The organism is Allobosea rubneri (assembly GCF_032464875.1).
Taxonomy (GTDB): domain Bacteria; phylum Pseudomonadota; class Alphaproteobacteria; order Rhizobiales; family Beijerinckiaceae; genus Allobosea; species Allobosea rubneri.
Map to the genome: position 1 here is coordinate 112,668 of NZ_JAWDID010000001.1, position 113,340 is coordinate 226,007.

Here is a 113,340-nt window from a genome sequence, read left to right on the forward strand (position 1 = left end):
GCGCGGTGGTTAGCCCGCGAGATCAGCACCTCGCCGGTCTCCATGGGCTGGCGCAGCGCGTCGAGCGCCTGCGGCTGGAACTCCGGCAACTCGTCGAGGAAGAGAACGCCATGATGCGCGAGCGAGACCTCGCCCGGCGTCGCCTTGATGCCGCCGCCGACCAGCGCGGCCATCGAAGCCGAATGATGCGGCGCGCGGAAAGGCCGCCGGTCGGTCAAGGCCCCGTCGGCGAGATGGCCGGCGATGGAGAGCACCATCGAGAGCTCGAGCAGTTCGCGCGGGGCGAGCGGCGGCAGGATCGAAGGCAACCGGCTCGCCAGCATCGACTTGCCGGCACCGGGCGGCCCGTTCATCAGGAGGTTGTGGCCACCGGCGGCGGCGATCTCGAGCACGCGCTTGGCGCTCTCCTGGCCCTTGATGTCGGCAAGATCGGGCAGCGCGCCGGCCTGGCGCGCGACGGCGGGCTGCGGCCGCGCCATCACCTGCGTGCCCTTGAAATGATTGGCGAGCTGGATCAGCGAGCGGGGCGCAAGGATGTCGAGATCCTGCGCCGCCCAGGCGGCTTCCGGGCCCGAGGCGGCCGGGCAGATCAGACCCTGGCCGCGGGCATAGGCGGCGATTGCGGCCGGCAACACGCCGGCGACGGGGCTGATCGAGCCATCGAGGGCGAGCTCGCCGAGCTTGTAGAGCAGGCGGGCGCCGAGCGGCACGGGCTCGCCCCGATCGCCGCCATGACGCCGAGCGCGATCGGCAGGTCATAATGGCTGCCCTCCTTTGGAAGGTCGGCCGGGGCGAGGTTGACGGTAATGCGCTTGGCCGGCAGCGCCAGCCCCGATGCGATCAAAGCGGCGCGAACGCGCTCTTTGCTCTCGCCCACCGCCTTGTCGGGCAGGCCGACGAGGATGAAGGCGACGCCGCCAGGCGTGACCTGGACCTGGACGTCGACGGCGCGTGCCTCGATGCCCTCGAACGCCACCGTCGCGACCCGCGTCACCATCCAGCGCCACCCCGCCCGCATTGCTCCGTTGCCGCGGCGTGACGTTAGCGAAAGCGCGCTATGGTTGCAAGAACATATCAGGAACTATGCTGGTGCAACGGCTGCGCGCCGCGCCAGCACCTGCCTTGCAAGCACCGGCGCGGCGATCACCAGCCCGGCCGCGACGCTGAACGGCGTCGCCAGGATCATAGGCAAGGCGGCAAGTGCAATCACGAAGCGCTCCCACATCGCCAGCGGCGCCAGGAACCAGCCGGCAAAGGCAGCGGACAGGAAGGTGATGCTGGCGAGGCAGGAGGCGGTCGAGCCGATCAGCTCCACCCAGGTGAAACCCGGGGCCATGATCAGCATCGAGGGCGAGAAGACAAAGACGAACGGCACCAGCACCTTGCCGAGCGCCAGCCGGAAGGCGGTGTTGCCGGTCTTGAACGGGTCGGCGCCGGCCATGCTCGCCCCGGCATAGGCGGCGATCGCGACCGGCGGCGTCACATCGGCGAGCACCCCGTAGTAGAACACGAAGAAATGCGCGACGAGCGGGTTGACCCCGAGCATGCCGAGCGCCGGCGCCGCCACCGTCACCATGATGATGTAGTTGGCGGTGGTCGGCACGCCGCAGCCGAGCAGGATGCAGACGATGCCGGTCAGGACGAGGGTGAAGAACAGCGTCGCGCTCTTGAGATCGAAGGGCAGGAACGGCACGAAGCCGAGCACGGCATTGGCCCATTGATCGGCGAGCGAGGTGACGATCCAGGAGATCTTGAAGCCGACGCCGGTGAGCGTGACCACGCCGACGATGATGCCGACCGTCGCTGCGGCCGCCCCGACGCCGATGGCGTATTTCGCCCCGAGGATGAAGGCGTCGACGAGATCGTTGACCCGCTTGCGGCCTTCGTCCCAGCGCAGAAGGGCGCCATGGGCCATCGCCGCGAAGACGGCCAGGACCAGCACGGCGTTGACGCCGGGCACGCGCAGGAACTCAGTCGGGGCAGCAAGACCGATCGCAAGAGCGAAGACCAGGGCCGAGGCCGCCCGGTAATGCGCGAGGCCGACCAGCATGCAGCCGGTGATGCCCCAGAACGCGGCGAGATAGGGTGTGTAGCCGGTGAAGAGCACGACGATCAGGCCGAAGAGCGGCGCGATCGTCGGCCAGTCGCGCGCGAAGACCTCGCGCAGTCGTGGCGCCTCGGCGTCGGTCATGCCGCGCATGCCGTTGCGCTTGGCCTCGAAATGCACCTGCATCAGCACGCCGAAGAAGTGCATGAAGGCGGGGATGATCGCGGCGATGACGATGGTCGCATAAGGCAGGTTGAGGAACTCGACCATCAGGAAGGCGGCCGCGCCCATGATCGGCGGGGTGATCTGGCCGCCGGTCGCGGCGGTTGATTCGACGGCCGCCGCGAAATGGCGCTGATAGCCGAGCCGGATCATCATCGGAATGGTGAGCGAGCCGACGGTGACGGTGTTGGCGACGGACGAGCCCGAGATCATGCCGAACAGGGCCGAGCCGAAGATCGAGACCTTGGCCGGCCCGCCTGCAAAACGTCCGGCGACTGCGGCGGCGACACCAAGGAAGAGCCGGCCGAGGCCGATGCGCGTGGCGAGCACGCCGAACAACACGAAATGGAAGACATAAGTCGCGACGACGCCGAGCGCGACGCCGTAGACGCCCTGGCTGGTCAGGTAGAGATGGTTGACCAGCACCGACCAGGTCGCGCCCGGATGCAGGAAGATGCCAGGAAACCAATTGCCGAAGATCGCATAGAACATCGCGAAGAGCGCGATCAGCGGCAGGCCCCAACCGATGGCGCGGCGCGTCGCCTCGATCATCAGGACGATTGTGATCGAGCCCATGATCACGTCGAGCGTCGACGGATTGCCGACGCGGAAGACGAGGTCCTCGAAGATATAGGGCACGTAGAGGCTGGAGACCGCGACCGCGATGGCGAAGACCCAGTCATGGAGCGGCACGCCGCCGGGGCGCAGCGCCGTCGAGGCATAGATGGTTCCGGCGTCGCTCTTGCGGCCGGAGAAGACGAGGAAGATCAGTCCCAGGACGAACGCCAGATGGATGCCGCGATGCGTCGTCTCGCGCAGCAGCCCGAAGCCGGCGGTGTAGTAATGGAAGGCCGAGAGCGCTAGCAGCAGCGCGCCGATCAGCAGCGCGGTGCCCTGCGGCATCTTGCGGAACTGCATCTCGGGATCGAGCTCTTCCTCGAGCTTGGCAAGTTCGGCTGCGGAGGGCTGATTGGTCATGTCGGGCTTTCGTCAGATCGCGGCATCAGGCGCGGTCGAGACCACATTCTCGGGCGGCGCACGGCGCCGTCCCGAGAATCTCAGGCAGGAGATGCCCGGGACGAACCCGAGCACGACGCCTAGGGCGTCACTTCAGCAGACCGGCTTCCTTGTAGAACTTCTCGGCGCCGGGATGCAGCGGCACGCCCTGCAGGCCGGAGAGCGCGGTCGCCTTCTGGATCGCCTTGCCCTTGGCATGGCCGGAATCGAGCGCGGCGCGGGCCTTATCGCTCCACAGCCCCTTGGTCACGGCGTAAACCGTGTCCGCCGAGACCTTCGAAGAGGTCACCCAATGGGCGCCGACCGCGACCGTCTTGACCGCGCCGACATCCTTGTAGGTGCCGGCCGGGATCTCGTCGGCGGCGAAGAAGGGCGATTCCTTGGCGAGCTTCTCGGCCGGGGCGCCGGTGATCGGCAGGATGTCGATGCCCGAGCCGGTCGAGGCCAGCTCCGAGATCGCCGCCGCCGGATAGCCGCCGGTGAAGAAGAAGGCATCGACCGAGCCGTCCTTCATCTTCTCGGCCGCCTGGTTGGGCTTGAGATACTCGGCCGAGATGTCCTTATCGGTAACGCCGAAGGCGGCGAGGATCGCCTTGGCGTTGAGCAGCGTGCCGGAGCCCGGCTCGTCGAGCGAGACCTTCTTGCCCTTGAGGTCGGCGACGCTCTTCACGTTCGAGGCTTTGCGGACGACGAGATGGACGCTCTCGGGATAGAGATTGGCGATCGAGCGCAGTTCGGCGACCTTGGGCTTGCCCTCGTAGACGCCGGTGCCGGAAAAGGCCCAATAGGCGACGTCCGCCTGGACGAAGCCGGATTCGGCCGCGCCGCCGACGATCGCGTTGACGTTGGCGACCGAGCCATTGCTCGCGACCGCGGTCGAGACCAGCTGCGGCGGCGCCGAGATGGCGTTCGCGATCAGGCCGCCGATCGGATAATAGGTGCCGGCGGTGCCGCCCGTGCCGATGCGGAAGAAGGCGGGCGCCTGGGCGAGCGCAACGCCCGCGAGCGCGAGAACGCCGAGACCAAGGCCGAACCCGCCAAGGCGCTTCTTGAGCTTCGAATTCATGGAAAACCTCCGGTTGAAGCCGGAGAGTGTCGGAAGCTTTGCGAGCGGGATCAAGGGGCGGACGGGCAAGGCCCGTGCGTTTGCAGGCTTGTCCACGCAAGATTGTGTCTAAAATGCGGCGCCGTCTCTGGTGAACCGCTTGCCTGGTGCCCCTTCGGATTCAGGCGGGCATGGCCGCGGCAGACGCTGGCCGACGCAGCGGAGATTCGTTCCAGCGCCTCACCGCCGTGTGACGATGCCGATCAGGGGCTTCGGCTCGGCACCAAGCCATAGCAAGAGGAAGCCGAGCAGCAGGCCGGCGAGCGCGGTCGGCACCAGCATGAGATGGAGCAGGACGGGGTCCCAGAGCAAGGGATGCAGATTGCGCTCGACGGCCGGCTGGAGTTGTCGGAAACGCTCGCCGAACAGGGCAAGCAGGGTCTCGCCAAGAGGGGTGAAGCGCAGGGCGGAGTTGGCGATCGAGCGCGCACCGTCGGTCAGGAGGACGACGAAGCCGCCCGCGACCAGAAGATAGCCGAGAATCCTGACCAGAAAGCGCAAACCATCCCCCAATTCCGCCCGGGCCGCGGCGCGGACCGGTTTACGGTGCCTCCATGCCCTCGCCCCGACAGAGGCCTGCAGGCCTTTCCGATGTGCGCCCGCGCCTCCGCCATTGCAACGATAAACGAGAATTTGCCGCAACCTGCATAATCGTCGGCTTCGGCACTTGAAAGAAGCTGGCCCGGAGGTCATAAGCAGCGCGCCGGACAGGTGGCCGAGTGGTTGAAGGCGCACGCCTGGAAAGTGTGTATACGGGAAACCGTATCGCGGGTTCGAATCCCGCCCTGTCCGCCATTTCCTTTTATCTCGAGCTGGTTCGCTTCGCTCGCGGCCCCATCGGATGTCGGTCGCGCAACCGTACTCCTGACTTGTAGCGCGGACCTGCATTCCCCGCCTCCGCTCCGTCGTTCCGTTCCTCAGTTCGCTCGCCCACGGTTTCTATGAGGCGCCCCCGACCAGGGCGCGATCCAAGCCCTCCAACCGGCCTGCTTTCAGTGCTGCCGGAGCGCCTGTGGACGCGGCGCCGGCGTGGGAGATGACGGGGACGTCGCCACGGACGAGTTCCGCGTGCGGATTTTCCAGGTCCTGGGAGCAGCCGGCGCGCCCAGGAAGCTTGGGTGCCCGGCATGCCCCATCGGATAGAGCTTTCTTTGCCGCCGCTCGTATGCTGTCGCCTGCGAGCCGCAGAGCCTGGTTCGCAAATCTTCGGGCTTGGAGGCCTTCTGGTTCTGCAACGCGAGCAGCGCCGGCCGAGTGCCGCCATCCGACCTATCAAATCCGGACTGCAACAGCTGGGCGATGCGCTCGCTGCGCTCCTTCTCGGTCGTCGCGCCCAGCACGACCGCAACCAGACGCCTTTCGCCGCGGACGGCAAGGGAGACGAGATTTCGCCCGGATGCGCAGACGAAGCCCGTCTTCAGCCCGATCGCACCGGGAAAGCGCCTGATGACCTCGTCGCTCGATTTCAGCACGCGCCCGTCGACGCTGACTTCAGAGCGATCGAAGAAGCGCAGGTATTCCGGGAAGTTCCGGTCAATGGCGACCCCGAGCAGCGCCAAATCCCTCGCAGTGGTGACCTGCCTGCGGTCGAAGAGACCGTCCGGATTGACGAAATGCGTGCCGTTCATGCCGAGGCGCCGGGCCGCATCGTTCATCATCGCGACGAAATCGGCCTCGTTGCCGGCAACCGTCTCGGCGATCGCGGCTGCCGCCTCGTTGGCCGACACTGCCAGCATCGCGTAAAGCGCATCCTCGAGCGACATCACGCTGCCGGGTGCGAGGCCCGACTGCACCGACTCACGGGCGAGCGCCTTCCGCGAAAAGGCGACGTCTTGGCTGAGCGCGATGCGCCCGGCTCGCAACTGCTCGAAGGTGACGAAGGCCGTCATCAGCTTGGTGGTCGAGGCCGGATACCAGGCGCGCCCGGCATCCTTCGACCGAAGGATCTGGAGACTGCCGGCATCGACGAGGAGGGATGGCGTCGCTTGCGCGGAAGAGGCGATCGCAATCAGAAGGCCGGCAACGGCATTGCGAACAGAAATTAGACGATAAGGCAAAATCTAACCGACGCTTCGATAGTTTCTGCCTCCGACCAGCGGACAAGCAGTACATGACGAAAATCAAACTCGCTCAGCAGCTCTGAAATCCGACCGTTCCCCCTTCGACAGGGGCTTAAATCTTCAAGCTGCGTGATCGATTGGCCATTGAACGCCGAATTGCGGCCGCTTGATGAAGCAATTCTCCGCCGCGCCGAGATCCGGCCGCTCCTGTTGGCTGCGCGCAACGACATGCTTCGTCTTTTTGAAGCAGGACGGAGGCCCCGGCGACCTGCCGCCAGTGCCGCCGGGCTTTGCGCAACTCACGACCACCGTCATGGCCGGGCTCGGAGCGAGGCCGGCAACCAAATTTGCAGGCATCCCCCCGTATGACGGGGGATGCCCTTTAGCTAACGGGCGTTCTAGCCCTGCGGCGCCCAGCCGGAGATCGCCTTGGGCTCGAGGAACTCCTCGATGCCCCAGATGCCGCCCTCGCGGGCGCGGCCGGAGGCCTTGACGCCGCCGAAAGGCGCGCCCGGCCCGCGCGAATTGCCGTTCATCTCGACCATGCCGGACTTCAGGCGCGAGGCGACGCGGTTGCGCTTTTCGCCATCGGCCGACTGGACGTAGTTCGTCAGGCCGTAGGGCGTGTCGTTCGCGATCGCGATCGCCTGTTCCTCGCTGTCGAAGGGGATGATCGACAGCACGGGGCCGAAGATCTCTTCGCGCGCGATGGTCATCTGGTTGTTGACGTCGGCGAAGACCGTCGGACGAACGAAATAGCCCTGGTTTTGCCCATTGGGCCGTCCGACGCCGCCGGTGACGAGCCGCGCGCCCTCGTCGATGCCCTTCTGGATCAGATCCTGAACCTTGCGGAACTGAGCTTCCGAGGCCAGCGGGCCGATATGCTTGCCGGGCTTGTGGGCGGTGTCGACCACGACCTGCTCGGCGACCGCCTTGGCCTCCTCGACGGCGCGATCATAGATCGAGCGCTCGACCAGCATGCGGGTGGGGGCGTTGCAGCTCTGCCCGGTGTTGTTGAAGCAGTGCAGCACGCCGCGCTTCACCGTGCCCGGCTCGGCATCGGCGAAGACGATGTTGGCGCCCTTGCCGCCGAGCTCGAGCACGACGCGCTTGAGACTCTCGGCCGCGACCTTCGAGATCGCGACACCGGCCCGGGTCGAGCCGGTGAAGCTGATCATCTCGATGTCCGGATGCGACGACAGATGCGTGCCGACGCCGGCGCCGTCGCCATTGACCAGATTGAACACGCCCTTCGGGAAGCCTGCCTCGTCGACATACTCGGCGAACAGCATCGAGGAGAGCGGCGCGATCTCGGACGGCTTGAGGACCATGGTGCAGCCGGCGAGCAGGGCCGGAACCACCTTGAGCGTCACCTGGTTCATCGGCCAGTTCCAGGGCGTGATCAGGCCGACGACGCCGATCGCATCCATCTGGATACGGTCATTGGGGGCGTGCGGACCGAGCGGGCGCAGGAATTGGAAATCCTTGAAGGCGTTGATGAAGTTGGTGATGTGGTAGGCGCCGGCGCCGACCTGGCTGGTGAGCGCCATGTCGATCGGCGCGCCCATCTCCTGGCTGATCGTCTGCGCCATCTCCGGCGCGCGGCGCTTGTAGATCTCGAGCAGGCGCTCGACCAGCTTCAGGCGCTCGGACGGCTCGGTCCGCGACCAGCTCTCGAAGGCGCGCTTGGCGGCCGCGACCGCCCGGTCGGCATCGCTCGCGTCACCGATCGAGATCGCCGCATAGGCCTGGCCGGTCGAGGGGTCGACGACCTCCAGCTCTCGCTGCGCCGAAGGCGCCACCCAGGCGCCGTCGATGTAGAACTGCTTCTTCTCCAGCATGCGTATCCTCCGGGATTTCGACCGTTCTCGAACCCCAGACTAGCAGCTCGATCAGGAAACGGGACTGCAGCTTGAGGCCCGGCTGCATGAGCCGGGCGCATTGCCGGAGCCGGCTCTAAGCCGAGCGCCGAACCGGCTCGGCAGGATCGAACTGGCTGGGCACCGGGTCGAGACCGAGACGGTCGCGCAAGGTGCCGTCGCGATACTCGCTGCGGAACAGCCCGCGCTTGCGCAGCAAGGGCACGACCTCGCCGGCGAATATCTCGAACTGCTGCGGCAGGATCGGCGGCATCACGTTGAAGCCGTCGGACGCGCCCGAGGTGAACCAGTCGGCGATGATGCCGGCGATCTGCTCGGGCGTTCCGGTCGCGGTGAAGTGGCCACGTGCGCCGGCGAGGCTGTGCAGCAGGCCACGCAGGGTCGGCCGCTCGCGGGCGACGAGGGCGGTGATCGACTGGGCCCGGCTGCGCGAGGCCTGGACAAGGGCCGGGTCCGGGAAATCCTCGACCGAAAGCACCTGATCGAGCTTCAGATGCGAGAAGTCGTATCCGCCGAAGCGGTTGGACAGGCGCGCCAGCCCGACGCTGGGATGCGAGAGCTCGTTCAGCTCGGCCCAGACGCGCTTCGCCTCGGCCTCGGTCGAGCCGATCGCGGCACTGATGCCGGGCAGGATGACGATCTGATCAGGGCTGCGCCCGAGCGCCCGTCCTTGCGTCTTGATGTCGTTGTAGAAGGCGATCGCGCTTTCCTTGTTGAGATGGGCGGTGAAGATCGCCTCGGCATAGCGGGCAGCGAAGGCACGCCCATCGGTGGAGGAACCGGCCTGGACGAAGACCGGCCTGCCTTGCGGCGAGCGCGGAATGTTGAGCGCGCCGGCGACCTTGAAGAAGGCGCCGCTGTGCGCCGCCGGCCTGATGCCCTGTGAGCGCGCATAGGAGCCGCTCGCCCGATCATCGAGGATCGCGTCGCGGGCCCAGCTGTCCCAGAGCTTGGAGACGACCTCGACGAACTCGTTGGCGCGGGCATAGCGCTGGTCAATGCCTGCCTGCTGCTCCAGGCCGAAATTGGCGGCGGCGGATGGCGCCCAGGAGGTCACGATGTTCCAGCCGATCCGCCCGCCGCTGAGATGGTCGAGCGAAGCGAATTGCCGGGCGAGATTGTAGGGCTCGCTATAGGTCGTCGATGCGGTGGCGATCAGGCCGATGCGCTCGGTCAGCGCCGCGAGCGAACCGAGCAGCGTCAGCGGCTCGAGCTCGCCGCGCGTCGCATGCTCTATGTCTTCGCCGAGGGTCACATGGTCGGCGAAGAAGATCGAGTCGAGTTTGGCCGCTTCGGCCGCGAGCGCAAGGTCGCGGTAATAGCTGACATCCGTCAGCGCCCGGTATGTCGAGGCATCGTGTCGCCAGGCGGCTTCGTGATGGCCACGGCCGTTGATGAAGAGATTCAGATGCAGTTCGCGCGTCATGGGCAAAGTCTCCTGAGATGAGGATCAGACGGCGTCGACGACGCCGAGCGCAGCGAGAAGATCGGCACGCAGCGCATCGACGCGGCCGTCCCTGGGGCGCGGATGCGGCAGCCCGACCTGCCGGTCGAGGACGATGTGGCCGTCCTCCATGACGAGCACCCGGTCGGCCAGCTTGATCGCCTCGTCGACGTCATGGGTGACGAGCAGGACCGTGGGACCGTGCTGACCGATCAGGCGGAAGACCAGCTCGTGCATGCGGATGCGGGTCAGGGCATCGAGCGCGCCGAAGGGTTCGTCGGCGAGCAGCAGCCGGGGCTGCCTGACCAGCGAGCGCGCCAGGGCGACGCGCTGCTGCTCGCCGCCCGACAGCGCGTTCGGCCAGGCATCCTCGCGCCCCGACAGACCGACATCGGCGAGCGCGGCACGTCCGCGCCGATCCGCGTCCGGCAGCCGCAGGCCGAAGACGGCATTCTGCAGCACGGTCTTCCAGGGCAGCAGGCGGGAGTCCTGGAAGAGCACCGAACGATCGGCCGGGACCTCGATAGCCCCCTCGCCTTCGACGCCGTCGTCGAGGCCGGCGAGCGCCCGCAGCAGCGTGCTCTTGCCCGAACCGCTCTTGCCGATCAGCGCGACGAACTCGCCGGGCGCAAAATCGAGCGAGACCTCGCCCAGCACGGTGCGGCCGGAGAAGCGCCGGGAGACGCCGCGCAGCCTGACCGCTGCATCCGCTCCCGTGCTTTGCCAGAAGGGGTGGATCGCGGCGTTCATGACGCCAGCGCCCGGCGGTAGGACAGTGCGCGCCGCTCCCAAGCCCTGACCGCGAAGTCGGAGGCAAGGCCGAGGATCGCGTAGATCGCGAGCCCGACGACGATGATGTCGGTCTGGCCGTAGTCACGGGCGCGGTTCATCAGATAGCCGATCCCCTCGCTGGTGTTGATCTGCTCGAGCACGACGAGCGCGGTCCAGCAGGTCGTCACCGCGAGGCGCAAGCCGGTGAAGAAGCCGGGCAGCGCGCCGGGCAGCGCCACCTCGCGCAGGAAGTCGCTGCGGCTCAGGCCGACGCTGCGGGCGAGCTCGACATGCCTGATGTCGATGCCGCGCAGCGCGGCGTGGGTGTTGATGTAGACCGGCACCAGCACACTGGTCGCGATCAGCGCGATCTTCATGGCTTCGCCAATGCCGAGCCAGAGAATGGCGAGCGGGATCAGCGCCAGCGTGGGAATGGCGCGCTTGATCTGCACGAGGCCGTCGATCGAGGCCTCGCCGATGCGGGAGAGCCCGGCGGCGAGCGCCAGTGCCAGCCCGAGCACGACGCCGATGCCGAGCCCGAGATAGGCGCGGAACGCCGAAGCGAGGAAGTGATCGGCGAGCGTGCCACCCACCAGCAGGTCGTAGCCGGTGGCGATGGCGGTCGAAGGAGCCGCGAGAAATCTCGGCGAGAGCCAGCCGACAGCTGACGCCAGCTCCCATATCGCGACCAGCGCGAGCGGACCGAAGAGGATGGCACCCGGCGGCAGTTTTCCGGGAGCGAGGCGCGGGGGCCTCACGGCAGCCCTGCCAGGGGCTTCCCTTGCCGGGCTGCCGATCAGGGCCTGCGCATCGAGCGCGTGATCGAAGAGCGTCATGCGAAATCTCCCGAGCGCATTCAGTTGGTCTTGCCGGCGATGACGTCGTCGAAGCGCAGATCGAATTCCTGGCGGGCATCGAGGCGCTTCGGCAGGTCGCCGGCCTCGTGGATCACGTCGATCAGCGACTGCTGCTTGGCGATCAGGCTGGCGAGGAGAGGAAACTCAAAGGCGCCCTCGGACTCGACGATCTTGCGGCCATCGGCGTGCTTCAGGTTCTGGCGCTTGACGTAATAGGCATCGACCCAGGCATCGACATTGCGATGCGACCAGCGGTTGGCATCGATCCAGGCCGCGACGAACTGGCGGATCGCCGCCGCCTTCGCGGGGTCGTCGAGCGCCCTCTTGCTGGCGTAGAGATAGGTCAGGCTCTTCGGCAACCTGTCGTTCTGCTCCTTCGGGAGCGCGCTCGCGCCGCGGTCAGCGAAGTCGGCGAGGTAACGGGAGAAATGCGGCTCGTTCAGCGCTGCGACGTCGACCTGGCCGGTCCGTACCGCATCGGGGAAGTCGGCGGCGCGGAGCGGCACGAGCTTGACGTCCTTGCGGGTCAGCCCGGCGAGTTTCAGCGCATTCAGCACGAAGGGCTGGCGCCCGGTGCCCTCGCCATAGGCGATGCTGCGGCCCTTCAGCTCCTCGAGGCTGCTCAGCTTGAGCCCCGGGCGCAAGGCGAGGAAGTAATCGGTCTCGGAGGAGACGCGCGCGGCAACGATCGGGATCTGCTCGCCGGCGGCATGCGCCTGGATCGGCGGCGTGTTGCCGACCGTGGCGAGATCGAGCGCTCCGGCCCGGAAGGCTTCCAGAATGGCGGGGCCGCCGAGGAAGTTGGCATAGCTGACCGCGCTCGACAGCTTCGCCTGGGCGCCGGATGCCTGCATCAGCGTCTGCAGCGCCTCGTTCTGGTCGGCGACGACGAGCTTCGTACCCCCCGGAACCTGCGTCGGCAGAGCGTCCTGAGCGCGGACGAAGCCGAAAGAAGAAACGAGCAATGGCAGAACAAGCAAAGCCTTCAACGACGCACGCCGGCCGGCCCTGAAGCAATTTGAAAGCTCGTTCGTATGGGTCATCGCTCGCGCCTTTCACGAATTCTGGATATCGGCCGGGACAAACCGCCGATCTCGCTAAATTCTGGGAAAGGAACGTTCTTCAAGTCAAACGAATGTTCTTTTTAATTAACGCAACGAGGCCGAAAAACGTTTTCGCCCGCCCCAAGGAAGCGAGAAAAAAGGGCTCGTTTGCCGCATTCTGCTTAAACGCCCCCTCGCCCGGCCGGCATGGCATCGCGGGCGACAATCCATCCCGCTCGCTCGCCAGAGCCTTTCGCCCCGTGCGGACCGGCGCCGCAAGGGCGCAACGGAATTCTGCCACCGGCACGGCGCTTAGGAGGCGCTTCCGCCTCCTGAGCGCCAGATCTTTGAAATCCCCTTTCATTGACCGGACGGCATCGGCCGGAAAGAATGACAGTATCGAGCGATAATCGTTTCGCTGGATCGCGGGATTTGCTGGAGCAGCTTGCACCGCGTCATCAACGCTAAAAGCACCACGAGAGAATCGTGGGCTCCGAATGACGGAGTCACGTTTATGATACGAGCTCTTATTCTTCTTGAAGCGCCGCCAATCGGCACAACCCGATGTCGCTGAGCACCGGCTCGCGCAACTGAATCATCGGATACTTCACGCGAATTTCAAGAATGCTGCAACGCCGGCTCTCCGGCGAAGGAGGCACCATGTCCCAGACCATCCTGATCGAGGTTCGCGGTGTCGCGGCCGGCCTCGTCGTCGGCTCCGGCACCGATTTCCGCTTCTTCTCGTCCCGGCCGGCCTTCGACGCCCTCGACGGCCGGCATTTCGGCTCGATTGCCGACGCCTACCGCGCCGCCATCGGGGAGCGCGCGACGCGTCGTCGCCCCGCCGCCCGCCTTCCGGCCTGATCCTGTGAGGTTGCCGATGACGATCGTTCCGCTTGTCACCAAGGCGTCCCCGACCGAGCCAGCGCTGCGCAGCCGAGGCGGCCCCCGCATTGCCCGGCTCGCCTCCGGGCCGGTCCCGGCCCGCGAGGATGTCGCGGCGTTTCGGGCCGCCCTGCGCCATCTCGCGGGCGGAGTCAGCGTCATCACCACCGGCCGCGGCGAGGATCGGACCGGCCTCACCGCGACCTCGGTGGCCTCGCTCTCCGCGGAGCCGCCGACGCTGATGTTCGGCCTGAACCTGGCCTCGTCGAGCTTTCCGGTTCTGACCCGCCATCGCAGCTTTGCGGTTAACTTCCTCAATGCGGCGCAGAAGCAGATCGCCGACCGCTTCGCCGGTCGCGCAGGCGAGAAGGGCGCGGCGCGCTATGCCGGCGCCAGCTGGTCGAGCGGGCCGAGCGGCGCACCGCTGCTCGATGGCGCGCTCGCGGCGCTCGACTGCGAAGTCGAGGAGCTGATCGAGCGCCATTCGCACGCCATCGTCATCGGCCGCGTCCGCGAGATCAGGCTCGGCGGCGACGACGCCGCGCTCCTGTACTGGCGCGGCGACTATGAGCGCCTCGGCTGGATGGCCGAAGAGGCCAGCACGGCTCTCGGCCTGCGCAGCCTCTGAGGGATTGCGACGATCGTGAGCTATGCCGTCAGGTGTAACGCGCCGGGGCTACCACGCCTTCGCCGCCAGTGACGAGCACGCGAAAGCCGCAAGGCGAACGCCGCACGCTATTCATGCCCGACATGCTTGCCACGGCAGTCGCGGTCGTCGAATGCCTCGGCGCCGATCCAGTCTTGATCGAACCGCTCCCGTCGCGGTCCCTGTTCCATTTCAGAACAATGTAGTTAGCCGGCTTTATTTAGGGCTGACGAGCAGCAGTGCTCCTCAAGCGGAGGAACCGTGCCGGTGGGAGTACCGCGTCAATATGGGGTTAATCCGTTTGCCAGAAGCGCCCTCCGAAGGCGGAACCGTATAATGGCCACAAGCTTCGGAGAGAGCTTGTGCAACACGATCCGGTCGAGCTTTTGGATGAACCGCGTCACCGTTCCAGCCGCCTTGCGGCGGAAGGCGCCGCCGCGGCGACCATCGGCGTCGAGATCACGACGCCACAGCGGCTCGCCACGATCGAGCGGGAATGGCGCGACCTCTGCGGCCGGGCCTTGGCAGACAACGCCTTCCTGGAACCTTCGCTGATCGCGGCGGCAGCCGAGGTCGGAGCGGCCGAGATCGCGGTCCTGCTCGCCTGGAGCGCGCCCCAACCCGATACCCCCAGTCGGCTCATCGGCCTCTGGGCGCTGGCACGTCGGCATGCCTTTCCCTTGCTGCCGGTGCCGATGCTCAAGACGCCGGTGATCGACCACGCTTTTCTCGGCACGCCCGTGCTCGACCGTGACGATGCTGCGCAGGCCCTTTCGGGTATGCTGGACGCGATAGCTGCCGAGCGTTCCCTGCCAGACCTTCTGAGCATTGGAAGCCTCGATGCGAGCGGGCCCGTCGCCGCGGTCTTCGCGGAGGTTCTGGCGCGGCGCGGCTCACCCTGCACCCGGCTGGAAACCCGGCTGCGTCCCTCGCTGCTGAAATCGGCCTCGGGCGGCGGGACCAGTCCCGTCTCGCCCAGCCGCGCCAAGGCGCTGCGAAAAAAGCAGCAACGGCTCGCGCGGCAAGGCGTCGTCAGCTGCACGCGGCATGCCGGCGGCAGCGAGGTCGGTCCGGCGATCGAAGAGTTCCTCACGCTCGAGGCTTCGGGCTGGAAGGGACGCCGGAGCAGCCGCGGGCAGGCGATCCTGCGAACGCCGGTGCTGACGAGCTTCTTCAGACGAGCGATCGCAGCGCTGGCGAACCGCCATCAGGCCCAGATCATCGCCCTGCGCCTGGACGGACGGGCAATCGCCATGCAGGTCACCGTCCAATCCGGCGAGACCGCCTTCACCTGGAAATCAGCCTATGACGAGGCCCATCGCGCCTGTGCACCCGGGCTGCTGCTGCATCAGGAAGTGACCGGTCGCTTTCTCGCCGACCCTGCCCTGCGAGCGGTCGATTCCTGCAATCATCACGACACCGGCCATATGGCGGAGTTCTGGGCCGGCCGGCGCGAGGTTTCGGACCTGATCGTCGATGCCCGGCCGCGTCGGACGGCACTGTTCGGACTGGTCAGCACGCTAGAGCTCGGGCACCGGCGGCTGCGCGAGGCGGCGCGCCGCTGTCGGAGCATGCTGCTGGCATTGCGGCACCATGGCGCCCATTCGGTGCCGGAGACCGGCAAAGCCGGCGGAGGACAGCCGTGAGCGACAGTGCAGCCCTGCCGCGATTCAGCCGCATGCCCGCACCCCCCGGATCGAAACGCAGTCTTCTGGACAATCACGCTGCGAACGCGCCGCGACTGGCTGGCTCCCCGCGGATCCAGCTGGCGAGCGCTCGCGACTTCGCAGCCTTGGACGCTGAATGGAGCGACCTCAGCAGCCGCGCGGCAGTTCCGAATGTCTTCATGGACCCCGCCGTCGCGCAGGCTTTCGCTGCCGCCTGGCCGGACAAGGTTCGGGTCCTGCTGGCCTGGGCCGACGAGCCCGAGGCCGATACGCAATCCCGTCTCATCGGCGTCTGGCTTCTTGTCGAGCGCAGAACCCGGCTCAGCTGGCCCTGGAAAGCGCTCGTCAGCCCACCGGGTCCGGTCGCCTATCTCGGCACGCCGGTGATCGACCGCGCCCATGTTTCCGCGGTGCTGGCGGCAATGCTGGAAGCGGTTCGCAAGACACCGGAACTGCCCAAGCTCATCCAGGCCGGCGACATGTCGGAGGGTTCGGCGGTGATGGCGGCACTCGAGGCGATACAGGCTCGCGGCGCCGGACACTGGCAGCTGCTCGAAACGCGCAAGCGCGCGAAGCTGACATCCTGCGACGACCCGAAAGCCTTTTGGGCGGGTTCGATGTCGGCGAAGCGGCTGCAGGGCTTTGCCCGCAAGCGGCGCCAGCTCGGCAAGGAAGGCGAGTTGGCGACAACGGTCGCCGAACAGCCGGCGGCAGTCACAGCGGCACTGGACGAGTTTCTCCGGCTCGAGGCCTCAGGCTGGAAGGCAGCGCGGCACAGCGCACTCGCCTCCTGCCCCGCCACGGAACGGTTCACGCGCGAGATGATCGCGGGGCTCGCCGAACGCCGGCTGGTCCTGATCGAGGCACTGCGGCTGAACGGAGCCCCCGTCGCGATGTGGGTCATCCTGCTCTCGGGCGATACCGCCTACACCTGGCGCACGGCCTATGACGAGGCCTATGGCCGCTTCTCGCCCGGCACCCTCCTTCTCGAGGACACCACGACACGGCTGCTCAGCGACCCTGCCATCGCCTGCACGGATTCCTGCAACCACCGCGACGTCGGGCATCAGGCGGAGCGCTGGCCGGAGCGGCATGAAGTGGGCGACCTACTGATCGATGCCGGCCCCGAGCGCCGCTTGCGACTGCTGCTGCTCTCAGCTCGCGAGAAGGCATTCCGAAGCGGCAGGGAAGCTGCGCGGCAGCTCTATCACCGCCTGCGCCCGGAGATCGAACGCATCCGGGAACGTCTGCGCGGCGCACGGCCCCCCCAAGCACAAGGGTGACAGGCGATGGCACAATCGGCGGACATCGTCATCGTCGGGGGCGGGCTTGCCGGCGCCAGTGCCGCGGTGATGCTCGGGCGGGCCGATCTCGACGTCATGCTGATCGATCCCTACGACCCGCCCCGACCCGATTTCCGGTGCGAGAAACTCGACCCGTCGCAGGTGCGCCTGCTGCGCCGCATGGGGCTCGCCGGGTTGGTCCTGCCGGCAGCGACACATAACCGAGAGCTCTGGGTCGCGCGCCTCGGACGGCTGGCCGACAAGATGGCCATCGACCAGTACGGCATTCTCTACCAGCCCCTCGTCCGCGCCGTCCGGCAGGGCATCCCGCCGCGCGTGCGCTGCCTGCGCGGCACAGTGGCCGCAATCGCGCTGAGCGAGGACGAGCAGACGGTTTCACTCGTCGACGGCGAGGTCGTCACCGCCCGTCTGGTCGTACTCGCCAACGGGCTGAACCGTGCCTTGCGAAGCTCTCTCGGAATCGAGTGCCGGACGATCAGCGCGAACCATTCGATCACCATCGGCTTCGACGTCGTACCGCGCTCCAGCGCGCGCTTCCCCTTCGATTCCCTGACCTATTATGGCGAGCGTCCGCAGGACCGCACCGCCTATCTCACCCTGTTCAGGCTCGGCACGGTGATGCGCGCCAACCTGATGACCTATCGCGATATGGACGATCCCTGGCTGAAGGCGATCCGCGAGGAGCCGGAAGCCGCGCTTGCGAGCCTGATGCCGCGGCTGGGCAGGCTGATCGGCCCCTACGCGATCCAGGGCCCTGTGCGCGTACGGCCCGCCGATCTCTATGTCGCGGCCAATTTCGAGCAGCCCGGCCTGGTGCTCGTCGGCGACGCCTTCGCAACCTCCTGCCCGGCCGCCGGCACCGGCACAAACAAGGTGCTGAGCGATGTCGAGCGGCTTTGTGCAGTGCATGTGCCGCGCTGGATGGAGACGCCCGGCATGAGCGCGGGCAAGCTCGCTTCCTTCTACGCCGACCCGGAGAAGCGTGCCACCGACCTGTATTCGAGCCGAGCCGCCTTCGCTCTGAAGGCGCGCTCCCTCGCCGACGGGCCGCTTGGCTATGCGGGCGGCTATTCGCGCTATCTCGGCCGCCTCGCCAAGGGCACGGCGCGCCGCTGGCTCAGGCGCCTGGCTGCGCTGTCGCAGCAGGCAAGCCGCCTTTCCTGGCGGCGCAGACCGGCACGGGCTGAGCGATGAAGGCGTTTCTGCTCGGGGGAGCCAACAATATGAATGAGACCGCGCCTTCAATTCACTTCCTGTCAGCGGCCGATTGGCCGGACACCACGCTTCGCTGCGAAGAGGCCGGCTGGGACCAAGAGTTGCTCGGACCCTGGCGCGATCTCGAAAAGCGCAGCGCCAACGCCAGCTTCTTTCAGAGTGCTGCCTGGTGCGAAGCCTGGATCGAAGCTTCGAGCGCCTGCGGAATGCCGGAGGCGCCGCGGATTGCGACCATCTGGCGAGGCGGGAAACTGGTGCTGGTCTGGCCGCTCACCGTCCGGCGACTTTCGGTCTTCAAGATCCTGCACCATCTTGGCGAACCCGCGACGCAATACGGCGACGTCCTGATCGACAAGCGTGAAGACCGCCGCGCCCTGCTCGGCATGGCCTTGGAGATGATCCGGTCCTGGCACGATATCGATGCGATCGAGCTTCGCCGCGTCCGCGACGGTACCGTACTCGCCAGTCTGCTTGCCCGGCACAGGGTGGAAGGCTCGGAGGCGAGCGCGCCGATGCTCGACTTTCGCAGGCTCGATGCGGCCAGCGCCGACGGCCAGCGCACGAGCCGGACGCGCCAGGCCCTGCGGCGGCACCAGCGCCAGCTCGGCGAGCACGGGCCGGTGACCTTCGAGCTGGTGCGGCGACCGGAGGAGCAGTGCCTGCTGCTCGAGCACGCCTTCGCGCTGAAGCGAGCCTGGCAACAGGAAAAAGCGGCGGTCAGCGCCGGCTACGCCCACGGCGCGAGCCTCGGCTGCCTCCAGCACCTTGCGCGCGAAGGCAACCTGCTGGCTGCCTATCTGCGCGCTGGCGACGAGATCGCCGCCGTCGAGATCGGCGCCTTGGATCAGGGGCGCTACTGGTCGCTGGTCCAGAGCTACGATCTGCGCTTCTCGAAACATGCACCCGGCCGGCTGCTGTTCTGGCATCTGCTGGAGCGCTGTCCGGAATTGTCGATCGACATCTTCGACTTCCTTGCCCCGGCCACGCGGCACAAGCTGGAATGGTCGAACACCGAGGTTCCAATCGCCGACTACCTCGTGCCGGTCTCGACACGCGGCTACTTGGCCACCTCCTATCTGGCGCGGATCAGACCGATGCTGCGCGAATGCTACCGCCGCCTTCCCTCGGGACTGCGCCAACATGCCAACGGCCTGCTGCGCAGGTTGAACTGAGGCCTAGGCCGATCGCCTGGACCAAGCCAGGCGGGGTACCCCCCTCGCCCGCTCGACGACGGCCGGAGAGGCGTCTTCAATAAGCTTGCGATGAGCAGATGAGAGGCGCCGAGAATGCCGCTACACCTCTCGGTCGAGACGCCGGCGAGCTTCGCCGCTGCGCCGCGGGCGCGAGCGGACTGGGGCGACCGCTATCTCGGGCTGCTATGCTTCGTGCTGGCGGGCTATGCCATATTCGGCAAAGGCTTCGCCTATGTCGGCGTGCCCCCGCTGTTCATCGGCGAGATCACGCTGGTGCTCGGGATACTCGCCTTGATGGCATCGCGCAGCTGGATCGCCATGCTGATGACGGTGCCGAGCCTTGCGCTCCTTGCCTTCATGGGCTGGGTCGCGGTGCGGACCGTACCAGGGATTCCGGTCCATGGCTTCGATGCGCTGCGCGACAGCGTCATCGCGCTCTACGGCGCCTTCGCCTTCATCATCGTCGCGCTCTTGCTGCAGAAGCCGGCGCGACTTGGCCGGCTGCTCGGCACCTATAGCCGGTTCGCTCTGCTGTACGGGCTTTCCGGCGCCGTCCTTGCCTATACAACCAGTTCGCTCTCCCATCTGCTGGCCTGGCCGTTCTCCGGCGTGCCCGTGGTCTATGTCCGCATGGGCGAGGCGGCGGTGCATCTGTGCGGCGCGACCGTCTTCGTGCTGCTCGGGCTGCGCCGCGTGCCCTGGCCCTGGCTCGTCGCGGTCCTCGTCGGCTTCCTGATGATCGCGGTCAGCCGCGGCGCGATGCTGGCGTTCCTGCTCCCGGTACTGCTCGCCGCCGTCGTCGGCGGACAGGTGCGGCGGCTCATGCCGATCGCAGCCGGAGGCGCGGCGGTGCTGGCGGTCGTGCTGATGTTCGACATCCAGGTCGAGATCGAGGGCGGGCGCGTGATCGGGCCGGCCCAACTGATCAACAATGTCGAGAGCATTGTCGGGCGCAGCGAGGCGTCGAATCTCGACGGCACCAAGACCTGGCGCCTGCGCTGGTGGCAGGCGATCCAGGATTACACGCTCCGCGGTCCCTATTTCTGGACAGGCAAGGGCTTCGGCGTGAACCTCGCCGAGGATGACGGCTATGTCGTCGGGGCGGAGGGCGGCGGCGCGCCGGTCCGGGCACCACACAATGTCCATCTCGGCATCCTGGCGCGGGCCGGGGTGCCTGGCCTCGCCCTCTGGATCGGGTTGCTGCTGTGCTGGTTCGGCATGCTCGCGCGCAGCTATGTCGTCGCGCTGCGCCATGGCGACGAGCGAGCGGCCAAACTGTTCATCTGGATCGGCTGCTATGGCCTGTCGATGCTGATCAACGCCTCCTTCGATGTCGCGCTGGAAGGGCCGATGCTGGGCATCTGGTTCTGGTCGCTCATCGGCCTCGGCATAGGCAGCTCGATGCTGCAGGATTTCGCCCACCGGCGGAGGCAGGCATGGCCCCCGACCTCCTGAGGGCAGCGGCCGCGAGCACATTGCTGCTCGCCGCCGCACCGGCCCCCGCGACGGTTCCAGCAGTCCTCGAACCGAAGCCCGCCTCCGTTTGCCCGGCCGAGGCGCTTCGCATCACCACCGAGCACTCCCTCTCCCAGGCCGTCGCGACGGCGCCGAACGGCACCGCCTTCTGCATCGAGGCCGGCCTGCACCGGCTGCAATCGGCCCAGCCGAAGCGCGGCCAGCGCTTCTTCGGCGAGCCGGGAGCCATTCTCAGCGGCGCTGCAATCCTCGGGGGCTTTCGCGCCGTCGACGGCGTCTGGGTCGCCGCCGGGATCGCGACGCCCGCGCCGGCGCGCGGTGTCTGCAAGGCCGGATACGAAGCCTGCCAGTGGCCGGAAGCGGTCTTTCTCGACGGCAAGCCGCTGCAAGCGGTCGCCGACCGCGCGCAACTGCAGCCCGGCCGCTTCTTCCATGACCGCCTGCGCAACGAATTCGTGCTCGCCGAAGCGCCGGACGGGCGGCTGGTCGAGGTCGCGCGCGCCCGCTACGCCCTGTTCGGTGCCGCCGCGGATGTCACGGTCCAGGGGTTGACCTTCGAGAAGTACGCCAACCCGCCCCAGGAAGGCGCGGTCCGGGGTGACGGGCCGAACTGGCGGATCGAGGATTGCGATTTCCGGCTGAACAGCGGCGCCGGCGTCTCGGTCGGGCCGTACGGACAGGTCCTGCGCAGCCGGATCCACGACAACGGCCAGATCGGCGCCACCGCCGACGGAGCCGATATCCTGTTCGAAGGCAACGCCATCTACGGCAACAACCGCTCGGGCTTCGATCCGAGCTGGGATGCCGGCGGCATCAAGGTCACCGTCAGCCAGAACGTCGTCTTCCGGAACAACGACGTGCACCATAATGACGGGCCCGGCCTGTGGTGCGACGAAAGCTGCGAGAACACCACCTTCGAGGGCAACCGCGTCTCATACAACAGCTCGGCCGGGATCTTCTTCGAGCTCTCCTCCAAGGCGGTGATCCGCAACAACGTGCTCGTGCAGAACAATCAGGAAGGTGCGCCCTGGTACTGGGGCGCCGAAATCCAGATCGCGGCCTCGGAAGGGGCGATGGTGCACGACAACGTCCTGGTCGTGCGCGAGTCCGGCCGCGCGATCATGCTGATCGACCAGAACCGCTGGAAGGTGGGCGGGGGCTTCTACAAGACTCGCGACAATCGCGTCACCGACAACGAGATCACCTTCCTCGGCCGGGGCTCGGCCGGCGGCGTCTCGGACGCCGCCCCGAACGCGGAGAACTTCGGAATCATCGAGCGCGGCGGCAACCTGTTCGACCGCAACCGCTACCGGACCGTCACCGGCGCACCGGCACCGCGCTTCGTCTGGGGGAGCGTGGAAATGGACTTTGCGAACTTCCGTGGCCGCGGCCAGGAAAAGCAGGGCAGCCTGACGGTAGGGTTCAGCGCTCCTCGCTGAACCTGTCGGTTCAGCCCGGCTTCTTCCGGATCGGCGCCGGTGCGGGGGTCACAGCGGGTGGCAGGAGACCGAAGCTGCGCAAGCGCCCGCCCGGCCGGAGCCAGCGATCGACCGGTTTCTCGAGAGCGACATAGAACGCCACGCCGACCGCGAGCGCCAGCGCCACCCCGACGAGACGCACCGGCAGATCATAGCTCGCCGGCATGCCGAAATGGCCGAGCAGCTTGCCGCCGGCGGAAAGCACGAACCAGTGTGAGAGATAGATGCTGAAGGATGCCTCGCCGAGCAGCACCATGGTGCGTCCGAGCCGATTTTCCTTCTCCAGTGCATGCCGGCACAGGAGGAAGCCGGCGAAGACGAGGCCGGCGGCGGCGATACGCCAAAGCGGCATCAGCTTGCCGGCAGGTGCCTCCCAGGCGGCCCAGAGCAGGAGCAGGGTCAGCGGCAACAGCTGCAAGGCCAATTCGGCAGGCTTGCGCCCTTCGAGCTCGCGCACCAGCCAGCCCAGGGCGAAGGCCAGCATGAACGGGTTGAAGACATGGGTCAGGAAGGCGGCGCCCAGCGTGCCGCCGCCGGCGATCGGCCCGGCCGGCGAGCCGAGCGCCAGCCCGATCGCACCGAGCCCCGTCAGCAGCCAGGCGAGGCCGAGCCGCGCGCCGCGGCCGGAGCCGACGGTCGCCAGCATCAGCGCCACGCCGAGATAGAACAGGACTTCATGCTCGAGCGTCCAACCCACGCCGAGGATCGGGAATCCCTGCTGCGGCAAGATCAGATAGGTTTTCGCCATGCTGATCGGATCGGGACTGAAGCCCATCAGGTGCCAAGCAGGCTTAACGAGGTAGACCGCAACCACGATGCTGGTGAAGAGCCAGTACATCGGCAGCAGCCGCAGCACGCGCGCGGCGAAGAAGGAGCCGCCCGTGTCCTTGGTGCCGACCCGCATGGCGATGACATAGCCGGAGACGATGAAGAAGAGCTCGACGCCCAGCGCCGAGAACGGCTGATACCAGGACCGGGCGATCGCGAAATCAGAGAAGTGCTTGGTCAGCAGGTCGGAATGACAGAGCACGACCTCGCTCGCGGCGAAGGCGCGCAGCCATTGCAGTTCCAGACGTCTCGACGGTTGCACCGCTCTGTCCCCCGCCGGGCCAGCCCGTCGGGGCCGGGCGCCCTGGCTTTCATTTCCGCCTTCCGGCAAGCGGCGCTCCGGAGCGAAAACTTCGGAACGCTGCCGTCCAGGCAGCCATGTCAGCCGGTTCTCCGCATCGTTGCTTTCCTCCGCTCCCGGCGACTTTGCCGGGCTCCAGCCATCGCGGAGGGCCATCGTCTTCTTCTAGCTCCCGCGCTAGCGCGCGCCTCGCGAGGTCAGCACCGCCGGGAAGGTCTCGAGCAGGATGTAGATGTCGAGCCAGAGCGACCAGTTCCGGATGTAGAACAGGTCCTCCTCCTGCTGCACTTCGAGGTCGCCGCCACTGCGCGAGCTGACCTGCCACAGGCCGGTCAGGCCGGGTGGGACGCTGACGCGGACCGACTGGAAGCCCGGATCGAAGCTCGCCATGTGATAGTCGGGGAAAGGCCGCGGCCCGACCAGGCTCATGCCGCCGCGAACGATGTTCCAGAGCTGCGGCAGTTCGTCGAGGCTGGAGCGGCGCAGGAAGTGCCCGATCACCGGCAGAATCCGCGGATCGTCCTTGAGCTTGAAGAAGCGCTCCCATTCGGCCCGCGCCGCCGGGTTCCGCTCCAGATGCTCCTGGAGGCGGGTTTCTGCATCGGCATACATGGTGCGCAGCTTCAGGACGTGCAGTTCGCGGCCGTCGCGCCCGACCCGGCGCTGCCGATAGAAGGCGGAGCCGGGATCGGCGATCTTCACCGCGAGAGCGAGAAGCAGGATCAGAGGAGCGGCCAGCGTCAGCACGGGCACGGTCACCGCCAGGTCGATCCAGCGCTTGACCGCGAGATGCCCCGGCCTGAACAGGTCAAAGCGCACTTCGAGACCGAGTGCCCCGCCGAGATTGCGGGTGTTCAGGCCGATATTCGGCAGCCCGCCGACATTCTCGGAGACGACAACGTGCGGCGCGCGAACATCGGACAGTGATATTGCAGCCCTGCCCTCGCCAGGCGCGAGATCGGCCGCCGTCACGATGGCGACTTCAGCCATCTGGGACAGCCGGGGCAGGTCGGCGAGGCCGCCCAGGATCGGAACCGGCAAGCTCTCGGTACCGTCCCCATCAGGCCGGTTGCTGATCAGCCCGACCGGGCGCAGCCCCAGCTTCGGATCGCGCAGCAGGCGCCGGGCCATCGGGCCGCAGATCTCCGGGGAGCCGACCAGGACCGTTGGCGCCCCCCACAGGCCGGCGCGCATCAGCATCAGGCGGACCAGCCCTTCCATGTAGTAGCCGATGACGAACAGCCCCGCGCCCAGGCAGAGGATGGCGAGCAGGTTCTCTGGCGCATGCCAGATGCTCAGCGCCAGAGCCGCCATCACGGCAAGCATCAGCGCCGCCTGGGCCCGCAGCCGCAGCCGATCGATCGGGCAAGGGCCCCAGCAAGCGTATATGCCGAACAAGGCGTGCAGCGGCACGACCAGAACGGCTGCGGCCGATCCAAATTCCCAGGCGTCCCATCCCGTCGCTGGCGCGACCTGCGCGGCCAGCGCAGCGGCGAGGCCGACGGCAATCAGGTCGCCGGTCACCAGCGCCGCGACCACGACGCTACGGCGTCGCGACCAGGCGCCGCGGCGCCATTCCGTGCGCGCAGCCGGCGGAAGGCGCGCCGCGCTCAGCTCCGGCGAAGCCGCCGGCGATACGGCCACAGGCATGATGCACGCCCTCCCGCTTCCCCTTTGTCTGCCGCAGCGCTATTCCGCCGCCTGCACATGCGGCGCGTCGGCCTTCCGCGCCAGCATCTCAGCGATCCAGCGATAGGTCGGCTTCAGCCCATCCTTCAGCAGGATGCTGGGCTCCCAGCCGAGCACTTCGCGCAGCCGTGAATTGTCGCTGTTGCGCCCGCGGACACCTTGCGGACGCGAGCGGTCATGCCGCTTGACGAGCCGCTTGCCGGCGATCTCGGAGACCATGTCGACGAGCTGGTCGACGGAAACGAGCTCGTCCGTGCCGAGATTCAGCGGCCGGTCGTAGTCGGACCGCATGATGCGGAAGATGCCCTCGACGCAGTCGTCGACATGCATGAAGGAGCGCGTCTGCTGGCCATCGCCCCAGATCTCGATGGAGGAGCCGTCGGCCGCCAGGGCGACCTTCCGGCAGATCGCCGCCGGCGCCTTCTCGCGGCCGCCATCATAGGTGCCGAGCGGTCCGTAGACATTGTGGAAACGCACGGTGCGGGTCGGGAAGCCCCAGTCCTCCGAGAAGTACTGGCACATCTTCTCCATATAGAGCTTCTCGAGCCCGTAGCCTTCCTCCGGATCGGCCGGGAAGGCATCGTCCTCACGCAGCGGCGTCACATCGGGCTTGTGCTGCAGATATTGCGGATAGATGCAGGCCGAGGAGGAGAACAGGAAGCGCTTTACGTCGGCCTCCCGCGCCGACTTGATCATGTTCACGTTGATCAGCGTGTTGTGCAGCGTGATCGCGGCATGGGACGAGGTGATGTAGCCGATCCCGCCCATATCGGCAGCGAGGTGATAGACCTCGTCGACCCCTGAGACCGCTCTCTCGCAATTGCCGGGGACGCGCAGATCGAGCAGCTCGAACTCATGCGCCTTGCTCGCCTCGTACTCCGGCGCCTTGATGTCGACCCCGCGAACCTTGTGGCCCTGAGCGACCAGATACGAGACGAGATGGTGGCCGATGAAGCCGCCGGCGCCGGTGACCAGTGCGATCTTTTCAGGCATGTCGATCTCCAGCTCTGGATGAGAAACGGGATGTGAGGTTCAGCCGGCGATGAGACGGCGCAGACGCCGTCTCGTGCCGAGCCAGACGGTGGTCGCCGAACGCCGGACGAGATCGCCGGCGACGGCCGTGAGGAAGCCCGGAACGATGCGCAGATAGCGACTGCCGAGGCGGCGCGGTTCCTGGCAGAGCCGGAAGAACCATTCCAGGCCGTTGCGCTGCATCCAGAGCGGGGCCTGGGCCTTGCGGCCGGCGAGGAAATCGAAGGCGGCGCCGACACCGATCAGCACGGGAGCATCGAGGCGCGCACTATGGCTCGCCATCCAGTACTCCTGTTTCGGGGTGCTCAGCCCGACCCAGACGATGTCGGGCTTGGCCGCATTGATCTGCGCGACGACGTCGTCATCCTCCTCGCTGGTCAGCGGGCGGAAGGGCGGGCAGAGCGTCCCGGCGACGACGAGGCCCGGGCAATCGCGCTTCAGGACGGCGGCGAGTTGGTCGGCGACGCCCTTGTCGCCACCATAGTAGAACTGCCGGTAGCCGCGCTTGGCCGAAAGCGCGCTGAGCGCCCGCATCAGATCCGGGCCGTAGACCCGCTTGGTGTCGGCGTGGCCGAGCAGGCGCGAGACCCAGACCAGCGGCATGCCGTCCGGCGTCGCCATGCCGGCCTTGTTGTGGATCGCCCGCAGGACGGGGTCGCGCCGGCTCTCCATCACGCCATGGGCGCCGGTGATGCAGACATAATGGTGCTTGCCGGCAGCGATCCACGACTCGATCGTGTCGAGCGCCTTGGGCAGGTCGATGGCGGCGACGCGGACACCGAGGATGTCGACACGCGACAGCTGGGGGCGGGAGATCGGCGCGTTCATGCCACCACCTTCAGCTCCAGCGATTGCGGGGGAGCCGGCTCCCTGGCCAGGAGCTCGTCGAAATAGGCGATCGTGCGCGAGAGGCCGTCCCGCAGTTCGACCCGCGGCTTCCAATGCAGCAACTCGGAAGCGCGTCCGATATCGGGGCAGCGCTGGCGCGGATCATCGGCAGGAAGCGGGCGGAAATCGAGCACCGAGCGCGAGCCGGTCAGCTCGATCACCGTCTCGGCGAGTTCGCGCACGCTGATCTCGTGCGGGTTGCCGAGGTTGACCGGCCCGATCACGTCGCCATCGACGTTCATCAGGCGGACGAGCCCGTCGACGAGATCGTCGACATAGCAGAAGGAGCGGGTCTGGCTGCCGTCGCCATAGAGCGTGATCGGCTCGTTGCGCAGCGCCTGGATAATGAAGTTGGAGACCACGCGGCCGTCCTGCGGGTGCATGCGAGGACCGTAGGTGTTGAAGATCCGGGCGACCCTGATACCGATGCCGTGCTGGCGCTGATAATCGTAGAACAGGGTTTCGGCGCAGCGCTTGCCTTCGTCGTAGCAGGCCCGCGGCCCATTGATGTTCACCAGCCCGCGATAGTCTTCGCGCTGGGGATGCACCTCCGGATCGCCATAGACTTCGCTGGTCGAAGCCTGAAGGATACGACTGCGCAGACGCTTGGCGAGGCCGAGCATGTTGATCGCGCCCATGACGCTCGTCTTGGTCGTCTGGACCGGATCATGCTGATAGTGGATCGGTGAGGCCGGACAGGCGAGATTATAAATCTCATCGACTTCGACATAGAGCGGGAAAGTTACGTCATGCCGAAGAACGTCGAAGTTCTTGTTTTCAAGCAACTCTGATATGTTTGCACGCGTCCCAGTGAAATAATTATCGACGCATACGACCTCATTCCCCTGAGCCAGCAATTTCCTGCAAAGATGAGATCCGAGAAAGCCGGCGCCGCCGGAAACCATAACCCGTTTCATTCTACTCTCCGGATTGCATACTCTGATGAGATCAGCCGCACTTAAGAGAACAGTCATTCCTGATCTTGTATTTTTATGCGTCGAGAATGACTTCTTTTCGCCCCGTATCGATTTTGAATTTTTACTTACATTATCAGATTGCTAAGTATTTATAATTGCGTGCCGCCACAATTGCTATTTTGGAGCATCCTCGACAGGCCGCTCTCATCTTGGGAGGTACCTCATCGCACCGCTTGGAAAGTGGCAGCCCATTGGGGGGAGGCGTGGCGATTAACCGCCGGCGAAATCCTCGTTTGCGACGGCTGCCTGTGCTGGCCGCGAGGCGCTTCTTCATCAGCAAATTCCAAAAATAACCGAACATATTCAGCAATTTAAATATTGACGGCCGCGGGGTAGCCCTTTCGCGCCCTCCTCTTCGCCCGAATGCGCCCGATCGAAAGCGGCGCGGTGCTCTAGCCTGTCTGCCATGCCTGCTTCTTCCGGCCGGGAACGACGACCTCGCCGGCCGGGTGCGAAGGCATCGAGGAAGAGGCCGAGCCAGGAAGGGTGGAGCGATGTCCGTCTCCCAGAAGATCGCACCGGCAGCCATGCCGAGAGCGCCCGGGCACGGTCCGCAGAGGCGTAATGGGACGCGGCAACTGACCTGGTTGGCGGCATTCTGTGCGATCGCGCTCCAGGCATCTCCCGTGAGAGCGACCGAAGCCACCGCCTACCGCGTCGCGCCGGGGGACCGGATCGGCATCACCGTCTTCGGCCAGGCCGACATGTCCGGCGAGACGATGATCGATGCCACGCACAGCATCGCCGTGCCGCTGGTCGGATCGATATCGGTGCGCGGCCTGACGCTGAAGGAAATCGAGCAGCGCGTCGCGAAGAGCCTGGCCGACGGCTATCTGCAGAACCCGGTCGTCTCCGTGAAGCTCACCGAGCCACGCCCGATCTACGTCGTCGGCGATGTCCGTACCGCCGGCGTCTACCCCTATCGCCACGGCGTTTCGGTGCTCGGCGCCGTCGCGCTGGCCGGCGGCTTCACCGTGCCCGAGGAACAGGCCCGGGCCGCGCTGCGGACCGATTTCGTCCAGGCCGACGAGCGCGTCAAAAGCCTGGAGGCGAGCCGGCTTACCCTGACCGCGCGCCGTATTCGCCTCGAAGCCCAGCGCGACGGCCGCGAGCCGGATTTCGGCGGCCTGGAGAGCGGCCGGGGCATGGAGGAATTCACCGCGCAGCTGAAGACCAGCGAGGCGCAGCTCCATGCCTTCCAGACCTCCGCCCTGCAGCAGCAGGTCGAGATGCTGCAACAGCAGGAGCCGAAGCTTCTGGAGAACAAGCGCTATGTGCAGGAGCAGCTCAATGCCGAGAAGCGCCAGCTCGAGCTGATCCAGCAGCATCTCGTCGACTACAACGCCCTGCTCAGCTCGGGGCTGGCGCGGCGCTATACCGGAATCGAGCTGCAGCGCGAGGAAGCGCGCAACCGCGGCAATATCGCGCGCTTCAACGCCGACATGTCGAACATCGCAATCGCACAGGGTGAACTCGGCCTGCGGATCCGGGAAGTGCGCGAAGCCTTCCAGCGCCGCGTCTGGACCGAGATGCAGGACGGCGTGCAGCGCCTCGCCGAGGTGGAGGCCGCACTACCGGCGGCACGTCTCACCCGCGAGCTCCGGCTGCGCCAGATCGGCTTCGCCGAAGAGGCCAGCGGACCGCCGCGGCGCTCCCTGTTCGTGACGCGCCAGACCGATCAGGGCAGCGAGACCTTCCCGATCGCAGAAGGCGCCCTGCTCGCGCCGGGCGACATCCTGCGGGTCGAGCGCCAGCGCGAGACCGATGCAGCGTTGCCGCCAACCGCCGCCGCAATGCGTTGACGACCCCTTCTCCGCCGCCACCGAACCTGGAGCAAAACATGAGCTGCCCAATCCGGCCCTTGATCCTGTGTGGCGGCGCGGGGACGCGCCTCTGGCCGATGTCGCGCGAATCCTACCCGAAGCAGTTCGCCTTGCGGGTCGGAGGCTACTCGATCTTCCAGCAGACGCTGCTGCGGGTCTCCGGGCCGGAATTCGGCAGGCCGCTCATCATCACCAATCAGGCCTATCGCTTCATCGCCGAGCAGCAGCTCGCCGAGATCGACATTCTGGCTGATTTTGTCCTCGAACCCGCCCGGCGGGACACCGCTCCCGCGATCGTGGCCGCCGCAGCCGTCGCAGGCCAGCTCGACCCCGACGTGCCCCTGCTGGTCCTGGCCTCGGACCACCAGGTCCGTGATGGCGAGGCGTTCCGTACCGCCGTGCTAGCCGGGCTGCCCGCCGCTAAGGCCGGCTGGCTGGTGACCTTCGGCATCAGGCCGACCGATCCCGCCACCGGCTACGGCTATATCGAAGCGGGCGAGATGCTGGCGAATGGCGCCCGCGCCGTCCGCCGCTTCGTCGAAAAGCCGGATGCCGAGCGGGCCCGGCACTATGTGATGGACGGGTTGCTGTGGAACTCCGGCAACTTCATGGCCAGCGCCCGGACTTTGCTCGAGGAGTATGCGCTGCACCAGCCGACGAGCTCGGCGGCGGTCACGCTCGCCGCGGAGCGGGCCAAGGCGTCGCCGGGCGTCGTCGCGCTCGACGCCGCCGCCTATGCCGAAGCCGAGCAGCTCTCGATCGACTACGCCATCATGGAGCGGACGGTGCGGGCGGCGGTGGTCCCGCTCGCCTGCGGCTGGTCTGATGTCGGCAACTGGGACCTGCTCTGGTCGGTCAGCGACCAGGACGGGGCCGGCAATGTCAGCCGAGGCGAGGTCGTCCTCTCGGACGCCCAGCGTTGCTATGTCTCCAGCGACGGGCCGCTGACCTCGGTGCACGGCGTCGAGGATCTGATCGTCATCGTGAACAAGGACGCGATCCTCGTGACCGACCGCCACCGCAGCGGCGAGGTCAAGCAGATCGTCGAGGGCCTGCGCCGCACCGGTCGGCAGGAGGCCGACACCCATTGCAAGGTCTACCGCCCCTGGGGCTGGTACCAGGTCACCGATTTTGGCGACGACTTCCAGGTCAAGCGTATCGTCGTCAATCCGAAGGGGCGCCTCTCCCTGCAGAAGCACGGGCATCGCGCCGAGCACTGGGTCGTGGTCCGCGGCACGGCGCAGGTGACCGTCGGCGACAAGGTCAGCCTGCTGACCCCGAACGAGCACGCACACATCCCGCTCGGCGCCGTCCACCGCCTCGAGAACCCCGGCAACACGCCGGTCGAGCTCGTCGAGGTTCAGTGCGGCGATTATCTCGGCGAGGACGACATCGTCCGCCTTGAGGACATCTATCAGCGCGCCTGAACACGGGCGCGCCGCCGCCCTCGGCCGACCTGCCTCAGCGAAGCGAACGGCGAAGCCCAGCTCGATCCGCCCGCCCCGCGACGAAACAAGACAAAGGCGATGCAACCCACTCCGATCAACCCAGGCAAGCGCACCGCTTCCCCCTCAGAAGGCCGCGTCAAGGTCATGAACTGGGCATTCCAGAATCCGATCAGGCTGGAAGACGGTGCGCCCCGACATTTCGAACATGTCGGATACGAGGCCGGCCTCGCCCTGTGGCGCCGCCGGCGGATGATCGCGGGCCTGATCGTGCTGGCATTGCTCGGCGCGGCAGTCTTCGTCCTGCTGAGCGCGAAGCGCTACACCGCCACGGCCCTCGTCCAGATCGATTTCAGCCGGGACGATCCGGCCGGCGGGCGACGCAGCGCGGGCCTGCCGCTCGATGCAAGCGCGCTCGTCGAGACGGAGGCGCGGTTCGTGCGCTCACGCACGATCACGCGCCAGGTCGCCGAACAGCTGGCGGCCGAGGAAGCCGCGAAGCCCGACGCCCGGCCCAGCGATATCGCTCCCAGCCCGGCCCAGCGGGAGGCCCAGATCCAGGAGCTGATGCGCAATCTCACGGTCAGGAACGACAGCCGCTCCTATCTGATCGAGATCGGCTACACCGCCGGCTCCCCGGACAAGGCGGCGGAGATCGCGAACCGTTTCGCCGACACCTACCTTGCCAACCGCGGCGAGACGAGCTCGGCCTCGTCGCGCCGGGCCGCCGAGTGGTATTCGGATCAGATCGAGGTCACCAGGAAGAGCCTCGAACAGGCCGAATGGTCCGCCGCCGAATATCGGCGCAGCTCGGGCATCGTCGAGACCGGCACCGAGGGCGCGGCACTGCTCCAGCAGAGGATGCGCGAAATCTCCAGCCAGGCGAGCGCGGCAACACTCGCCCGGGTGAACGAAGAGTCGCGGCTGCAGCGCGCCAAGCAGGCCGTCGCCGAGGGCAACATCCCGGCGGACATCGCCGCGCTGCCCCAGATCCAGCGGCTCATCGAAAGCCGCGAGGCGGCCCGCCGCCAGGTGAGCACGCTGGCCGCCGCTACCGGCGAACGCCACCCGTCGGTGATCCAGGCGCGCACCCTGCAGCAGGAGGCGGAAGCGCGCCTTCAGACCGAGGTCACGAACGCCCTGGCGACGATCGCCGAAGACGTGAAGAGCGCAAAGCGGGTCGAGGAGGAGATCGAGGCCGGGGCCAGCAAGGCCAAGTCGACGCTGATCGACACGCGGGGGAGAGAGGCCGAGCTGCGGACCCTGCAGGGCCGGGCCGACGCCCTCCGCGAACGTCTCAAGACCCTGAACGAAGGCCATATGCAGGCGCGGGCCCTGGCGGAGCTGAAGCCGGTGGCCGCTCAGATCATGGCCGCCGCCGAGCCGAACCAGGTGCCGACCGGGCCGAAGAAAGGGCTGACGCTCGCTCTCGCAGGGATCGGGGCCGCTGCGCTCGGCGGGCTGCTGACCTTCCTGCTCGAGCGCCGGGACCTCGGCTTCCGCAAGGAAGAGGAAGTGCTGCCGACGACCGGCAGCCCCTGCATCGGCATGCTGCCGGCGCTGCAGCCGGGCGATGCCCGGGTCAACGCCGCAACGCAGCGCGAAACCCTGCGGGCGATCATCGCTTCCCAGCACCTCGCCGAATCCGGCAGCGCCAAGGTCGTGCTGATGACCTCGGCCCTTCCCGAGCAGGGCAAGTCGCAAGTACTCCACGACATGGCCCACTGTCTGGTCGAGATGGGGCGGCGCGTGCTGATCGTCGATGCCTCGCCGCGCAGCGAAATCGACAGCACCGGCAAGGTGGCGCTGGAAGACGTCATCGCCGGCAGCGCGGCCCGAAAGCGGGTGCTCGAAGGCGGCCGGCAATGGACGCCGGCCGAGGTCACAGCACGCAACCCGCTGCTGCGCCGACGCGCGCCCCCTGCGGTCGGAGAGTCGCGCCACCTATCGATCCTGCAGCGGCGCGGTGGCCTGTCGGATAGCGGTCCGGCCTTCTCGCCGGCGACGCTCGCGGACCTCGTGACCGAGGCGCGCTCTTCCTTCGACGTGGTGCTGGTCGAGGCGCCGCCGGTGCTGCTCGCTGCGGACGCGCTGATCCTCGCCCAGTTCGCCGACATCGTCCTGCATGCGGCGCGCTGGCACGACACGCCGAAGGCTACCGTCGCCGCAGCCATGAAGCGGCTCTACGACGGAGCGGTCAGAGTGCACGGCGTCATCCTGACCCAGGTCGACATGGAGCGCTACGAGAGCTTCCGAAGCTTCCGCGCCCCGCCATCGGCTCGCAAGATCCGCAAATACTACGCCGACTTCGACTGAATACCGGGAGGCAACCTTGGGCCTGCGCGATCGTATCATCATTACTGGCGGCAACGGCTATGTCGGCCGCCAGCTGACCCGCCAGCTCTACGACAAGCACGATGTCTGTGTCGTCGACAATCTCCGCTATGGCGAGCTCCGTTTCACGCCGACCGATCTCGAACGCATCCGCTTCGAGCGGCTCGACATCACCGACGAGCTGGCGATGGCGCGGCTCGTCCGGGACTTCCGCCCGGACGTCATCGTCCATCTGGCGGCGATCCACTACATCCCGGAATGCGAGAACGACCCGGCGCTGGCGCTGCGGGCCAATCTGCTCGGACTGGTCAGCGTCCTGCTCGCCGCGCAGCCGGGCACGCGCTTCGTCTTCGCGAGCAGCGGCGCCGTCTACAAGCCCGACCTCGCGCCGCATTGCGAGGGCTCGGCGGCACTGGAGCCGAACGACATCTACGGAATGAACAAGCTGCATGGCGAGCAGTACGTGCGCTATCTCGCGCAGCAGCGCTCGCTCTCGGCGGTCATCGTCCGGCTGTTCAATGTGGTCGGCCCCGGCGAGACCAATCCGCATCTCCTGCCCGAAATCGTCGCGCAGCTGAAGGCCGGCAGAAGGGTGGTCCGGCTCGGCAATCTCTGGCCGAAGCGCGACTACATCCATGTCGAGGATGCGGCACGGGGCTTCGCCACCATCGCGACCGCCCGGCGCCAGCAGTCGGAAAGCACGATCACGGTCAATCTCGGCACGTCGCAGCCCTATTCGGTCGAGGAAGTGCTGCAGAAGCTGCGTGCCGTCGCCGATGTCGAGTTCGAGCTGGAGCAGGATGGCAGCCGGGTACGGCCGGTCGACCGCCCGTTCCTGGCCGCCGACACCACACAGATTCGTCAGCGCTTCGGCTGGGTCCCCGCCCTCACCATCGACGATGCGGTGCGCGACCTCTGGCGCGCTCCGGATCTCGCCAGCGCGCTGGTGGAGAAATACCAATGATCAAGGTCCTGGCGGCGATCGTCGCCCCGCCGCATCTCAGCGTCAGCGGTGCCGGCCGAGCCGCCGAGCAGCTCAGTGCCGCGCTCGCCAGGCATTGCGAGATCACCATCGCCAGCATGATGGGCGCGCAGACGTACGAGGCGGAGGCTCCGGGTCTCCGCCGCGTGCCGGTCAAGGTGGGCTTGCCGCCGGTACTGCCCTGGAGCCGGGTCCCGAACCGCTATCGCACCCTGTTCTACGGCTCCGACATCCCGGCGATGGTGCGCTCCGGGCAGTTCGACCTCGTGCACCTGCACAATCCGATGCCGGCGCTGGAAATGGCCAGGATCGCCCGGACCTGCCGCGAGGTCGGCGTTCCCTATGTCGTCTCCACGCATGGCTTCAACGAGATCGCCAATGGCAACCGGATCTACGGTTTCGGTCCGCTTCGTCGCCTCGCCTGGCAGATGCTGGTGACGCGCCCGGTCCACCAGGCCGTGCGTGGGGCGGCAGCCATCCTCGGATTGTCGCCGGCGGATCGCGAGATCGTCGAGGCGATGGGTTTTTCCGGGAGCTTCGCCGTGGTCCCGAACGGCGTGCCGATGCCCGGCACGTCCGATGCGGGCGAGGACGCCGCCATCTGCACCCGGCTCGGCGTGCCGGCTCGGCGAAATGGCGAGCTGACCTGCATGTTCCTGGCGAACCATACGCCGAACAAGGGCCTGCCGGTCCTGCTGGAAGCCTTCGACGGCCTGAACTGCCCCTACACCCTGATCGTCGGCGGCGAGAAGCGACCCGAGATCGACTACGGAATCGCTTCGGCGACACGCCGGCCCGACCAGCGGATCGTCGTGACCGGGCGCCTGTCGGACGCCGAGGTCCAGGCCCTGTTCCGCCGCTCCGACCTTTTCGTCTTCCCGACGCTCGCCGACACCTTCCCGCTGGTCGTGCTGGAAGCGATGTCGCATGGCGTGCCGGTGCTGGCCTCGCGGGTCGGCGGCATTCCGCACCAGCTCGATCAGGCCAGCGGCCAGCTGGTCGAGCCCGGCGATGCACGCCAGCTGCGCGACGCGGTCGCCGCGCTGGCCGCCCGATCCGACATGCTCCCGAAAATGGGACAACACGCCAGGGCGCGGGTCGCCCGGCATTTCACCTGGGAGAACGCGGCCAAGCGGGCCTTCGCCGAATACGAAAAGGCACTCGAGGCACCCGCGCAGGCGCGCGCCGCCGACTGGTCCAACGTCTCCACACTCCATCCGCTTCAGCGAGGAACGCGAGCATGAGCTCTGGCATCCCCCAGCGTCTGGCCATCATCGGCTGCGGCGCGGTCGTCGACCATCACATCCTGCCGGCGCTGCGCCGCGCCGGCTGGCAGCCTTCGGTGCTGGTCGACCGTTCGCCGGAGCGGCTCGCCTTGCTCGCCGGCAAGCTCGGCCGGCACGGCCGCGACGTCGTCCGCGTCGCCGACTGGCGCGAGGCCGCCGACAAGTTCGATGCGGCAATCGTCGCCGTGCCGCATGTCTTCCACGGCCCGATGGGGATCGAGCTGCTCAAGGCCGGCAAGCATCTCTTCATGGAGAAGCCGCTCGCCGTGACCTCGGAGCAGTGCGAGACGATGATCCGCGAGGCCGATGCCCGCCGGCTTACCCTCAGGGTCGGGCTGCTGCGGCGCTACCTGCTCGGTGCGCGCTGGCTCAAGGCGCTGATCGAATCCGGCACGCTCGGCACGATCCGCAGCTTCAGCATCCGCGAAGGCTTCGTCTTCAACTGGGCGACCAGCTCCGACGCGCTGCTGCGCCGTGAGCTCGCTGCCGGCGGCGTGCTGATGGACACCGGCGCGCACACGCTCGATCTCCTGCTCTGGTGGCTGGGCGAGGTCGCCTCGCTGAGCTACCGCGACGATGCCGACCAGGGCGTCGAGGCGGATTGCCTGATCGAGTGCCGGATGGCCTCGGGCGCCACCGGGACGATCGAGCTCAGCCGCACGCGCGATCTGCGCGACACGATCCAGATCCAGGGCAGCACCGGCTTCGTCGAGGTCCACCTCTCCAAGAACATCGTCCTCGACGGCTCCCCCAACGCCCTCGCCTTCCGCCATGAAGGGCGAGCCGCGGCGGACCTTCCGCTGCAGCTCTTCCCGGAGCTGTTCGACTCCGAGCTTCGCGATTTCGCCCGCAGCGTCTCCGGCGAGGCCTCCGCCGGCATTCCCGGCAGCGAAGGCGCGCGCTCCGTGGCACTGATCGAGCGCTGCTATGCCAACCGTGAACCGCTGACGCTCGGCTGGCGCGCCGAGGCCAAAGCCGCGGACAAGGATGAGATGCCCCGCCTGCCGGCCGGCAGCACGGCGCTGCTTACCGGCGCAGCGGGCTTCATCGGCGGCAGGCTCGCCGAGCGGCTGGTCGAGCAGGGCGTCAAGGTGCGTTGCCTCGTGCGCAGCTACGGGCAGGCGACGCGCCTCGCCCGGCTTCCGGTCGAGATCGTCAACGGAAAGCTCGGCGAAGCCGGGCCTGCGGCCCAGGCCTTCGACGGCGTCGATTACGTCTTCCACTGCGCCTATGATCACCGCTCCCGCAAGGCCAATCTCGACGGGCTCGAGCAGTTGCTCGCCGGCGCCGTGAAGCAGAAGGTCAAGGGCTTCGTCTATCTCAGCAGCTTCTCGGTCTATGAGCCGTTTCCGGACGGCAAGCTGACCGAGGAGACCCGCGACGGCGATGTCTCCTGGCCCTATGCCCGCAACAAGCTCGACCTCGAGGCGCGCACGCTGAAAGCCGCCCGCGAGGAGGGCGTGCCGGCCTCTATCATCCAGCCGGCCGTGGTCTATGGCCCGTTCTCCAAGCCCTGGGCCGACGCGCCGGCCCAGATGCTGATCACCGGCGACGTCATCCTGCCCGATGCCGGAGAAGGCATCTGCAACGCGGTCTACATCGAGGACCTGATCGACGCGATGCTGCTCGCCGCGCAACGCCCGGAGGCGGTCGGTGAACGCTTCATCATCTCCGGCCCGGAGCCGGTGAGCTGGGGCAAGTTCTTCGGCGCCATCGCACAGGCGATCCAGGTTCCGCCGCCGGTCTACTGGCCGAGCGCGCGTATCCGGGGCGAGAACAGCGGTGTGGTGCGCGACATAAAGGCGGTGCTCGCCAATCCGAAGCGCCTGGTCCAGATCATCGTCCGCTGGCCGCCGGCCCGCCAGGCGCTGCAGGCGGGCTATGACGCCTTGCCGCCAGGCCTCCACAAGCTCGTCACCAAGGCCTATTTCGGCGGCGGCGGCGGCCGGCGCTTCGGCCTGCGTCACCTACCCGATCCGCGCGCGCTCGCCCTCTATGAATCCCAGGCCTATGCGAGCAACGACAAGGCGGCGCGCCTGCTCGGCTACCGGCCGCGCCATGGCTTCGCCGAAGGGATGGCGGTCACGGGCGCCTATCTGCGCTGGGCCTATGGCGACCTTTGTCGTGCGGGCGAAGCCGCCCGGGCCTCGGCCCCTGCAGCGCCCGAGCCTCCCACAGCCCTGGCCAAAGCGAGCTGAGCCCTTGCTACGCCATGCTTCCTGGACGTTGATCGACCAGGGCGTCGTCAGCCTCGGCGCCTTCCTGCTCAACATCGTGCTGGCGCGCCATATCGCGCCGGTCGAATACGGTGTCTTCGCGCTGATCTTCGGCATCCTGCTGATGATCCAGCTCTCGATCAGCTCGGTGATCTTCTATCCGATGTCGATCCGGATCGCGCGATTGCCCGAGGAGGAACGCGCGGCGCTGGCCGGGCGCAGTCTCGCATTGCTGCCCATGCTGCTGCTGCCGGCAGCTTTGCTGCTCGCCCTCGGCCTCGCCATCATGGGGCGCGCAGACCTTGCCCTGCCGGTCTCGCTCCACCTCGTAATCTGGCAGGGGCAGGAAGCGCTGCGCCGCATCCTGTTCGCCGAGTTCCGGCATCGCGACGCCCTCGCCGGCGACAGCATCGCCTATCTCGGCGCGCCGCTGGCCGTGCTGTTCCTGCTGCAGCAGGGCACGCTGACGTTGCCGAGCGTCTTTTTCTGCATGGCCGCGGCATCGGGCGTGGCGCTCCTGGTCTCGTCCCGCCTCGTACGCGCCGAGCGACCGGCGGCCGGGACGCTGCGACCGACCTTCAGCGAATTCTGGTCGCTCGGGCGCTGGTCGCTCGCCAACAACTTCGTCGGCGCGCTGCGGATCCAGCTCTTCCTCTGGGGGCTGACCGCGATGTTCGGCGCGGCCTCGACCGCAGCCTTCCAGGCCGCGCTGAACGTGGTGAACCTCGCCAACCCGATCCTGCTCGGCCTGTGCAACGTCATCCCGCAGGCGGCCGCCCGAAAGTCCCGCGAAGGCTACCGGGCCGCCTGGAAGGCCGCACGGGACTATGCGCTGATCGGCACGCTGCCGCTGCTGCCTTGCTATGCGGTGCTGCTGGCGGCTCCGGACTTCGTCCTGCTGCTGCTCTATGGCGCGGATTCAAGCTATCTCGGCCTTGCTTTGCCGATCCGCATCCTCGCGATTAGTTGGCTGCTCGGCTACTCGGCCGACATGGTCTGTTCCTTCATGCATGGCGTCGACGCCGCCCGGCTGGCGCTGCTCGTCAGCGCCGCCGGCACGCTCGCCGCCGCTGCCCTGTTCCTGCCACTGACCCAGCAATACGGGCTGGCCGGCGCCTGCTTTGCGCTCGGCGGTTCGAATCTGGTCCGCCTTTTGACCGCGCACTGGTTCCTGACGAGGATGATCGCCCATGGCCGACCTTCTGCTGCCTGAGGCCACGAGTCCGGTATCGCTCGCCATGCCGCGCGAAAGCCTCGACATCAGGCATGTCGTGATCGACGACGCCGGCCCGCATCCCTCCGCCGCCAACGGCGTCCACCATGTCGTGCGCAGGATGGTGCGCGAGCAGCTCGCCGCCGGCGATCTTGCCAAGATCCTCTTCCTGCGCAGCCCCGACCAGGATGGCGGTGGAGAGGCGGTCGACCTGCCGACGCTGATCCTTCCGCTCGACGGAAGGCGGCTGGTGGGACACGTCTACGGGCTGGCGGAGCCGATCATCGAAGCGATGGCGGCGGGCGCCGGCCCAGGCACGGTCTTCCATATCCATACGGCCCGGCAGGTGCTGCTGCCCTCGCTGGCCTCGGCACTATCCCGACGAGGGCTGCGCTTCGGCGTCACCGTGCACGGCCGCTATTCGCATGTCTTCGCGCCGAACGGCTCGATCGCCAACTGGCGAACGGCCGCCTATCTGCGCCTGTTCGAACGACGGGCACTCGAGCAGGCGCGCTTCGTCCAGGCGGTCTCCGCGGCGGAAGCCCGCATCATCGCCAGGCTCGCCCCGGCCGCGCGCGTTCATGTCGTGCCGAACGCCGCCTATTCCAGCGTGTTCGACGGCATTCCGCGACGGCCTGCCCGCAATGTCGACTTCACCGACTTCCCGGTGTTCGGCTTCTGCGGCCGTTACGAGATCCAGCACAAGGGACTCGACCTCCTGGTCGAAGGCTTTGCCCTCTATCGCAGGCAAGGCGGCCGCGGGCGGCTCGTCCTGATCGGCACCGGACCGTCGCGGGACGTGCTTGCCGCGATGGCCGCGACACTCGACATCAACGATGCGATCGAGATCCAGGGGCCATGCTTCGGAGAGGAGAAACACAGGAAGATGGCCGGCTGGCACTTCTTCGTGCAGCCTTCGCGCTTCGATGGTGTCCCGATCGCAGCTCTGGAAGCCGCATTGGCCGGCCTGCCATTGGTGGTCTCTCAAGAGACCGGGCTCGCGGAGCAGGTCGCCAGTGCGAATGCCGGGCTCGTCATGCGCGATCTCACGGCAAACGCCGTCGCGGAAGCCTTCCACAAGGCCGCGCTGCTGTCCGAAGAAAGCTGGCGGAGCATGATGCTCGGGGCCCATGCAATGGCCACGCAGATCGGCGACTGGACGCCGATCTCCGCACAGCTTCGAAAGCTCTATCTCGCGAAATGAGCCGCAGACGGCCCGTCAGCCCAGCAGCCTAGGTGGCAGCGCCGATGATCGCATCACCGCCATGCACGATCCCGTTCAACTCCGCGGGCGGCGGCGCCTCGAGATGATTGACCGCCCAGATCGCAGCCTGCGTCCGGTTCTGGACCCTGATCTTGCGCAGGATCGCTTTGATATGGACCTTGACCGTCGCCTCGCCGATCGCCAGGCGCCGCGCTATCACCTTGTTGGAATCGCCCTGGATCAGGCATTTCAGGATCTGCATTTCGCGAGCAGACAGACCTCGACCAGAGTTCGAAGGCGGCGGCGAATACGCGATCACCTCCTTTTCGACCTGAATATCGACACCGTGTTCCTTGCCGATCTCGGTCAGGACATCAGCCGGGAACAGGCTCTCTCCGAGCATGACAAGCTCAAGCGACTTCACAAGCGTCACGAAATTGATCCGCTTGAGGAGATAGCCAGACACGGAAAGCCTGAAGGCAAGCTGAACTTGTCTTATGTTATAATTATCCGAAAGCATGACCATTTTTGCTTCCGGGAATAATTTCTTGAAGCTTACAATATTCCTTTCCATTAATTCATAATCATCATTGATACAAACTATGATCAAAGAAATACTGCCAGAATCCTTCCACCTTTCAGAAAAATCATCGAAATCGCTTGCCGAAGCAACGATGTCGAAGCCACGATTGCCAAGTATCTCGCGTACACCTTCAGAAAAGAGAGCGCACCGATCGATAAATGCAGTACTTACCCCACTCATAGAAGGCCCCTTTGTCTACCGCATCTTGTTCTTCGAAGGTATTCATAGGCAGTTATCCTATTGTATAACTATAATAGAATACCCATTCCGGTGCGGCATGACAAGCTATCGACAGTCTGCACACGAAAATTTGATTAAAACATTAACGTTTAATTTGCATTGATTAAACCATCTCAAAGGAACAACATTGGAACTGCAGGCAAATACAAACTACAGTTGCGAGCAGGCGCGACCAAAGTCCCAAATCGAACTAAAAATAAATACCAATTTAATTCCAATTAAAAATCCATGTCTTCGTTCGCATGCTGCAATGAAATGGTAAGAATCTGACATTCGCCAAAGGGAGTTGGACATATATTTCAGATTTTGAGCAATCGACATGTGTTACCGAGGAATTTCATCAGCGCCCCTTGACCCACCTCGAACGGGGTACCTCTTAGGAGCCTGAGCACCACCCGGGAGCCCAGCATCATCAAAATCGGGAAATCGCCGCGATATCAATATCTTCTGATCTTATAGCGCAGAAAAAAAATGCGCTAGGTCCGCTACCCTTCCCACTCACAGGGACTTTCGGGGTAGTTGCACGCCCTGTCGATGCTCCAATCGGCTGCCCCGCGAGCCTTTGCGTTGCCGTTGCCGCACCGCCCATCCAGATCATTAACAGCTGCTCGGCTCCGGCGCGCCGGAATACCCCTGACCGAGCCGAAGCTTGAAGATCGCCTCGGCTGGCACGTCGGCGATTTCGCGGCCCTTTCGAGCCCGATATGATCGGTATTGCCGCCAGACGGACCGAATTGACAGTGGTGCCGGCAAGTCCAGCTTCTGAAAAGCTTATGGGCCCACCAGGCCTGGACGTTCCGGAGCACCGCGACCTCGCAGCGCAATCCCCTGAAATTCCAACGCACCATATTGCAATGGCCGCACAAGAAGCGCGACCATTAACCAAGTATCTTAGTAATGAAGGTTAGTAGATCGCATGAGCAGATCCATGGGTTCTTTTTGCATCGACGATGCCGTCGCCGTGATCACCGGCGGCGCGCGCGGAATCGGCCTGGCTACGGCCGAGGCGCTCGCCGGTGCTGGAGCACGGCCCATCCTGCTCGACCGCGACGGCAATGCCGCAAACCAGGCGGCAGAGGCGCTCGGAGCCGGCGCGTCGGCACGCCAGCTCGACGTCACCCAGGAAGCGGAGGTCGATGCGGTCTTCGAGGATATCGCCCGCGAGCACGGCCGCATCGACATCCTCGTCAACAATGCCGGCGTCGCGATCAGGCGGCCCACGACAGAGCTTTCGCTCGCCGACTGGCAGCGTGTCGTCGACGTCAACATGACCGGCGCTTTCCTGTGCGCGCGGGCTGCCGGCCGCGTGATGACGGCACAGGGCGCGGGAGCGATCGTCAACGTCGCTTCGATCATGGGCCTGTCGGGCGGCGGGCTCTATCCCAACATCTCCTACCAGACGACCAAGGGCGCGGTGGTGAACATGACCCGCGCGCTCGCCGTCGAATGGGCGCGGCGCGGCGTGCGCGTCAACGCAGTCGCGCCGACCTGGGTCGAGACCGACTTCATCGCGGCGCTCAAGGACAACCCGGAATTCGTTTCTGCAGTCGAGCGCCTGACGCCGATCGGGCGGCTGGCCCAGCCCGAGGAGGTGGCGAACGCGATCCTCTTCCTCGCCAGTCCGGCAGCCGCGATGATCACCGGCCATGTCCTGCCGGTCGATGGCGGCTTCCTGGCACAGTGAGGGCTATCCCGCCGCGGCGTGGATGAACACCCACTGGGCGCGACCTGCCTTAGGCTTCGTAGGTCGACAGCCCGGCATCGGTGGCGGTACGGGCCGGATTGAAGGCACCTGGATGCGGCCAGCCGGGTTCTCCGGAGATCCCGGCCATCGTCGCGTGCCGCTCCGTCGCGGTTGGACAGTTGTGCAAGGCCAGGAATGCGGCGCATGCTGTCCTTTGGCTGGCCTCGGACGTTGCCTCTTCCATGCCCGGTGTCGCGCTGCCGGCAGATGGCGGCTTGACCGCCCGCCGAGACGAAGGAGCGCTCCGCATGGCCGGACCACTGGACGGTGTCAGGGTCGTCGACCTGAGCACGGTGATTGCCGGCCCCTATGCGACCCAGATGCTGGGCGAGATGGGGGCCGAGATCATCAAGATCGAGCCGCCAACGGGCGACATCATGCGCGCTCCGGGGCCGGGCCGGTCACCGGGAATGGGCGCCACCTTCCTCAACTGCAACCGCAACAAGCGCAGCCTGATCCTCGACCTGAAGGACCCTGCGGCGCTGGCGGAACTGCTCGGGCTGATCGCCGACGCCGACGTCTTCGTCCACAGTATGCGCATGGCGGCAGCCTTGCGTCTCGGCCTCGGCCAGGAAGCGCTGCTCGCCCGCAATCCGCGCCTGATCTACTGCGCTATCGTCGGCTTCGGCCAGGACGGCCCCTATCGGGATCGACCAGCCTATGACGACATCGTCCAGGCCGCCGCCGGCTGGGCCGGGCTGCAGGCGAGGGTCGGCGGCGAGCCGCGCTATGCGCCGACGATCGTCGCGGACAAAACCACGGCGCTCTTCGCGGTCGGCGCGATCAATGCCGCGCTCTACCATCGCGCTGGCTCGGGCCGCGGCCAGGCGATCGAGGTGCCGATGTTCGAGGCGATGGTCTCCTTCCTTTCGGTGGAGCATCTCTCCGGCCTGACTTACCGCCCCCCTCTTGGCGAAAGCGGCTATGGCCGCACGCTCTCGCCGAACCGGCGGCCCTACCGGACGCAGGACGGTTACATCGCCGCCATGCCCTATACGGCTGCTCACTGGCGCGCCTTCTTCCGCGCTGCCGGCCGCGACGACTGGGCGGCCGAGGAAGCGCTCGGTTCGGATAGGGCCCGGGCCGGGATGATCGACGAGCTCTATGCCCGGCTGGCCTCGTGCTTGGCGACATTGCCGACGGCGGAATGGCTCGCCCTGCTGCAGCCGCTCGACGTGCCGTGTGCGCCGGTCAACAGCATCGAAGATTTGCTCGACGACCCGCATCTGCGTGCCGTCGGCTTCTTCGAGGAAACGCACCATCCGAGCGAGGGCGCGATCATCAGTCCGCGCCACCCGGTCCGCTTTTCCGGCACGCCCTGCACGGCGGGGCTCCCGGCACCGAAGCTCCCCCGGCACCGGAAGAGCTGAATCGCGCCGGGCGCAACCCTGAACGCATTGCGCTTTCCCTGCGCCGCGCAAGCGCCTAGCCTCCCGATGACGAGGCTAGGCGGAAAGGCGACGGACGATGAAGAAGGGATCGGATCTTCTGGTTGCGGCGCTCGAGAACGAGGGCGTCGACCGCATATTCGGCGTGCCGGGCGAAGAGAATCTCGACGTCGTCGAATCCTTGCGGACATCGAAGATCGAACTGGTGCTGACGCGCCATGAGCAGGCCGCAGCCTTCATGGCGGCGACGCATGGCAGGCTGACGGGCAAGCCCGGGGTTTGCATCGCGACGCTCGGCCCCGGCGCGCTGAACTTCTCGACCGGCGCGGCCTATGCCCATCTCGGCGCCATGCCGATGATCCTGATCACCGGCCAGAAGGCGATCATGACCGCCAAGCAGGCGCGCTTCCAGATCGTCGACGTCGTCGCCTCGATGAAGCCGCTGACCAAGATGACCCGGCAGATCGTCAGCGCTGCCAGCATTCCCTCCGTGGTGCGAGATGCCTTCCGCGTCGCTATGGAGGAGCGGCCGGGGCCGGTGCATCTCGAGCTGCCCGAGGATATCGCGGCGGAGGAGATCGACGATGTCCCGCTGATCCCGGTGCATCCGCTGGAGCGGCCGGTTGCAGATCCCGCGGCGCTCGACCGCGCCGCCGGGATGATCCTCGCCGCCAAGCGCCCGCTCGTGATGATCGGCGCCGCCGGCAATCGCCCGCGCCTGGTCGAGGCGCTCTCGGCCTTCGTGCGCCGCGCGCGCCTGCCCTTCTTCAATACCCAGATGGGCAAGGGCGCCGTCACCGGCGGCTCCAATCTCTATATGGGCACCGCCGCCCTCTCCGAGGGCGATTATGTCCACCGCGCCGTCGAGCAGGCCGATCTGATCATCTCGATCGGCCATGACACTGTCGAGAAGCCGCCCTTCCTGATGAAGAGCGCCGGCGGCTCGAAGGTGATCCATATCGGCTACCAGTCGGCCACGGTCGAGCAGGTCTACCATCCCGACGCGGAGGTCATCGGCGATATCGGCGCGAGCGTCACGGCGCTCGCCGACAGGCTGGGCGGCAAGCTTGACGCCGATCCGCACCTGCTGGAGCTGCGCCAGAAGATCCTGGCGCGGATCAACGACCGCGCCGAGGAAGACCGCTTCCCGCCGACGCCGCAGCGCATCGTGCACGACATCCGCAAGGTGATGCCGGAGGACGGCATCGTCTGCCTCGACAACGGCATGTACAAGATCTGGTTCGCGCGGAACTACCGCACCCATGTCGCGAACACGCTGCTGCTCGACAACGCGCTGGCGACGATGGGGGCCGGCCTGCCCTCGGCGATGATGGCGGCGATGCTCCACCCCGGCCGCCGGGTGATGGCGGTCTGCGGCGATGGCGGCTTCATGATGAACTCGCAGGAGATGGAGACCGCCGTCCGGCTCGGTCTCAACCTCGTCGTGGTGATCCTGAACGACAGCGCCTATGGCATGATCCGCTGGAAGCAGGCGGTCGACGGCTTCCCGGATTACGGGATGAGCTTCGGCAACCCCGATTTCGTCCGCTATGCGCAGGCCTATGGCGCCAAGGGCTCAAGCGTCGGCGCGGTCGAAGACCTCGTACCGGCACTGGAAGCGGCCTTCGCCGGCGGCGGCGTCCATCTCGTCGAGGTTCCGATCGACTATTCGGAAAATACGCGCGTGCTGGTCGAGGAACTGCGCAACCGTTCGCCGGATGTCGAGTTGGCTTGAGCCGGAGCAAATCCGTATCTCCAGCCCTCGTCCTGAGGAGCCATTTCATCTGAAATGGCGTCTCGAAGGATGCTCCAGTGCTCTCTGGAACCATCCTTCGAGACGCCGCTATCGCGGCTCCTCAGTATGAGGGCTGTGGCTGGAAGGAAGGGACATGCCATGCTGCAGGTGGTTCAGGCTTATGATCGCGCGCCCATCGAGGAGATCGCGACCGACGACGCGGCAGCGCTCGAGGCCAAGCTCCAGGCCGCCGAGAAGGTGTTCCGGGATCGCGAAGGCTGGCTGAAGCCGCATGAGCGCATGGCAATCCTGCGCCGGCTAGCCGGCCTGCTGGACGGCAAACGCGATCATTTCGCCCGCCAGATCGCCCGCGAGGGTGGCAAGCCGCTCACCGATGCCATCGTCGAGACGACCCGGGCCATCGACGGCATCCACAACGCCGTCGAGGAGCTGCGCAACTTCGCCGGCCGCGAGATCCCCATGGGGCTGTCGCCGGCCGCGGCCAATCGCTGGGCCTTCACCACCAAGGAGCCGATCGGCATCGTCGCGGCGATCTCGGCCTTCAATCACCCGCTCAACCTGATCGTCCACCAGGTCGTCCCGGCGATCGCCACCGGCTGCCCGGTGATCGTCAAGCCGGCGGGCACGACGCCGCTCTCCTGCCGGGATTTCGTCGCCCTGGTGCATGAGGCGGGGCTGCCCGAGGCCTGGTGCCAGAGCTTCATCCCCGAAAGCACGGAGCTGGCCGAAAAGCTCGCCACAGACCGGCGGATCGCCTTCCTCAGCTTCATCGGCTCGGCCAAGGTCGGCTGGTACCTGCATTCGAAGCTGGCGCATGGCGCGCGCTCGGCGCTGGAGCATGGCGGGGCCGCGCCGGCGATCGTCGACCGCAGCGCCGATCTCGACAAGATCATCGAGCCGCTGGTGAAGGGCGGCTACTACCATGCAGGCCAGGTCTGCGTGTCGACGCAGCGCATCTTCGTCCACCGCGAGATCATCGATGCTTTCACCGAGCGGCTGGTCGCACGCGTCAAGGCGCTGCGTACCGGCGACCCCGTGCTGAAGGACACCGAAGTCGGACCATTGATCCAGCCGCGCGAAGCGGATCGCGTCGCCGCCTGGATCGACGAGGCCGTCAAGGGCGGCGCGAAGCTCGCGACCGGCGGCAAGCGGCTCTCGGAGACGACGCTGGCGCCGACCGTGCTGCTCGACCCCACCGTCGATGCCAAGGTCTCGCAACTCGAGATCTTCGGGCCGGTGGTCGGCATCTATCCCTATGAGAAGCTCGACGACGCCATCGCACAGGCGAACGCGCTGCCCGTCGCCTTTCAGGCGAGCATCTTCGCTCAGGACATCGACGTCGCGCTGCGCGCCGCCGAGCGGCTCGACGCCTCGGCGGTGATGGTCAACGACCCCACCACTTTCCGCACCGACTGGATGCCTTTCGCCGGGCGGCGTGAATCCGGCTACGGCACCGGCGGCATCCCCTACACCATGCGCGACATGACGCAGGAGAAGATGATCCTGTTCAACCGGCGCTGAGCGAGAGCCGTCGCGCCCCTCCAGCGGCGGCAGCCGGCCGCCTTCCAAACCTTCGTCTCGATCCAGCGGGAGCAGCATGCAGTTCCATCTCGACGGATTCCGCCCCGGAGACCCGGCAGTCGCTCCGGCCTCCGCACAGGCGTTGCCGCCTACGGATGCCCTCCCCGCTGAAGTCGACGTCCTGATCGTCGGCTGCGGCCCCGCCGGCCTGACCCTCGCGGCGCAGCTCGCCGCCTTCCCCGAGATCAGAACCTGCATCGTCGACCAGAAGGACGGCCCGCTGCTGATGGGCCAGGCCGACGGCATTGCCTGCCGCACGATCGAGATGTTCCACGCCTTCGGCTTTGCCGAGCGCGTGCTGAAGGAAGCCTACTGGGTCAACGAAACGGTGTTCTGGAAGCCGGACGGGACCAAGCGGGAGAACATCGCCCGGCACGGCCGGGTCCAGGACGTCGAGGACGGGCTGTCGGAATTCCCCCATGTCATCCTGAGCCAGGCGCGGGTGCATGATTTCTACCTCGAAACCATGCGCAATGCGCCAGGCCGGCTCGAGCCGCATTATTCCCGACGCCTGCTCGACCTGACGACAGAGCCGGGCACCGGTTCTTCACATCCGGTGACGGCCCGGCTGGAGCGCCTGGACCCCGCCCATGCCGGCAAGGTCGAGACGATCAAAGCGCGCTATGTCGTCGGCTGCGATGGCGCCCGCAGCATCGTGCGGAAATCCATCGGGCGCGCGCTGCATGGCGATGCCGCCAATCAGGCCTGGGGCGTGATGGACGTGCTGGCGGTGACCGATTTCCCGGACATCCGCCTGAAAGCCCTGATCCAATCGGCAGGCGAAGGCACGATCGTGCTGATCCCGCGCGAGGGTGGCTACCTCGTGCGCATCTATGTCGAGCTCGACAAGCTGAGGGCGGACGAGCGGGTCGGCAGCCGCAACATCACCGTCGACTACCTGATCGCGGCGGTGCAGCGCATCCTGAGCCCCTACACGATCACGGTGAAGGAGGTTGCCTGGTGGTCGGTCTACGAGATCGGCCAGCGGCTCTGCGACAGGTTCGACGACTTGCCGGATGCGGAAGCCGGCGAGCGGTTGCCCCGGATCTTCATCGCCGGGGATGCCTGCCACACGCACAGCCCCAAGGCGGGGCAAGGCATGAACGTCTCGATGCAGGACAGCTTCAACCTGGGCTGGAAGCTGGCGGCGGTCTTGCTGGGCCGCTGCGCTCCGGAACTGCTGCACAGCTACTCCGCCGAGCGCCAGGCCATCGCCGGCGAGCTGATCGCCTTCGACCGGGAGTGGGCGGCCCTGCTCAGCGCGCCGCTGAAGGCCGCTGGCGATCCGCAGGGCGCGGGCGTCGACCCTACCGAAGTGCAGGATTACTTCGTCCGGCATGGGCGCTACACCGCCGGAACGGCGACACGCTATGCGCCATCGCTGCTGACCGGCGAGGCCTCGTTCCAGCATCTCGCCAAGGGCTTCTTGGTCGGCACACGCTTCCACTCGGCGCCGGTCATTCGCCTTGCCGACGCCAAGCCGGTCCATATCGGGCATGCCGGCAAGGCCGATGGCCGCTGGCGGCTTTTCGCCTTCGGAGGAGCCGGGGACAGGGCGACACCGGGAAGCCCGATCGGTGCGCTCTGCGAGTTTCTCGCGGGATCGGCGCGCTCGCCGGTCAGAAGCTACACCCGCGACGGCGAGGACATCGACGCAGTGTTCGACTTGCGCGCCGTGCTCCAGCAAGGCCACGGCGAACTCGACATCGGACAAGTGCACCCGCTGCTGCTGCCCCGAAAGGGTCGCCACGGCCTGCGCGACTATGAGAAGGTCTTCTGTCCCGACCTTTCCGGCAGCAAGGATATCTTCGCGCTGCGCGGCATCGACCGGCAGGCGGGCTGCCTTCTCGTCGTCCGGCCGGACCAGTATGTCGCGCAGGTGCTGCCGCTGGAGGCGCATGACGAGCTCGGTGCCTTCTTCGCCCGCTTCATGCTGCCGCAGAGGTGAAGCGGGCCATCGCTTCCTCTTCCAGGGAAATTGGATGCCGCCAGCAGCCCGCTGGCGGCATTCCGGGGACTGAGGCCGTCCTTTGACCGCTGTATCGCGCGGGCTGTCAGCGGATCGGCGGCGCGTAGTGCAGGCCGCCATCCTTCCATGAGGCGTTGATGCCGCGCTTGATCTTCAGCGGGCTGTCCTTGCCGATGTTGCGCTCGAAGACCTCGGCATAGGAGCCGACCTTCAGGACGATGTTGTAGGCCCACTCATTCGGCAGGCCGAGCGCGGCGCCGAGCTTTCCTTCCTTGCCGACGAGGCGGAGAATGTTCGGATTGGCCGTGGTGCTCGCGGTCTCGGCGATGTTGGCCGATGTCAGGCCGAACTCCTCGGCGGCATGCAGGACATGGGCGGCCCATTTGACGACGTTGTACCATTGGTCGTCGCCCTGGCGGACGGAGAGGCCGAGCGGCTCCTTGGACAGCGTCTCGTTCAGGATGGTGTGCTTCTCGGGCTCCGTGAGCTTGGTCCGGAAGGCATAGAGCACCGAGCGGTCGGAGCTGAACGCATCGCAGCGGCCGGCCTGATAGGCTTGGGCGGCCTCTTCCTGCGAGGAATAGGCGACGATCTCGTTCTTGAGCTTATTGATACGGAAGAAATCGGTCAGGTTCAGTTCGGTGGTCGAGCCCTGATTGGTGCAGATCGTCGCGCCGTTCAGCTCCTTGGCGCTCTGGATCTCCCCGGAACGCACCATGATGCCCTGGCCGTCATAGTAGTTCACGCCGGCGAACAGGATGCCGTTGGTCGCTTCCCGGCCCAGCGTCCAGGTCGTCGTGTTGAACAGCACGTCGACTTCGCCGGTCTGAAGTGCCGTGAAGCGCGCCGCCGCGCTCAGCGGGATGATCGAGATCTTCTCAGGGTCGCCGAAGATCGCCGCGGCGATCGCCCGGCAGAAATCGATATCGAGGCCCGTATACTTGCCGCTCTTATCAGGTATGGCGAAGCCGGGCGTGCCGACGGTAGAACTGCATTTGATGGTGCCGCGCTTGGTTACATTCTCAAGCGTATTGGCATTCGCGGCACCGCACATCGTTGCCACAAGAATTGCCGCGGCCGTAATTGTTCTCATCGTTCCATCCTCCGGTTATCGTTGCTTGTTTTTGCTATGGGTCGTCTGCGCAGTTCGTGGTGCGGGCGCCCGCACGGCACCGCACCAGCGCCTCTGGCAAAGCGGCAGGGTGAGCCTTCAGCGGGTGGGAGACGGACTATGCGGGGCGAAGGCGCTGCCGCGTGATCGCGGCGTGGAACCGCGCACCGTGGATCAGGCCCTCATCGTTGAAATCATAGGTCGGGTTGTGCAGCGGCGCTGAGCCCTCGCCATTGCCGACATAGGCAAAGCAGCCCGGCACGTGCTCGAGGAAGCGCGCGAAATCCTCCGAGCCGGTCATCGGCTCACGCGCAATGGCGACGCCGCCCTCCCCGAAGACCGTGCGCGCGGCGGTCGCAGCCTCCTGTACCAGGGCATCGTCGTTCACCAACGGCACGAATTCGCGCGTATAGGTCAGCTCGGCGGTGACGTTGTAGGCCAGCGCGGTGCCCTCGACGATGATGCCCATCTGCTTCTCGATCTCGGCGCTGATCTCCGGGCGGAAGCTGCGCGCGTCGCCGAGAATGCGCGCCAGTCCCGGCAAGGCGTTGCGCGTGCCGTCCGTCAGCAGCTCGGTGACCGAGACGACGCCGATATCGGTCGGGCTCAGGCGGCGGGAGACGATGGTCTGGAGATTGGTGACGAGCGCGCAGGCCGCGACTAGGACCTCATTGCCAGAATGCGGGCGCGCGGCATGTCCGCCGACGCCCCTGAGCACGATCTCGAAATTGTCCTCGGCCGACATGAACGGCCCGGCTCGCGTCTTGAAGCGGCCAACAGCGAGGCCGGGCGCATTGTGCAGCCCGTAGATCTCCTCGAAAGGGAAGCGCTCGAGCAGCCCATCGGCCAGCATGGCGAGGGCGCCCTTGCCCCATTCCTCGGCCGGCTGAAATAGGAAGCGCACCGTGCCGTCGAAGCCGCCTTCCGCGGCGAGCAGCTTGGCCGCCCCCAGCAGCATCGTCGTGTGGCCGTCATGGCCGCAGGCATGCATGACACCGGGCGAGCGCGAGCGGTGGGCGTGGTCGCCCTGTTCGGTGATGCGGAGCGCGTCCATATCGGCGCGCAAGGCGATCGAACGGTTGCCGCTGCCGCGTTTCAGCGTCCCGACCACGCCGGTGCCGCCGACGCCCTCGGCGACATCGTCCAGTCCGAATTCGCGCAGCTTGGCGGCGACGAAGGCCGCGGTCTGCTTCTCCTCGAAGCCGAATTCGGGATTGGCGTGCAGTTGGCGCCGCCAGCCGGTCATCTCGTCCTGCAGGGCGTCGTGATCGAGCTTGGCCATCAGAAGCCGCCTTGTCGCGTTGACGTCGGATTGGATGAATGTACGGCGTCCGGCGCAAGGCCGACGAGCGCCTCGTAGCGGCCGGGATCGGTCGCGCCTTCGGTGTTGACGACGAGGACACGCGAGGAAGCGTCGAGCCGCAACGCGGCGCGCATCGCCGGATCAGCCGCGGCGCGCCGAAGTCCGGCGAGGCCGGCCCCGCCGCTCTCGCCCGCGACGATCGCAGGGTCGCCGGCCGAGGGGCGGGCCAGCCGGTTCATCACCGCGACCGCATCGGCGTCCTCGACGGTCATGAACGCGTCGGCGACGCGCGACAGCACGCGCCAGGCAATGGGGGATGGCTCATAGCATTCGAGCATCGCCATCACCGTCGGCTCGGCATGTGCGACCTTGACCGGACGGCCCGCCTTGGCGGTCTCGAAGATGCAGGCGGCGCGGGCGGGGTCGACGACGGTGAAGATCGGCCGCTGCTCGCCCAAGGCGAGGGCAAGATGGGCCGCGAGCGCCGCGGCGATCCCGCCGACCCCCGCCTGGACGAAGACATGCGTCGGGGGGCGGTCGAGCTGTTGCAGCGCCTCCCGCACGATCACCGTGTAGCCCTGCATCACCAGCCCGGGAATCCGCTCATATCCGGGCCAGGAGGTGTCCGAGACGACGGTCCAGCCTTGTTCCTTCGCGACGCGCGAGGCTTCCAGAACCGAATCGTCATAGGTGCCGGCCACACGGCGCATCTCGGCACCGAAACGGGCGATCGCCGCGACGCGCTCGTCGCTGACACCACCATGCACGAAGATCACGGCCCTCGCGCCGACGAGTTCGGCGCCCTGCGCCACCGAGCGCCCATGGTTGCCGTCCGTCGCGCAGGCGAATGTCATGCCACCCGCGACCGCCTTGACCTCGGGCGCATGCAGATCCGCGACATCGACGGGGCGGCCGAGACGCTTCGACGCCTCTTCGAGCACGAGCAGCATCACGGCATAGGCGCCGCCCAGCGCCTTGAAGCTGCCGAGGCCGAGCCGCTGCCCCTCGTCCTTCACTGCGAGCTCGCCGATGCCGAGCTCGGCAGCGAGGCCGGGGAGGAGATGGAGCGGCGTCGCGGCGTGGTTGCGGCGATGGGACAGGAAGCGCTCCACCGTGCCCGCCGCAGCGACACCAAGCGTTTCAGCATCGACAGGGTCGAGCAGAGTGCGGTGATCGGGGTGTTGGTTGAGGAGAAACATCGCCGTCCTTGCGCTAGGTAACGGCGCAAAGATATTAGACCGGACGCGAAAAGAGCGCTGCAATCGCGCGCTTCAAATGCAAGTTTGTTTCATCGGAGCGCCGATTGACCAAGCCCGCCTCCCCGAACTCGCTGACGCTCGACAGCTTCGACATCGCGATCCTCGGCATATTGCAGCGCGATAACACGACGCCGCAGCGGGTGATCGGGCAGGCGGTGAATCTCTCCGCTCCGGCGGTCCAGCGCCGGATCAAGCGCCTCGAGCAGGCCGGCGTGATCAGGGCGAATGTCGCGGTCGTCGATCCCGCCGCCGTCGGCCAGGCGATAACGCTGTTCGTCGAGGTCGAGCTCGTCAGCGAAACGGCCAAGGATATCGACGCTGCCAAGCGCGAGTTCACCGCCGCCGAGCAGGTGCAGCAATGCTACTACGTCACCGGCGAGGCGGACTTCATCCTGATCGTGGTCGTGCCCAGCATGACCGACTATGAAGCGCTGACCCGGCGCCTGTTCTTCGAGAACAACAATGTCCGCAAGTTCCGCACCTTCGTCGCGATGGACCGCGTGAAGGTCGGCCTGACGGTTCCGCTGGGCTGAGGGCGGTCAGAGCCTTGCCCCACGTGCTCACCTGAACGAAAAAACGGCGCCTCGTTGCCGAAGCGCCGTCCTTCTACCGTAATCGCAGTCCGGCCTGGACTATTCCGCCGCCGCCCGCGTCACCGCGCCGGTGGCGCCGGACTCGACGATCGCCGCAATGCGGGCCTCGTCGAGCTTCAGCACGTCGCGCAGCACCTCGTCGGTGTGCTCGCCGAGCAGCGGCGAGCGCTTGACCTCGGACGGGCTGTTGGAGAGCTTGATCGGGTTGCCGACCGAGAGGTATTTGCCGCGCTTGGGATGGTCGACCTCGACCACCGTGCCGGTCTCACGCAGCGACTTCTCCTCGGCGATCTCCTTCATCGAGAGGATCGGCCCGCAGGGGATGTCGTATTCGTTGAGGATGTCCATGGCCTCGAACTTGGTCTTGGTCATGGTCCACTCTTCGATCCGCCCGAAAATCTCGTTCAGCCTGGGCAGGCGCGCCGGCGGCTTGGCGTAGTTCGGATCGGTCTTCCAGGTGGGCTCGCCGATGACATCGCAGATCTTCTCCCAAACCGGGGCCTGGGTGATGAAATAGATGTAGGCGTTCGGGTCGGTCTCCCAGCCCTTGCACTTCAGGATGCGGCCGGGCTGGCCACCGCCGGAATCGTTGCCGGCGCGCGGCACGGCGTCGCCGAACGGCACGCCCTCGCCGAACTGGCTGTATTCCTTGAGCGGACCGTGATCGAGGCGTTGCTGGTCGCGCAGCTTGACGCGGCAGAGATTGAGCACGCCATCCTGCATCGCACAATCGACCTTCTGGCCGAGGCCGGAATGGGTGCGATGGTAGAGCGCGGTGACGATGCCGAGCGCCAGATGCAGGCCGGTTCCCGAATCGCCGATCTGGGCGCCGGTGACGAGCGGCACGCCATCGCGGAAGCCGGTGGTCGAGGCTGCGCCGCCGGCGCATTGCGCGACGTTCTCGTAGACCTTGCAGTCCTCATAAGGACCCGCGCCGAAGCCCTTGATCGAGGCGACGATCATGCGCGGGTTGACCTCATGGACCTTCGCCCAGGTCAGGCCCATGCGGTCGAGCACGCCGGGAGCGAAGTTCTCGACCATCACGTCGCAGACCTTCACCATCTCCCAGAGCACTTCCATGCCTCTGGGATTCTTGGTGTCGAGCGTGATCGAGCGCTTGTTGTGGTTCAGCATCGTGAAATAGAGGCTGTCCGCATCCGGCACGTCGCAGAGCTGGCCGCGCGTGATGTCGCCGGTGCCCGGACGCTCGACCTTGATCACGTCGGCGCCGAACCAGGCGAGGAGCTGCGTGCAGGTCGGGCCCGACTGCACATGGGTGAAATCGAGAACCTTGACGCCTTCTAGCGCTTTCATGTCTGCCTCCTCCCTTATTTCTTTTTGAGTGCGCTTTGCGGATTGAGATTGCCGATGCGGCCGCTCTCGCTGCCGGCGGTCGGGTCGATCACCGCGTTGATCAAGGTGGGCTTGCCGCTGTCCATCGCGGCGTTGACGGCGCGTTTCAGCTCGTCGGGCGAGATCGCGTTGACGCCGACGCCGCCGAACGCCTCCATCATGCGGTCGTAGCGCGCGTCCTTGACGAACACGGTCGTGGCGGGATCGTCGCCGGCAACGTTGACGTCGGTGCCGCGATAGATGCCGTTATTGTTGAAGATGACGATGCAGACCGGCAGGTTGTACCGGCAGATCGTCTCCACCTCCATGCCCGAGAAGCCGAAGGCCGAATCACCCTCGACGGCGAGTACGGGCTTGCCGGTCTCGACGGCGGCGGCAACGGCGTAGCCCATGCCGATGCCCATCACGCCCCAGGTACCGACATCGAGGCGCTTGCGCGGCTGGTGCATGTCGATGACGCCGCGCGCGAGATCGAGCGTGTTGGCGCCTTCGTTGATCAGGATCGCGTCCGGCCGCTCCGCGATGATGGTGCGCAGCACGCCGAGCGCACCGTGATAGTCCATCGGCACGTTGTTGTTCATCAGGCGCGGCGCCATCTTGGCGACGTTCTCGTCGCGCTTCTTGGCGATGGCCGTCGTCCATTCGGCAGGGGGCGCCTGCCACGCGCCGCCCATCCCTGCGAGCAGGGCCGAGACGCAGGAGCCGATATCGCCGACCACGGGGGCGACGATCTCGACGTTGGAGTCCATTTCCTTGGGCTCGATGTCAATCTGGATGAACTTCTTGGGCTGGTCGCCCCAGCTCTTGCCCTTGCCATGCGACAGGAGCCAGTTGAGCCGCGCGCCGATCAGCAGGACGACGTCGGAATCCTTCAGCACGGTCGAGCGCGCCGCGCCCGCGCATTGCGGATGGAGATCCGGCAGCAGCCCCTTGGCCATGCTCATCGGCAGGAAGGGAATGCCGCTCTTCTCCACGAGCTGGCGGATCTCGTCATCGGCCTGGGCGTAGGCCGCGCCCTTGCCGAGGATGATCAGCGGCCGCTTGGCACCCTTCAGTACGTCGAGCGCACGCTTGATCGAGTCCGGCGCCGGCAGCTGCGCCGGCGCGGCGTCGATCACCTTGACCAGCGACTTGCGGCCTTCCTCGGCGTCCATGACCTGGCCGAACAGCTTGGCCGGCAGATCGAGATAGACGCCGCCGGGCCGTCCGGAGACCGCGGCGCGGATCGCACGGGCCAGGCCGATGCCGATGTCCTGCGCGTGCAGGACGCGGAAGGCCGCCTTGCACAGCGGCTTGGCGACGGCGAGCTGATCCATCTCCTCATAGTCGCCCTGCTGCAGGTCGACGATCTCGCGCTCGGAGGAGCCGGAGATCAGGATCATCGGGAAGCAGTTTGTCGTCGCATGCGCGAGCGCGGTCAGGCCGTTGAGGAAGCCGGGCGCCGAGACGGTGAGGCAGATGCCGGGTTTCTTGGTGAGGAAGCCGGCGATCGAGGCCGCGTAGCCGGCGTTCTGCTCATGGCGGAACGAGAGCACGCGGATGCCCGCCGCCTGCGCCATGCGGCCGAAATCGGTGATCGGGATGCCCGGCACGCCATAGATCGTGTCGAGGCCGTTGAGCTTCAGTGCATCGATGATGAGGTTGAAGCCGTCGGTCAGCTCGCGCTCTGCTTCGGGCGCGGCAGAAGAGATGCTTTGTACGACTGCGGACATCCCGCTTTCTCCCTAGTCTATTGTTTTTTATTGGCTATCGGTGGTTTCTTCGGCGCTGCTCAGTCGAGCAGGACGAATTGCTCGACATGCTGTCTCAGCTTGAGCGTGTGCTCGCGGACGAGCCGCTCGGCGCGTTCCCCGTTGCGCGTTTCCAGCGCCTCGATGATCTCCTTGTGATCGACGATGGAACGGCGAGCCCGGTCCCGCTCAAAGATCGTGCGCTCGCGGATGGCGCGCACATGGGTGAACAGCCCGTGGGTGATCTCGGCGATGAGCTTGCAGCCCGAGAGCGCGATGATCGCCGCGTGAAAGCGGATATTGGCGTCGGAGTACTCGCCCATGTGCTCTTCGATCGCGTCGCTGTCGAAGGTGTCGACGAGGCCATGCAGCCGGGCGATCTCCTCATCGGAGGCGACCTCGGTGGCGAGCCGGGCGGCCATGCTTTCGAGCGCGGCCCAGACCGTGATCATCTCGAGGATCTCGGCCTTGGTCTTGCGCACGATGAAGATGCCGCGACGCGGGGCGATCCTGACCAGGCCCTCCTGCTCGAGCTGAGCGAGCGCCTCGCGCAGCGGCGTCCGGCTGACGCCGAACTGCAGCGAGAGCGCGCGCTCGTCGAGCCGAAGCTCGGCGCCGGCGTCATAGATCTTCATCGCGCCGATCGCGGCCTTCAGCGCATCATAGGTGCGGCTCTTGAGGCTCTGCACCTCCTCGATGGGCTGAATTTCAAGCTGTGCCTTGACCATGACGAAGTCGATTTCCGTGCTGCCTTGCCCGCACGCCGTCGGCGCTGGACGCGCACTTCGGAGCGGTGGTTTCTGGCATACCATATAATGAAAGAAATGGTCGCGCAACGGCACAAATCCCGCAACTATTATGCTGCAGCGCATCCAAATATGGCATATTGCATGCCACGAAGTTTCATCCTAGGCTAACTCAAACAAGGCCAGTCGGTTCTGCGTTGGTCATTTGCGCGGTCCCAGAACACGGCCAATCTGTGGGGACGAAGCGCTATGGATGAACTGAACGCCTTGTTCGGCGGATTCGCCGTTGCCCTCTCCGCCTACCACCTCATGCTCATGGTGATCGGCATCACGCTCGGTGTCGTCATCGGCGTTCTGCCAGGGCTGGGTGGGGCCAACGGTGTCGCCATTCTTCTGCCATTGACCTTCACGATGCCGCCGACCGCGGCGATCATTCTGCTGACAAGCATCTACTGGGGCGCGCTCTTCGGCGGCGCCATCACCTCCATCCTCTTCAACATTCCGGGCGAGCCATGGTCGGTAGCGACGACCTTCGACGGTCACCCGATGGCGCAGAACGGCAAGGCCGACGAGGCGCTGGTCGGCGCCTTCACCGCCTCCTTCGTCGGCGCGATCTTCGCCGTCTGCCTGATCACATTCCTTGCGCCGGTGGTCGCAAAATTCGCCTTGAAATTCGGCCCGGCGGAGTTCTTCGCCGTGCAATTCCTGACCTTTGCCAGCTTCATCGGCATGGGCAGGGGCTCTCCGTTCAAGACCGTCGCCTCAATGTGCCTCGGCTTCGCGCTGGCCTCCGTCGGGCTCGACGGCGTAACCGGCACGCTGCGGATGACATTCGGACAGGACGAGCTGCTGAACGGCTTCAAATTCCTGGTCGCCGTCATCGGCCTTTTCGGCATCGGCGAGATCCTCTGCTCGATGGAGGATGGGCTGAAGTTCAACGGTGCCACGGCCAAGCTGCGCATGGATGCGGTGATCCGTACCTGGAAGCAGCTTCCGAAGATGACGATGACCTTCCTCCGCAGCTGCATCGTCGGCTGCTGGATGGGCATCACGCCAGGCGGCGCGACGCCAGCCTCCTTCATGGGCTACGGCATCGCCAAGCGCCTGTCGAAGCGGGGTGATAATTTCGGCAAGGGCGAGCTCGAGGGCGTGGTGGCGCCGGAGACCGCAGCCCATGCCGCCGGCACCAGCGCGCTGCTGCCGATGCTGACGCTCGGCATCCCTGGCTCGCCGACCGCGGCCGTGCTGCTCGGTGGCCTGCTGATCTGGGGCCTGCAGCCCGGCCCGCTGCTCTTCGTCGAGCAGAAGGAGTTCGTCTGGGGCCTGATCGCCTCGATGTATCTCGGCAACGTCGTCGGCCTCGTCATGGTGCTGACCTGCGTGCCGCTGTTCGCCGCGATCCTGCGCGTGCCCTTCTCGATCATCGCGCCGGCCATCGTCTTCATCTGCGCCATCGGTGCCTACACCGTGAACAACGCGATGTTCGACGTCTGGATGATGCTGGTCTTCGGCGTGCTGGGCTATCTGTTCAACAAGCTGCGCTACCCGCTGCCGCCGCTCGTCCTGGCGCTGGTGCTCGGCGACCAGGCGGAGAGCTCCTTCCGCCAGGCCATGCTGGTCTCGCAGGGCAATATCAGCGTGTTCTGGTCGAACTGGCTCTGCGGCGGCATCATGACGCTCGGCCTGCTGATGGCCTTCTGGCCGGCGCTGCAGGCGCTTCGCGCCAAACTCTCGGGTAGCGGAGCCGTCGCCCGCACGGCCTGACGCCGTTCGGCGCGGCTCTCACAAACATGTTCGCCTTCATGACTTTACCAACGCGGCGCCAAAGCCGCCAATAAAGGGAGGAAGCGTGATGATCCGGAGGGGAGTGTCGAAACCTAGGACGATTGCGGCAGCGCTGGCGGCAAGCGCCTGCCTGGCTTGGCCGACCTGGGCGCTAAGTTGGGAGCCGACCAAGCCCGTGACGCTGGTGATCCCGGCGGGCACCGGTGGCGGTGCCGACCAGATGGCGCGGTTCATCCAGGGCGTCGTCCAGAAGCATAACCTGATGAAGCAGCCGCTGATCGTGATCAACAAGGCCGGCGGCGCGGGCGCCGAAGGCTTCCTGGAGATGAAGTCTAGCGCCAACGATCCGCACAAGATCACCATCACCCTGTCGAACCTGTTCACGACGCCGCTCGGCACCGGCTCGCCCTTCAACTGGAAGGACATGAAGCCCGTCGCGATGCTGGCGCTCGACCAGTTCATCCTCTGGACGAACAGCGAGAAGCCCTACAAGACCACGAAAGACTATGTCGACGCGGTCAAGGCCGGCGAAGACCGCTCCTTCAAGATGGGCGGCACCGGCTCGAAGCAGGAAGACCAGATCGTCACCGCGGCGATCGAGGAGCAGACCGGCGGCAAGAAGTTCACCTACGTGCCCTATGCCGGCGGCGGACAGGTGGCGGTCCAGCTCGTCGGCAATCACGTCGACTCGACGGTGAACAACCCGATCGAGGCCGTCGGCCAGTGGCGGGCCGGGCAGCTGCGCCCGCTCTGCATCTTCGATGCGAAGCGCTCGACCTACACCAACAAGGTCACCGACAAGGAAGCCTGGAGCGACATCCCGACCTGCAAGGAGACGGGGCTGCCGGTCGAGTACCAGATGCTGCGCGGCATCTTCACCACCAAGAACGCCAAGCCCGAACAGGTCGCCTTCTATGTCGATCTGCTCAAGAAGGTGATGGCGACGCCGGATTGGAAGGACTTCATGGAGAAGGGCGCCTTCAACCAGACCTTCATGTCCGGCCCCGACTTCGAGAAGTGGCTGACCAGTGCCGAAACGCTGCATGCGGACCTGATGAAGAAGAACGGTTTCCTCGCGACGCAGTGAGACCCGCCAATACCGGAGCGCGGTGCAAGCGTTCGCGCTCCGGTCTGCCAATCATCACAGAGCCTACGCGCCGGGACAGGAGCCCGCGAGGAGCAACACAATGAGCAGCAACGAAGAAGCCGAAGGTCGTCCGCTCTTCAGCTACCGCACGCTGGATATCGCCGTGGCGCTATTCTTCCTTGTCGTCTGCGCGATCGTCATGACCGACAGCCTGCGCCTCGGCATCGCCTGGAAGCCAAACGTAGGACCGCAGCCGGGCCTCTTCCCCTTCTACATCGTCCTCGCCATGGGGATCGCCTCGCTCGTCAATCTGGCCCATGCGCTGCCGCATACCGAAGCAGGTGCTCAGACCGCGACGAGCGTTCCTGGCATCAAGCGCATGGCCGCGATCTTCGTTCCGGCCGTCATCTTCGTGCTCGCGACGAACTATATCGGCATCTATGTCTCGGCCGCGATCTATATCGGCGCCTTCATGGTGTTCTTCGGCAAGTTCCCGGTGTGGAAGGCCCTGACGATTTCGCTCAGCATCGCGATCGTCAACTTCATGATGTTCGAGGTCTGGTTCCTGGTTCCGCTGCCGAAGGGGCCGCTGGAGACCGCCCTCGGCTACTGACCCTTCGCTGTCTCTGCCAAAGCGGGCCGGGCGCACAACGCCCGGCCCGCTTCGTTTTCCTCTGTCGGCGAGATGCGTCGGCGAACCAGTCCTTCGACCAGCGCTAAAGCGCCATTCTCTGGTCGTGCGGATGTCCGAGCTGAGTCGTGCCGGGACGCATCCACCAAGCCGATGGTGGACGCGCAGAATCGCCCTGCTGTGTTCACAGTTCGCGCAGGGTGCCGCGCGCCGGGCCTTATTCGGCCGCCGTGGTCAATGCCTGATCGACCGGAAGCGCCCTGACCGCGCAGAACTTGAACTCCGGGATCTTCCCGAACGGATCGAGCGCCGGATTGGTCAGGAGATTCGCCGCCGCCTCCGCATAGCAGAACGGCAGGAACACCATGTTCTGCGGCACGTCCCGATCTGAACGCACCTTGACGGCGACCGCGCCGCGGCGCGTCTCCAGTCTGACGAAGCCGCCGGGCACGATGCCGAGGCGGCCGAGATCGCGCGGCGACATCAGCGCCACCGCCTCCGGCTCGAGATCGTCGAGCACGCCGGCGCGCCGCGTCATCGAGCCGGTGTGCCAGTGCTCGAGCACGCGCCCGGTCGACAGCACCATCGGGTACTCGTCATCCGGCACTTCGTCCGGCGCGACGATCTTGGCCGGCACGATCCTGGCCCGCCCGCTCTCGGTCGGGAAACCGCGGGCGAAGATGATCTCGTTGCCGGGCTGGTCGGGACCGTCGACCGGATAGGTCACCGCCCCCTCCCGCTCCAGCCGCTCCCAGGTGATATTGCGGAAGGACGGCATGACCAGCGCCATCTCGGCGAAGACGTCGGCCGGGCCGTCATAGTTCCAGCCGCAGCCCATGCGCCGGGCAATCTCCTGGATGATCCACCAATCCTGCCGGGCATCGCCCGGCGGACGCAGGACCTGACGGGCCATCTGGACCCGCCGGTCGGTATTGGTGAAGGTGCCGATCTTCTCGGCGAAGGCGGAAGCCGGCAGCACGACATCGGCGTGGAAGGCTGTCTCGGTCAGGAACAGGTCCTGCACCACGAGATGGTCGAGCATCGCGAGCGCCTCGCGGGCGTGGTTAAGGTCCGGATCCGACATCGCGGGGTTCTCGCCCTCGATATACATGCCGTTGATCTGCCCGGCATGGATCGCATCCATGATCTCGACGACGGTCAGGCCCCGCTTCGGATCGAGCGACTGGCCCCAGAGGTCCTCGAAGATCGCACGGACGGCGTCCTTCTCGACCGATTGATAGTCCGGATAGACCATCGGGATCAGGCCGGCATCGGAGGCGCCCTGGACGTTGTTCTGGCCGCGCAGCGGATGCAGGCCGGTACCGGGACGGCCGATCTGTCCGGTGACCATGGCGAGCGCGATCAGGCAGCGGGCATTGTCGGTGCCGTGGATGTGCTGGCTGACGCCCATCCCCCAGAAGATTATCGAGGCGCGCGAACGAGCATAGGCGCGGGCGACCTCTTTCAGCGTCTCGGCCGGAATGCCGCAGACCGCCTCCATCTTCTCCGGCGGGAAGGCCTGGATGCTCTCCTTCAGCCGCTCATAGCCCTCGGTGTAGCCGGCGATGTACTGCTCGTCGGTCAGGCCCTCGGTGATGATGGTGTGCAGCAGCGCGTTCAGCATGGCGACGTCGCTGCCCGGCTTGAAGGCGAGATGCTTCCAGGCATGGCGCGAGAGCGTCTGCCGGCGCGGGTCCATGACGACGAGCCTGGTGCCCTTCTTGGCCGCGTTCTTGATGAAGGTCGCCGCCACGGGATGGTTCACGGTCGGGTTGGCGCCGATGACGATGATCACCTCGGCGTCGAGCGCGGCCGCGAACGGCGCGGTGACCGCGCCGGAATTGACCCCTTCCATCAGGGCCGCCACCGAGGAGGCGTGGCAGAGCCTGGTGCAATGGTCGACATTGTTCGAGCCGAAGCCGGTGCGCACCAGCTTCTGGAAGAGATAGGCCTCCTCGTTCGAGCCCTTGGCCGAGCCGAAGCCGGCGAGCGCCTTGCGGCCCTTCTCGTCGCGGACGCGGTTCAGGCCGCTTGCCGCGAGATCGAGCGCCTCCTCCCAGGAAGCTTCGCGGAAATGGGTCCAGGGATTGGCGGGATCGACCTGGTCGCGCGCATCCTTGGGCATGTTCGGCAGGCGCACCAGCGGCTTGGTCAGCCGGTGCGGATGGTGGATGTAGTCGAAGCCGAAGCGGCCCTTGACGCAGAGCCGGTTGCGGTTGGCCGGCCCGTCGCGGCCCTCGGCGTAGACGATCTCCTCGTCCTTGACGTTGTAGGTGACCTGGCAGCCGACGCCGCAATAGGGGCAGAGCGAATCGACCTTGCGGTCTGGCCAGACGGTGCGCGTCTGGTTCGCGTCGAGGAAGGCGGCGGGCATCAGCGCGCCGGTCGGGCAGGCCTGCACGCATTCGCCGCAGGCGACGCAGGTCGACTGGCCCATCGGGTCGTCGAAATCGAAGACGATCTTGGCGCCGGCGCTGCGGTAGGCCATGCCGATCACGTCGTTGACCTGGACCTCGCGGCAGGCCCGCACGCACAGGCCGCACTGGATGCAGGCGTCGAGATTAACGCTCATCGCGGTGTGGCTGACATCCGAGCTCCAGCGCCGGGCCGCGGGGAAGCGGCTTTCGGTGACGCCGGTCCGCTCAGCCCAGCTCCAGAATTTCGAGGTCGGATCGTGCGAGGTCGCGCGCGCCGGCTGGTCGGCGACGAGCAGTTCCATCACCATCTTGCGGGCCTTCTCGGCCCGCTCGGTCCCGGTGTGGACCTTCATGCCGACGGTCGGCTTGCGCATGCAGGAGGCGGCGAGCACGCGCTCGCCCTCGATCTCGACCATGCAGGCGCGGCAATTGCCGTCGGCCCGATAGTCGGGCTCCGGCGAGTAGCAGAGATGCGGAATCGCGGTGCCGAGGCGCTGCGCCACCTGCCAGATCGTCTCGCCATAGGCGGCCTCGACGCGCTCGCCATTCAGTTCGAAGCTGATGCCCTGGGTCATTCGGCGGCATCCCTCGTCATGAATTCCTCCGGGAAGTAACGCATCACGCAGGTCAAAGGGTTCGAGGCCGCCTGACCGAGCCCGCAAATCGAGGCGTCGCGCATCGCCTGCGAAAGCTCGCCGAGCAGGTCCTGGTCCCAGACCGAGCGCTGCATCAGCACAACCGCCTTCTGCGTGCCGGCGCGGCAGGGCGTGCACTGCCCGCAGCTCTCATCCTCGAAGAAGCGCATCAGGTTGAGCGCCGCGCCGCGGATGTCGTCATGGTCGGACAGCACCACGACAGCGGCCGACCCGATGAAGCAGCCATGCTTCTCCAGCGTCCCGAAATCGAGCGGAATGTCGTCCATCCGCGCCGGCAGGATGCCGCCGGAAGCGCCGCCCGGCAGATAGGCATGGAAGCGGTGGCCGTCCTGCATGCCGCCGCAGAACTCGTCGATCAGCTCGCGGATGGTGACGCCGGCGGGGGCGAGCTTGACGCCGGGCTCCTTGACCCTGCCCGAGACCGAATAGCTGCGCAGGCCGGTGCGGCCGTTGCGGCCATGGGAGTTCCACCAGCCATTGCCCTTCTCGACGATGTCGCGGATCCAGTAGAGCGTCTCGACATTGTTGATCAGCGTCGGCTGGCCGAAGAGCCCGACCTGGAAGGGATAGGGCGGCTTGTGCCGCGGCAGCCCGCGCTTGCCCTCGATGCTTTCCAGCAGCGAGGATTCCTCGCCGCAGATATAGGCCCCCGCACCGCGGCGCATATGGATCTCCGGCCCGCCCGGCGGCAGCTTGGCGATCTCGCGCGTCAGGATCTCCCGCGCCAACGGGTACTCGTCGCGAAGATAGATGTAGGCATCGGTCGCCGCGACGACATGAGCGCCGATCAGCATGCCTTCGAGGAAACGGTGGGGATCGGTGTTGAGGTAGTGCCGGTCCTTGAAGGTGCCGGGCTCGCCCTCATCGCCATTGACCGCCATCAGGCGCGGGCCCGGCTCACCGAGCACGGCCCGCCATTTGCGACCCGTCGGGAAGCCCGCGCCGCCGAGGCCGCGCAGCCCGGAATCGTCGAGGATGGCGAGGATCGAATCGACGCTGCGCTCGCCGGAGCGCAGGCTGTCGAGCAGGTCGTAGCCGCCTCCCGAACGGTAGGCGTCGTAGTCGACATAGTCGGCCATATGCGGGTGTGTGTCGCCGGCCTCGATCGCGGCGAGGACGCCCTGCGTCGTCGCGGCATGGATGAAGTGATGGCCGACTTCCGCCACAGGGGCCTGGTCACACAGGCCGAGGCAGGGCGCCCGGACGACCCGGACCGACGGGCCGACGGCACTGGTCAGGCTTTCGAGCAGCTCTTCCGAGCGATGCATCGCGCAGGTCAGGCTATCGCAGACGCGCACGGTCAGCGGCGGGAGCGTCGGCTCGCCCTCCTTCACGATGTCGAAATGGGCGTAGAAGGTCGCGGTCTCGAAGACCTCAGCGAAGGAGAGCCGCATCTCGTCGGCCAGCGCCGCCAGATGCGCCGCCGAGATCTGGTGATAGCGGTCCTGGATCAGATGGAGGTGCTCGATCAGGAGGTCGCGCCGGCGCGGGCGCTCGCCGAGCAGCTCGGCGATCTCCTGCAGCGCACGAGGCTCGACCTGCCGGCCCTTGGGGGTCGATCTGGCGCGCTTCCGGCCGAGGCCGGGATGCTCGAAAGCATGGACATTCTGGCTGTGCTGCCCGCTCATAGGCCGAACCGTCCTCCCCACCGGGAACCAAGACCCCGTCTGCCCCGTGCTGTTATCCCAGCACTTGCGGCAAAGCGCGACGATATCCGAAAGATTCTAAGGTGCCAACCTCTGGCATGCATAATGCCAGATTGAAAACAGCCACCCCCGGGGCATCCGCACGCACCACTCACCTTCTCAGATTCCGACCCTCACTCCCCTCTTGACAGCGGCATGGATTGGCATGCCAAATACCAATCAAGATCCCGAACCAGGCGGACGCACCGAAAAACGGGCAGCCCGACGAGGATCGGCAAAAGAAGATTCCAAGGGAGGAAGTGCATCATGGCGACGCAGGCTGCCCTCAAGATCAAACCCGGTGAAACAGCAGGAGACCAGGCGACCGTCCGCAAGGTCCTGGACGGGGTCAAGGCGGATGGCCGCACCGGCCTGACCGCCCCCGAGGCCAAGCTCGTCTGCGACGCCTACGACATCCCGCTGCCGAAGGAAGGTCTCGCCAAATCGGCCGACGAGGCCGTCAAGCTGGCGAGCGGGATGGGCTACCCCGTCGTGATGAAGATCGTGTCCGCCGACATCCTGCACAAGACGGATGCAGGCGGCGTGATCGTCGGCGTCAAGAGCGACGCCGAGGCCCTCTCCGCCCATGACACGATCCTGGCCAATGCCAAAAAGTACAAGGCCGACGCCAAGATCGAGGGCATCCAGGTCCAGCAGATGCTGCCCTCGGGCGCGACCGAGACGCTGGTCGGCGCGATCACCGACCCTTCCTTCGGCAAGCTCGTGGCCTTCGGTCTCGGAGGCATCCTGGTCGAGGTGCTGAAGGACCTGACCTTCCGCCTCGCGCCGGTCAACGAAGCGCAGGCCCTCGACATGATCGGCTCGATCAAGGCCAAGGAGATGCTCGACGGCGTACGCGGCGGCGATCCGGTGGACCGCAACGCCCTCGCCGCGATCCTCGTCCAGGTGTCGGCCCTGCTCGAGGACTTCCCGGAGATCGAGGAGCTCGACCTCAACCCCGTCTTCGCGACGAAATCCGGCGCGACCGCGGTCGATGCCCGCATCGTCTGCAATTTCGAGGCGCGCAAGGAACGCTTCCGCCCGGATCAGGACGCCATCGTCACGGCGATGAACCGCATCTTCCATCCGAAGGCCGTGGCGGTGATCGGCGCCTCCAACGAAGCCGGCAAGATCGGCAATTCGGTGATGAAGAACCTGATCAATGGCGGCTACAAGGGCACCATCGTTCCGGTGCACCCGAAGGCCGACACGATCGAGGGCATCAAGGCCTACAAGTCGATCCTCGACTATGACGGCGTTGTCGACGTCGCGGTCTTCGCCGTTCCGGCCAAGCTCTGCAACGGCGCCATGGACGAGGTCGGCCGCAAGGGCGTGCCCGGCGCGGTGATGATCCCCTCCGGCTTTGCGGAATCGGGCGAACCCGAACTGCAGGAAGAGCTGCTCGCCACCGCCCGCAAGCACAATGTCCGGATCATGGGGCCGAACATCTACGGCTTCTACTATACGCCGGAGAACCTCTGCGCGACCTTCTGCACGGCCTTCGACGTCAAGGGCAAGGCAGCCCTTTCCTCGCAGTCCGGCGGTGTCGGCATGTCGATCATCGGTTTTGCCCGCTCGACCAAGATGGGCGTCTCCTCGATCGTCGGACTCGGCAACAAGTCGGACCTCGACGAGGACGATCTCCTGACCTTCTTCGAGCAGGACCCGAACACCTCGGTCATCGCGATGCACTGCGAGGATTTGAAGGACGGCCGCGCCTTCTCGGAAGTTGCCGAGCGCGTCTCCAAGAAGAAGCCGGTGATCGTGCTGAAGGCCGGCCGTACGGCCTATGGCGCGAAAGCCGCCGCTTCCCACACAGGCGCGCTCGCCGGCAACGACAAGATCTATGACGACATCCTCAAGGCGTCCGGCGTCATCCGCGCGCCCTCGCTGCGCGGCATGCTGGAATATGCCCGCGGCGTGCAGGTCCTGCCGGCGCCCAAGGGCGAAAACGTCCTGATCATCACCGGCGCCGGCGGCTCCGGCGTGCTGCTCTCGGATGCCTGCTTCGACAACGGCCTGACGCTGATGAAGATGCCGGACGATCTCGACGCGGCCTTCCGCAAGTTCATCCCGCCCTTCGGCGCGGCCGGAAACCCGGTCGACATCACCGGCGGCGAGCCGCCGCTGACCTACCAGAACACCGTCCGGCTCGGCCTCAACGACGAGCGCATCCACGCACTGATCCTCGGCTACTGGCACACGATCGTCACCCCGCCGCTGGTCTTCGCCGACAAGATGATCGAGGTCGTCACCGAGGCGCGCGCCAAGGGCATCGACAAGCCGATCGTCGCCTCGCTGGTCGGCGACGTCGAGGTCGAGAAGGCCTGCGAGAAGCTCTACGACCACGGCATCGTGGCCTATCCGTACACCACGGAAACGCCCGTCGAGGTGCTGGGCGCCAAGTACAAGTGGGCGCGCGCCGCCGGCCTGATCAAGGGCTGAGCGCCAGGCTCCCGCTTCCGCCGACGCCCGGATTCCGTCCGCCGTCGGCCACACGCACCGCGTGATCGCCGCTGCCTTCCTGCAGGAGGGCAGCGGCCCTCATAAAATCGTCAAGGCTTGTGTTCCGAATGGCCGGCGCCTCGGAAAGGCCCGGTCGCTCTCCCCGACATTCGAGAGAGATCGCGATGAACATCCATGAATACCAGGCGAAGGGGTTACTGAGGGAATTCGGCGTACCTGTCCCGGACGGCTTCCCGGTGCTCTCGACCGAGGACGCCGACGCCGCCGCGAAGCGCTTGCGCGGGCCGGTCTGGGTGGTGAAGTCCCAGATTCATGCCGGCGGCCGCGGCAAGGGCACCTTCAAGGAGCCGGAGGCCGGCGAGAAGGGCGGCGTGCGCCTGGCGAAATCGATCGAGGAAGCGAAGTCGTTCGTCGACCAGATGCTCGGCCGCACGCTCGTAACCGTGCAGACCGGCCCGGCCGGCAAGCAGGTCAACCGGCTCTATATCGAGGACGGCTCGCTGGTCGACCGCGAGTTCTACCTTTCCATGCTGGTCGACCGCGAGACCTCGCGGATCTCCTTCGTTGTCTCGACCGAGGGCGGCATGGACATCGAGGCGGTCGCCCATGACACGCCCGAGAAGATCAAGACCTTCTCGGTCGACCCTGCCATCGGCGCCATGCCGCTGCACGGCCGCACCGTCGCCGAGGCGCTCGGCCTTTCCGGCGATCTCGCCAAGCAGGCCGAGGATCTGACGGCGAAGCTCTATACGGCCTTCATCGCCAAGGACATGGCGATGCTCGAGATCAACCCGCTGATCGTCACCAAGGACGGCAAGCTGCGCTGCCTCGACGCCAAGATCTCGTTCGACGACAACGCCCTCTACCGGCACCCGGACGTCTACAATCTGCGGGACGAGACGGAGGAGGACGCCAAGGAGATCGAGGCCTCCAAACACGACCTCGCCTATATCGCGCTCGACGGCACGATCGGCTGCATGGTCAACGGCGCCGGGCTCGCCATGGCGACGCTCGACATCATCCAGCTCTACGGCGAAAGCCCCGCGAACTTCCTCGATGTCGGCGGCGGCGCCTCCGAGGAGAAGGTCACGGCGGCCTTCAAGATCATCACCGCCGATCCGAATGTGAAAGGCATCCTGGTCAACATCTTCGGCGGCATCATGAAGTGCGACGTCATCGCCCGCGGCGTCATCGCGGCGGTGAAGACGGTCGGACTCGAAGTGCCGCTGGTGGTGCGGCTGGAGGGAACGAACGTCGAGCAGGGCAAGGCGATCATCCGATCCTCCGGGCTCAACGTCATCCCGGCCGATGACCTCGACGATGCGGCGCAAAAGATCGTCGCCGCCGTGCGCAAGACGTGAGGGGGAACGAGCATGTCCATCCTGATCGACAAGAACACCAAGGTCATCTGCCAGGGCTTCACCGGCAAGAACGGCACCTTCCACTCCGAACAGGCGATCGCCTACGGCACCAAGATGGTCGGCGGCGTCGCCCCGGGGAAAGGCGGCCAGAACCATCTCGGCCTGCCGGTCTTCAACACGGTCGCGGAAGCCAGGGCGAGGACGGGGGCGGCGGCGTCCGTCATCTATGTGCCGCCTCCGGGCGCGGCGGATGCGATTTGCGAGGCGATCGATGCCGAGGTCCCGCTGATCGTCTGCATCACCGAGGGCATCCCGGTGCTCGACATGGTCCGCGTCAAGCGCATGCTGAGCGGCTCGAAGTCGCGGCTGATCGGGCCAAACTGCCCGGGCGTCGTCACCGCCGGCGAGTCGAAGATCGGCATCATGCCGGCCAACATCTTCAAGCCGGGCTCGGTCGGCATCGTCTCGCGCTCCGGCACGCTGACCTATGAGGCGGTATTCCAGACCTCATGCGAGGGCCTCGGCCAGACCACGGCCGTCGGCATCGGCGGCGACCCGGTCAAGGGCACCGAGTTCATCGACATGCTCGAAATGTTCCTCGCCGACCCCGCGACCGAGACGATCATCATGATCGGCGAGATCGGCGGTTCGGCCGAGGAGGAGGCGGCCCAGTTCATCAGGGACGAAGCCAAGCGCGGGCGATCCAAGCCGATGGTCGGCTTCATCGCCGGCCGCACGGCGCCTCCCGGCCGCCGCATGGGCCATGCGGGGGCGATCATCTCCGGCGGCAAGGGCGGCGCGGAAGACAAGATCGCCGCCATGGAGGCCGCCGGCATCCGGGTCTCGCCGTCGCCGGCGCGCCTTGGAAAAACGCTGGTGGAGCTGCTCAACGGCGAGGTCGGCGTCAAGAAGCGCTGCGCCGAGATCGAGTGGTCCTTCTGATTCCCGACGGTCTCCTTCCCGCACCAGGCAAACCCGTTATAGCCGCCGGACAACCGGCGGATCCGGCCTCCTCCTGACTGAGAGCCCGTGTCCATCAAGGTCGCGGGCCTCATTTTTGGCTGCCGCAGGGGCAGCCAACCTCACCTCCTGCATGGACGTGGCGCGCTCACGGCGTTATGCGCTGCAGCGATGCAGGAGCCGCGACCGTGAAAGCCCCCAGCGCAAACACCACTCTCGCCGCCGCGACCCAGGGCCTTGCGCTGAAGCGCTTCGCTCCGGAGGAGACCTTCAAGACCAAGGTCTATGCCGCGCTGAAGCAGGCGATCATCACCATGGACATCTACGCCTCGCCAGAGCCGACCTGGATCGACGAGCGCCAGCTCTCCGAGCAGCTCGGCGTCAGCCGCACCCCGGTGCGCGAGGCCGTCGCCATGCTGGAGCAGGAGGGGCTGGTGAAGTCGATGCCGCGTCGCGGCATCATGGTGCTGAAGAAGACCAAGAGCGAGATCGTCGAGATGATCCAGGCCTGGGCGGCGCTGGAGAGCATGGCCGCACGCCTCGCCGTGGAGCGGGCCAGCGATGCCGAGATCGCCAAGCTTCGTACGCTCTTCAAAGCCTTCGACGAGGCCCACAGGCCGTCCGACCATGTCGGCGAGTACTCCTCGGCCAATCTCGTCTTCCACCAGACGCTGATCGGGCTGAGCAAGTCGCAGCTGCTCGTCGAGATGACCGACAATCTGCTGCTGCATGTGCGCGGCATCCGCCAGATGACGATCGGGCGCGAGGACCGCGCCAGCCGCTCCATCGTCGACCATCTGCAGATCATCGAGGCGCTCGAACGCCGCGACGTCGCCCTCGCCGAGCGCTTGTCGCGCGACCACACGCTGGGCCTTGCGGCCTTCGTCGACCAGCACGCCGACATCTTCGACTGAGACGCCTCGCTCAGCCGCCCTGCACGAAGCTGTTGGTCAAAGTGCCGATCCCCTCGATCGCGACCTCGACCGTGTTGACCGGCTCCTTCATGGTGCCGACGCCGAGCGAGGTGCCGCAGCAGATCAGGTCCCCGGGCAGCAGCGTCATGTCGTGGGAGAGCCGGCTGACCAGCTCGTGTGGCTGGAAGACCATGTCGGCGACCGGGTAGTTCTGGCGCTCCTGACCGTTCAGCAGCGTGCGAACCGTCAGCGCGCGCGGGTCGAGGCCACTCGTCACCACCGGCCCGAACGGGCAAAAGCCGTCGAAGCTCTTGGCCCGCACCCATTGCGGAAAGGTCGGGTCGGCGGCGATCAGATCCAGCGCCGTGATATCGTTGACGCAGGTGTAGCCGAAGATGAAGGCGCCGGCCTCATCCGGGCTGACAGCGCTGCAGCGCTGGCCGATGACGATGCCGAGTTCCCCTTCATAGACCACCTTGCCGGCATAGGATCGCGGCCGCGGGATCGTCGCGCCCGGTGCCGTCGCGCAGGACGGAGCCTTCATCAGATAGAGCGGCTCCGCCGGCACGGGATTGGACAGCTTCGCAGCGAGCGCGTGGAAGTTGTTCCAGAGCGCGATGATCTTGGATGGCCGCGTCGGCGCCAGCAGCGCGACCTCGGCGAGCGCCATGGTCTCGCCCGTGGGCTGCGCCTCCGCGAACATGTCGCCTCGATGGACCGCGATCCGCTGCCCCTCCAGCCGGCCGAAGCCCTCGCGTCCGTCATGTGCGAAGCGCAGCCAGTGCGACGGCGCGATTCCGGGTTCCACCCGCGCCGTCTGCCGGATTGCCGTGATCGTCGACATCGCTCGTATCTCCTCCGGCCTCAGGACGCCGCCAGCTCGGGCAGCGGCAACGCCCGCCTTCCCTGCGGCGCCTTCGCCGCAAAAGCCTCGGGCGGAAAGGTCGGATAGAGCCCCTTCACGCTCGCCGCCTGCTGCACGAGCCCGAGCACGGCGTCGATATAGGGCGTCGGGATCTCGACGAGATGTCCCATCTCCTGCACGGCGCCGAGCAGGGCATCGATCTCGAGGGGGCGGCCCTTCTCCAGATCCTGGAGCATGGAGGTGCGATGGGCGCCGACGCCGGCCGCGCCGTCGATCCGGCGCTCGACATCGACACGGAAGCGGGCGCCGAGCCTTTCGCCGATCTGCTTTGCCTCCAGCATCATCTTGCGAGCGAGCGCGCGCGTGCCGGGATCGGTCGCGACGATGTCGAGCGTCGCATGGGTCAGCGCCGAGATCGGGTTGAAGCAGAGATTGCCCCAGAGCTTCAGCCAGATATCGTCCCGGATATCGGTGAAGAGCCTCGGCTTCATGCCACCGGCGGCGAGCGCATCGGCGAAGCGCGTCAACCGCTCGCTCTCCTGGCGGCTGGGCTCGCCAAGACCGAACTGGTCGCCATAGATGTGCCTGATCACGCCCGGCTCGGTGATCTCGGTCGCCGGGTAGACAGTGCAGCCGATGACGCGCTCCGGACCGATCGCGCTCCATTGCCGATCGCCTGGATCGACGCTGCGCAGGCGCAGATCGGCATAGGGGTGATCCAGCCCGTAGAAATACCACCAGGGCACGCCGTTCTGGGCGGTGACGACGGCGGTGTCCGGCCCGAGCAGCGGCTTCAGCTCCTCCGCCGCCTCCCAGGCCTGGTGGGCCTTGAGCGCGACGATCACCACGTCCTGATGGCCGAGATCGCGCGGGTCCCGGCTCGCCGGCATCCGCTCGATGATCGTCTCGGTCTTGGTGACGAGGGTCAGGCCCCTGGCCTTGATCGCTTCCAGATGCGCGCCGCGCGCCACGAGCGACACATCGAGCCCACCGCGCTTGAGCATCACGCCCATATAGCCGCCGATCGCGCCGGCGCCGTAGATGCAGATCTTCATGGGCCTCCCCTTTCCTTGGCTATGAGCTCGCGACCTCGTGGTTCGCCATGATTTCCAGCGCCCGCACCATGGCCGAATGGTCCCAGTCCCTGCCGCCATGGGCAGCGCAGGCGTTGAACAGTTCCTGCGCCGTCGCGGTGTTCGGCAGCGACACGCCGAGCGAACGCGCGCTCTGCAGCGCGAGGTTCAGATCCTTCTGGTGCAGCCCGATGCGGAAGCCGGGGTTGAAGGTCCGCTTGATCATGCGCTCGCCATGGACCTCGAGAATCCTCGAGGAGGCGAAGCCGCCCATCAGCGCCTGCCGCACCTTGGCGGGATCGGCGCCGGCCTTGGATGCAAACAGCAACGCCTCGCCGACCGCCTCGATGGTCAGCGCGACGATGATCTGGTTGGCGACCTTGGTGGTCTGGCCGTCGCCATTGCCGCCGACCAGCGTGATGTTCTTTCCCATCAGCTCGAACAGCGGCTTCACCCGGGCGAAGGCCGCTTCCGGTCCGCCGACCATGATGGTCAGGCTGGCCGCCTTGGCCCCGACCTCGCCGCCGGAGACCGGCGCGTCGAGATAGGCGCCGCCGGCCCTCTCGATCCGCTGCGCGAAGTCCTTGGTCGCCATCGACGAGATCGAGCTCATGTCGACGACGACCTTGCCGGCCGACAGGCCGGCGGCGACGCCATCGGCCGAGAAAAGGACATCCTCGACCTGCGGCGTGTCGGGGAGCATCAGGAAGACGATCTCGCTCGCCGCCGCGACCGCCTTCGGCGTCGCATGGACGACCGCGCCCCTCTCGACGAGGTCCTGAGCCACCGGCTTGTGGTGGCTGGAGCCATGCAGCCGATGGCCGGCGGCGAGCAGATGCTCCGCCATCGGGCGCCCCATGATCCCCAGTCCGATGAAGCCGATATCCATCATGTCGCTACCTGCCGTTTCGCGCGTCGTTCATCCGTGTTCCGGTCAGGCGGCAAGCGTCGTCGCGGGCAGCCAGGAGAGGCCTTCGCGCGTCTCCCGCGCGGGCTTGTATTCGCAGCCGACCCAGCCGGCGTAGCCGATGGCGTCGAGATGCCGGTACAGGAAGGGGAAGTTGATCTCGCCGGTGCCGGGCTCGTTGCGGCCGGGATTGTCGGCGATCTGGATATGGCCGATCCGATCGAGATTGACCTCGATCGTCCGCGCCAGATCACCCTCCATGACCTGCATGTGATAGACGTCGTACTGCAGGAAGACATTGGTGGAATCGACGTCGTCGAGCAGCTTCAGCGCCTGCGCGGTGCTGTTCAGGAAAAAGCCGGGCATGTCGCGCGTGTTGATCGGCTCGACCAAGAGCGCGATGCCCTCCTGCGCCAGCTCATGGGCGGCAAAGCGCAGATTGTTGACCAGGGTCTCGTGGAGTCTGGCGGGCTCAACGCCTTGCGGTGCGATGCCCGCGAGGCAATTGACCTGCCGGCAGCCCAGCTTGATCGCATAGTCGATCGCGTCGAACAGGCCGCGTTGGAACTCGCTGATCCGGTCGGGCAGAATCGCGATGCCGCGCTCTCCGGCCGCCCAGTCGCCAGCCGGCAGATTATGCAGCACCTGCGTCAGGTTCCAGCGCTTCAGCCTGCCCGCCAGCTCGTATTTGTCGTAGCCATAGGGGAACAGGTACTCGACACCGCTGAAGCCGGCTTCCGCCGCCGCCTGGAAGCGCTCCAGGAAGGGCAGCTCGTTGAACAGCATCGTCAGGTTGGCGGCGAAGCGAGGCATGGATCTCTCCCTGGCGTAGACTGATCGGGCTTACTGGGCCGGCTGCAGCGCGGGTTCGGGCAGAGGCAGGTCGAGCAGCTCCTCGAACTCGACGACATTGTCGATCTCGGTGCCCATCGCGATGTTGGTGACCCGTTCCAGGATGAACTCCATCACCACCGGAACCTGATGTTCCTGGAGCCAGGCCTTCGCTTGGGCAAAAGCGGCCTTGAACTCGTTCGGGCTCTTCACCCGGATCGCCTTGCAGCCGAGCCCCTCAGCGACCGCGACATGGTCGACGCCATAGCCGTCGAGATCGGGCGCGTTGATGTTCTCGAAGGCGAGCCCGACCTGGAAATCCATGTCGAAGCCGCGCTGGGCCTGGCGGATCAGGCCGAGATAGGAGTTGTTCACGACGATGTGGATGTAGGGCAGCTTGAACTGCGCCCCGACGGCGAGTTCCTCGATCAGGAACTGGAAGTCGTAATCGCCCGAGAGCGCCACGATCTCGCGCTCGGGATCGGCGGCGCGCACGCCGAGGGCCGCCGGCAGGGTCCAGCCGAGCGGGCCGGCCTGGCCGCAATTGATCCAGTGCCGCGGGTTATGGACCCGCAGGAACTGCGCGCCGGCGATCTGCGACAGGCCGATGGTCGAGACGTAACAGACGTCGCGGCCGAAGGCCTCGTTCATCTCCTCGTAGACCCGCTGCGGCTTCAGCGGCACATTGTCGAAATGGCTCTTGCGCAGCATGGTCGCGCGCCGGTCGCGGCAGTCCTGTGCCCAGCCGTTCCGGTTCTTCAGCAGCCCCTTCCCTTCCCGCTCGCGCGCCACGTCGACGAAGAGCTCCAGCGCCGCCTTCGCATCGGAGACGATGCCGTAATCAGGGTTGAAGACGCGGCCGATCTGGGTCGGCTCGATGTCGACATGAACGAAGGTCCGGCCCTTGGTGTAGGTCTCGATCGAGCCGGTATGCCGGTTGGCCCAGCGGTTGCCGATGCCCATCACGAAATCTGCGGCGAGCATCGTCGCATTGCCGTAGCGATGGCTGGTCTGCAGCCCGACCATGCCGGCCATCAGCGGGTGATCGTCCGGGATCGCCCCCCAGCCCATTAGCGTCGGCACCACCGGCACGCCGGTCAGTTCGGCGAACTCGACCAGGAGCTCCGACGCATCCGCGTTGATGACGCCGCCGCCGGCGACGATCAATGGCCGCTCCGCGGCAGCCAGCATCGCCATCGCCTTCTCGATCTGGCGGCGCGAGGCGGCCGGCTTGTAGACCGGCAGCGGCTCATAGGTCTCGTCGTCGAACTCGATCTCGGCCATCTGGACATCGACCGGCAGGTCGATCAGCACCGGGCCTGGACGACCCGAGCGCATGATGTGGAAGGCCTGCTGGAAGACGCGCGGCACCAGGGCAGGCTCGCGCACCGTCACCGCCCATTTGGTCACCGGCTTGGCGATCGCCTCGATGTCGACGGCCTGGAAATCCTCCTTGTAGAGCCGGGCGCGCGGCGCCTGGCCGGTGATGCAGAGGATCGGGATGGAATCGGCGCCGGCCGAATAGAGCCCGGTGATCATGTCGGTGCCGGCCGGACCGGAGGTACCGATGCAGACGCCGATATTCCCGGCCCTGGCCCGGGTATAACCCTCGGCCATATGCGAGGCGCCCTCGACATGGCGCGCCAGGATATGGTGGATCGAGCCGCAGCTCTTCAGGGCGGCATAGAGCGGGTTGATCGCCGCGCCCGGCACGCCGAACGCCTGGGTCACGCCTTCGCGCTCCAGAACCCTGACCGCAGCCTCGACAGCTCGCATTTTCGGCATGCCCGTTCTCCCGCGAGAAAACTGTTATTGGCATACCAAATGCCAGATACTGGCGTCGGTCAATTTATTTCAGAATATTTTTTCATACTCGTCAAAAATATGATTACCTGTTTTATATCAATATTTTACCTTTAATCATGTCATCGCCAACCAGAAGCCCGAAAAATCATTTCGCTTTGAATTCGCCATGGCAGCCCGCCTGTGCTCTCATGCTTGCGAGCAGGCGATCACGGAGGCGCGCATGAGCGCGATCGAGCAACGCAAGGGACGCGGGCGACCACGCTCGCTGAAGTCGGCAGTCGTCGGCGGGGCGGTGCAGGCGCTCGATCGCGGGCTGACATTGCTGGAGATCCTCGCCGAGGAAGACGGGCTGACGCTGAGCGAGCTCAGCCGCCGCTCGGGCGTCTCGGCCTCGACGGTGCATCGCATCCTGCTGACCCTGGAGAGCCGCGCCTACGTCCAGCACGACATGGAGCGCGGCCTCTGGCTGGTCGGGGTCGGCGCCTTCAAGACCGGCTCGGCCTTCCTGCGCAATCGCCGCGTCGCGAGCATGGGACGCGCCGCCATGCATGCGCTGATGGAGGCGACCGGCGAGACCGTCAATCTCGGCATCGAGGATGATGGCGAGGTCGTCTTCATCTCCCAGATCGAGAGCCATGACACGCTTCGCGCCTTCTTCCGGGCGGGGAGCCGCGGCGCGATGCACGCCTCGGGCGTCGGCAAGGCGCTGCTGGCCGAGTTTCCCGAGCACCGCGTGCGGCAGATCTGCGCCGTGCGGCGGCTCGAGCGCTTCACCGAGCACACGATCACCGATCTCGGCGAGCTCCTGAGCGAGCTCACGCAGGGTCGCCGGAATGGCTGGGCGCTCGACGACGAGGAGCGTTCGCTGGGCATGCGCTGCGTGGCCGCCCCGATCTTCAACGAGCACGCGGAGGCGATCGCCGGCGTTTCCGTGTCGGGGCCGGCCGTGCGCGTGACCCCGCGCAAGCTGGACGATTACGGTCCGATGGTCCGCCGCGCCGCCGACGAGATCACCCGCTCGATCGGCGGCCGACTGCCGAAGCGGGAAGAGGCTTGAGCCAGCGTGTTGCGGATTGCCGCGGCACAGGGGAAGGTGACGACGCTGCCAGACGGACCGAATTCAGCAAATCTGCCGAACCTGCTCCGATGCCGGAGCCGTTTTTTGAACGAGGCCGGTATGAGCGCCGATGATAACAAGCTGCTGGTGCGCGATTTCGTCGAGCGGGTCATCAACGGCCGGGACCTCGACGCGGCGGGCACCTATGTCGCCGAGGATGTCGTCGAACAGGTACCGTTTCCGGGACAAGGGCCCGGCCTTTCCGGGCTGAAGGGCGTGCTGCGCGGGCTGTTCGCCGCCTTCCCGGACATGCATTGGACCATCAACGAGCAGATCGCCGAAGCCGACAAGGTCCTGACGCGCTTCACATGGACCGGCACGCATGATGGCGAGTTCTTCGGCGTTCCTGCCTCCGGCCGGACGGTATCGGTCTGGGGCATGGTGATCGATCGCATCGAGCGCGGCCGGATCAAGGACACGCGAATCCTGATGGATGCGCTCGAGCTGATGCGGCAGATCGGGGCCTGAGGCGAGGTCACCCCCGCCCGGCCAGCGCCTGCCTGACCGTCTCGCCGACAAGATGGGCGCTCGGCGCGATCCTGACCCCGGCCGCCTCCAGCGCCCTGATCTTGCCGGCGGCATCGCCCTTGCCGCTGAGGGCGAACGCCCCCGCATGCCCCATCCGGCGCTCGATCGGCGCCTCGCGGCCGACGATCAGCGCGACGACTGGCTTTGAGGTCCGGACGTCGGAAAGATAGTCGGCGACCTCTTCCTCCTGCGTGCCGCCGATCTCGCCGATCAGCACGACACAGTCGGTGTCGGCATCCTCCAAAAGGAGCGCGAGGCATTCGCGCATGCCGATACCGTGGACGGGGTCGCCCCCGACCCCGATCGTCGACGATTGGCCGAGCCCCGCCGCGGTGACCTGCGCCACGACCTCGCTGGTCAGCGAGGCCGAACGCGAGACGATGCCGACGCCGCCCGGACGTTCGCTGCCGGTCGCCATGACGCCGAGCTTGCCGACGCCCGGCACCAGGATACCCTGCGAGTTGGCGCCGACCAGGGTAGTGCGCCCGCCCTTCAGCGCGGCCTTCACCCGCACCATGTCGAGCGTCGGCACGCGCTCGGTCACGGTGACGACCAGCGGCATCTCGGCCTCGATCGCCTCGATCATCGCGGCGGCGGCATCGGCCGGCGGCACGAAGACGATGCTGGCATTGGCGCCGGTCTCGCGCCGCGCTTCGGCAACGCGCTCGTAGACGGGCAAATTCAGGTGCGAGCGCCCGCCCTTGCCCGGCGTCACGCCGCCGACGACCTGGGTTCCGTACTCCATCATCCGCGCGACGTGATGGGTGCCGGCCCAGCCGGTCATGCCCTGGCAGAGGACACGGGTCTCACGGTTCAGAAAGACGGCCATGGCTCAGGCTCCCCTCTGCGCCAGCGCGACAGCCTGCGAGGCGGCGGACCACATGTCGGGACAATCGATCACGGCGCAGCCGAAGTTCTGCAGGCGTGACCGGGCGAAATCGGCATTGTTGCCGGCCAGACGCACGACCAGCGGCAAGGACCGCCCGCTACGTCGCAAGGCGATGCCGAGCCCTTCGGCGATGGTATCGCAGGGCTGCATGCCGCCGCCATGGACGTTGACCACGATCGCGCGTGTCGCCGGATTGTCGAGCAGCAGCCCGAAGCCATGGGCGATGTCGAGACTCTTCGCCGTGGTCCGGATATCCATGAAATTGGCCGGCCGGCCCTTGGCAGCGACGAGCATGTCGAGCGTGGCGAGGCCGAGCCCGGCGCCGTTCGCCACCATGCCGATGTCGCCATCGAGCTGGACATAGTTGAGCTGGTGGCGCTGCGCCTGCAATTCGGCGGCGCTGCCATCATCCTCGTCGCGCAGCGCGGCCAGCTCCGGATGCCGGAACAGCGCGTTGTCGTCGAGCACCATCTTGGCGTCGAGAGCGACGAGTGCGCCCGTCGCCGTGACCGCAAGCGGGTTGATCTCGATCAGGCTGGCATCGAAATCGAGGAAGGCACGGCGCAGCCCGTCGACGAGGGCGCAGCCCTGCTCGTGCAGCGCGCCGTCGAGCCCGAGCGCCGCGACGAAGGTCGCGAGCTCCTTCCCCTGCGCCTCGCTGCCGTCGCCGAGGCCGAGCCAGTTGAGCCGGATGTCGCCGCGCGCCGCCTGCTCCTCGACATCGACGCCGCCCTTGGCGCTGCCGATCAGCATCAGCTCACCCGAGGAGGCATCGATCAGCAAGGCGAGATGCAGCTCGCGCACCGCGGCGACCGCGGCTTCGACGAGGACCCGCCTGATCTTCTGGCCGGTCGGCCCGGTCTGTGCGGTGACCAGCGAGGTGCCGAGAAGCCCGTCCGCGGCTGCCTCGGCGGCCGCGGGATCGTCGACCAGCCGGATGCCGCCGGCATTCTGGCGCCCGCCGGCATGAATCTGCGCCTTGACCGCCGCCGGCCCGCCGAGCCGCCGGGCGATCTCGCCGGCCTCGCGGCCCGTGATCGCGACACTGCCGTCCGGGACGTTCAGCCCGTAGCCCGCCAAAAGTTGCTTTGCCTGGAACTCGTGGATTCTCATGACCCGGTTCCTCCGCCAGGGGCAGTTCAGCGGCACCCTGATCTGGTATACGTTATGCCAGAATTGGGGCGGCGACAACTGGGTGATGGCGAACGGAAGGCCGGTCTATCGGGAGAGCGCAGCGAGCACGCGGTCGATCGGCCCGCGGGAGACGCTCATCGGGCCGCCGAAGGGCACATCCATGTCCACGATCAGATAGATGGTCGCCGCCATGAGCGCCGCGGCCAGCAGGATGGACAGGACGACGATGAAGTTGGCCGGGGCGCGATAGCCGAAGCTTCCAAAGATCAGGGCCAGCCAGAGCACGACCATCGCGAGCAGCGCGGACGGGATCGTCCCGTCAGCCTGCTGAACGAGCTTCCAGCGCAGGTCGAAGACGGCCTGGTACTTCGTCAGCGCCTGCTCCCACAACGCCATCTGGGCGCCGCTCGTCGGCGTGATGGCGCGCAGGCTCTCGCCCGCCCGGTCGAGCAAATCCTCGCCGCGCTGGCTTGAATCGGCCAATCCGTTCGCCTTGGTCCGGGCGACCGCACTTGCCTGCTTCACATAGTTCAGGAGATCCCGGCGGACCTCGTCCCCGGCCTCGCCGAAGCGCCGCAGGAGCTTGTCGAGCAGGATGATCTCGGTCGCGATGGCATGGACGTCCCGGTCGGCGGTTTCGAAGGTGTTCTTTGCCGAGTTGACCATCAGCCCGAGCACCAGCGAGGTCACGACGACGAAGACATTCGCCACCATCCTGATGATCGCGGCGGTGTCGTCCTGACGATAGCGATCGGGCAGCTTGCGATGCAGGAGCAGGCTCGCGAGACCGGCGCCGGACAGCAGGAAGAAGACGAGGATCGCAACGCTGAATTCGTGACCGGCCAACGGCGCGCCCTCCGGAAGATGGAGCTCCCGAGCCGCCGTTATTACAGAGCCGCTACGACTTTTTCCGGGCGCGCCCGGACCGAAGGCAAGGCAATATTCCGGACGCGCCGGCGCCGGGCCTGCAAGCCCGTCCCAGCAGGCCATCTATCGGCCGTCGCGTTACCGCTCCCTTACCGACGAGAGCGGCAGCAACGCTCGACCGAAGGCCGGCGCCCGCGCCTCGTTTCAGCGCGGCGCGGCTTCGGGCGCCGGCGCCTCGACCGGGCGCGGCTTGGCGAGCCGACCTTCCTCCGCCTTGAAGAAATACTGCGAGGCCACAAGCCAGCCTTTCAGCGGTCGCAAGGGCGGAATGCAGGTCAGGAGTACGATCGGCAGCGTCGTCACCAGATGGACCCAGGCAGCCGGCTCGTAGGCGAGCTCCAGCCAGAGCGCGAAGGACAGCGCCGGGATGCAGACGAACATCATGACGAAGAAGGCCGGCCCGTCGGCGGGATCGGCGAAGCTGTAATCGAGCCCGCAGGCCTCGCAGCGCGGCTTCAGCGTCAGGAAGCCGTCGAACAGCTTGCCTTCGCCACAACGTGGGCAACGCCCGCGCATGCCGGTCTTGAACGGCGACAGCTTGGGCCAAGTACGAGGTTCCATCTTCCCCTCCGGGGCGTGCGCACCGTCTTTGTCGATCATGGCCGCACCATAGCAGTCATTAACAACATTGTATGCACTCAATTGTTAGCGCAGCTGGGATTGCGACCCTATGCCTCAGCCACTCACAGGACAGTCGAGCTGATCTCGGGGGGATGCCCGAGCGCATGCGCCATGAATTCCAGCGCGCCGCGGACGGCATCGCGGCTTTGCGGGCCGCCCAGACAGACCCGTACCGCTTCGGGGGGATTTCCGTCGGCGGCGAAGACGTCACTAGCGGCCACGCCGATCCCGGTCGCCTGCATGTGGCCGGCAAAAGCCGAGCGCGTCCAGGGGGCGGGAAGCTCGAGCCAGAGATTGAAGCTCAGCGGATCGGCCCGGTAGCTGCGGGGCGCCAGCACCTCCGCCGCGAGCCGCTGGCGGGCGCCGGCCTCCGCCCGTACGAAGCGCAGAATGGCGTCGGCCGTGCCATCCTCGATCCAGCGGGTCGCGATCGCCGCAGTCAAGGGCGAGGCCATGACGCTGGCAGCGCGCAGCGCCGCCGCGAAAGGCCAGCCCGAGCGGGCATCGGGCGTCACGACATAGGCGATGCGCAAGCCCGCCCCGATGCATTTCGACAAGCCGGCGACATGCCAGGTCAAGTCCGGCGCGATTGCAGCAAAGGGCGACGGCGAAGCGGCTGGCACAAAGCCGTAGGCATCGTCCTCAATGATCGCGACACGATGGCGACGGGCGATCGTCGCAAGCTCGATACGGCGGGCCTCAGGCACTGTCAGCGTGGTCGGATTGTGCAGCACCGGATTGAGGTAGAGCGCCTTCGGCTTCGCCTTCTCGCAAGCTTCGGCGAAGGCGGCAGGCAGGATGCCGTCGCGATCCATGGCAATTCCGACCAGCCGGATCCCGAGCTGCGCGGCAATCGAGCGGATGCCCGGATAGGTCAGCGCCTCCGTCAGCACGACGTCACCCGGGCGCGCCAGCACGTTCAGCATGCCGAGCAGGGCGGAATGCGCGCCGGGAACGACGAAGAGGCGCTCGACTGCCGGCGAGAGGCCGCGCCGGCCAAGCCAGATGGCGGCAGCTTCCTTGTCGGAGCGCGCGCCGCCGAAGCCCTGATAGCGCAGCAGGGAAACCAGATCGGCGCCGACCTCGGCAATGCCGTCGCGCATCCGGGCGATCAGGGCTGGATCATCGGGCTCGGGCGGCAGGTTCATCGAGAGGTCGATCTGCTCGGGCGCGATTGCGCGCTGCCTGACCGGCGCCTTGACGAAGGTGCCCTGGCCGACGCGCGACGCGACGAGCCCGCGCCGCTGCGCCTCGACATAGCCGCGCGCCACCGTGGTGAAGTCCACCGCCAGCCTGTTCGCAAGCTGGCGCTGGGGCGGCAATCGATCGCCGGCCGAGAGTCGGCCGTTGGCGATATCCTCGGCAATGGCCTCAGCGATCGCCAGATAGCGCGGCTTGTCGCTGCGCGTCAGGTCGGGCGTCCAGTCAACCATCGGCTTCGCACTCGCTCGGGACAGGGAAGGTGGTTCACAGAATTGACTGTATATTGTTGCACGCAACTCCTGTCACTACGTCTCAAGGTCGCAGCGAGGAAAAGCCGGGCGGGCGGGTTCCCGGGCGGCCGCGATCGCTCTTCACGGAACCAGCGATTTACAGCCGGCGACTGCGCGCCTATAAAAAGTGTCATCAATTATGTATCTTAAAAAGGATCATCACCCTGATCCCACCCCTTCCCCAGGACGTGTCCGAGCCGCTGGTCGAGCGGATCGTGCATGGCTTCTATGCCCTGGTCCGCCAGGACGCCCTGCTCGGGCCGATCTTCGAGAAACGGATCGGCGATGGCTGGGATGCGCATCTCGCGACGATGGTGGACTTCTGGTCGTCGCTGACGCTGATGAGCGGGCGCTATGGCGGCAAGCCGCATGTCGCGCATTTGGGGCTCGGGCTGACGGTGGAGCATTTCGAGCGCTGGCTCGCGCTGTTCGAAGGGGTCGTCAACGCGCATTGCACGGGCCCTGCCGCCGCACTGTTCATCGGCCGGGCCCGGCGTGTCGCCGACAGCCTGCAGATCGGGCTGAACATAGGCGAAAAGGCACTGCACCTGCCGGGCCGGGCGGCGGCTCCCGTCAACGCTGCCTAGGGCTGCCATCGCCAACGCTGAGGCGGCTCCTGTCGCAGCAGTCGCGGCGGGGCTCTGTTGGCAGGCCGGATTGGCGCGAGACGGAGGAGCTGCAGAACGCTGGCCAGCCGATTCAGAGCTGAATTCCGCCTGGGCGGTTGCGAAAGATGCTACGGGGCCACATCTTTCACCGTGACCCGACTGCAGCCCGGGACGACAGCGCCGGAAGCCGCAATGCGTTTGACGAACTTCTCCGACTATTCCCTGCGCCTGCTGATGTATGCGGCGACGCGGGACGGCCAGCTGATCACGATCGAGGAAACCGCCGCGGTCTACGGTATTTCCCGGGCCCATCTGATGAAGGTCGCCAATCTCCTGGTACGTGCCGGCTTCCTCAAATCGATACGCGGGCGCTCCGGCGGACTCGTTTTGGCGCGGCCGCCCGGCGAAATCGGCGTCGGCGCGGTGCTACGGACAACCGAGCCGGATTTCGCCCTGGTCGAGTGCTTCGAGGCCGGGAATCGCTGCCTCGTCACGCCACGTTGTCGCCTGCGCGGCGTGCTCAACGAGGCGCTCACCGCCTTCGTGACGACGCTCGACCGCTACACCCTGGCCGATCTTGTGCTCAGGCCGGAGGATTTCGGCATCGTAGCGCCGACGCAGGATACCCCCAAGCCGGCGCGGCGCAGGGCGTCCCAGGCCGCCACCTGACCCCGGGGCTGGCATTTCGTCATATCCAGCAGATGAAACCGCGCATAGGCAAGCCCAATAAGATATATTACATATGACTCTTATTGGAATTGCTCGGTCACGCCACTGGGCCATTCAAGGCGCCGGCCGACCGGCAGGGGACGCGCAGCATGGCGACGCTGGTGCTTGATCCGTCGATCTTCGTCGACGACGACATCCTGCACGAGATCGTGCAGTCGCTCAGCGAGCGCCTGCGCCGCCACAGGCGGCTGCGCGGCGGGCTCGACAGGGTCATCGGCAATCGCTGGCAGGAATTCGAGGAGGGTTTCGCGCGCTTTCTCGGCGCGCTGCTGCTGCAGACCGGAGAACAGGGCGGCGGGATCGTCGCGCTGCACGAGGTCTTTCCCGAACTGGCGCCGGGCCATGTCCGGGATGCCTGCGAGGTCTTCATGGAAGCAGCGCTGGAGGTTCTGCCTTTCCACGCCGCCGCCAGCCTGTCGGAGCTCTCCGAGCATGTCGGCGCCCTCGTCCTGCGCGCGCTCGAGCCCGCGACGGAAGCCGCAGCGGCGATGCCGCTGGCCCGGCGCCTCAGCGAGGCCGAGGCGGCGCTTCGGGCGGGGGCGGGCCTACGATAGACTCGGAGTAGGCGGCGGCCTCCCCATCCCTTTCCGAAGCCGGCTCCGCGGGTGGAATCGCCTCGTCATCGAGAAGAATGCGAGCAGCCGCGCCGTCGAGGTCCTCGTACTGGCCGCTGCGCAGAGACCACATAAAGGCGCCGAGCCCGACGACGCCGAGCGCGAGGGCGATCGGGATCAGGTAGAAGAAGTCCATCATCGCAGGGCAAGGGCGGGCGCGCCCGCCACCTTCTCCACCGGTGGCACCGATGTGAGCCCGCCGGCGGCATGCCGGCCGAGCCGCAGCGCATTGCCGATCACCAGAAGCGAGGACAGCGACATGGTCACGGCCGCGATCAGAGGCGTGACATAGCCCAGCACCGCGATCGGGATCGCGATCGCATTGTAGGCGACTGCGAGGAAGAGATTCTGCCGCACGAGCTTGCTCGCCTCGTGCGCCACGGCGAGCGCCTGCGGCACGGCGAGCAGGCTCTCGCGCAGGAAGACGAAATCAGCGGCGTTGCGGCCGATATCGGCCGCCGTCGCCGGCGCCATCGAAGCGTGGGCGCGCGCCAGCGCCGGCGCATCGTTGAGCCCGTCACCCACCATGAGCACCTTGCGCCCCTCGGCCGCGGCGGCCTCGATATGGGCGAGCTTGCCGCCGGGCGAGACCCTTGCGCCATGCGGCAGGCCGAGCGCCGCAGCGAGCCGGCGGACCGGCTCCTCGCGGTCGCCGGAGAGGATCTCGACCTTGAGCCCGGCGGCCGAAAGCCCCGCGATCGCCTCGCGCGCATCGGGCCGCAGCCGGTCGTCGAAGTCGAAGCTCGCCAGCGCCTTTCCATCCCGGCTCAGCATGACGCGGGCTTCGTTCGCCCCGGCCTCCGGCACGACATCGGAGCCGAGCGCCCATTCCGGCCGGCCGAGACGGTAGAGCGAGCCGCCGGCCTTTGCCTCGAGCCCCGCCCCCGGCAGTTCGGAAATCTCGGAGAAGACGATTCCGGCTGCGGGGCGGCCGAGCCCGCCGGAAGCGACGACCAGAGCGCGCGAATAGGGGTGCCGCGAATGGGCCGCGAGCGCTGCGGCCAGCGACAGGGCGGCGGGCTCCTTCGCCGCGGGATCGAGCAGGCGCGGATTACCCTGTGTGAGCGTGCCGGTCTTGTCGAAGACGACGCTGTCGATCTCGGCGAGGCGCTCCATGGCGGCGCCGTCCCTGACCATGATGCCCTTCTCGAACAGCCGGCGTGCCGCCATGATCTGGACCATCGGCACGGCGAGGCCCAATGCGCAGGGGCAGGTCACGATCAGCACGGCGATGGCGATGGTGATGGCACGGTGGGCATCGCCGGTCGCCAACATCCAGCCGAGGAAGGTCAGAAAGGCGGTGAGGTGGATCACCGGCGCGTAGAGCCGCGCCGCCCGGTCGGCGATGCGCCGGTAGAGCGAGCGCCCCTCCTCGGCCGCCTCCATCATGCGTACCATTTCGGCGAGGAAGGAATCCCGGGCGGCAGAGGTCGCGGTGATCTGCAGCGGGCGCGTCAGGTTGAGCGTGCCGGCCTGCAGCGCCTGCCCGGCAACGGCGGGCTGCGGCAGGCCTTCGCCCGAGACCAGCGAGCAGTCGAGTTCGGAAGCGCCTTCGAGCACGCGGGCATCGACGGGCACGCGCTCGCCAGCGGCGAGCAGGATCGTCATGCCGGGCTCGATCTCGGCGACCGGCAGATAAGTCCCGGTGCCATCCGCGCCGATGACGAGCGCGCCGCGCGCCGCGAGCCGGGCGAGGCCCTTCACCGCAACCCGAGCCCGCTCGCGCATGACATGGTCCAGCGTTCGGCCGATCAGCAGGAAGAAGAGCAGCGAGATCGCGGCATCGAAGTAGGCGTGGGGGCCGCCATGCACCGTCTCGTAGAGGCTGAGCGCGAAGGCGAGCGAGACGCCGATCGAGATCGGCACATCCATATTGGTGCGGCCCTTGCGCAGCGCCCCCCAAGCGGAGCGAAAGAAGACGCGGCCGGAATAGGCGAGCGCCGGCAGGGCGATCAGCGCCGAGATCCAGTGGAAAAGGTCACGTGTCGCCGGCTCGGCGCCGGACCAGACCGAGACCGAGAGCAGCATGATGTTCATCGAGGCGAAGCCGGCGACCGCCAGCGCGCGGATGAGCTCGGAGAGCGCCGCGTCGGTGCCGGTTTCGGCGAAATCGGCGAGATGCGCCTCGTATCCGACGCCGGCTAGCGTTTCGGCGAAAGGCGGCGGCGTTCCGTCCCGCCAGCGGATCGAGACCCGCTTGGTCGAGAGGTTGACCCTGGCCCGCTCGACGCCCGGCAGTGCCGACAATGCCTTCTCGATGGTCGCGATGCAGCCGCCGCAATGGATGCCCGGCACGGAGAGATCGGTCTGGCGCGCTCCGCCGCCCACAGGCCGGCTTGCCAGCAGGATCTCGTCGGCGGTCAGCCTGTGATCCGCCGTCGCATAGTCGGCGCCGGGCGCGCAGCAACTCATCGAAGGCTCCCGAAAGCAATAGCAGCCGCTCAGGCCGCGATCGCGCGATAGGCGTACCAGGTGCCGTGCCCAAGAAGCGGGAACACGACGATCAGGCCGAGCAGGCCGGTGGCGAGGCTCAGCAGGAACAGGCCGAGGACGATCGCGCCCCAGGTGAGCATCACCGGAAGGTTGTTCCAGACCAGGGCGGTGCTACTGCCCATCGCCGTCAGCGCGTCGACCCGCTTGTCGAGCTGCATCGGGATCGCAAAGACGCTGATCGCGAAGGAGAAAGCGGCGAACAGGCCGCCGACGGCACTGCCGACGAAAAGCATCGCCAGCCCGACCGGCGTAGTGAACAGCATGCCGACGATATGGTCGAGCCCCGGGAAGGGACGCAGGCCGAAGAACAGCGCGTAGATCAGCACCGCCGCGCGCATCCACACCAGCATTAGCAGGCAGAGCAGCACGCCGGTGAACAGCACCTGCCCACCAGAAGCCGGCTTGACGAAGAGCATGCGACCGAGACCGATGCGCTCGCCGAGGGCATGGCGGCGGCTCTTCTCATAGAGCCCGATCGCGAAGAGGGGACCGACGACCATGAAGCCGGCCAGGGCCGGGAACAGGATGTAGTCCCAGCCGAAGGAGAAGAAGCAGGCGACGACGGCGAGAGAGACTAGGAAGACCAGAAGCCCGTAGCTCAGGCTCGGCATGGGATTGTCGACGATGTCCTGCCAGCCGGCCCGCAGCCAGTCGAAGGCGGCGGAAGCGGGCAGACCGCGGCTCCATTTGTTCTCGCGCGGGAGCGGAGGGACGACGGCCGGGATGATCATGGTTCGCCTCGCTGCGGAGTGGGCTTCATTCCGTCACCTCGACTGGCAGGCCGAACGGGCGGCGCTGTACGCACCCGGCCGGCCCTCGCCCTCACCCCGCCGGAGATGGGGAACGCAATCGGGCTGGGACGAGATCGCGACATGGACCAGATGCCAGTTGGCGCCGGCCAGCAGCAGCAAGCCGCCGCCGATCGCCAGCCCCACGACGAGCTTGCGTCGGCGCGCCTGCGGGCTGGACACGAGCTCGCTCATGGCCGGGGCTTCCTGAGATCGGCGAGGTAGAGCGCCAGGATCTTGCGGTCGACCGGCGAGAGCCGGTTCTCCCAGGCCGGCATCTGACCCTGCCGGCCATGCCAGATCGAATTGAAGATCGACTGCGTGTCGCCGCCATAGGTCCAGGCCTTGTCGGTCAGATCGGGCGCTCCGAGCTCGGCATTGCCCCTGCCCTCGTCGCCATGGCAGGCGGCGCAATTGGCGGCGTAGACGGCCTTGCCGGCCTCGACCTTCGCCGCGTCGAAGGTTCCGGGCGCCGCCGACAGCGACTGGACGAAGGCGGTGACGTTCTCGACATCGGCGCGCGGGATCATGCCGTCGCGGCCGAAGGCGAGCATCTGGGCGGTGCGGCTCTCGCCATGGCCGGAATTGATCCCGACCCGGATCGTCTCCATCAGCGCCTCGGGCGTGCCGCCCCAGAGCGTCGACGCGGCGGTAAGATCGGGGAAGCCCTTGCTGCCCTTCGCGTCGGTGCCGTGGCAGACCGCGCAATTGTCGCCGAACAGGGTGCGGCCGCTCTGGCGCACGATGGTCATCAAAGCGGGATCAGCCTGGATCGCGGCGAAGTCGGCGGTCTCGATCTTCTTGCTCCAGGCGCGCGCCTGCTCGGCCTGCTCCAGCGAGCGTGCGATGTTCTTGCGGTCGTCGGCGCCGAGCAGCCCCTTGGTGTAGCTCACGCCTGTCGGCCAGGCCGGCATCAAGAGCCAATAGAAGAGCGAGAAGACGAAGGTCGCGATCAGGAAGAAGTACACCGCCCGGGGAACCGGCGTGTTGAGTTCCTTGATGCCGCTCCACTCATGACCGGTGGTCAGGAAGCCGCTGTGAGGGTCCCGCTCTTCTACCGCCATGGCCGGTCCTCGTCGCGCAGGATGGAATCGGCGGCCTTGTCGAAATGCTGCTTGTTCGACGGCCAGTAAGTGTAGATCAGAACGGCGACCGAGAGCCCGATCAGGTAGAACAACCCGTAGGATTTCGAGAACCAGACGGCCGTGTCGTGGGCGAGGCTCATGGCTTGCCTCCGGATGGCGTGGCTTCTGCTGGCTTGGTTTCTGCTGGCTTGGCTTCCGCCGACTTGGTGCCTGCCGGCGCGGTTTCCGTTGCGACGGCGGGCTTATGAGCGGCATCGGTCAGGCGGCCGAGGATCTGGAGATAGGCGACGACCGCGTCCATCTCGGTCAGTTCATTGGGCTTGCCGTCGAAGGCGCGCACCGAAGTCGCCTCGCCATAGCGCTTGCTCACGCCCTCGGCGAAGGGCGAGTCCGGCGCCGCCTGGCCATAAGCGTCGGCCGAGGCGTTGGCGATCATCTCGTCGGTATAGGGCACGCCGACGGCGCGCAGCGAACGCAGATGCTTGCCGAGATCGTCGGTCCGCAGCGGCGTGCGCAGGAACCAGGAATAGGCCGGCATGATCGAGACCGGGACGACGTCGCGCGGATTGTTGAGATGCGCGACATGCCAGGCGTCCGAATACTTGCCGCCATTGCGGGCGAGATCCGGGCCCGTGCGCTTCGAACCCCACAGCATCGGATGGTCGTATTTCGACTCGACCGCGAGCGAATAGGGGCCGTAGCGCTCGACCTCGTCGCGCAGGGTCCGGATCATCTGCGAATGGCAGGCATAGCAGCCCTCGCGGATGTAGATGTTGCGGCCGGCCACCTCCAGCGGCGTGTAGACGCGCATGTCGGGCGCGTCCTCCACCGTCTGGTTGATGGTGAAGAGCGGCGCGATCTCGACGAGCCCGCCAATGCTGGCGACCCCGATCACCGCGAGCACGAAGCCGAGCGTCTTGCGTTCGAGGCGGTAGTGAAGACCAAACATCGGCGTCACTCCCCGGGCTGATGGGCCGGGGCCGGAACCGGCACCGAACTGTCCGCGGCCGGATCGTGCAGATGCGCGGCCCGGACCGTCATCCAGATATTGTAGCAGCCGACCAGCGCGCCGATCAGGAAGAGCAGGCCGCCGATCGCGCGGGCGATGTAGTAGGGCCGCATCGCCACCAGCGAGTCGAGGAAGGAATAGGCCAGCGTGCCGCTTTCATTGTAGGTCCGCCACATCAGCCCCTGGATGATGCCGGAATTCCACATCGAGAAGACGTAGATGACGGTGCCGGCGAGGGCGAGCCAGAAATGCACCTCGACCAGCCCGGCCGAGTACATCGCCTTTCGCTTCCAGAGCCAGGGCACGGTGGCGTAGATCGCGCCGAAGGTGATCATCGCGACCCAGCCGAGCGCGCCGGCATGGACATGGCCGACCGTCCAGTCGGTGTAGTGCGAGAGCGCGTTGACCTGGCGGATCGCCATGAACGAACCCTCGAAGGTCGAGAGGCCGTAGAACACGGCGGCGACCATCATGAAGCGCAAAGTCGCGTCGTCGCGCACCTTGTCCCAGGCGCCGTTCAGGGTCAGGAGCGCGTTGCCCGCGGAGGCCCAGGACGGCACCAGCAGCATGACCGAGAAGGTCACGCCGAGGCTCTGCACCCATTGCGGCAGGGCCGTGTAGTGCAGGTGGTGCGAGCCAGCCCACATGTAGAAGAAGGTGATGCCCCAGAAGCTGATGATCGACATCCGGTAGGAGTAGATCGGCCGGTCGGCGCGCTTCGGCAGGTAGTAATACATCATGCCGAGGAAGCCGGCGGTCAGGAAGAAGGCGACGGCGTTGTGGCCGTACCACCATTGCGTCATCGCATCCTGGACGCCGGAGAAGGCGGAATAGCTCTTCGCCTGGCCGAGCGAGATCGGCATGGCGAGGTTGTTGACGATGTGGAGGATCGCCACGACCAGGATGAACGCCATGTAGTACCAGTTGGAGACGTAGATATGCGGCTCCTTGCGGCGGGCGAGCGTCCTTACATAGAGGATGAAATAGGTGACCCAGACGACCACGAGCCAGATATCGGCGTACCATTCCGGCTCGGCATATTCCTTCGACTGGGTGATGCCCATCATGTAGCCGGTGACAGCGATGAGGCAGAAGAGATTGTAGCCGAGCAGCACGAACCAGGGGCTGAGCTGGTCCGGTAGCCGCGCCCGCGAGGTGCGCTGGACGACGTAGAACGAGGTCGCGATCAGCGCATTGCCGCCGAATCCGAAGATCACGCCGGTGGTGTGGATCGGCCGGATGCGGCCGAAGCTCGCCCAGCCGGCGTCGAAGGTCAGCTCCGGATAGACCAGTAGCCAGGCGACCCAGTCGCCGACGAAGAGACCGACCACCGCCCAGGCCATGGCCATGGCGATGCCGAACTTGGTGGGCTCGTCGTAGTAGCTCTGCAGCCGCTCAGCGCTCGGCTCCGGCGAAAGATAGCCGGCGATCACCACGAAGATGCCGGCGACACCTGCGGCCAGGAATATCAGGCCGTGCACGCCGATCGGGTCGCCCTGGCCGGCGACGGTGAGCAGAAGCCCGCACAAGGCCACGGCGACCAGAATGGACAGCGCCAGCCGTCTCTCGGCAATCGTCAACTGGGCGATCATCGGCGATCGTTCCTCGGCTCGCTGCGGTCACATCGTTGCAATCTGCGACATCGAGTCCGCGAACCCGATCCGCGCCGGTCCGGCCACAGTGCCGCATGGGCAGGGCCGAATCGTCAAGGCCATTTAACATACATCAAATATGATTGTTTTAAATCAAGGCAGTGCGTCGCAGGCGCTGGCGGGACGGCGCGCATCCCTGTATGAGCGAAGCGCAGTTGCCGCAGCGCCGACCGCATCTCGACGCAGCGCAAAGACGCGCGCGCCCAGCGCCAAACATCACGGAACGATGCGGGGCCACCTTTCACAAATCGCGCAGGATCAGCTTGTCTTCGCGCGCGCATCGGCGGCAAGTCGCGACAGGACCAGCACTTTTGACCGAAGGCGGGCCTACGCTTGACTTCCCGCCGAAGCATACTAATCCTAGCGCGCCATGATCAGTTTTTGGCTATACGATCCTCTCAGGGCAGGATTCCCCAAGATCGGCGCTTAACCCGGACGCGCGCATTGCAGCCTCGTCCGGGCAATCAGGCATTCTCCGACGGCAACTCGAGCACATGACGCCCATTCGGCGAGAGCGCGCACCATCCGCTCCGCCATGACCGGCGCGGATCGGCATAGATGGAAGCTGCAGTGAACATCATGAAATTTCTGGGAGCCGAGGACATCGCGCTCGACCTGCCTGCCGCAAGCAAGCAGGCAGCGATCGAGAGCGCCGCCGACCGGCTCTGCCGGGGCGATGATGACGGCGACAGGAAGGCGGTGCTTCAGGCCCTCAACGCCCGCGAGCAGCTTGGCTCCACGGCGCTCGGCCGTGGCGTGGCGCTGCCGCACGCACGAACCGACGTTCTGGGCGAACCCAGGGTCGCGCTCATGCGCCTGGAGCAGCCGGTCGATTTCGGCGCCGCCGATGGCGACCCGGTCGACCTTGTGCTGGCCGTCGTCTGGCCGGCCGAGGCTATGGACGACTTCCTGGGCACGCTCTCGAAATTCTGCAAGATGATGCGCGAGCCGCGCCTGCTGCAGGGGTTGCGCGACGCCGCGGACTCCGAAGCCGCAAGCCAGCTCCTGCGGGTCGCCGCAGAGCAGACAGCTCCGGCGCAGAGCGCAGCGCGGGCCTGAGGCCAAGCAAGCTTCGCCAGCCCTCCAACACCGAAGCGCTCCCCTGGGGCTGTTGTGCGTTTCAGCGCCGACAGCCCTGATGGCGCTCGACCCCAATCTGGAAAGGAGATCAACGACGTGCGGACTACCGGTCGCGCCGCTCCCATGCGGAAGATCGCCGATGGAACGATTGACCCAGGCCATGAAAGCCGGACGCCGGGCGAGCCGATCCGCATCCAGTACGCAGCGCTTCCCCATCGGATATCGCAGGCCGGCAGCCTCGACATCATGCTGATCACCTCGCGGGACACCGGCCGCTGGGTTCTCCCCAAGGGCTGGCCGATGCGCGGCAAGACGGCTCCCGAGGCGGCTGCGCGCGAGGCCTATGAAGAGGCCGGCATCATCGGCCAGGCCGATGCCGCCCCGGTCGGCAGCTATCATTATCGCAAGCGGCGGCGCCGCGGCACGTCCGTGCTCTGCCGGGTCGAGGTGTTCCCGCTCGACGTGCTGGACGAGCTGCAGCGCTGGCCCGAGAAACGCCAGCGCAAACGGTCCTGGTTCTCGTCGGAGGACGCCGCCGCGCTGGTCGACGAAGCCGAGCTGAAGACGCTCATCCTGACGGCGCAGGACGCCATCCTGCGCGCGTTCGACAGAGAGGTCACCGCCCCGGCCGGCTGAGCGCTGCATGTGGGCTTCAAGAATAACCACAGAGACCACAAAAAATACCGCCTGCACGCTCATCGTAATATAAAGTTCAAACTTCCACCGCTCGGACCTCTGAGAGCTTTTGTAGGTTCCTGTCACGAAATTCCGAAAAAGCGATGGTCGGTTGATTTTCCCGCGATAGCTGCTATAGGATCATGCATCGCCTAATGCAGGCTACATCTGCTGGTTGGGGAGGACGGCATGTCTGACGACGCCCTCTTCCAATTGGGGATGGGCGCAGTTTTACTGGACGCCTCCCAAAAGGAAGAAACTTTTGCGATGCCGGTCTCGGCCGCATCGATCGAGGTGATCAACAGCGCCGCCCAGCCCGCCGGGCCGCGGCGTCGTGCCGCCATCATGCTTCGCACCGAGAAGAAGAGCCGGAGCAACAGCGCGAAAGCGCTGATCCGGCGCGCGGAGACGGCATTCGCATCGCCGATGCCGTAGCCGCCGGCCGCGCCTTGCCCGGGCGGCCACATACGACCGATCCATTCCCGAATTCAGAACGCCGCCACGACACCGCGCCGCGGTGAGCGTGCCGGCTTGCAACGTCGCGACCGAGGCCACTTGGCCCGGGCGCGGCTCCACGCTTTTCGACAGGTGCGACGCATCGATGATCCAGACCCCCTACTACCTGATCGACAAGGAAGGCCTACTGCGCAATTTGCGGACGATCGACCGTGTCCGTGCGCGCTCTGGCGCCAAGGTGCTGCTGGCATTGAAGTGCTTCGCGACCTGGTCGGTGTTCGACCTGATGCGCGAATACATGGACGGCACGACCTCCTCCTCGCTCAACGAGGTCAAGCTCGGCCGCGAGAAGTTCGGCGGCGAGACCCATGCCTACAGCGTCGCTTTCGCCGATCACGAGATCGACGAGGTCCTGGCCAACTCCGACAAGATCATCTTCAACTCGATCAGCCAGTTCGAGCGCTTCTCCGGCGCCACCAACGCGACGAGCCGCGGCCTGCGCCTCAACCCGCAGATCAGCGCCTCCGGCTTCGATCTCGCCGACCCGGCGCGGCCGTTCAGCCGCCTCGGCGAATGGGATGCGGAGAAGGTCGCGGCGATCATCGGCCGGATCGACGGCTTCATGATCCACAACAACTGCGAGAACGCCGATTTCCAGCGCTTCGACGCGATGCTGGCGCAGATCGAGGAGAAGTTCGGGGCCCTGCTCAAGCAGGTCAGCTGGGTCAGCCTGGGCGGCGGCATCCACTTCACCGCCGACGGTTACCCGCTCGAGGCCTTCTGCGACCGGCTGAAGGGCTTCTCGCAGCGCTATGGCGTGCAGGTCTATCTCGAGCCCGGCGAGGCGGCGGTGACGCGGAGCACGACACTCGAGGTCACCGTCCTCGACACGCTGTTCAACGGCAAGCACCTCGCCATCGTCGACAGCTCGATCGAGGCCCACATGCTCGACCTGCTGATCTACCGGCAGAGTGCCAAGCTCGCCGCCGAAGCCGGGCCCCACCGCTACGTGGTCTGCGGCAAGTCCTGCCTGGCCGGCGACATCTTCGGCGAGTTTGATTTCGCCCATGAGCTGAAGCCCGGCGACCGGATCTCGATCCAGGACGCAGCCGGCTACACGATGGTGAAGAAGAACTGGTTCAACGGCGTCCAGATGCCGGCCATCGCCGTGCGCGAGCCCGATGGCAGCGTGCGCATCGTCCGTGAATTCTCCTTCCAGGACTACCTCTCGAGCCTGTCCTGACCCTCCCCCTCTCCGCAGAAAGGAAACCCCAGCAGAATGAAAAGGAACGTTCTGATCATCGGCGCCGGCGGCGTCGGCCAGGTCGTCGCCCATAAATGCGCCCAGCACAACGACGTGCTCGGCGACATCCACCTCGCTTCGCGCAGCATCGAGAAATGCGAGGCGATCCTTCGCTCCGTTCGCGAGAAGCGCAGCCTGAAGACCGGCGGCCGTCTCGTCGGCCACGCGCTGGATGCGCTCGATGTCGAACGAACCGCCCAGCTGATCCGCGACACCGGCGCCGAGATCGTCATCAATGTCGGCTCGGCCTTCCTCAACATGTCGGTGCTGTCGGCCTGCATCGCGACGGGTGCCGCCTATATCGACACGGCGATCCACGAAGACCCGCTGAAGATCTGCGAGACGCCGCCCTGGTACGGCAATTACGAGTGGAAGCGGCACGCCGACTGTGCCGGCGCTGGCATCACCGCGATCCTCGGTGCCGGCTTCGACCCGGGCGTGGTCAATGCCTATGCGGCGCTGGCGCGCGACGAGTACTTCGACAAGATCGACTCGATCGACATCGTCGACGTCAACGCCGGTGACCATGGCCGCTATTTCGCGACGAATTTCGATCCCGAGATCAATTTCCGCGAGTTCACCGGGCAGGTCTGGTCCTGGCAGAAGGGCGAGTGGACCGCGAACAAGATGTTCGAGGTCAGCAAGAAATGGGACCTGCCGGTCGTCGGCAACCGCACCACCTATCTGACCGGGCATGACGAGATCCATTCGCTGTCGAAGAATCTCGACGTGCCGAACGTCCGGTTCTGGATGGGCTTCGGCGAGCGCTACATCAACGTCTTCACCGTGCTGAGAAATCTCGGCCTGCTCTCAGAGCAGCCGGTCAAGACGGCGGAAGGGCTCGAAGTCGTGCCGCTCAAGGTGGTGAAGGCAGTCCTGCCCGATCCGTCCTCCCTGGCGCCGGACTATGCCGGCAAGACCTGCATCGGCGATGTGGTGAAGGGGGTGAAGGACGGACAGAAGCGCGAGATCTTCATCTACAACGTCGCCGACCATGAGGAGGCCTATGCCGAGGTCGGCAGCCAGGCGATCTCCTACACGGCCGGCGTGCCGGCCGCCGCCGCGGCAATCCTCGTCGCCAAGGGCGACTGGGATGCGCGCAAGATGGTCAATGTCGAGGAACTGGCGCCGCGGCCCTTCCTGCACCTGCTCGACCAGATGGGCCTGCCGACGCGGATCCGCGATGCCGAAGGCGACCGGCCGCTGAGCTTCGAGGGCAAGCCAGCCACCGCCGCGACGCGGGCAGCCGAACCGGCCCTCGCGGGCTGATCGCGCCGGTACCGACCGACAGGCAGAGGGCAGGCCATGGCCGGCCCTCTGCCCCCACTTCCGAAGCCCGGCCGCCTACGCGGCCGGGCCGCGCGCAGCGGCTACAGGACTGCGCCTGCGGCTCACCCGAGCGCGAGCATGTCAGCGAAGGGAGGCAATAGCGATCAATCGCTCAGACATTTTCGAAGTACCGCATGTTTTACAAGCACGATCTCCCAAAATAATTCTTCTAAAGACATCGATCCCTGAGATTTTATTCTCAATTTTGCGAGATTTGACTTTCACTCACCTTCGTCCGATGGTCTCCGCGTCATGATCGGAAACCAGCCCCCCGCAGGGGTTTTCTGCACGGCCCTTCGCCTCGCACGCCGGTAGCCCTGGTTCGGCGCATCGCCTTTTCGGCCTCCGCGCGACCGAGCCAGGGAGAACCGCATCGCCCGCATGTCTTGCGGCGCAGGACCGGACTCTTGGAGCCCGGCCGGCGACGCCGTGCGACATCGCGCCAATCGAGACCCTCCGGATGCTGCCCGCCTCCCGGCCGAGCCCTTTCGCGCGCCGGCCCGGCAGATCCGTGCCCACAGGAACCGGCATGAGCAACAAGCGCAAAGGCAATCGTGAAGCGAAGAAGCCGAAGCAGGTGAAGCAACCGGCACAGGCCGCCTCCTCGATCGCCGATCTGAGCAAGCAGCAATTGGGCAGGAAGCCCAGCAAGTAACCACCGCAGCGCCCACAGCTGCGCGCATGATCAGCGGGCGGGCCATTCCGGTGGTCCGCCCGCACCGTTCGTCAACCCAAAATGGCCCCCACGGCCTATGGAAAGGCACAGGTGAACCCGCTTCCACAGATCACGATCACCTATGAAGACCTCGCCATTCTCTCGGCGCTCGTCCCGCAGGCGATGGCAGCGGGCCGCTATGCCGCAGCCTCGCGACTGGCTGACGAACTGCACCGCGCACACGTGGTCGAGGCTGCGCGGGCCCCGCAGGACTGCCTGTTCCTGCATGTTCCCGGGCAGTATCTGGAGGAGCGCAGCGGCGCCGTCCGCGAGGTGACGCTCGTCCCCGGCCGGGGCAGTGCCGCGGTCGGGCTGGTCTCGGTGCTGAGCCCCGTCGGGACTGCGCTGCTCGGGCTCTCCGCCGGACAGCGCACGGGCTGGCTGGATCCGCGCGGCAAGCCGCGCATGTTGCGCCTGCTGCGGGTCCACCACCAAGATCGAGCGAACGCCAAGCGGCCGGCAACCGAACCGCGCCCCTGACGAAGCCGAAAGGCAATGCTGACCGCGCCATGCTCTGCGGCGGATGGTCGCCGCCGGGCCGACTCGGCCCGGCCCGCCAGCCTTCGCGAAAACCCGCGACCTCAGTCGCGCTCCTGATTCCGCTGCAGCCTTACGCCTGGTCCCTCGCGGCTATCCGGCAGGAAGCGAACGCCGGCCCGCTCGAAAGCGGCGAGAACGAGCGCCTCGGAGGCCCGCTGCAGCTCGTGGCGCTCACGTTCGAAGTCGCGGACCGTGCTGCGCGAGACTCCGGCAGTGGCTGCGAGCTGATCCTGCGTCCAGTTCAGCAGTCCGCGCGCCGCGCGACACAGTTCAGGACGTAAATTCATGGCGTTGGCCCATTGCCTTCGGCTACCTGAGTCAACCATAATGGACGGAATCGGGCAAGGCTGGAGTTTTTTGCGGCAGTCCAACTGAAAGGATCCTTGATCGATCATGGCGGACGATGCCGTATTACTGAGCCTGATCATCGCCCTGCCTTTCGTTGGCAGCCTGTTAGCCGCGCTCCTGCCGGCCAATGCCCGCAATGCGGAAGCCTGGCTGGCCGGTCTGATCACGGTCGGCATCCTGATCATCGCCGCGATCCTGTGGCCCAAGATCGCCGAGCCCGCCGTGGTGCGGGCGCAGTTCGAATGGCTGCCGGAATACGGCCTGAACTTCGTGCTGCGGCTCGACGGCTTCGCCTGGCTTTTCGTTCTGATGATCGCCGGGATCGGCCTGCTCGTCGTGCTCTACGCGCGCTACTACATGTCGCCGGAAGACCCGGTTCCGCGCTTCTTCTCGTTCCTGCTCGCCTTCATGGGCGCGATGCTGGGCGTCGTGCTGAGCGGGAACCTGATCCAGATCGTGCTGTTCTGGGAGCTGACCAGCCTCTTCTCCTTCCTGCTGATCGCCTATTGGCACCATAGCCAGAGCGCTCGCGACGGGGCGCGCATCGCCCTCACCGTCACCGCAGCGGGCGGGCTCAGCCTGCTCGCCGGCATGCTGCTGCTCGGCCATATCGTCGGCAGCTACGACCTCGATGTCGTCCTGGCCTCCGGCCAGAAGATCGTGGCGCACCCGCTCTATCTCGCGGCGCTGATCTTGGTCGCGCTCGGCGCGCTGACCAAGAGCGCGCAGTTCCCCTTCCATTTCTGGCTGCCGCGGGCCATGGCCGCGCCGACCCCGGTCTCGGCCTATCTCCACTCCGCCACCATGGTGAAGGCCGGCGTCTTCCTGCTGGCGCGGCTGTGGCCGGCCATGGCAGGGCACGAATACTGGTTCTGGGTGCTGGCCCCGGTCGGCGTCGCGACGCTGGTGATCGGCGCCTTCCTGGCACTGTTCCAGCAGGACCTGAAGGGGCTGCTCGCCTATTCGACGATCAGCCATCTCGGCCTGATCACGCTGCTGCTCGGCCTCGGCAGCCCGCTCGCAGCGGTCGCGGCGATCTTCCACATCATGAACCACGCGACCTTCAAGGCCTCGCTGTTCATGGCGGCGGGGATCATCGACCATGAGGCGGGCACGCGCGACGTCCGCCGGCTCGGCGGGCTCTACCGTGCCATGCCGATCACGGCGACGCTCGCCATGGTCGCTGCGGCCTCGATGGCGGGCGTGCCGCTGCTCAACGGCTTCCTCTCGAAGGAAATGTTCTTCGCCGAGACCATCGAGTACCATGTCGACACGGCGCTCGATCATCTGCTGCCTTATATCGCGACCGTCGCCGGCATGTTCAGCGTCGGCTATTCGCTGCGGCTGATCCATCAGGTCTTCTTCGGTCCGCCCGCGACCGACCTGCCGCACAAGCCGCACGACCCGGTGATCTGGATGCTGCTGCCGGTCGGCCTGCTGGTGCTGATCTGCCTTCTGGTCGGCATCGTGCCGGCGCAGACTGTGGGTGGCGTGCTTGCGGTCGCGGTCGAGTCGGTGCTGAGGGGGCAGACGCCGAGCTACAGCCTGGCCGTCTGGCACGGCTTCACCCCGGCCCTGCTGATGAGCTTGGTGGCGACGGCGGGTGGCATCGTCATCTATCTCTCGATGCTGCGCTATCTCTCTGGCAACATCGAGGGCGCACCGCTGCTGCGCGAGCTGAAGGGCAAGCGCCTGTTCGAGCGGGCGATCGTCTTCCTGTCCTGGCGCTGGGCGAAGGGCCTCGAGCAGGTCGTCAGCACGGCCCGGCTGCAGCCCCAGATGCGCCTGCTGATCGGCGTAACCATCATGCTGGCGCTGTGGTCCTTCTACATCCGGCCGGTCTCGCTGGCGCCCGGCAGCGTGCAGGGGGCGGATCTCGAATTCATGCTGGTCTGGCTGGTGGGCGCCGCCTGCGCGCTCGGCGCCGCCTATCAGGCCAAGTATCACCGTCTCGCCGCGGTGATCCTGACCGGCGGGACCGGCCTCGCGGTCTGCCTGACCTTCGCCTGGTTCTCGGCTCCCGACCTCGCCTTGACCCAGTTGCTGGTCGAGGTCGTCACCACCGTGCTGCTGCTGCTCGGCCTGCGCTGGCTGCCGAAGCGCATCGAGGGCATCAGCTCCGAGACGATCTTCTCGGCCCGGCTGCGGCGCTTCCGTGACCTGACCATCGCGGTCGGCGGCGGCGCCGGGCTGGCCATGCTCTCCTATCTGGTGATGACCTGGCCGCTCACCGGCAGCATCTCCAGCAACTTCCTCGAGCGCGCCTATACCGAGGGCGGGGGGCGCAATGTCGTCAACGTCCTGCTCGTCGACTTCCGCGGCTTCGACACGCTCGGCGAGATCGCCGTGCTCGGCGTGGTGGCGATCACGGTCTATGCGCTGCTGCGCCGCTTCCGCCCCGCCCGCGACAGCGTCGGGCTGCCCGAGCAGAAGAAGTTCCAGAACCTCTACGACGCCGACATCCAGGGCAGCGGCAAGGACCCGATCAGCGCGCACTACCTCTTGGTACCGGGCCTGATCATGCGCCTGCTCTTCCCGGTGATCGCGATGATGGCGGTCTTTCTGTTCATGCGCGGGCACGACCTGCCGGGCGGCGGCTTCGTTGCCGGCCTGACCTTCGCGATCGCCTTCATCCTGCAATACATGGCCGGCGGCGCCCGCTGGGTCGAAGCCCGCCTGCGCATCCTGCCGGTCCGGTGGATCGGCGTCGGCCTGCTCGCCGCAGCCCTCACCGGTGCCGGCGCATGGCTGTTCGGCCGCCCCTTCCTGACCACCGCCTTTGCCTATGTCGAGGTGCCCGTCCTCGGCAAGCTGCCTCTGGCCAGCGCGCTGCTCTTCGATTTCGGCGTCGTGGCGCTGGTGCTCGGCGCGACGGTGCTCGTCCTGATCGCGCTGGCGCACCAGTCGCTGCGCGTCTACCGCGCCGCGGCCGCCGCACGGACCACCTCAACGACCAGCGGGAGAAACTGATGGAACTGATCGTCTCCCTCGCCATCGGCATCCTCGCCGGCTCGGGCATCTGGCTCTTGCTGCGGCCGCGCACCTTCCAGGTGATCATCGGCCTCTCGCTGCTGTCCTACGCGGTCAACCTCTTCATCTTCGGGATGGGCAGGCTGCGCGTCGGCGCTCCGCCGGTGCTCGACCCCGCCGCCGGCGGCGACATCTCGCGCTATGCCGACCCGCTGCCCCAGGCGCTGGTGCTGACCGCTATCGTCATCAGCTTCGCGATGACCGCCCTCTTCCTCGTCGTCCTGCTGGCCTCGCGCGGACTGACCCGCAGCGACCATGTCGACGGCCGGGAGGGCGGTTCGTGAACTGGCACGACCATCTCGTCATCGCGCCGATCATCCTGCCGCTGATCGCAGGCGCGACGATGCTGCTCTTCGACGGTCGCGACCGCACGGTCGCAGCCGTGCTCAACCTCGTCTCGACCTTCGCTCTGCTCGCGATCGCGATCGCCCTGGTGATGGGCAGCGCCGGTCCCGATCCTGCCGCCGCGGTCAAGGTCTACCGGCTCGGCGACTGGCCGGCCCAGTTCGGCATCGTGCTGGTCGTCGACCGGCTGTCGAGCATGATGCTGCTGCTCACGGCGATCCTCGCCTGCGCCGCGCTGATATTCTCGCTGGCGCGCTGGCATAGCTCCGGCAGCTATTTTCACCCGCTCTTCCAGTTCCTGCTGATGGGGCTGAACGGCGCCTTCCTGACCGGCGACCTGTTCAACCTCTTCGTCTTCTTCGAAGTGCTGCTCGCCGCCTCCTACGGCCTGGCACTGCATGGGTCCGGGCATGCACGCGTCCGCGCCGGCCTGCACTACATCGCCGTCAACCTCGTCGCGGCGCTGGTCTTCCTCGTCGGCGTCAGCATGGTCTACGGCGCAGCCGGCACGCTCAACATGGCCGATCTCGCCGCACGCATCGGCAGCCTGCCGGCCCGCGAGCGCGCCTTGCTGGAAACCGGCACGAGCATTCTCGGCGTCGCCTTCCTCGTGAAGGCCGCGGCCTGGCCTCTCGGCTTCTGGCTGCCCGGCACCTATGCGGCCGCGAGCGCACCGGTGGCGGCGCTGTTCTCGGTGATGACCAAGGTCGGCATCTACGCGATCCTCCGGATCGGCTTCCTGCTGGCCGGCCCCGAGGCTGCCGCCGGATCGGCCCAGTTCGGCGATGTCTGGCTGCTCGCCGCAGGGGCCGCCACCATCCTCTTCGCCATGGTCGGGATGCTGGCCTCGCAGGACCTCGCCAAGCTCGCGAGCTTCTCCGTCGTGGTCTCCTCGGGAACCATGCTCGCCGTGCTCGGCACCAATGATGTCGCGATCATCGGGCCCGCCCTCTATTACCTGGTGTCATCGACGCTCGCGATCGGCGCCTTCTTCCTGCTGATCGAGCTGATCGAACGCGGCCGCGCGCCGACCGACGACATCCTCGCCGTCACACTCGAGGCCTATGGCATGGAGGATGAGGAGGAGCCGGGCGAAGACGGCGAAGCCGGGGTCGCGGTACCTGCGATCCTCGCCGTGCTCGGAGCCGCCTTCATCATCTCAGCGCTGCTGCTCTCCGGCCTGCCGCCGCTGTCCGGCTTCGTCGCCAAATTCGCGATACTGGCCGGCGCGCTCGGCCGCCACGACCCGTCGACGCTGACCGGTGTCGCCCCGGCCGCCTGGGTCCTGCTTGTCCTGCTCCTCCTCTCTGGCTTCGTCACGCTGATCGCGATGGTCCGCGCCGGTATCCGCTCCTTCTGGGCGGTGATCGAGCGCGAGGTGCCGCGCGTCAGGGTAATCGAGCTCGCCCCGGTCGCCGCCCTGCTCCTGCTGTGCCTCACCCTCACTTTGCAGGCCGGGCCTGCGATGCGCTTCATGCAGACCACCGCGTCCGGGCTGCACGGCTCAGCAGCCTATATCCAGGGGGTTCTGGGCCCCACCGCCGCTTCGATGGGAGGCAAGCCATGAGCCGCTGGCTGCCTTCGCCGCCGACGACGCTGGGGTTGCTGGCGCTCTGGCTTTTGCTCAACCAGAGCGTTTCGCCGGGGCATATCCTGCTCGGAAGCATCCTCGGCCTGCTCGGACCTTTCCTGCTGAAGCGGCTCGACGTGCCACCGCTGAAGCTGCGTCGGCCCGGCTCGATCCTGCGGCTGCTCGGCATCTTCATCGCCGACATGATCCGTTCCAACATCGCGGTCGCCCGCGTCATCCTGGCGAACGATCCTCGCCGCAAGAACGGCTTCGTCCGCATTCCCCTGCGGCTGCGCTCGCGCTACGCACTCGCGACCCTGGCCTGCCTCATCACCGCGACGCCCGGCACGAGCTGGGTCAGCTATGACCCCGCGACGGGCGTGCTGGTGATCCATGTGCTCGACCTCAGCGAGGGGGACGACTGGTCCGCGCTGATCGAACGGCGCTATGTCGGGTTGCTGGTGGAGATCTTCGAATGAGCGCCACGATCCTCGCCTTCGCCCTCGTCGCCGGCCAGATCATGCTGGCCCTCGCCATGGTCGCCGCGTCCTACCGCATCCTGCGCGGGCCGCGCGCCCAGGATCGCGTGCTCGGCATGGACGCGCTCTATCTCAACGCGATGCTGCTGCTCCTCGTTTTTGGCATCGGCTCCGGAACGACACTGTATTTCGAAGCGGCACTGGCAATCGGGCTGCTCGGCTTTGTCTCGACGGTGGCGATGGCGAAGTTCCTGATGCGGGGGGAGGTGATCGAATGATAACGCTCCACGCCCTGCCCGCCTGGGCCGCCCTGGTGGTCGCGTTGCTCATCCTCACCGGTTCGGGGCTAGCCCTGATCGGCGCGCTCGGCCTGCTGCGGTTCAAGAGCTTCTATGAGCGCGTGCACGCGCCGACGCTCGGCTCGACGCTGGGGATGGGCTGCATCCTGCTTGCCTCGATGCTGTATTTCTCGATCGGCCAGACCCGGCCCGTGGTGCACGAGATCCTGATCGGCCTGTTCATCACGATCACGACGCCGGTCACGCTGCTGCTGCTGGTCCAGGCGACGCTTTACCGCGACCGGCAGGAAGGCCGCGACCCGCTGGACGGAAGCAATCGCCCGGACGCATAGAGCACCCTTCTCAAGCCCTGCCTCTACATCGTGGATTCGGGTGAGCGGGCACTTTCCGCGAGCAGCAGCGCGAGAAGCTCGCGCTGATTATGCGTCCCGGTCTTGCTGAAGGCGCTTTTGATGTGGGCGCGGGCGGTCTCGTAGGTGACACCCAGCTCCTTCGCGATGTCGACCAGAGAGCCGCCGAGCCGCAGCGCATTCGTGACGCGTACTTCCTGCTCGGTCAGCCGATAGCGTGCCCGAAAACGAACCACGGCATCGAACCGATCGGGAGGAAGCACCCTGAGGATCACCAACGCTGTGACCGCCGGGCTGAAATAGGGAAGCGGACCGCGCAAAGCCAGGGAGTGCAGATTCGAAGCGAGCGGAAGGACCGAGACCGTGAGCCGGATGCCGGCCAGTTCGACGGGGAACTCGGCATGGCTCCCAGCCCCTCCAGGATGCCTCGCACAGGTGGCCTCGACCGACCTTGCGAACCTCGCGTCGATCTCGGGCAAGCCGAACGATACGATATCGCGGGCACGCACATTGATCAGCATACCGCTGCCGATCAGCGCCTCGGCCGCCGAATTTGCCGCGACGAGTTTGCATTCGGCGTTCACGATCAAGGCGGGATCGAGCAGGTTTTGCATGAGACCATCACTGGGAATTGAGCATTGACCGCGCAGAACGGCGCGATTGCAGTCGAGTGCCCGGCGCATACGCGATGCCAGGGCCTGCATCACCGGCGCCATTATTTCGTTTATCCGCTCATGCGAGCGGCTATCGTAGTGAGCACAGAAGAACGCGACCCGATCGCGCTCATGGGCGATCTTGAGTCCCAAGGCCATGTCGGCCCGCCCCATGGGCTTCAGCCAGTCGTTGTAGAATTCTGTGGCTTCGAGGACGCGGCGGGGCAGGAGCGCATCGGCAATCTCGACCTTCGAGGTCGCCATCTCCTTCCAGATTCCCAACCATGGATTGCGAGAGGCGTAATACAGAAAGTACGGCTCGAGATTGACATCCTCCCAGCCCGCTCCGGCCAGAGGCATGGCGTAAGGGGCCAATCGGTCATGGCCTTGAAAAAGAACGCGCGCATCCGGGCGCAGGGACTGGAAAGCAGCGCAGACGTCGTGCCACCGATCAGGGGCCAGCGCAGCCGCATCGATGACTTCCCCAATCTGCGCGACCGTGCGAGCGAACTCGGCACTATTAGGCCCGCGCAGCGCCATCCCGGATCCCCCGACCCTTTTTTAGTTAAGGCCGATCATTCTCCAGCAGGAACCGAAGAGCAATGGCTGCCGTCACGTACGATCAGTCGAAACTTAACTATCGGCGAAGTAACTGTCTTACCCCAATTGGGTGAGGGCTGAGATCCGGAATTGCGGCAGATTTGAAACTAGCCGATCAAGGCGAGCCTGCTCGAATCGGGGGATGGGCAGTGAAGGGCCTATGCGTAATGTGCCTTGCCGAAACGAGGGGACGCTGTCGTCTTTGTGACAAGGCTGATACCGAGCTGTGCACCTGCCAGGGCGTCAACGCCGACGCCATAAGAATGGTCACGCTTAGCCAGCTATGGGGCGCCGCGGCGCTGGGACCGAGCCAGCACCCCGCCATCCGTGCCGTGACAAGCTCCAAGGAACTCCATGCCATCGGACGCCTTCGCTACCGGCTTTTCGTCGGGCGCGACGGCGAGAGTTCCACCTATGCCAACCATGGCGAAGGCTGGCTGCTGGAGCCGATCGATACGGCAAGCCTCAATCTTTGGGCCGGGCCGGACCGGCGCTGTCTCGCCGCGGTCCGGATCACCCAGGGAGCCGACGCCATCACCGATCCCCAGCTCCTGGCGATGCTTCGACATAGCGCACTGCCGCAGGCAGCATATCCCGGCTGTCTGGTGCTCTCGCGCCTGGCGGTCCGGCACGAGGCTCGCGTGCGGGCGCTTGCTCCGGCCCTCGCCCGGCAGGCCTATCGGGTCGGGCTCGCGGCCGGCGCCAGCATGGCATTGCTCGTTTCCCGCCCCGCAGAGGTCGCGTCCTTCGTGCGCCTTGGCTTCAAACCGTCCGGCACCGCGTGGAGCGAGCCGGGCGTGGGCGAGCGTCGTTGTCTGACGCTCGCGCTGCGCGACCGCGCTGCGCTCCGTACAGCCAACTCACCACTGCTGGCGGAGCTCGAGGCGTTCGAGGCTAATGGGTCGGCCGGAACCGGAGAGGTCTCGATCCTCAATCTCAGCGACGATATCTGAGGCCTGGTACCAATTTCGGCCTTCCGGCGCGTCGCGATTTCCGGTTGCACTCTTTCCGGCGACCCTGAGCAGGTGATCAGGCGCCGCCGCCGGCGCCGTTCTTGATTAGCTCTCGCGCGATGATGGTGCGCTGGATCTGGTTGGTGCCCTCGTAGATCTGGGTGATCTTGGCGTCGCGGTAGAGGCGCTCGACCTCGAAACCCTGGATATAGCCGGAGCCGCCGAAGATCTGGACTGCGTTCGCGGTCTGCGCCACCGCCATGTCGCTGGCGAAGCATTTGGCGATCGAGGCGGCCGAGGTCGCCGGCGCGCCATGGTCGATCAGCAGCGCCGCGCGTTCGACCAGCGCCCGGGCCGCAGCGATGTCCTTGGCCATGTCCGCCAGCATCCATTGCAGGCCCTGGTTCTCCAGGATCGGCTTGCCGAACTGGCGCCGCTCGCGAGCATAGTCCAGCGCCGCCTCGAGCCCGGCCTGGGCGATGCCGACGGCGAGCGCACCGATACCGACGCGGCCCTTTTCGAGCACGCTCATCATGATGTGGAAGCCGCGCCCCTGCGGCCCGAGCATCGCCTCGCGCGGTACCTTCACCCCGTCGAAGTTCAGCGCGCCGACCTGGCTCGCGCGCTGGCCCATCTTGTGTTCCTTAGGCCCGCGCGAAACGCCGGGCGCGTTGAGGTCGACGATGAAGATGCTCATGCCGCGATGGCCTGCGGCGGGATCGGTCGAGGCCAGCACGAAGCCGAGATCGGCGACCGGGGCGTTGTGGATCCAGAGCTTGCCGCCATCGATGACATAGCCATCGGCGGTCTCGCGCGCGGTGGTGCGGACATTGGAAAGGTCGGAACCCGCCTCGGCCTCGGTCAGGCAATAGGCGACGCGGGTCTTGCCCAGCAGGACGTCCGGCAGATGGCGAGCGCGCTGCTCCGGCGTGCCGTAGCGGGTCAGCAGCGTGCCGATCAGTTCGACGAGACCGCACTGATCGGCAACCGAGGCATAGCCGCGCGACAACTCCTCCATCACCAGCGCATAGGCATAGGTGTCGAGCCCGGCCCCGCCATGCTCGGGATCGGCGGTGATGCCGAACAGGCCGAGCTCGCCCATCTGGCGATAGATTTCGGCCGGGAAGGCCGAGTCCCGGTCGAGTTCGGCAGCAGCCGGGCGCACTACCTCATTGGCGAAGCGGCGGGCGGTGTCGCGGATCTGCTGGTAGAGCGCTGTGTCCTGGAGCGGCGCGTGCATGGGTTTTCTCCCGTCCTCAGGCAATGCCGTTCAGGGCGCAGAGATGACCCATCCGCGTTGTCGCGCGCTCGGGATCGGCGAAGAGCCCGGCACGGTCGGCCAGGCGGAAGAGATCGGCATAGTGCAGGATGCCGCGGGCCGATTCAGCGCCGCCGACCATACGGAAATGGTCCTGGAAGCCGCCCAGCCAAGCGAGGAAGACGACGCCGCTCTTGTAATACTGGGTCGGGGCCTCGAAGAGCCGGCGCGCCAGGGTGACCGTCGGGTCGAGAATGGCGTGGAAGCCCTGCCGGTCGCCCGCATCGAGGCAGGCGAAGGCGGCCGCCGCCGCCGGGGCGATCGGATCGAAGATGCCGAGCAGCCCGTGCGAGAAGCCCTGCTCGTCGCCGCCGATCAGCTCGGCATAGTTGAAGTCGTCGCCGGTATACATCACGACGCCTTCCGGCAGCTGCCGGCGCATGGTGATCTCCTTGCCGGCATCGAGCAGCGAGATCTTGATGCCGTCGATCTTGGCGGCATGCTCGCGGATCAGCGTCAGCACGGTCTGCATGGCCGGCTCGAACTCGCGACTGCCCCAATATCCGGCGAGCGCCGGGTCGAACATCTCGCCGAGCCAGTGCAGGATGACCTTGCCGCGGCACTGGCCGAGCAGCCGGCCATAGACCGAAAGGTAGTCGTCCGGCCCCTTCGCGACCCGGCAGAGCGCGCGGCTCGCCATCAGGATGATCTTGCCGCCATGCTTCTCGACATGGGCGATCTGTTCCTCATAGGCCCGGATGACGTCGTCGAGCGTCCGCACCGCGGCGAGATCGAGCTGGTCGGTTCCGGCTCCGCAGGCGAGATCGGCACCCGGCACCGTCCGTGCCTCGGCGAGCACGCGGGCGATCAGCTCGGCGGCATTGCTCCAATCGAGCCCCTGCCCGCGTTGCGAGGTGTCCATCGCCTCGGCGATCTTGAAGCCAAGCCCCCAGAGGTGGCGCCGGAAGGCCAGGGTCGCATCCCAGTCGAGCGCGGGGACACGCCAGGGCTCGTTCAGCTTGCGGGGATCGGCAACGACATGCGCCGCGGCGAAGACCGTGCGTGTCCGCGCGGGAGCATGGGCCTGAGGAAAGCGCGAGGCCGGCGCCAGCGTGTAGCGCTCCGTCCCGCCATCGGCCCGGGGCAAGGTGATCTCGGCCATCGCATCCTCCCGAACTGGAACGTTCCAGTTATTTTATCTGCTGTGACCGCTATAATTCATTCTTTTGGCGATTCAAAGAGAGATATTGCCACACACCTCGCGCGCTGATATGGAACGTTCCAAATTCAATAAGGCCTTCGGGCAAACGGGACGAAGCGATGCCGCAAGGGGCGCAGCCCAGGGACAAGGTGACGATCATCGAGATCGCGGACGCCGCCGGCGTCTCGAAATCGACGGTCTCGCTCGTCCTGACCGGCCGCGGCAGCGTCAAGCCCGAGACGCGCGAGCGCATCCTCCAGGTGATGGACGAGCTCGGCTACGTCTATAACCGCGGCGCCGCCAATCTGCGCAACACGCAGTCCAAGATCGTCGGCCTCGTTCTCAACGACCTCTCCAACCCGTTCTTCGCCGAGTTCGCCATCGGCGTCGAAACCGTACTGCAGATGGCGGGTTACGTCGCTTTCATGGCGAACACTTCCGAAAGCGTCGTTCGCCAGAGCCAGGTGATGCGGATGATGCGTGAGCACGGCGCCGGCGGCATCATCCTCTGCCCGGCGCTCGACACCACGGCCGAGGAGTTGGCGCTGGCGAGCGGGCCGGAGACGGCGCTGCTGGTCGCGATCCGCCGTCTGCCGGGCGTCGCGGCGAGCTCCGTGGTGCCGGACAATGTCGCGGGCTCGGCCAGGATCACCCGGCATCTCCTCAATCTCGGGCACCGGCGCATCGCCTATCTCGGCGGCATGAGTTCGATGGTGGTCCGGCAGGACCGGCACCAGGGCTTCAGCGAGGCCATGACCAAGGCCGGCGTTGCAATCGATCCCGGCCTGAACCTCGAATGCATGCCGACCCGCGACGGCGGCTTCAGCGCGATGAGCTCGGCGCTCGCGCTGCCGAACCGGCCGACCGCCGTGGTCTGCTACAACGACGTCGTCGCCATCGGCGCCATGCTCGCCGCCGCCAGGCGCGGCCTCGTCGTCGGCCGCGACATCGCGATCGTCGGTTTCGACGACACCAGCGAGGCGCGGCATGTCTCGCCGGCCCTGACCACGATCGCGGTAGACGCCGTCGGGCTCGGCGAGCGCGCAGCGGCGATGCTGCTCGAACGCATCACCAATCGCGCGGCGCCGGAGACCAGCCATGTCGGTCCGGCCGAACTCATGATCCGCGAATCCTGCGGCGCCTATCAGCATGCGCTGACGGCCGCCGGCTGACCCCCTTTTACAACCGGACGAAAGCAAGATGGCGTTCCCCCGCATCCTCACCGCAGACGAAGCCGCAGCCCTGATCCCGGACGAGGCGATCGTCACCGTCTCCTCGTCTTCCGGACTGGGCTGCCCGGATGCGGTTCTGGCCGCGATCGGCCGCCGCTTCGACGCCAGCGGCCACCCGAAGAAGCTGACGACGCTGCACCCGATCGCCGCCGGCGACATGTCCGGCATCAAGGGCATCGACCACCTCGCCAAGCCCGGCCTGCTCGCACGCATCCTCGGCGGCTCCTACCCGTCCGGCCCGTCGAGCGCCGAGCCGCCGGCGATCTGGAAGATGGTCACCGGCAACGAGATCCCGGCCTACAACGTGCCGAGCGGCATCCTGTTCGACATGCATCGCGAGGCGGCGGCCAAGCGCCCGGGCGTGCTGACCAAGATCGGCATGGAAACCTTCGTCGACCCAAGGAACCAGGGCTGCGCCATGAACGCGCGCGCCGCCGCCGAGCCGATCGTCAGCCGCGTCGATTTCGACGGAGAGGACTGGCTCTATTTCCGCAGCATCGTGCCCAAGGTCGCGATCATCCGCGCCACCACGGCCGATGAGCGGGGCAACCTCTCCTATGAGCACGAGGGCGGCTATCTCGGTCCGCTCGACCAGGCGCTCGCCGTCCGCAACAATGGCGGCGTCGTCATCGCGCAGGTGAAGCGCGTCGTCGCCGCCGGCTCGCTGAAGCCGCAGCGGGTCTTCGTACCCGGCATCCTGGTCGACGCCATCGTCATCGCGCCCGAGCAGATGCAGACGACGCAGACCATCTACGATCCCGCGATCTCGGGCGAGATCGCCCGGCCGCTGTCGAGCTTCGCGACCCCGGCCTTCGATGTCGCCAAGGTGATCGCGCGGCGTGTCGCGCAGGAGCTGCGCCATGGCGACGCCGTCAATATCGGCTTCGGCATCTCGGCCAATGTGCCGCGCATCCTGATCGAAGAAGGCCAGCACGGCGCCGTCACCTGGGTGATCGAGCAGGGCGCCGTCGGCGGGGTGCCGCTGCTCGAATTCCAGTTCGGCTGCGCCTCCAATGCCGAGGCGATCGTGCCCTCGCCCTACCAGTTCACCTATTTCCAGGGCGCCGGCTTCGACATGTCGCTGCTCTCCTTCCTGCAGATCGACAGGCAGGGCTCGGTCAACGTCTCGAAGCTCGGGGTCCGCCCTCACGTCACCGCCGGCGCAGGCGGCTTCATCGACATCACCGCCCGTGCCCGGCGCATCGTCTTCTCGGGCTATTTCAGCGCCGGCGCCAAGCTCGGCATCGCCGATGGCAAGCTGGTCATCGAGAAGGAAGGCAAGGTCAGGAAGCTGGTCGAGGCCGTCGAGCACATCTCCTTCTCGGGCCCGCGCGCCATCGCCCAGGGCCAGGACATCACCTACATCACCGAGCGCTGCGTGATGAAGCTGACGGCCGAGGGCATCGTCGTCAGCGAGATCGCGCCCGGCGTCGACCTCGAGCGCGACATCCTCGCCCAGGCCGAGTTCCCGCTGCTGGTGCCGCAGCCGCCGAAGCTGATGGACCCGGCGCTGTTCCAGGATGCCCTGCTCGGCCTCGCCATTCCCCGGAGGGCCGCATGAGCGATCCCGTCACCCTCGAGATCGCGGGCGGGCTCGCGATCATCACCCTCGCCCGCCCGGAGAAGCTCAACGCGCTCGACGACGTCATGGTCGCGCTGCTCGGCCGCCATGCCGAGACGATCGATGCCGACCGTTCGGTGCGCGCCGTGATCCTGACCGGCGAAGGCAAGGCCTTCTGCGCCGGCGGCGACATCGTCGCCTGGGGCGGGCTTTCGCCGCTGGAGATGGGTCAGGGCTGGGTCCGCTCCGGCCATCGCGTCTTCGACAAGCTGGCGCGGATGAAGCCGCCGGTGATCGCGGCGATGAACGGCCATGCGCTCGGCGGCGGGCTCGAGCTCGCCGTCACCG

At 66.6% G+C, this 113,340-nt stretch carries 96 protein-coding genes, 1 tRNA gene and 1 pseudogene (2 of these 98 running past the window's edge); 52 read left to right on the plus strand and 46 right to left on the minus strand.

Features of this window, described 5'->3' with window-relative positions; translation table 11 throughout:
• The 4 genes and pseudogenes from RKE40_RS00540 to RKE40_RS00555 form a co-directional block, all read right to left on the minus strand.
• Positions 1-997: pseudogene (locus tag RKE40_RS00540) on the minus strand (YifB family Mg chelatase-like AAA ATPase); it reaches 544 nt to the left of the window's first position.
• 84 nt (positions 998-1,081) lie between these two features.
• Positions 1,082-3,247, minus strand: coding sequence for a TRAP transporter permease (locus tag RKE40_RS00545; protein ID WP_316016293.1), 2,166 nt, complete (start codon positions 3,245-3,247; stop codon positions 1,082-1,084).
• Positions 3,248-3,374: 127 nt separating this feature from the next.
• Positions 3,375-4,352 carry a TAXI family TRAP transporter solute-binding subunit gene (locus tag RKE40_RS00550; protein WP_316016294.1) on the minus strand — a complete coding sequence of 326 codons (978 nt, stop codon included), beginning with the start codon at positions 4,350-4,352 and terminating at the stop codon, positions 3,375-3,377.
• Between the two features lie 219 nt (positions 4,353-4,571).
• On the minus strand, positions 4,572-4,892 hold the full coding sequence (locus tag RKE40_RS00555; RefSeq protein ID WP_316016295.1) for a hypothetical protein: 321 nt from the start codon (positions 4,890-4,892) through the stop codon (positions 4,572-4,574).
• A gap of 204 nt (positions 4,893-5,096) precedes the next feature.
• Here RKE40_RS00555 and RKE40_RS00560 point away from each other — a divergent pair.
• A tRNA-Ser gene (locus tag RKE40_RS00560) sits at positions 5,097-5,186 on the plus strand.
• A 197-nt stretch (positions 5,187-5,383) separates the two neighbouring features.
• Here the strand turns inward: RKE40_RS00560 and RKE40_RS00565 are convergent.
• The 6 genes from RKE40_RS00565 to RKE40_RS00590 all read right to left on the minus strand — a co-directional run bounded on the left by RKE40_RS00565 (position 5,384) and on the right by RKE40_RS00590 (position 12,392).
• Complete coding sequence (locus RKE40_RS00565; protein WP_316016296.1) at positions 5,384-6,448, minus strand: D-alanyl-D-alanine carboxypeptidase family protein; 1,065 nt, start codon at positions 6,446-6,448, stop codon at positions 5,384-5,386.
• A 401-nt stretch (positions 6,449-6,849) separates the two neighbouring features.
• The gene (locus RKE40_RS00570) at positions 6,850-8,292 is read right to left on the minus strand and encodes an aldehyde dehydrogenase family protein (RefSeq protein ID WP_316016297.1); all 1,443 of its coding nucleotides are present in this window, start codon (positions 8,290-8,292) and stop codon (positions 6,850-6,852) included.
• 115 nt (positions 8,293-8,407) lie between these two features.
• Entirely contained in the window at positions 8,408-9,757 is a 1,350-nt protein-coding gene (locus RKE40_RS00575; protein ID WP_316016298.1) for an LLM class flavin-dependent oxidoreductase, read from the minus strand.
• Positions 9,758-9,781: 24 nt separating this feature from the next.
• Positions 9,782-10,525 carry an ABC transporter ATP-binding protein gene (locus RKE40_RS00580; RefSeq protein WP_316016299.1) on the minus strand — a complete coding sequence of 248 codons (744 nt, stop codon included), beginning with the start codon at positions 10,523-10,525 and terminating at the stop codon, positions 9,782-9,784.
• Entirely contained in the window at positions 10,522-11,382 is an 861-nt protein-coding gene (locus RKE40_RS00585; RefSeq protein ID WP_316016300.1) for an ABC transporter permease, read from the minus strand. The genes RKE40_RS00580 and RKE40_RS00585 overlap by 4 nt, the downstream gene beginning before the upstream one ends.
• A 20-nt stretch (positions 11,383-11,402) precedes the next feature.
• Positions 11,403-12,392 carry an ABC transporter substrate-binding protein gene (locus RKE40_RS00590; RefSeq protein WP_316016301.1) on the minus strand — a complete coding sequence of 330 codons (990 nt, stop codon included), beginning with the start codon at positions 12,390-12,392 and terminating at the stop codon, positions 11,403-11,405.
• Positions 12,393-13,106: 714 nt separating this feature from the next.
• Between RKE40_RS00590 and RKE40_RS00595 the strand changes: the two genes are divergently transcribed.
• From RKE40_RS00595 to RKE40_RS00630, 8 genes are all read left to right on the plus strand, one after another.
• Positions 13,107-13,310: a hypothetical protein gene (locus RKE40_RS00595; RefSeq protein ID WP_316016302.1), complete on the plus strand. Its 204-nt coding sequence runs from the start codon at positions 13,107-13,109 to the stop codon at positions 13,308-13,310.
• 16 nt (positions 13,311-13,326) lie between these two features.
• Positions 13,327-13,959, plus strand: a complete 633-nt coding sequence (locus tag RKE40_RS00600) for a flavin reductase family protein (RefSeq protein WP_316016303.1) — start codon at positions 13,327-13,329, stop codon at positions 13,957-13,959.
• A gap of 380 nt (positions 13,960-14,339) precedes the next feature.
• Entirely contained in the window at positions 14,340-15,623 is a 1,284-nt protein-coding gene (locus RKE40_RS00605; RefSeq protein WP_316016304.1) for a GNAT family N-acetyltransferase, read from the plus strand.
• A 200-nt stretch (positions 15,624-15,823) separates the two neighbouring features.
• On the plus strand, positions 15,824-16,927 hold the full coding sequence (locus tag RKE40_RS00610) for a GNAT family N-acetyltransferase (protein ID WP_316016305.1): 1,104 nt from the start codon (positions 15,824-15,826) through the stop codon (positions 16,925-16,927).
• A 6-nt stretch (positions 16,928-16,933) separates the two neighbouring features.
• Positions 16,934-18,142: an FAD-dependent oxidoreductase gene (locus tag RKE40_RS00615; RefSeq protein WP_316016306.1), complete on the plus strand. Its 1,209-nt coding sequence runs from the start codon at positions 16,934-16,936 to the stop codon at positions 18,140-18,142.
• Between the two features lie 29 nt (positions 18,143-18,171).
• A complete protein-coding gene (locus tag RKE40_RS00620) occupies positions 18,172-19,335 on the plus strand; it encodes a GNAT family N-acetyltransferase (protein ID WP_316016307.1) in 1,164 nt (387 codons plus the stop codon).
• A gap of 114 nt (positions 19,336-19,449) precedes the next feature.
• A complete protein-coding gene (locus RKE40_RS00625; protein WP_316016308.1) occupies positions 19,450-20,811 on the plus strand; it encodes an O-antigen ligase family protein in 1,362 nt (453 codons plus the stop codon).
• Positions 20,793-22,271, plus strand: coding sequence for a right-handed parallel beta-helix repeat-containing protein (locus tag RKE40_RS00630; RefSeq protein ID WP_316016309.1), 1,479 nt, complete (start codon positions 20,793-20,795; stop codon positions 22,269-22,271). Before RKE40_RS00625 ends, RKE40_RS00630 begins: the two co-directional genes overlap by 19 nt.
• Before the next feature lie 10 nt (positions 22,272-22,281).
• Here RKE40_RS00630 and RKE40_RS00635 read toward each other — a convergent pair whose 3' ends face one another.
• The 5 genes from RKE40_RS00635 to RKE40_RS00655 form a co-directional block, all read right to left on the minus strand.
• Positions 22,282-23,400 carry an acyltransferase family protein gene (locus RKE40_RS00635; protein ID WP_316016310.1) on the minus strand — a complete coding sequence of 373 codons (1,119 nt, stop codon included), beginning with the start codon at positions 23,398-23,400 and terminating at the stop codon, positions 22,282-22,284.
• Positions 23,401-23,616: 216 nt separating this feature from the next.
• Positions 23,617-25,089: an exopolysaccharide biosynthesis polyprenyl glycosylphosphotransferase gene (locus RKE40_RS00640; RefSeq protein WP_316016311.1), complete on the minus strand. Its 1,473-nt coding sequence runs from the start codon at positions 25,087-25,089 to the stop codon at positions 23,617-23,619.
• Positions 25,090-25,128: 39 nt separating this feature from the next.
• A complete protein-coding gene (locus tag RKE40_RS00645) occupies positions 25,129-26,121 on the minus strand; it encodes an NAD-dependent epimerase/dehydratase family protein (RefSeq protein WP_316016312.1) in 993 nt (330 codons plus the stop codon).
• A 39-nt stretch (positions 26,122-26,160) separates the two neighbouring features.
• Positions 26,161-26,988: a WecB/TagA/CpsF family glycosyltransferase gene (locus RKE40_RS00650; RefSeq protein ID WP_316016313.1), complete on the minus strand. Its 828-nt coding sequence runs from the start codon at positions 26,986-26,988 to the stop codon at positions 26,161-26,163.
• The gene (locus tag RKE40_RS00655) at positions 26,985-27,965 is read right to left on the minus strand and encodes a UDP-glucuronic acid decarboxylase family protein (protein ID WP_316016314.1); all 981 of its coding nucleotides are present in this window, start codon (positions 27,963-27,965) and stop codon (positions 26,985-26,987) included. The genes RKE40_RS00650 and RKE40_RS00655 overlap by 4 nt, the downstream gene beginning before the upstream one ends.
• Positions 27,966-28,651: 686 nt before the next feature.
• Between RKE40_RS00655 and RKE40_RS00660 the strand changes: the two genes are divergently transcribed.
• From RKE40_RS00660 to RKE40_RS00695, 8 genes are all read left to right on the plus strand, one after another.
• A complete protein-coding gene (locus RKE40_RS00660; RefSeq protein WP_316016315.1) occupies positions 28,652-29,827 on the plus strand; it encodes a polysaccharide biosynthesis/export family protein in 1,176 nt (391 codons plus the stop codon).
• A 38-nt stretch (positions 29,828-29,865) separates the two neighbouring features.
• Positions 29,866-31,275 (plus strand): mannose-1-phosphate guanylyltransferase/mannose-6-phosphate isomerase, encoded by a 1,410-nt coding sequence (locus tag RKE40_RS00665; protein ID WP_316016316.1) that lies wholly within the window; start codon positions 29,866-29,868, stop codon positions 31,273-31,275.
• A 99-nt stretch (positions 31,276-31,374) separates the two neighbouring features.
• Positions 31,375-33,609, plus strand: a complete 2,235-nt coding sequence (locus RKE40_RS00670) for a GumC family protein (protein WP_316016317.1) — start codon at positions 31,375-31,377, stop codon at positions 33,607-33,609.
• 16 nt (positions 33,610-33,625) lie between these two features.
• Positions 33,626-34,591 (plus strand): NAD-dependent epimerase/dehydratase family protein, encoded by a 966-nt coding sequence (locus tag RKE40_RS00675; RefSeq protein ID WP_316016318.1) that lies wholly within the window; start codon positions 33,626-33,628, stop codon positions 34,589-34,591.
• Complete coding sequence (locus RKE40_RS00680) at positions 34,588-35,853, plus strand: glycosyltransferase family 4 protein (protein ID WP_316016319.1); 1,266 nt, start codon at positions 34,588-34,590, stop codon at positions 35,851-35,853. Before RKE40_RS00675 ends, RKE40_RS00680 begins: the two co-directional genes overlap by 4 nt.
• Positions 35,850-38,093 (plus strand): NAD-dependent epimerase/dehydratase family protein, encoded by a 2,244-nt coding sequence (locus RKE40_RS00685; protein ID WP_316016320.1) that lies wholly within the window; start codon positions 35,850-35,852, stop codon positions 38,091-38,093. Before RKE40_RS00680 ends, RKE40_RS00685 begins: the two co-directional genes overlap by 4 nt.
• Before the next feature lie 4 nt (positions 38,094-38,097).
• Positions 38,098-39,324 (plus strand): MATE family efflux transporter, encoded by a 1,227-nt coding sequence (locus tag RKE40_RS00690; RefSeq protein WP_316016321.1) that lies wholly within the window; start codon positions 38,098-38,100, stop codon positions 39,322-39,324.
• Positions 39,302-40,528: a glycosyltransferase family 4 protein gene (locus tag RKE40_RS00695; RefSeq protein WP_316016322.1), complete on the plus strand. Its 1,227-nt coding sequence runs from the start codon at positions 39,302-39,304 to the stop codon at positions 40,526-40,528. The genes RKE40_RS00690 and RKE40_RS00695 overlap by 23 nt, the downstream gene beginning before the upstream one ends.
• Before the next feature lie 28 nt (positions 40,529-40,556).
• Here the strand turns inward: RKE40_RS00695 and RKE40_RS00700 are convergent, their stop codons facing one another.
• Positions 40,557-41,291 (minus strand): response regulator transcription factor, encoded by a 735-nt coding sequence (locus RKE40_RS00700; protein ID WP_316016323.1) that lies wholly within the window; start codon positions 41,289-41,291, stop codon positions 40,557-40,559.
• Between the two features lie 988 nt (positions 41,292-42,279).
• Here RKE40_RS00700 and RKE40_RS00705 point away from each other — a divergent pair.
• The 5 genes from RKE40_RS00705 to RKE40_RS00725 all read left to right on the plus strand — a co-directional run bounded on the left by RKE40_RS00705 (position 42,280) and on the right by RKE40_RS00725 (position 49,768).
• A complete protein-coding gene (locus RKE40_RS00705) occupies positions 42,280-43,035 on the plus strand; it encodes an SDR family NAD(P)-dependent oxidoreductase (protein WP_316016324.1) in 756 nt (251 codons plus the stop codon).
• Between the two features lie 308 nt (positions 43,036-43,343).
• Positions 43,344-44,465, plus strand: a complete 1,122-nt coding sequence (locus RKE40_RS00710) for a CaiB/BaiF CoA transferase family protein (RefSeq protein WP_316016325.1) — start codon at positions 43,344-43,346, stop codon at positions 44,463-44,465.
• Between the two features lie 97 nt (positions 44,466-44,562).
• Positions 44,563-46,218, plus strand: coding sequence for an acetolactate synthase large subunit (locus tag RKE40_RS00715; RefSeq protein ID WP_316016326.1), 1,656 nt, complete (start codon positions 44,563-44,565; stop codon positions 46,216-46,218).
• A 159-nt stretch (positions 46,219-46,377) separates the two neighbouring features.
• Positions 46,378-47,760 carry an aldehyde dehydrogenase family protein gene (locus tag RKE40_RS00720; RefSeq protein ID WP_316016327.1) on the plus strand — a complete coding sequence of 461 codons (1,383 nt, stop codon included), beginning with the start codon at positions 46,378-46,380 and terminating at the stop codon, positions 47,758-47,760.
• Positions 47,761-47,836: 76 nt separating this feature from the next.
• Positions 47,837-49,768 (plus strand): FAD-binding monooxygenase, encoded by a 1,932-nt coding sequence (locus RKE40_RS00725; RefSeq protein WP_316016328.1) that lies wholly within the window; start codon positions 47,837-47,839, stop codon positions 49,766-49,768.
• Between the two features lie 106 nt (positions 49,769-49,874).
• Here RKE40_RS00725 and RKE40_RS00730 read toward each other — a convergent pair whose 3' ends face one another.
• The 3 genes from RKE40_RS00730 to RKE40_RS00740 all read right to left on the minus strand — a co-directional run bounded on the left by RKE40_RS00730 (position 49,875) and on the right by RKE40_RS00740 (position 53,402).
• Positions 49,875-50,882 carry an amino acid ABC transporter substrate-binding protein gene (locus RKE40_RS00730; RefSeq protein WP_316016329.1) on the minus strand — a complete coding sequence of 336 codons (1,008 nt, stop codon included), beginning with the start codon at positions 50,880-50,882 and terminating at the stop codon, positions 49,875-49,877.
• Positions 50,883-51,018: 136 nt separating this feature from the next.
• Positions 51,019-52,182 (minus strand): amidohydrolase, encoded by a 1,164-nt coding sequence (locus RKE40_RS00735; RefSeq protein WP_316016330.1) that lies wholly within the window; start codon positions 52,180-52,182, stop codon positions 51,019-51,021.
• Positions 52,182-53,402, minus strand: coding sequence for a diaminopropionate ammonia-lyase (locus RKE40_RS00740; protein WP_316016331.1), 1,221 nt, complete (start codon positions 53,400-53,402; stop codon positions 52,182-52,184). The genes RKE40_RS00735 and RKE40_RS00740 overlap by 1 nt, the downstream gene beginning before the upstream one ends.
• A 104-nt stretch (positions 53,403-53,506) precedes the next feature.
• Between RKE40_RS00740 and RKE40_RS00745 the strand changes: the two genes are divergently transcribed.
• Positions 53,507-53,995 (plus strand): Lrp/AsnC family transcriptional regulator, encoded by a 489-nt coding sequence (locus RKE40_RS00745; protein ID WP_316016332.1) that lies wholly within the window; start codon positions 53,507-53,509, stop codon positions 53,993-53,995.
• 99 nt (positions 53,996-54,094) lie between these two features.
• On the opposite strand, the gene frc is transcribed toward RKE40_RS00745, so the two are convergent.
• The 3 genes from frc to RKE40_RS00760 are packed head-to-tail and all read right to left on the minus strand — an operon-like array spanning position 54,095 to position 57,866.
• Positions 54,095-55,369 (minus strand): formyl-CoA transferase, encoded by a 1,275-nt coding sequence (frc, locus tag RKE40_RS00750; RefSeq protein ID WP_066472459.1) that lies wholly within the window; start codon positions 55,367-55,369, stop codon positions 54,095-54,097.
• A gap of 14 nt (positions 55,370-55,383) precedes the next feature.
• Positions 55,384-57,120 (minus strand): oxalyl-CoA decarboxylase, encoded by a 1,737-nt coding sequence (oxc, locus tag RKE40_RS00755; RefSeq protein ID WP_316016333.1) that lies wholly within the window; start codon positions 57,118-57,120, stop codon positions 55,384-55,386.
• Positions 57,121-57,179: 59 nt separating this feature from the next.
• Positions 57,180-57,866 (minus strand): GntR family transcriptional regulator, encoded by a 687-nt coding sequence (locus RKE40_RS00760; protein ID WP_316016334.1) that lies wholly within the window; start codon positions 57,864-57,866, stop codon positions 57,180-57,182.
• A gap of 267 nt (positions 57,867-58,133) precedes the next feature.
• Here RKE40_RS00760 and RKE40_RS00765 point away from each other — a divergent pair, with 267 nt between their 5' ends.
• The 3 genes from RKE40_RS00765 to RKE40_RS00775 all read left to right on the plus strand — a co-directional run bounded on the left by RKE40_RS00765 (position 58,134) and on the right by RKE40_RS00775 (position 61,369).
• Positions 58,134-59,648 (plus strand): tripartite tricarboxylate transporter permease, encoded by a 1,515-nt coding sequence (locus RKE40_RS00765; protein WP_316016335.1) that lies wholly within the window; start codon positions 58,134-58,136, stop codon positions 59,646-59,648.
• 88 nt (positions 59,649-59,736) lie between these two features.
• Positions 59,737-60,756 carry a Bug family tripartite tricarboxylate transporter substrate binding protein gene (locus RKE40_RS00770; RefSeq protein WP_390893165.1) on the plus strand — a complete coding sequence of 340 codons (1,020 nt, stop codon included), beginning with the start codon at positions 59,737-59,739 and terminating at the stop codon, positions 60,754-60,756.
• Positions 60,757-60,856: 100 nt separating this feature from the next.
• Entirely contained in the window at positions 60,857-61,369 is a 513-nt protein-coding gene (locus RKE40_RS00775; RefSeq protein ID WP_316016336.1) for a tripartite tricarboxylate transporter TctB family protein, read from the plus strand.
• A gap of 235 nt (positions 61,370-61,604) precedes the next feature.
• On the opposite strand, the gene fdhF is transcribed toward RKE40_RS00775, so the two are convergent.
• Together fdhF and RKE40_RS00785 are read right to left on the minus strand one after the other, a co-directional pair.
• Positions 61,605-64,379, minus strand: coding sequence for a formate dehydrogenase subunit alpha (fdhF, locus tag RKE40_RS00780; protein WP_316016337.1), 2,775 nt, complete (start codon positions 64,377-64,379; stop codon positions 61,605-61,607).
• A complete protein-coding gene (locus RKE40_RS00785; RefSeq protein ID WP_316016338.1) occupies positions 64,376-66,088 on the minus strand; it encodes an NAD(P)H-dependent oxidoreductase subunit E in 1,713 nt (570 codons plus the stop codon). Before RKE40_RS00785 ends, fdhF begins: the two co-directional genes overlap by 4 nt.
• Before the next feature lie 324 nt (positions 66,089-66,412).
• On the opposite strand from RKE40_RS00785, the gene RKE40_RS00790 reads away from it, so the two are divergent.
• The 4 genes from RKE40_RS00790 (at position 66,413) to RKE40_RS00805 (ending at position 71,846) form a co-directional block, all read left to right on the plus strand.
• Positions 66,413-68,590, plus strand: coding sequence for an acetate--CoA ligase family protein (locus RKE40_RS00790; RefSeq protein WP_316016339.1), 2,178 nt, complete (start codon positions 66,413-66,415; stop codon positions 68,588-68,590).
• Between the two features lie 185 nt (positions 68,591-68,775).
• Entirely contained in the window at positions 68,776-69,972 is a 1,197-nt protein-coding gene (gene sucC / locus RKE40_RS00795; protein WP_316016340.1) for an ADP-forming succinate--CoA ligase subunit beta, read from the plus strand.
• 12 nt (positions 69,973-69,984) lie between these two features.
• Complete coding sequence (gene sucD / locus RKE40_RS00800) at positions 69,985-70,914, plus strand: succinate--CoA ligase subunit alpha (RefSeq protein ID WP_316016341.1); 930 nt, start codon at positions 69,985-69,987, stop codon at positions 70,912-70,914.
• 206 nt (positions 70,915-71,120) lie between these two features.
• A complete protein-coding gene (locus RKE40_RS00805; protein ID WP_316016342.1) occupies positions 71,121-71,846 on the plus strand; it encodes a GntR family transcriptional regulator in 726 nt (241 codons plus the stop codon).
• A gap of 10 nt (positions 71,847-71,856) precedes the next feature.
• Here RKE40_RS00805 and RKE40_RS00810 read toward each other — a convergent pair whose 3' ends face one another.
• Genes RKE40_RS00810 through gcl form a run of 5 tightly spaced genes read right to left on the minus strand, consistent with a single transcriptional unit; the run spans position 71,857 to position 77,307 of the window.
• Entirely contained in the window at positions 71,857-72,690 is an 834-nt protein-coding gene (locus RKE40_RS00810; protein WP_316016343.1) for a fumarylacetoacetate hydrolase family protein, read from the minus strand.
• Between the two features lie 20 nt (positions 72,691-72,710).
• On the minus strand, positions 72,711-73,766 hold the full coding sequence (locus tag RKE40_RS00815) for a 2-dehydropantoate 2-reductase (protein ID WP_316016344.1): 1,056 nt from the start codon (positions 73,764-73,766) through the stop codon (positions 72,711-72,713).
• Between the two features lie 19 nt (positions 73,767-73,785).
• Positions 73,786-74,676 carry a 2-hydroxy-3-oxopropionate reductase gene (gene glxR, locus RKE40_RS00820; protein WP_316016345.1) on the minus strand — a complete coding sequence of 297 codons (891 nt, stop codon included), beginning with the start codon at positions 74,674-74,676 and terminating at the stop codon, positions 73,786-73,788.
• Positions 74,677-74,718: 42 nt separating this feature from the next.
• Positions 74,719-75,504 carry a hydroxypyruvate isomerase gene (gene hyi, locus RKE40_RS00825; protein ID WP_316016346.1) on the minus strand — a complete coding sequence of 262 codons (786 nt, stop codon included), beginning with the start codon at positions 75,502-75,504 and terminating at the stop codon, positions 74,719-74,721.
• A 30-nt stretch (positions 75,505-75,534) separates the two neighbouring features.
• On the minus strand, positions 75,535-77,307 hold the full coding sequence (gene gcl, locus RKE40_RS00830) for a glyoxylate carboligase (RefSeq protein ID WP_316016347.1): 1,773 nt from the start codon (positions 77,305-77,307) through the stop codon (positions 75,535-75,537).
• Positions 77,308-77,548: 241 nt separating this feature from the next.
• Here gcl and bhcR point away from each other — a divergent pair, with 241 nt between their 5' ends.
• Both bhcR and RKE40_RS00840 read left to right on the plus strand, forming a co-directional pair.
• Positions 77,549-78,385, plus strand: a complete 837-nt coding sequence (gene bhcR, locus RKE40_RS00835; RefSeq protein ID WP_316016348.1) for an HTH-type transcriptional regulator BhcR — start codon at positions 77,549-77,551, stop codon at positions 78,383-78,385.
• Between the two features lie 120 nt (positions 78,386-78,505).
• On the plus strand, positions 78,506-78,913 hold the full coding sequence (locus RKE40_RS00840) for an ester cyclase (protein WP_316016349.1): 408 nt from the start codon (positions 78,506-78,508) through the stop codon (positions 78,911-78,913).
• A 7-nt stretch (positions 78,914-78,920) separates the two neighbouring features.
• Here the strand turns inward: RKE40_RS00840 and sucD (RKE40_RS00845) are convergent, their stop codons facing one another.
• The 5 genes from sucD (RKE40_RS00845) to RKE40_RS00865 all read right to left on the minus strand — a co-directional run bounded on the left by sucD (RKE40_RS00845) (position 78,921) and on the right by RKE40_RS00865 (position 83,977).
• Positions 78,921-79,802, minus strand: coding sequence for a succinate--CoA ligase subunit alpha (sucD, locus tag RKE40_RS00845; RefSeq protein ID WP_316016350.1), 882 nt, complete (start codon positions 79,800-79,802; stop codon positions 78,921-78,923).
• Between the two features lie 3 nt (positions 79,803-79,805).
• Positions 79,806-80,975 carry an ADP-forming succinate--CoA ligase subunit beta gene (gene sucC / locus RKE40_RS00850; RefSeq protein ID WP_316016351.1) on the minus strand — a complete coding sequence of 390 codons (1,170 nt, stop codon included), beginning with the start codon at positions 80,973-80,975 and terminating at the stop codon, positions 79,806-79,808.
• A 105-nt stretch (positions 80,976-81,080) separates the two neighbouring features.
• Positions 81,081-81,842 carry a bestrophin-like domain gene (locus RKE40_RS00855; RefSeq protein ID WP_316016352.1) on the minus strand — a complete coding sequence of 254 codons (762 nt, stop codon included), beginning with the start codon at positions 81,840-81,842 and terminating at the stop codon, positions 81,081-81,083.
• Between the two features lie 225 nt (positions 81,843-82,067).
• Positions 82,068-82,484, minus strand: coding sequence for a DUF983 domain-containing protein (locus RKE40_RS00860; RefSeq protein ID WP_316016353.1), 417 nt, complete (start codon positions 82,482-82,484; stop codon positions 82,068-82,070).
• A 122-nt stretch (positions 82,485-82,606) separates the two neighbouring features.
• The gene (locus RKE40_RS00865; protein ID WP_316016354.1) at positions 82,607-83,977 is read right to left on the minus strand and encodes an aminotransferase-like domain-containing protein; all 1,371 of its coding nucleotides are present in this window, start codon (positions 83,975-83,977) and stop codon (positions 82,607-82,609) included.
• 248 nt (positions 83,978-84,225) lie between these two features.
• Between RKE40_RS00865 and RKE40_RS00870 the strand changes: the two genes are divergently transcribed.
• The 3 genes from RKE40_RS00870 (at position 84,226) to RKE40_RS00880 (ending at position 85,928) form a co-directional block, all read left to right on the plus strand.
• On the plus strand, positions 84,226-84,624 hold the full coding sequence (locus tag RKE40_RS00870) for a group III truncated hemoglobin (protein WP_316016355.1): 399 nt from the start codon (positions 84,226-84,228) through the stop codon (positions 84,622-84,624).
• Between the two features lie 213 nt (positions 84,625-84,837).
• Positions 84,838-85,314: an RrF2 family transcriptional regulator gene (locus RKE40_RS00875; protein ID WP_316016356.1), complete on the plus strand. Its 477-nt coding sequence runs from the start codon at positions 84,838-84,840 to the stop codon at positions 85,312-85,314.
• Positions 85,315-85,463: 149 nt separating this feature from the next.
• Positions 85,464-85,928, plus strand: coding sequence for a hypothetical protein (locus RKE40_RS00880; protein ID WP_316016357.1), 465 nt, complete (start codon positions 85,464-85,466; stop codon positions 85,926-85,928).
• Here the strand turns inward: RKE40_RS00880 and ccoS are convergent.
• From ccoS to ccoN, 8 genes are read right to left on the minus strand one after another with little or no spacing between them, the layout of a single operon-like run.
• The gene (gene ccoS / locus RKE40_RS00885) at positions 85,882-86,127 is read right to left on the minus strand and encodes a cbb3-type cytochrome oxidase assembly protein CcoS (protein ID WP_316016358.1); all 246 of its coding nucleotides are present in this window, start codon (positions 86,125-86,127) and stop codon (positions 85,882-85,884) included. The two genes, RKE40_RS00880 and ccoS, sit on opposite strands and share 47 nt — an antisense overlap.
• Positions 86,124-88,400 carry a heavy metal translocating P-type ATPase gene (locus tag RKE40_RS00890; RefSeq protein ID WP_316016359.1) on the minus strand — a complete coding sequence of 759 codons (2,277 nt, stop codon included), beginning with the start codon at positions 88,398-88,400 and terminating at the stop codon, positions 86,124-86,126. The genes ccoS and RKE40_RS00890 overlap by 4 nt, the downstream gene beginning before the upstream one ends.
• Before the next feature lie 29 nt (positions 88,401-88,429).
• Positions 88,430-89,212 (minus strand): DUF2189 domain-containing protein, encoded by a 783-nt coding sequence (locus tag RKE40_RS00895; RefSeq protein WP_316016360.1) that lies wholly within the window; start codon positions 89,210-89,212, stop codon positions 88,430-88,432.
• Between the two features lie 33 nt (positions 89,213-89,245).
• A complete protein-coding gene (locus RKE40_RS00900; protein WP_316016361.1) occupies positions 89,246-89,464 on the minus strand; it encodes a hypothetical protein in 219 nt (72 codons plus the stop codon).
• Positions 89,461-90,333 carry a cytochrome-c oxidase, cbb3-type subunit III gene (gene ccoP / locus RKE40_RS00905; protein ID WP_316016362.1) on the minus strand — a complete coding sequence of 291 codons (873 nt, stop codon included), beginning with the start codon at positions 90,331-90,333 and terminating at the stop codon, positions 89,461-89,463. Before ccoP ends, RKE40_RS00900 begins: the two co-directional genes overlap by 4 nt.
• Positions 90,324-90,494, minus strand: a complete 171-nt coding sequence (locus RKE40_RS00910; RefSeq protein ID WP_316016363.1) for a cbb3-type cytochrome c oxidase subunit 3 — start codon at positions 90,492-90,494, stop codon at positions 90,324-90,326. Before RKE40_RS00910 ends, ccoP begins: the two co-directional genes overlap by 10 nt.
• Positions 90,491-91,303 carry a cytochrome-c oxidase, cbb3-type subunit II gene (ccoO, locus tag RKE40_RS00915; RefSeq protein ID WP_316016364.1) on the minus strand — a complete coding sequence of 271 codons (813 nt, stop codon included), beginning with the start codon at positions 91,301-91,303 and terminating at the stop codon, positions 90,491-90,493. Before ccoO ends, RKE40_RS00910 begins: the two co-directional genes overlap by 4 nt.
• A 5-nt stretch (positions 91,304-91,308) precedes the next feature.
• Positions 91,309-92,955 (minus strand): cytochrome-c oxidase, cbb3-type subunit I, encoded by a 1,647-nt coding sequence (gene ccoN, locus RKE40_RS00920; protein ID WP_316016365.1) that lies wholly within the window; start codon positions 92,953-92,955, stop codon positions 91,309-91,311.
• 618 nt (positions 92,956-93,573) lie between these two features.
• On the opposite strand from ccoN, the gene RKE40_RS00925 reads away from it, so the two are divergent.
• The 7 genes from RKE40_RS00925 to RKE40_RS00955 all read left to right on the plus strand — a co-directional run bounded on the left by RKE40_RS00925 (position 93,574) and on the right by RKE40_RS00955 (position 99,053).
• Positions 93,574-94,074: a PTS sugar transporter subunit IIA gene (locus RKE40_RS00925; RefSeq protein WP_316016366.1), complete on the plus strand. Its 501-nt coding sequence runs from the start codon at positions 93,574-93,576 to the stop codon at positions 94,072-94,074.
• 117 nt (positions 94,075-94,191) lie between these two features.
• A complete protein-coding gene (locus tag RKE40_RS00930; protein WP_316016367.1) occupies positions 94,192-94,731 on the plus strand; it encodes an NUDIX hydrolase in 540 nt (179 codons plus the stop codon).
• 228 nt (positions 94,732-94,959) lie between these two features.
• Complete coding sequence (locus RKE40_RS00935) at positions 94,960-95,205, plus strand: hypothetical protein (protein ID WP_316016368.1); 246 nt, start codon at positions 94,960-94,962, stop codon at positions 95,203-95,205.
• Positions 95,206-95,371: 166 nt separating this feature from the next.
• Positions 95,372-96,469 carry a carboxynorspermidine decarboxylase gene (locus RKE40_RS00940; RefSeq protein WP_316016369.1) on the plus strand — a complete coding sequence of 366 codons (1,098 nt, stop codon included), beginning with the start codon at positions 95,372-95,374 and terminating at the stop codon, positions 96,467-96,469.
• 36 nt (positions 96,470-96,505) lie between these two features.
• Positions 96,506-97,798: a saccharopine dehydrogenase family protein gene (locus RKE40_RS00945; protein WP_316016370.1), complete on the plus strand. Its 1,293-nt coding sequence runs from the start codon at positions 96,506-96,508 to the stop codon at positions 97,796-97,798.
• Between the two features lie 589 nt (positions 97,799-98,387).
• Positions 98,388-98,513: a hypothetical protein gene (locus RKE40_RS00950; protein ID WP_316016371.1), complete on the plus strand. Its 126-nt coding sequence runs from the start codon at positions 98,388-98,390 to the stop codon at positions 98,511-98,513.
• A gap of 111 nt (positions 98,514-98,624) precedes the next feature.
• A complete protein-coding gene (locus tag RKE40_RS00955) occupies positions 98,625-99,053 on the plus strand; it encodes a GreA/GreB family elongation factor (protein ID WP_316016372.1) in 429 nt (142 codons plus the stop codon).
• Between the two features lie 101 nt (positions 99,054-99,154).
• Here RKE40_RS00955 and RKE40_RS00960 read toward each other — a convergent pair whose 3' ends face one another.
• Positions 99,155-99,439, minus strand: coding sequence for a helix-turn-helix transcriptional regulator (locus RKE40_RS00960; protein ID WP_390893169.1), 285 nt, complete (start codon positions 99,437-99,439; stop codon positions 99,155-99,157).
• Between the two features lie 67 nt (positions 99,440-99,506).
• On the opposite strand from RKE40_RS00960, the gene RKE40_RS00965 reads away from it, so the two are divergent.
• From RKE40_RS00965 to mnhG, 6 genes are read left to right on the plus strand one after another with little or no spacing between them, the layout of a single operon-like run.
• Positions 99,507-102,431 carry a monovalent cation/H+ antiporter subunit A gene (locus RKE40_RS00965; RefSeq protein ID WP_316016373.1) on the plus strand — a complete coding sequence of 975 codons (2,925 nt, stop codon included), beginning with the start codon at positions 99,507-99,509 and terminating at the stop codon, positions 102,429-102,431.
• Positions 102,431-102,775, plus strand: a complete 345-nt coding sequence (locus RKE40_RS00970; RefSeq protein WP_066475707.1) for a Na+/H+ antiporter subunit C — start codon at positions 102,431-102,433, stop codon at positions 102,773-102,775. The genes RKE40_RS00965 and RKE40_RS00970 overlap by 1 nt, the downstream gene beginning before the upstream one ends.
• Complete coding sequence (locus RKE40_RS00975; RefSeq protein WP_316016374.1) at positions 102,772-104,403, plus strand: monovalent cation/H+ antiporter subunit D; 1,632 nt, start codon at positions 102,772-102,774, stop codon at positions 104,401-104,403. The genes RKE40_RS00970 and RKE40_RS00975 overlap by 4 nt, the downstream gene beginning before the upstream one ends.
• Positions 104,400-104,885 (plus strand): Na+/H+ antiporter subunit E, encoded by a 486-nt coding sequence (locus tag RKE40_RS00980; protein ID WP_316016375.1) that lies wholly within the window; start codon positions 104,400-104,402, stop codon positions 104,883-104,885. Before RKE40_RS00975 ends, RKE40_RS00980 begins: the two co-directional genes overlap by 4 nt.
• Entirely contained in the window at positions 104,882-105,163 is a 282-nt protein-coding gene (locus RKE40_RS00985) for a K+/H+ antiporter subunit F (RefSeq protein WP_316016376.1), read from the plus strand. The genes RKE40_RS00980 and RKE40_RS00985 overlap by 4 nt, the downstream gene beginning before the upstream one ends.
• Positions 105,160-105,516 (plus strand): monovalent cation/H(+) antiporter subunit G, encoded by a 357-nt coding sequence (gene mnhG / locus RKE40_RS00990; protein ID WP_316016377.1) that lies wholly within the window; start codon positions 105,160-105,162, stop codon positions 105,514-105,516. The genes RKE40_RS00985 and mnhG overlap by 4 nt, the downstream gene beginning before the upstream one ends.
• 23 nt (positions 105,517-105,539) lie before the next feature.
• Here the strand turns inward: mnhG and RKE40_RS00995 are convergent, their stop codons facing one another.
• Positions 105,540-106,727, minus strand: coding sequence for a helix-turn-helix transcriptional regulator (locus RKE40_RS00995; RefSeq protein WP_316016378.1), 1,188 nt, complete (start codon positions 106,725-106,727; stop codon positions 105,540-105,542).
• Positions 106,728-107,050: 323 nt separating this feature from the next.
• On the opposite strand from RKE40_RS00995, the gene RKE40_RS01000 reads away from it, so the two are divergent.
• On the plus strand, positions 107,051-107,740 hold the full coding sequence (locus tag RKE40_RS01000) for a hypothetical protein (RefSeq protein ID WP_316016379.1): 690 nt from the start codon (positions 107,051-107,053) through the stop codon (positions 107,738-107,740).
• 76 nt (positions 107,741-107,816) lie between these two features.
• Here the strand turns inward: RKE40_RS01000 and RKE40_RS01005 are convergent, their stop codons facing one another.
• Together RKE40_RS01005 and RKE40_RS01010 are read right to left on the minus strand one after the other, a co-directional pair.
• Positions 107,817-108,980, minus strand: coding sequence for an acyl-CoA dehydrogenase family protein (locus RKE40_RS01005; protein WP_316016380.1), 1,164 nt, complete (start codon positions 108,978-108,980; stop codon positions 107,817-107,819).
• A 16-nt stretch (positions 108,981-108,996) separates the two neighbouring features.
• Positions 108,997-110,160: a dihydrodipicolinate synthase family protein gene (locus tag RKE40_RS01010; RefSeq protein WP_316016381.1), complete on the minus strand. Its 1,164-nt coding sequence runs from the start codon at positions 110,158-110,160 to the stop codon at positions 108,997-108,999.
• A 158-nt stretch (positions 110,161-110,318) separates the two neighbouring features.
• Between RKE40_RS01010 and RKE40_RS01015 the strand changes: the two genes are divergently transcribed.
• The 3 genes in view from RKE40_RS01015 to RKE40_RS01025 are tightly spaced (at most 28 nt apart) and all read left to right on the plus strand, a layout consistent with a single transcriptional unit that may run on beyond the window.
• Positions 110,319-111,371 (plus strand): LacI family DNA-binding transcriptional regulator, encoded by a 1,053-nt coding sequence (locus RKE40_RS01015; RefSeq protein WP_316016382.1) that lies wholly within the window; start codon positions 110,319-110,321, stop codon positions 111,369-111,371.
• Positions 111,372-111,399: 28 nt separating this feature from the next.
• Complete coding sequence (locus tag RKE40_RS01020; RefSeq protein ID WP_316016383.1) at positions 111,400-112,992, plus strand: acyl CoA:acetate/3-ketoacid CoA transferase; 1,593 nt, start codon at positions 111,400-111,402, stop codon at positions 112,990-112,992.
• Positions 112,989-113,340 carry the 5' end (the start) of an enoyl-CoA hydratase/isomerase family protein gene (locus tag RKE40_RS01025; RefSeq protein ID WP_316016384.1) on the plus strand. 422 nt of this gene lie beyond the right edge of the window, so 352 of the gene's 774 nt are visible here — the first part of the coding sequence; the start codon lies at positions 112,989-112,991; its stop codon lies off the right edge, out of view. Before RKE40_RS01020 ends, RKE40_RS01025 begins: the two co-directional genes overlap by 4 nt.

What these genes read in the sequence shown, in the direction of transcription:
- RKE40_RS00545 (WP_316016293.1), bottom strand. Translation starts at nt 3,247, where the DNA reads ATGACCAATCAGCCCTCCGCAGCCGAACTTGCCAAGCTCGAGGAAGAG.
- RKE40_RS00550 (WP_316016294.1), bottom strand. Translation starts at nt 4,352, where the DNA reads ATGAATTCGAAGCTCAAGAAGCGCCTTGGCGGGTTCGGCCTTGGTCTC.
- RKE40_RS00570 (WP_316016297.1), bottom strand. Translation starts at nt 8,292, where the DNA reads ATGCTGGAGAAGAAGCAGTTCTACATCGACGGCGCCTGGGTGGCGCCT.
- RKE40_RS00575 (WP_316016298.1), bottom strand. Translation starts at nt 9,757, where the DNA reads ATGACGCGCGAACTGCATCTGAATCTCTTCATCAACGGCCGTGGCCAT.
- RKE40_RS00580 (WP_316016299.1), bottom strand. Translation starts at nt 10,525, where the DNA reads ATGAACGCCGCGATCCACCCCTTCTGGCAAAGCACGGGAGCGGATGCA.
- RKE40_RS00585 (WP_316016300.1), bottom strand. Translation starts at nt 11,382, where the DNA reads ATGACGCTCTTCGATCACGCGCTCGATGCGCAGGCCCTGATCGGCAGC.
- RKE40_RS00595 (WP_316016302.1), top strand. Translation starts at nt 13,107, where the DNA reads ATGTCCCAGACCATCCTGATCGAGGTTCGCGGTGTCGCGGCCGGCCTC.
- RKE40_RS00600 (WP_316016303.1), top strand. Translation starts at nt 13,327, where the DNA reads ATGACGATCGTTCCGCTTGTCACCAAGGCGTCCCCGACCGAGCCAGCG.
- RKE40_RS00610 (WP_316016305.1), top strand. Translation starts at nt 15,824, where the DNA reads ATGGACCCCGCCGTCGCGCAGGCTTTCGCTGCCGCCTGGCCGGACAAG.
- RKE40_RS00615 (WP_316016306.1), top strand. Translation starts at nt 16,934, where the DNA reads ATGGCACAATCGGCGGACATCGTCATCGTCGGGGGCGGGCTTGCCGGC.
- RKE40_RS00620 (WP_316016307.1), top strand. Translation starts at nt 18,172, where the DNA reads ATGAATGAGACCGCGCCTTCAATTCACTTCCTGTCAGCGGCCGATTGG.
- RKE40_RS00625 (WP_316016308.1), top strand. Translation starts at nt 19,450, where the DNA reads ATGCCGCTACACCTCTCGGTCGAGACGCCGGCGAGCTTCGCCGCTGCG.
- RKE40_RS00630 (WP_316016309.1), top strand. Translation starts at nt 20,793, where the DNA reads ATGGCCCCCGACCTCCTGAGGGCAGCGGCCGCGAGCACATTGCTGCTC.
- RKE40_RS00640 (WP_316016311.1), bottom strand. Translation starts at nt 25,089, where the DNA reads ATGCCTGTGGCCGTATCGCCGGCGGCTTCGCCGGAGCTGAGCGCGGCG.
- RKE40_RS00645 (WP_316016312.1), bottom strand. Translation starts at nt 26,121, where the DNA reads ATGCCTGAAAAGATCGCACTGGTCACCGGCGCCGGCGGCTTCATCGGC.
- RKE40_RS00650 (WP_316016313.1), bottom strand. Translation starts at nt 26,988, where the DNA reads ATGAACGCGCCGATCTCCCGCCCCCAGCTGTCGCGTGTCGACATCCTC.
- RKE40_RS00655 (WP_316016314.1), bottom strand. Translation starts at nt 27,965, where the DNA reads ATGAAACGGGTTATGGTTTCCGGCGGCGCCGGCTTTCTCGGATCTCAT.
- RKE40_RS00665 (WP_316016316.1), top strand. Translation starts at nt 29,866, where the DNA reads ATGAGCTGCCCAATCCGGCCCTTGATCCTGTGTGGCGGCGCGGGGACG.
- RKE40_RS00670 (WP_316016317.1), top strand. Translation starts at nt 31,375, where the DNA reads ATGCAACCCACTCCGATCAACCCAGGCAAGCGCACCGCTTCCCCCTCA.
- RKE40_RS00680 (WP_316016319.1), top strand. Translation starts at nt 34,588, where the DNA reads ATGATCAAGGTCCTGGCGGCGATCGTCGCCCCGCCGCATCTCAGCGTC.
- RKE40_RS00685 (WP_316016320.1), top strand. Translation starts at nt 35,850, where the DNA reads ATGAGCTCTGGCATCCCCCAGCGTCTGGCCATCATCGGCTGCGGCGCG.
- RKE40_RS00695 (WP_316016322.1), top strand. Translation starts at nt 39,302, where the DNA reads ATGGCCGACCTTCTGCTGCCTGAGGCCACGAGTCCGGTATCGCTCGCC.
- RKE40_RS00700 (WP_316016323.1), bottom strand. Translation starts at nt 41,291, where the DNA reads ATGAGTGGGGTAAGTACTGCATTTATCGATCGGTGCGCTCTCTTTTCT.
- RKE40_RS00705 (WP_316016324.1), top strand. Translation starts at nt 42,280, where the DNA reads ATGGGTTCTTTTTGCATCGACGATGCCGTCGCCGTGATCACCGGCGGC.
- RKE40_RS00710 (WP_316016325.1), top strand. Translation starts at nt 43,344, where the DNA reads ATGGCCGGACCACTGGACGGTGTCAGGGTCGTCGACCTGAGCACGGTG.
- RKE40_RS00715 (WP_316016326.1), top strand. Translation starts at nt 44,563, where the DNA reads ATGAAGAAGGGATCGGATCTTCTGGTTGCGGCGCTCGAGAACGAGGGC.
- RKE40_RS00720 (WP_316016327.1), top strand. Translation starts at nt 46,378, where the DNA reads ATGCTGCAGGTGGTTCAGGCTTATGATCGCGCGCCCATCGAGGAGATC.
- RKE40_RS00725 (WP_316016328.1), top strand. Translation starts at nt 47,837, where the DNA reads ATGCAGTTCCATCTCGACGGATTCCGCCCCGGAGACCCGGCAGTCGCT.
- RKE40_RS00730 (WP_316016329.1), bottom strand. Translation starts at nt 50,882, where the DNA reads ATGAGAACAATTACGGCCGCGGCAATTCTTGTGGCAACGATGTGCGGT.
- RKE40_RS00735 (WP_316016330.1), bottom strand. Translation starts at nt 52,182, where the DNA reads ATGGCCAAGCTCGATCACGACGCCCTGCAGGACGAGATGACCGGCTGG.
- RKE40_RS00740 (WP_316016331.1), bottom strand. Translation starts at nt 53,402, where the DNA reads ATGTTTCTCCTCAACCAACACCCCGATCACCGCACTCTGCTCGACCCT.
- frc (WP_066472459.1), bottom strand. Translation starts at nt 55,369, where the DNA reads ATGAAAGCGCTAGAAGGCGTCAAGGTTCTCGATTTCACCCATGTGCAG.
- oxc (WP_316016333.1), bottom strand. Translation starts at nt 57,120, where the DNA reads ATGTCCGCAGTCGTACAAAGCATCTCTTCTGCCGCGCCCGAAGCAGAG.
- RKE40_RS00760 (WP_316016334.1), bottom strand. Translation starts at nt 57,866, where the DNA reads ATGGTCAAGGCACAGCTTGAAATTCAGCCCATCGAGGAGGTGCAGAGC.
- RKE40_RS00765 (WP_316016335.1), top strand. Translation starts at nt 58,134, where the DNA reads ATGGATGAACTGAACGCCTTGTTCGGCGGATTCGCCGTTGCCCTCTCC.
- RKE40_RS00770 (WP_390893165.1), top strand. Translation starts at nt 59,737, where the DNA reads ATGATCCGGAGGGGAGTGTCGAAACCTAGGACGATTGCGGCAGCGCTG.
- RKE40_RS00775 (WP_316016336.1), top strand. Translation starts at nt 60,857, where the DNA reads ATGAGCAGCAACGAAGAAGCCGAAGGTCGTCCGCTCTTCAGCTACCGC.
- fdhF (WP_316016337.1), bottom strand. Translation starts at nt 64,379, where the DNA reads ATGACCCAGGGCATCAGCTTCGAACTGAATGGCGAGCGCGTCGAGGCC.
- RKE40_RS00785 (WP_316016338.1), bottom strand. Translation starts at nt 66,088, where the DNA reads ATGAGCGGGCAGCACAGCCAGAATGTCCATGCTTTCGAGCATCCCGGC.
- RKE40_RS00790 (WP_316016339.1), top strand. Translation starts at nt 66,413, where the DNA reads ATGGCGACGCAGGCTGCCCTCAAGATCAAACCCGGTGAAACAGCAGGA.
- sucC (WP_316016340.1), top strand. Translation starts at nt 68,776, where the DNA reads ATGAACATCCATGAATACCAGGCGAAGGGGTTACTGAGGGAATTCGGC.
- sucD (WP_316016341.1), top strand. Translation starts at nt 69,985, where the DNA reads ATGTCCATCCTGATCGACAAGAACACCAAGGTCATCTGCCAGGGCTTC.
- RKE40_RS00810 (WP_316016343.1), bottom strand. Translation starts at nt 72,690, where the DNA reads ATGTCGACGATCACGGCAATCCGGCAGACGGCGCGGGTGGAACCCGGA.
- RKE40_RS00815 (WP_316016344.1), bottom strand. Translation starts at nt 73,766, where the DNA reads ATGAAGATCTGCATCTACGGCGCCGGCGCGATCGGCGGCTATATGGGC.
- glxR (WP_316016345.1), bottom strand. Translation starts at nt 74,676, where the DNA reads ATGATGGATATCGGCTTCATCGGACTGGGGATCATGGGGCGCCCGATG.
- hyi (WP_316016346.1), bottom strand. Translation starts at nt 75,504, where the DNA reads ATGCCTCGCTTCGCCGCCAACCTGACGATGCTGTTCAACGAGCTGCCC.
- gcl (WP_316016347.1), bottom strand. Translation starts at nt 77,307, where the DNA reads ATGCCGAAAATGCGAGCTGTCGAGGCTGCGGTCAGGGTTCTGGAGCGC.
- bhcR (WP_316016348.1), top strand. Translation starts at nt 77,549, where the DNA reads ATGAGCGCGATCGAGCAACGCAAGGGACGCGGGCGACCACGCTCGCTG.
- RKE40_RS00840 (WP_316016349.1), top strand. Translation starts at nt 78,506, where the DNA reads ATGAGCGCCGATGATAACAAGCTGCTGGTGCGCGATTTCGTCGAGCGG.
- sucD (WP_316016350.1), bottom strand. Translation starts at nt 79,802, where the DNA reads ATGGCCGTCTTTCTGAACCGTGAGACCCGTGTCCTCTGCCAGGGCATG.
- sucC (WP_316016351.1), bottom strand. Translation starts at nt 80,975, where the DNA reads ATGAGAATCCACGAGTTCCAGGCAAAGCAACTTTTGGCGGGCTACGGG.
- RKE40_RS00860 (WP_316016353.1), bottom strand. Translation starts at nt 82,484, where the DNA reads ATGGAACCTCGTACTTGGCCCAAGCTGTCGCCGTTCAAGACCGGCATG.
- RKE40_RS00865 (WP_316016354.1), bottom strand. Translation starts at nt 83,977, where the DNA reads ATGGTTGACTGGACGCCCGACCTGACGCGCAGCGACAAGCCGCGCTAT.
- RKE40_RS00875 (WP_316016356.1), top strand. Translation starts at nt 84,838, where the DNA reads ATGCGTTTGACGAACTTCTCCGACTATTCCCTGCGCCTGCTGATGTAT.
- RKE40_RS00880 (WP_316016357.1), top strand. Translation starts at nt 85,464, where the DNA reads ATGGCGACGCTGGTGCTTGATCCGTCGATCTTCGTCGACGACGACATC.
- ccoS (WP_316016358.1), bottom strand. Translation starts at nt 86,127, where the DNA reads ATGATGGACTTCTTCTACCTGATCCCGATCGCCCTCGCGCTCGGCGTC.
- RKE40_RS00890 (WP_316016359.1), bottom strand. Translation starts at nt 88,400, where the DNA reads ATGAGTTGCTGCGCGCCCGGCGCCGACTATGCGACGGCGGATCACAGG.
- RKE40_RS00895 (WP_316016360.1), bottom strand. Translation starts at nt 89,212, where the DNA reads ATGATCATCCCGGCCGTCGTCCCTCCGCTCCCGCGCGAGAACAAATGG.
- RKE40_RS00900 (WP_316016361.1), bottom strand. Translation starts at nt 89,464, where the DNA reads ATGAGCGAGCTCGTGTCCAGCCCGCAGGCGCGCCGACGCAAGCTCGTC.
- ccoP (WP_316016362.1), bottom strand. Translation starts at nt 90,333, where the DNA reads ATGGCGGTAGAAGAGCGGGACCCTCACAGCGGCTTCCTGACCACCGGT.
- RKE40_RS00910 (WP_316016363.1), bottom strand. Translation starts at nt 90,494, where the DNA reads ATGAGCCTCGCCCACGACACGGCCGTCTGGTTCTCGAAATCCTACGGG.
- ccoO (WP_316016364.1), bottom strand. Translation starts at nt 91,303, where the DNA reads ATGTTTGGTCTTCACTACCGCCTCGAACGCAAGACGCTCGGCTTCGTG.
- ccoN (WP_316016365.1), bottom strand. Translation starts at nt 92,955, where the DNA reads ATGATCGCCCAGTTGACGATTGCCGAGAGACGGCTGGCGCTGTCCATT.
- RKE40_RS00925 (WP_316016366.1), top strand. Translation starts at nt 93,574, where the DNA reads ATGGAAGCTGCAGTGAACATCATGAAATTTCTGGGAGCCGAGGACATC.
- RKE40_RS00935 (WP_316016368.1), top strand. Translation starts at nt 94,960, where the DNA reads ATGTCTGACGACGCCCTCTTCCAATTGGGGATGGGCGCAGTTTTACTG.
- RKE40_RS00940 (WP_316016369.1), top strand. Translation starts at nt 95,372, where the DNA reads ATGATCCAGACCCCCTACTACCTGATCGACAAGGAAGGCCTACTGCGC.
- RKE40_RS00945 (WP_316016370.1), top strand. Translation starts at nt 96,506, where the DNA reads ATGAAAAGGAACGTTCTGATCATCGGCGCCGGCGGCGTCGGCCAGGTC.
- RKE40_RS00950 (WP_316016371.1), top strand. Translation starts at nt 98,388, where the DNA reads ATGAGCAACAAGCGCAAAGGCAATCGTGAAGCGAAGAAGCCGAAGCAG.
- RKE40_RS00960 (WP_390893169.1), bottom strand. Translation starts at nt 99,439, where the DNA reads ATGGTTGACTCAGGTAGCCGAAGGCAATGGGCCAACGCCATGAATTTA.
- RKE40_RS00965 (WP_316016373.1), top strand. Translation starts at nt 99,507, where the DNA reads ATGGCGGACGATGCCGTATTACTGAGCCTGATCATCGCCCTGCCTTTC.
- RKE40_RS00970 (WP_066475707.1), top strand. Translation starts at nt 102,431, where the DNA reads ATGGAACTGATCGTCTCCCTCGCCATCGGCATCCTCGCCGGCTCGGGC.
- RKE40_RS00980 (WP_316016375.1), top strand. Translation starts at nt 104,400, where the DNA reads ATGAGCCGCTGGCTGCCTTCGCCGCCGACGACGCTGGGGTTGCTGGCG.
- RKE40_RS00985 (WP_316016376.1), top strand. Translation starts at nt 104,882, where the DNA reads ATGAGCGCCACGATCCTCGCCTTCGCCCTCGTCGCCGGCCAGATCATG.
- mnhG (WP_316016377.1), top strand. Translation starts at nt 105,160, where the DNA reads ATGATAACGCTCCACGCCCTGCCCGCCTGGGCCGCCCTGGTGGTCGCG.
- RKE40_RS00995 (WP_316016378.1), bottom strand. Translation starts at nt 106,727, where the DNA reads ATGGCGCTGCGCGGGCCTAATAGTGCCGAGTTCGCTCGCACGGTCGCG.
- RKE40_RS01000 (WP_316016379.1), top strand. Translation starts at nt 107,051, where the DNA reads ATGGTCACGCTTAGCCAGCTATGGGGCGCCGCGGCGCTGGGACCGAGC.
- RKE40_RS01005 (WP_316016380.1), bottom strand. Translation starts at nt 108,980, where the DNA reads ATGCACGCGCCGCTCCAGGACACAGCGCTCTACCAGCAGATCCGCGAC.
- RKE40_RS01010 (WP_316016381.1), bottom strand. Translation starts at nt 110,160, where the DNA reads ATGGCCGAGATCACCTTGCCCCGGGCCGATGGCGGGACGGAGCGCTAC.
- RKE40_RS01015 (WP_316016382.1), top strand. Translation starts at nt 110,319, where the DNA reads ATGCCGCAAGGGGCGCAGCCCAGGGACAAGGTGACGATCATCGAGATC.
- RKE40_RS01020 (WP_316016383.1), top strand. Translation starts at nt 111,400, where the DNA reads ATGGCGTTCCCCCGCATCCTCACCGCAGACGAAGCCGCAGCCCTGATC.